This is a genomic window from Brevundimonas sp. SL130 (assembly GCF_026625805.1).
In the GTDB taxonomy this organism is placed as follows: Bacteria; Pseudomonadota; Alphaproteobacteria; order Caulobacterales; family Caulobacteraceae; genus Brevundimonas.
Window position 1 is genome coordinate 336,497 of sequence record NZ_CP113064.1, and the last position, 109,042, is coordinate 445,538.

At 67.5% G+C, this 109,042-nt stretch carries 115 protein-coding genes, 1 tRNA gene and 1 pseudogene (2 of these 117 cut by a window edge); 69 read left to right on the forward strand and 48 right to left on the reverse strand.

From position 1 onward, the window contains the following. Nucleotides 1-95 carry the beginning of a DUF350 domain-containing protein gene (locus tag OU998_RS01630; protein ID WP_267515110.1) on the reverse strand. Its footprint begins 346 nt before the window's first position, so 95 of the gene's 441 nt are visible here — the first part of the coding sequence; the start codon lies at nucleotides 93-95; its stop codon lies off the left edge, out of view. 69 nt (nucleotides 96-164) lie between these two features. Beyond that, on the reverse strand, nucleotides 165-497 hold the full coding sequence (locus tag OU998_RS01635) for a metalloregulator ArsR/SmtB family transcription factor (protein ID WP_267515111.1): 333 nt from the start codon (nucleotides 495-497) through the stop codon (nucleotides 165-167). Nucleotides 498-586: 89 nt separating this feature from the next. On the opposite strand from OU998_RS01635, the gene OU998_RS01640 reads away from it, so the two are divergent. Both OU998_RS01640 and OU998_RS01645 read left to right on the forward strand, forming a co-directional pair. Further along, entirely contained in the window at nucleotides 587-1,498 is a 912-nt protein-coding gene (locus tag OU998_RS01640; RefSeq protein WP_267515112.1) for an acyl-CoA desaturase, read from the forward strand. A gap of 8 nt (nucleotides 1,499-1,506) precedes the next feature. Beyond that, entirely contained in the window at nucleotides 1,507-1,962 is a 456-nt protein-coding gene (locus tag OU998_RS01645; RefSeq protein WP_267515113.1) for a hypothetical protein, read from the forward strand. On the opposite strand, the gene rlmN is transcribed toward OU998_RS01645, so the two are convergent. Together rlmN and OU998_RS01655 are read right to left on the reverse strand one after the other, a co-directional pair. Further along, nucleotides 1,925-3,094 (reverse strand): 23S rRNA (adenine(2503)-C(2))-methyltransferase RlmN, encoded by a 1,170-nt coding sequence (gene rlmN, locus OU998_RS01650; protein ID WP_267515114.1) that lies wholly within the window; start codon nucleotides 3,092-3,094, stop codon nucleotides 1,925-1,927. The two genes, OU998_RS01645 and rlmN, sit on opposite strands and share 38 nt — an antisense overlap. A gap of 81 nt (nucleotides 3,095-3,175) precedes the next feature. After that, entirely contained in the window at nucleotides 3,176-3,475 is a 300-nt protein-coding gene (locus OU998_RS01655; protein WP_267515115.1) for a DUF6356 family protein, read from the reverse strand. A 152-nt stretch (nucleotides 3,476-3,627) separates the two neighbouring features. On the opposite strand from OU998_RS01655, the gene OU998_RS01660 reads away from it, so the two are divergent. Next, nucleotides 3,628-4,977 (forward strand): trypsin-like peptidase domain-containing protein, encoded by a 1,350-nt coding sequence (locus OU998_RS01660; RefSeq protein ID WP_267515116.1) that lies wholly within the window; start codon nucleotides 3,628-3,630, stop codon nucleotides 4,975-4,977. Nucleotides 4,978-5,338: 361 nt separating this feature from the next. Next, a complete protein-coding gene (locus tag OU998_RS01665; protein ID WP_267515117.1) occupies nucleotides 5,339-5,674 on the forward strand; it encodes a DUF2794 domain-containing protein in 336 nt (111 codons plus the stop codon). A gap of 132 nt (nucleotides 5,675-5,806) precedes the next feature. On the opposite strand, the gene OU998_RS01670 is transcribed toward OU998_RS01665, so the two are convergent. After that, nucleotides 5,807-6,556 (reverse strand): Bax inhibitor-1/YccA family protein, encoded by a 750-nt coding sequence (locus OU998_RS01670; RefSeq protein WP_267515118.1) that lies wholly within the window; start codon nucleotides 6,554-6,556, stop codon nucleotides 5,807-5,809. 130 nt (nucleotides 6,557-6,686) lie between these two features. On the opposite strand from OU998_RS01670, the gene thpR reads away from it, so the two are divergent. The 4 genes from thpR (at nucleotide 6,687) to mmcB (ending at nucleotide 9,054) form a co-directional block, all read left to right on the forward strand. Then, complete coding sequence (gene thpR, locus OU998_RS01675; protein ID WP_267516677.1) at nucleotides 6,687-7,226, forward strand: RNA 2',3'-cyclic phosphodiesterase; 540 nt, start codon at nucleotides 6,687-6,689, stop codon at nucleotides 7,224-7,226. An 87-nt stretch (nucleotides 7,227-7,313) separates the two neighbouring features. After that, the gene (locus OU998_RS01680; protein ID WP_267515119.1) at nucleotides 7,314-7,835 is read left to right on the forward strand and encodes a lipocalin family protein; all 522 of its coding nucleotides are present in this window, start codon (nucleotides 7,314-7,316) and stop codon (nucleotides 7,833-7,835) included. Between the two features lie 128 nt (nucleotides 7,836-7,963). Beyond that, complete coding sequence (locus tag OU998_RS01685; RefSeq protein WP_267515120.1) at nucleotides 7,964-8,500, forward strand: carbonic anhydrase; 537 nt, start codon at nucleotides 7,964-7,966, stop codon at nucleotides 8,498-8,500. Between the two features lie 107 nt (nucleotides 8,501-8,607). After that, nucleotides 8,608-9,054, forward strand: coding sequence for a DNA repair putative endonuclease MmcB (gene mmcB / locus OU998_RS01690; protein ID WP_267515121.1), 447 nt, complete (start codon nucleotides 8,608-8,610; stop codon nucleotides 9,052-9,054). 272 nt (nucleotides 9,055-9,326) lie between these two features. Here mmcB and OU998_RS01695 read toward each other — a convergent pair whose 3' ends face one another. Continuing rightward, complete coding sequence (locus OU998_RS01695; RefSeq protein ID WP_267515122.1) at nucleotides 9,327-10,115, reverse strand: C40 family peptidase; 789 nt, start codon at nucleotides 10,113-10,115, stop codon at nucleotides 9,327-9,329. 90 nt (nucleotides 10,116-10,205) lie between these two features. Beyond that, on the reverse strand, nucleotides 10,206-11,588 hold the full coding sequence (locus OU998_RS01700; protein WP_267515123.1) for a leucyl aminopeptidase family protein: 1,383 nt from the start codon (nucleotides 11,586-11,588) through the stop codon (nucleotides 10,206-10,208). A gap of 75 nt (nucleotides 11,589-11,663) precedes the next feature. Here OU998_RS01700 and OU998_RS01705 point away from each other — a divergent pair, with 75 nt between their 5' ends. Both OU998_RS01705 and OU998_RS01710 read left to right on the forward strand, forming a co-directional pair. Then, nucleotides 11,664-12,467, forward strand: coding sequence for a tetratricopeptide repeat protein (locus OU998_RS01705; RefSeq protein WP_267515124.1), 804 nt, complete (start codon nucleotides 11,664-11,666; stop codon nucleotides 12,465-12,467). 39 nt (nucleotides 12,468-12,506) lie between these two features. Beyond that, a complete protein-coding gene (locus OU998_RS01710; protein WP_267515125.1) occupies nucleotides 12,507-13,178 on the forward strand; it encodes an HAD-IA family hydrolase in 672 nt (223 codons plus the stop codon). A 7-nt stretch (nucleotides 13,179-13,185) separates the two neighbouring features. On the opposite strand, the gene OU998_RS01715 is transcribed toward OU998_RS01710, so the two are convergent. Beyond that, nucleotides 13,186-14,979, reverse strand: a complete 1,794-nt coding sequence (locus OU998_RS01715) for a methyl-accepting chemotaxis protein (RefSeq protein ID WP_267515126.1) — start codon at nucleotides 14,977-14,979, stop codon at nucleotides 13,186-13,188. Between the two features lie 137 nt (nucleotides 14,980-15,116). After that, entirely contained in the window at nucleotides 15,117-16,544 is a 1,428-nt protein-coding gene (locus OU998_RS01720; protein ID WP_267515127.1) for an OprO/OprP family phosphate-selective porin, read from the reverse strand. Nucleotides 16,545-17,152: 608 nt separating this feature from the next. Between OU998_RS01720 and OU998_RS01725 the strand changes: the two genes are divergently transcribed. Further along, on the forward strand, nucleotides 17,153-18,211 hold the full coding sequence (locus tag OU998_RS01725; RefSeq protein ID WP_267515128.1) for a DUF2332 domain-containing protein: 1,059 nt from the start codon (nucleotides 17,153-17,155) through the stop codon (nucleotides 18,209-18,211). Here the strand turns inward: OU998_RS01725 and OU998_RS01730 are convergent. Further along, nucleotides 18,208-18,564, reverse strand: coding sequence for an SDR family oxidoreductase (locus OU998_RS01730; protein WP_267515129.1), 357 nt, complete (start codon nucleotides 18,562-18,564; stop codon nucleotides 18,208-18,210). The genes OU998_RS01725 and OU998_RS01730 overlap by 4 nt on opposite strands. A gap of 82 nt (nucleotides 18,565-18,646) precedes the next feature. Beyond that, nucleotides 18,647-19,141: pseudogene (locus OU998_RS01735) on the reverse strand (SDR family NAD(P)-dependent oxidoreductase); the annotation flags it as partial. On the opposite strand from OU998_RS01735, the gene OU998_RS01740 reads away from it, so the two are divergent. Further along, nucleotides 19,140-19,523 carry a hypothetical protein gene (locus OU998_RS01740; protein WP_267515130.1) on the forward strand — a complete coding sequence of 128 codons (384 nt, stop codon included), beginning with the start codon at nucleotides 19,140-19,142 and terminating at the stop codon, nucleotides 19,521-19,523. The pseudogene OU998_RS01735 and the gene OU998_RS01740 overlap by 2 nt on opposite strands. A 10-nt stretch (nucleotides 19,524-19,533) precedes the next feature. On the opposite strand, the gene OU998_RS01745 is transcribed toward OU998_RS01740, so the two are convergent. Then, nucleotides 19,534-19,609 (reverse strand) — tRNA-Ala (locus OU998_RS01745). A 167-nt stretch (nucleotides 19,610-19,776) separates the two neighbouring features. On the opposite strand from OU998_RS01745, the gene OU998_RS01750 reads away from it, so the two are divergent. The 6 genes from OU998_RS01750 (at nucleotide 19,777) to OU998_RS01775 (ending at nucleotide 25,825) form a co-directional block, all read left to right on the forward strand. Beyond that, nucleotides 19,777-20,082 (forward strand): YggT family protein, encoded by a 306-nt coding sequence (locus OU998_RS01750; protein ID WP_267515131.1) that lies wholly within the window; start codon nucleotides 19,777-19,779, stop codon nucleotides 20,080-20,082. Nucleotides 20,083-20,195: 113 nt separating this feature from the next. Next, nucleotides 20,196-21,077, forward strand: a complete 882-nt coding sequence (locus OU998_RS01755; protein ID WP_267515132.1) for a 3-hydroxybutyryl-CoA dehydrogenase — start codon at nucleotides 20,196-20,198, stop codon at nucleotides 21,075-21,077. Further along, the gene (locus OU998_RS01760; protein ID WP_267515133.1) at nucleotides 21,074-21,631 is read left to right on the forward strand and encodes a phthalate transporter; all 558 of its coding nucleotides are present in this window, start codon (nucleotides 21,074-21,076) and stop codon (nucleotides 21,629-21,631) included. Before OU998_RS01755 ends, OU998_RS01760 begins: the two co-directional genes overlap by 4 nt. 44 nt (nucleotides 21,632-21,675) lie before the next feature. Continuing rightward, nucleotides 21,676-22,923, forward strand: a complete 1,248-nt coding sequence (locus tag OU998_RS01765) for a DUF418 domain-containing protein (protein ID WP_267515134.1) — start codon at nucleotides 21,676-21,678, stop codon at nucleotides 22,921-22,923. 41 nt (nucleotides 22,924-22,964) lie between these two features. After that, the gene (gene cobT / locus OU998_RS01770; protein WP_267515135.1) at nucleotides 22,965-24,848 is read left to right on the forward strand and encodes a cobaltochelatase subunit CobT; all 1,884 of its coding nucleotides are present in this window, start codon (nucleotides 22,965-22,967) and stop codon (nucleotides 24,846-24,848) included. Beyond that, nucleotides 24,845-25,825, forward strand: a complete 981-nt coding sequence (locus OU998_RS01775; RefSeq protein ID WP_267515136.1) for an esterase-like activity of phytase family protein — start codon at nucleotides 24,845-24,847, stop codon at nucleotides 25,823-25,825. Before cobT ends, OU998_RS01775 begins: the two co-directional genes overlap by 4 nt. A 1-nt stretch (nucleotide 25,826) precedes the next feature. Here OU998_RS01775 and OU998_RS01780 read toward each other — a convergent pair whose 3' ends face one another. The 3 genes from OU998_RS01780 to otsB are packed head-to-tail and all read right to left on the reverse strand — an operon-like array spanning nucleotide 25,827 to nucleotide 29,840. Beyond that, nucleotides 25,827-27,239, reverse strand: coding sequence for an alpha,alpha-trehalose-phosphate synthase (UDP-forming) (locus tag OU998_RS01780; protein ID WP_267515137.1), 1,413 nt, complete (start codon nucleotides 27,237-27,239; stop codon nucleotides 25,827-25,829). A 53-nt stretch (nucleotides 27,240-27,292) separates the two neighbouring features. Further along, nucleotides 27,293-29,077 carry a glycoside hydrolase family 15 protein gene (locus OU998_RS01785; protein WP_267515138.1) on the reverse strand — a complete coding sequence of 595 codons (1,785 nt, stop codon included), beginning with the start codon at nucleotides 29,075-29,077 and terminating at the stop codon, nucleotides 27,293-27,295. A 4-nt stretch (nucleotides 29,078-29,081) separates the two neighbouring features. After that, nucleotides 29,082-29,840 (reverse strand): trehalose-phosphatase, encoded by a 759-nt coding sequence (gene otsB, locus OU998_RS01790; RefSeq protein WP_267515139.1) that lies wholly within the window; start codon nucleotides 29,838-29,840, stop codon nucleotides 29,082-29,084. 209 nt (nucleotides 29,841-30,049) lie between these two features. Here otsB and OU998_RS01795 point away from each other — a divergent pair, with 209 nt between their 5' ends. From OU998_RS01795 to truA, 9 genes are read left to right on the forward strand one after another with little or no spacing between them, the layout of a single operon-like run. Next, the gene (locus OU998_RS01795) at nucleotides 30,050-31,000 is read left to right on the forward strand and encodes a KpsF/GutQ family sugar-phosphate isomerase (RefSeq protein ID WP_267515140.1); all 951 of its coding nucleotides are present in this window, start codon (nucleotides 30,050-30,052) and stop codon (nucleotides 30,998-31,000) included. A gap of 11 nt (nucleotides 31,001-31,011) precedes the next feature. Further along, nucleotides 31,012-32,295: a glycosyltransferase family 4 protein gene (locus tag OU998_RS01800; RefSeq protein WP_267515141.1), complete on the forward strand. Its 1,284-nt coding sequence runs from the start codon at nucleotides 31,012-31,014 to the stop codon at nucleotides 32,293-32,295. 30 nt (nucleotides 32,296-32,325) lie between these two features. Then, complete coding sequence (locus OU998_RS01805; protein WP_267515142.1) at nucleotides 32,326-33,498, forward strand: polysaccharide biosynthesis/export family protein; 1,173 nt, start codon at nucleotides 32,326-32,328, stop codon at nucleotides 33,496-33,498. A gap of 26 nt (nucleotides 33,499-33,524) precedes the next feature. Beyond that, entirely contained in the window at nucleotides 33,525-34,094 is a 570-nt protein-coding gene (locus OU998_RS01810; protein ID WP_267515143.1) for a hypothetical protein, read from the forward strand. A 34-nt stretch (nucleotides 34,095-34,128) separates the two neighbouring features. Beyond that, complete coding sequence (locus OU998_RS01815) at nucleotides 34,129-34,530, forward strand: acyl-CoA thioesterase (protein ID WP_267515144.1); 402 nt, start codon at nucleotides 34,129-34,131, stop codon at nucleotides 34,528-34,530. A 44-nt stretch (nucleotides 34,531-34,574) separates the two neighbouring features. Next, the gene (def, locus tag OU998_RS01820; protein WP_267515145.1) at nucleotides 34,575-35,153 is read left to right on the forward strand and encodes a peptide deformylase; all 579 of its coding nucleotides are present in this window, start codon (nucleotides 34,575-34,577) and stop codon (nucleotides 35,151-35,153) included. Then, entirely contained in the window at nucleotides 35,153-35,395 is a 243-nt protein-coding gene (locus OU998_RS01825) for a hypothetical protein (RefSeq protein WP_267515146.1), read from the forward strand. The genes def and OU998_RS01825 overlap by 1 nt, the downstream gene beginning before the upstream one ends. A 27-nt stretch (nucleotides 35,396-35,422) precedes the next feature. Continuing rightward, a complete protein-coding gene (gene fmt / locus OU998_RS01830; RefSeq protein WP_267515147.1) occupies nucleotides 35,423-36,346 on the forward strand; it encodes a methionyl-tRNA formyltransferase in 924 nt (307 codons plus the stop codon). Then, complete coding sequence (gene truA, locus OU998_RS01835) at nucleotides 36,346-37,089, forward strand: tRNA pseudouridine(38-40) synthase TruA (RefSeq protein ID WP_267515148.1); 744 nt, start codon at nucleotides 36,346-36,348, stop codon at nucleotides 37,087-37,089. The genes fmt and truA overlap by 1 nt, the downstream gene beginning before the upstream one ends. An 18-nt stretch (nucleotides 37,090-37,107) precedes the next feature. Here truA and OU998_RS01840 read toward each other — a convergent pair whose 3' ends face one another. Both OU998_RS01840 and OU998_RS01845 read right to left on the reverse strand, forming a co-directional pair. Beyond that, nucleotides 37,108-38,151: an aspartate-semialdehyde dehydrogenase gene (locus tag OU998_RS01840; RefSeq protein ID WP_267515149.1), complete on the reverse strand. Its 1,044-nt coding sequence runs from the start codon at nucleotides 38,149-38,151 to the stop codon at nucleotides 37,108-37,110. A 496-nt stretch (nucleotides 38,152-38,647) separates the two neighbouring features. Then, nucleotides 38,648-38,836 (reverse strand): hypothetical protein, encoded by a 189-nt coding sequence (locus OU998_RS01845; protein ID WP_267515150.1) that lies wholly within the window; start codon nucleotides 38,834-38,836, stop codon nucleotides 38,648-38,650. Nucleotides 38,837-38,993: 157 nt separating this feature from the next. Here OU998_RS01845 and OU998_RS01850 point away from each other — a divergent pair, with 157 nt between their 5' ends. Continuing rightward, on the forward strand, nucleotides 38,994-39,707 hold the full coding sequence (locus tag OU998_RS01850) for a rhomboid family intramembrane serine protease (RefSeq protein ID WP_267515151.1): 714 nt from the start codon (nucleotides 38,994-38,996) through the stop codon (nucleotides 39,705-39,707). A gap of 18 nt (nucleotides 39,708-39,725) precedes the next feature. On the opposite strand, the gene OU998_RS01855 is transcribed toward OU998_RS01850, so the two are convergent. From OU998_RS01855 to OU998_RS01870, 4 genes are all read right to left on the reverse strand, one after another. Beyond that, a complete protein-coding gene (locus tag OU998_RS01855; RefSeq protein ID WP_267515152.1) occupies nucleotides 39,726-40,184 on the reverse strand; it encodes a GNAT family N-acetyltransferase in 459 nt (152 codons plus the stop codon). A gap of 4 nt (nucleotides 40,185-40,188) precedes the next feature. Continuing rightward, on the reverse strand, nucleotides 40,189-41,406 hold the full coding sequence (fabB, locus tag OU998_RS01860; RefSeq protein ID WP_267515153.1) for a beta-ketoacyl-ACP synthase I: 1,218 nt from the start codon (nucleotides 41,404-41,406) through the stop codon (nucleotides 40,189-40,191). A gap of 76 nt (nucleotides 41,407-41,482) precedes the next feature. Beyond that, nucleotides 41,483-42,019: a 3-hydroxyacyl-[acyl-carrier-protein] dehydratase FabA gene (gene fabA, locus OU998_RS01865; RefSeq protein ID WP_267515154.1), complete on the reverse strand. Its 537-nt coding sequence runs from the start codon at nucleotides 42,017-42,019 to the stop codon at nucleotides 41,483-41,485. Nucleotides 42,020-42,097: 78 nt separating this feature from the next. Further along, complete coding sequence (locus tag OU998_RS01870) at nucleotides 42,098-42,670, reverse strand: SH3 domain-containing protein (RefSeq protein WP_267515155.1); 573 nt, start codon at nucleotides 42,668-42,670, stop codon at nucleotides 42,098-42,100. 63 nt (nucleotides 42,671-42,733) lie between these two features. On the opposite strand from OU998_RS01870, the gene OU998_RS01875 reads away from it, so the two are divergent. Then, nucleotides 42,734-43,720, forward strand: coding sequence for a 2-hydroxyacid dehydrogenase (locus OU998_RS01875; RefSeq protein WP_267515156.1), 987 nt, complete (start codon nucleotides 42,734-42,736; stop codon nucleotides 43,718-43,720). 12 nt (nucleotides 43,721-43,732) lie between these two features. Here OU998_RS01875 and OU998_RS01880 read toward each other — a convergent pair whose 3' ends face one another. Then, nucleotides 43,733-44,938 carry a DUF6880 family protein gene (locus OU998_RS01880; protein WP_267515157.1) on the reverse strand — a complete coding sequence of 402 codons (1,206 nt, stop codon included), beginning with the start codon at nucleotides 44,936-44,938 and terminating at the stop codon, nucleotides 43,733-43,735. A gap of 120 nt (nucleotides 44,939-45,058) precedes the next feature. Here OU998_RS01880 and OU998_RS01885 point away from each other — a divergent pair, with 120 nt between their 5' ends. Then, nucleotides 45,059-45,310: a hypothetical protein gene (locus OU998_RS01885; protein WP_267515158.1), complete on the forward strand. Its 252-nt coding sequence runs from the start codon at nucleotides 45,059-45,061 to the stop codon at nucleotides 45,308-45,310. Nucleotides 45,311-45,313: 3 nt separating this feature from the next. Here OU998_RS01885 and OU998_RS01890 read toward each other — a convergent pair whose 3' ends face one another. From OU998_RS01890 to OU998_RS01900, 3 genes are all read right to left on the reverse strand, one after another. Further along, a complete protein-coding gene (locus OU998_RS01890; protein WP_267515159.1) occupies nucleotides 45,314-46,048 on the reverse strand; it encodes a HesA/MoeB/ThiF family protein in 735 nt (244 codons plus the stop codon). Nucleotides 46,049-46,101: 53 nt separating this feature from the next. Further along, nucleotides 46,102-46,512 (reverse strand): BLUF domain-containing protein, encoded by a 411-nt coding sequence (locus OU998_RS01895; protein ID WP_267515160.1) that lies wholly within the window; start codon nucleotides 46,510-46,512, stop codon nucleotides 46,102-46,104. 79 nt (nucleotides 46,513-46,591) lie between these two features. Then, the gene (locus OU998_RS01900; RefSeq protein WP_267515161.1) at nucleotides 46,592-47,002 is read right to left on the reverse strand and encodes a BLUF domain-containing protein; all 411 of its coding nucleotides are present in this window, start codon (nucleotides 47,000-47,002) and stop codon (nucleotides 46,592-46,594) included. Between the two features lie 134 nt (nucleotides 47,003-47,136). Between OU998_RS01900 and hslV the strand changes: the two genes are divergently transcribed. From hslV to hisS, 3 genes are all read left to right on the forward strand, one after another. Next, nucleotides 47,137-47,691, forward strand: coding sequence for an ATP-dependent protease subunit HslV (hslV, locus tag OU998_RS01905; protein WP_267515162.1), 555 nt, complete (start codon nucleotides 47,137-47,139; stop codon nucleotides 47,689-47,691). A gap of 99 nt (nucleotides 47,692-47,790) precedes the next feature. Continuing rightward, nucleotides 47,791-48,891, forward strand: a complete 1,101-nt coding sequence (locus OU998_RS01910; RefSeq protein ID WP_267515163.1) for a DUF4268 domain-containing protein — start codon at nucleotides 47,791-47,793, stop codon at nucleotides 48,889-48,891. A 67-nt stretch (nucleotides 48,892-48,958) separates the two neighbouring features. Then, nucleotides 48,959-50,449 (forward strand): histidine--tRNA ligase, encoded by a 1,491-nt coding sequence (gene hisS, locus OU998_RS01915; protein ID WP_267515164.1) that lies wholly within the window; start codon nucleotides 48,959-48,961, stop codon nucleotides 50,447-50,449. Nucleotides 50,450-50,822: 373 nt separating this feature from the next. On the opposite strand, the gene OU998_RS01920 is transcribed toward hisS, so the two are convergent. Then, nucleotides 50,823-52,946, reverse strand: coding sequence for a M13 family metallopeptidase (locus OU998_RS01920; protein ID WP_267515165.1), 2,124 nt, complete (start codon nucleotides 52,944-52,946; stop codon nucleotides 50,823-50,825). 155 nt (nucleotides 52,947-53,101) lie between these two features. Between OU998_RS01920 and OU998_RS01925 the strand changes: the two genes are divergently transcribed. Further along, nucleotides 53,102-54,937 (forward strand): cation:proton antiporter, encoded by a 1,836-nt coding sequence (locus OU998_RS01925; RefSeq protein ID WP_267515166.1) that lies wholly within the window; start codon nucleotides 53,102-53,104, stop codon nucleotides 54,935-54,937. Nucleotides 54,938-55,138: 201 nt separating this feature from the next. Then, entirely contained in the window at nucleotides 55,139-55,780 is a 642-nt protein-coding gene (locus OU998_RS01930) for a TetR/AcrR family transcriptional regulator (protein WP_267515167.1), read from the forward strand. A gap of 87 nt (nucleotides 55,781-55,867) precedes the next feature. Here OU998_RS01930 and OU998_RS01935 read toward each other — a convergent pair whose 3' ends face one another. The 3 genes from OU998_RS01935 to OU998_RS01945 are packed head-to-tail and all read right to left on the reverse strand — an operon-like array spanning nucleotide 55,868 to nucleotide 57,356. Beyond that, on the reverse strand, nucleotides 55,868-56,452 hold the full coding sequence (locus OU998_RS01935) for a Smr/MutS family protein (RefSeq protein ID WP_267515168.1): 585 nt from the start codon (nucleotides 56,450-56,452) through the stop codon (nucleotides 55,868-55,870). Continuing rightward, nucleotides 56,449-56,688: a helix-turn-helix domain-containing protein gene (locus OU998_RS01940; protein ID WP_267515169.1), complete on the reverse strand. Its 240-nt coding sequence runs from the start codon at nucleotides 56,686-56,688 to the stop codon at nucleotides 56,449-56,451. The genes OU998_RS01935 and OU998_RS01940 overlap by 4 nt, the downstream gene beginning before the upstream one ends. A gap of 23 nt (nucleotides 56,689-56,711) precedes the next feature. Next, the gene (locus OU998_RS01945) at nucleotides 56,712-57,356 is read right to left on the reverse strand and encodes a DUF2975 domain-containing protein (protein ID WP_267515170.1); all 645 of its coding nucleotides are present in this window, start codon (nucleotides 57,354-57,356) and stop codon (nucleotides 56,712-56,714) included. 464 nt (nucleotides 57,357-57,820) lie between these two features. Here OU998_RS01945 and rdgB point away from each other — a divergent pair, with 464 nt between their 5' ends. Together rdgB and hemW are read left to right on the forward strand one after the other, a co-directional pair. Next, nucleotides 57,821-58,423 carry an RdgB/HAM1 family non-canonical purine NTP pyrophosphatase gene (gene rdgB / locus OU998_RS01950; protein ID WP_267515171.1) on the forward strand — a complete coding sequence of 201 codons (603 nt, stop codon included), beginning with the start codon at nucleotides 57,821-57,823 and terminating at the stop codon, nucleotides 58,421-58,423. Then, nucleotides 58,416-59,588: a radical SAM family heme chaperone HemW gene (gene hemW, locus OU998_RS01955; protein ID WP_267515172.1), complete on the forward strand. Its 1,173-nt coding sequence runs from the start codon at nucleotides 58,416-58,418 to the stop codon at nucleotides 59,586-59,588. Before rdgB ends, hemW begins: the two co-directional genes overlap by 8 nt. A 93-nt stretch (nucleotides 59,589-59,681) precedes the next feature. Here hemW and secA read toward each other — a convergent pair whose 3' ends face one another. Next, entirely contained in the window at nucleotides 59,682-62,531 is a 2,850-nt protein-coding gene (gene secA / locus OU998_RS01960) for a preprotein translocase subunit SecA (RefSeq protein ID WP_267515173.1), read from the reverse strand. Between the two features lie 245 nt (nucleotides 62,532-62,776). Between secA and OU998_RS01965 the strand changes: the two genes are divergently transcribed. From OU998_RS01965 to OU998_RS01990, 6 genes are read left to right on the forward strand one after another with little or no spacing between them, the layout of a single operon-like run. Beyond that, complete coding sequence (locus tag OU998_RS01965; protein WP_267515174.1) at nucleotides 62,777-63,727, forward strand: peptidylprolyl isomerase; 951 nt, start codon at nucleotides 62,777-62,779, stop codon at nucleotides 63,725-63,727. 1 nt (nucleotide 63,728) lies between these two features. Beyond that, nucleotides 63,729-65,123: a bifunctional glutamate N-acetyltransferase/amino-acid acetyltransferase ArgJ gene (argJ, locus tag OU998_RS01970; protein ID WP_267515175.1), complete on the forward strand. Its 1,395-nt coding sequence runs from the start codon at nucleotides 63,729-63,731 to the stop codon at nucleotides 65,121-65,123. Between the two features lie 20 nt (nucleotides 65,124-65,143). Continuing rightward, entirely contained in the window at nucleotides 65,144-65,371 is a 228-nt protein-coding gene (locus tag OU998_RS01975; protein WP_267515176.1) for a hypothetical protein, read from the forward strand. Further along, a complete protein-coding gene (locus tag OU998_RS01980) occupies nucleotides 65,361-65,657 on the forward strand; it encodes a type II toxin-antitoxin system RelE/ParE family toxin (protein ID WP_267515177.1) in 297 nt (98 codons plus the stop codon). Before OU998_RS01975 ends, OU998_RS01980 begins: the two co-directional genes overlap by 11 nt. Then, nucleotides 65,654-66,064: a (deoxy)nucleoside triphosphate pyrophosphohydrolase gene (locus OU998_RS01985; RefSeq protein WP_267515178.1), complete on the forward strand. Its 411-nt coding sequence runs from the start codon at nucleotides 65,654-65,656 to the stop codon at nucleotides 66,062-66,064. Before OU998_RS01980 ends, OU998_RS01985 begins: the two co-directional genes overlap by 4 nt. Before the next feature lie 25 nt (nucleotides 66,065-66,089). Next, nucleotides 66,090-66,266 (forward strand): Flp family type IVb pilin, encoded by a 177-nt coding sequence (locus OU998_RS01990; RefSeq protein WP_267515179.1) that lies wholly within the window; start codon nucleotides 66,090-66,092, stop codon nucleotides 66,264-66,266. Between the two features lie 6 nt (nucleotides 66,267-66,272). On the opposite strand, the gene OU998_RS01995 is transcribed toward OU998_RS01990, so the two are convergent. Further along, a complete protein-coding gene (locus OU998_RS01995; protein WP_267515180.1) occupies nucleotides 66,273-67,166 on the reverse strand; it encodes a class I SAM-dependent methyltransferase in 894 nt (297 codons plus the stop codon). On the opposite strand from OU998_RS01995, the gene OU998_RS02000 reads away from it, so the two are divergent. The 13 genes from OU998_RS02000 (at nucleotide 67,165) to OU998_RS02060 (ending at nucleotide 80,054) form a co-directional block, all read left to right on the forward strand. Then, complete coding sequence (locus OU998_RS02000; RefSeq protein WP_267515181.1) at nucleotides 67,165-67,959, forward strand: ComF family protein; 795 nt, start codon at nucleotides 67,165-67,167, stop codon at nucleotides 67,957-67,959. The two genes, OU998_RS01995 and OU998_RS02000, sit on opposite strands and share 2 nt — an antisense overlap. Nucleotides 67,960-68,022: 63 nt before the next feature. Continuing rightward, nucleotides 68,023-68,280: a glutaredoxin 3 gene (grxC, locus tag OU998_RS02005; RefSeq protein ID WP_267515182.1), complete on the forward strand. Its 258-nt coding sequence runs from the start codon at nucleotides 68,023-68,025 to the stop codon at nucleotides 68,278-68,280. A 4-nt stretch (nucleotides 68,281-68,284) separates the two neighbouring features. Then, a complete protein-coding gene (locus OU998_RS02010; RefSeq protein WP_267515183.1) occupies nucleotides 68,285-69,124 on the forward strand; it encodes a carbon-nitrogen hydrolase family protein in 840 nt (279 codons plus the stop codon). Then, on the forward strand, nucleotides 69,121-69,555 hold the full coding sequence (locus tag OU998_RS02015; RefSeq protein WP_267515184.1) for a DUF1178 family protein: 435 nt from the start codon (nucleotides 69,121-69,123) through the stop codon (nucleotides 69,553-69,555). The genes OU998_RS02010 and OU998_RS02015 overlap by 4 nt, the downstream gene beginning before the upstream one ends. Nucleotide 69,556: 1 nt before the next feature. After that, on the forward strand, nucleotides 69,557-70,381 hold the full coding sequence (locus OU998_RS02020; RefSeq protein WP_267515185.1) for an AraC family transcriptional regulator: 825 nt from the start codon (nucleotides 69,557-69,559) through the stop codon (nucleotides 70,379-70,381). A gap of 33 nt (nucleotides 70,382-70,414) precedes the next feature. After that, nucleotides 70,415-70,891, forward strand: coding sequence for a DUF6265 family protein (locus OU998_RS02025; RefSeq protein ID WP_267515186.1), 477 nt, complete (start codon nucleotides 70,415-70,417; stop codon nucleotides 70,889-70,891). Continuing rightward, a complete protein-coding gene (locus tag OU998_RS02030) occupies nucleotides 70,846-71,388 on the forward strand; it encodes a GNAT family N-acetyltransferase (RefSeq protein WP_267515187.1) in 543 nt (180 codons plus the stop codon). Before OU998_RS02025 ends, OU998_RS02030 begins: the two co-directional genes overlap by 46 nt. A 138-nt stretch (nucleotides 71,389-71,526) precedes the next feature. Then, nucleotides 71,527-73,359 (forward strand): translational GTPase TypA, encoded by a 1,833-nt coding sequence (gene typA / locus OU998_RS02035; protein ID WP_267515188.1) that lies wholly within the window; start codon nucleotides 71,527-71,529, stop codon nucleotides 73,357-73,359. A 50-nt stretch (nucleotides 73,360-73,409) separates the two neighbouring features. Continuing rightward, the gene (glnD, locus tag OU998_RS02040) at nucleotides 73,410-76,112 is read left to right on the forward strand and encodes a [protein-PII] uridylyltransferase (RefSeq protein ID WP_267515189.1); all 2,703 of its coding nucleotides are present in this window, start codon (nucleotides 73,410-73,412) and stop codon (nucleotides 76,110-76,112) included. A 165-nt stretch (nucleotides 76,113-76,277) separates the two neighbouring features. Beyond that, the gene (gene murJ, locus OU998_RS02045; protein WP_267515190.1) at nucleotides 76,278-77,873 is read left to right on the forward strand and encodes a murein biosynthesis integral membrane protein MurJ; all 1,596 of its coding nucleotides are present in this window, start codon (nucleotides 76,278-76,280) and stop codon (nucleotides 77,871-77,873) included. 123 nt (nucleotides 77,874-77,996) lie between these two features. Continuing rightward, a complete protein-coding gene (gene trpS / locus OU998_RS02050; protein WP_267515191.1) occupies nucleotides 77,997-79,037 on the forward strand; it encodes a tryptophan--tRNA ligase in 1,041 nt (346 codons plus the stop codon). Further along, on the forward strand, nucleotides 79,037-79,501 hold the full coding sequence (locus OU998_RS02055) for an OsmC family protein (protein WP_267515192.1): 465 nt from the start codon (nucleotides 79,037-79,039) through the stop codon (nucleotides 79,499-79,501). The genes trpS and OU998_RS02055 overlap by 1 nt, the downstream gene beginning before the upstream one ends. Nucleotides 79,502-79,586: 85 nt before the next feature. After that, on the forward strand, nucleotides 79,587-80,054 hold the full coding sequence (locus OU998_RS02060; protein ID WP_267515193.1) for an NINE protein: 468 nt from the start codon (nucleotides 79,587-79,589) through the stop codon (nucleotides 80,052-80,054). Nucleotides 80,055-80,117: 63 nt separating this feature from the next. On the opposite strand, the gene OU998_RS02065 is transcribed toward OU998_RS02060, so the two are convergent. Genes OU998_RS02065 through OU998_RS02075 form a run of 3 tightly spaced genes read right to left on the reverse strand, consistent with a single transcriptional unit; the run spans nucleotide 80,118 to nucleotide 82,331 of the window. Next, entirely contained in the window at nucleotides 80,118-81,068 is a 951-nt protein-coding gene (locus OU998_RS02065) for an NAD(P)/FAD-dependent oxidoreductase (RefSeq protein ID WP_267515194.1), read from the reverse strand. Continuing rightward, nucleotides 81,037-81,525, reverse strand: coding sequence for an Rrf2 family transcriptional regulator (locus OU998_RS02070; RefSeq protein WP_267515195.1), 489 nt, complete (start codon nucleotides 81,523-81,525; stop codon nucleotides 81,037-81,039). The genes OU998_RS02065 and OU998_RS02070 overlap by 32 nt, the downstream gene beginning before the upstream one ends. 56 nt (nucleotides 81,526-81,581) lie before the next feature. After that, the gene (locus tag OU998_RS02075) at nucleotides 81,582-82,331 is read right to left on the reverse strand and encodes a dienelactone hydrolase family protein (protein ID WP_267515196.1); all 750 of its coding nucleotides are present in this window, start codon (nucleotides 82,329-82,331) and stop codon (nucleotides 81,582-81,584) included. 111 nt (nucleotides 82,332-82,442) lie between these two features. On the opposite strand from OU998_RS02075, the gene OU998_RS02080 reads away from it, so the two are divergent. Both OU998_RS02080 and OU998_RS02085 read left to right on the forward strand, forming a co-directional pair. Continuing rightward, the gene (locus OU998_RS02080) at nucleotides 82,443-83,090 is read left to right on the forward strand and encodes a PadR family transcriptional regulator (protein ID WP_267515197.1); all 648 of its coding nucleotides are present in this window, start codon (nucleotides 82,443-82,445) and stop codon (nucleotides 83,088-83,090) included. After that, nucleotides 83,087-83,896 carry a siderophore-interacting protein gene (locus tag OU998_RS02085; RefSeq protein ID WP_267515198.1) on the forward strand — a complete coding sequence of 270 codons (810 nt, stop codon included), beginning with the start codon at nucleotides 83,087-83,089 and terminating at the stop codon, nucleotides 83,894-83,896. The genes OU998_RS02080 and OU998_RS02085 overlap by 4 nt, the downstream gene beginning before the upstream one ends. Here the strand turns inward: OU998_RS02085 and OU998_RS02090 are convergent. Continuing rightward, a complete protein-coding gene (locus tag OU998_RS02090) occupies nucleotides 83,883-84,512 on the reverse strand; it encodes an alpha-ketoglutarate-dependent dioxygenase AlkB (RefSeq protein WP_267515199.1) in 630 nt (209 codons plus the stop codon). The two genes, OU998_RS02085 and OU998_RS02090, sit on opposite strands and share 14 nt — an antisense overlap. Nucleotides 84,513-84,731: 219 nt before the next feature. Between OU998_RS02090 and dnaK the strand changes: the two genes are divergently transcribed. The 4 genes from dnaK (at nucleotide 84,732) to OU998_RS02110 (ending at nucleotide 90,020) form a co-directional block, all read left to right on the forward strand. Then, nucleotides 84,732-86,639, forward strand: a complete 1,908-nt coding sequence (gene dnaK, locus OU998_RS02095; RefSeq protein WP_267515200.1) for a molecular chaperone DnaK — start codon at nucleotides 84,732-84,734, stop codon at nucleotides 86,637-86,639. A gap of 172 nt (nucleotides 86,640-86,811) precedes the next feature. Further along, nucleotides 86,812-88,011: a molecular chaperone DnaJ gene (gene dnaJ, locus OU998_RS02100; protein ID WP_267515201.1), complete on the forward strand. Its 1,200-nt coding sequence runs from the start codon at nucleotides 86,812-86,814 to the stop codon at nucleotides 88,009-88,011. Then, entirely contained in the window at nucleotides 88,008-88,757 is a 750-nt protein-coding gene (dapB, locus tag OU998_RS02105) for a 4-hydroxy-tetrahydrodipicolinate reductase (RefSeq protein ID WP_267515202.1), read from the forward strand. The genes dnaJ and dapB overlap by 4 nt, the downstream gene beginning before the upstream one ends. A 321-nt stretch (nucleotides 88,758-89,078) precedes the next feature. Beyond that, nucleotides 89,079-90,020 carry a DMT family transporter gene (locus OU998_RS02110; RefSeq protein ID WP_267515203.1) on the forward strand — a complete coding sequence of 314 codons (942 nt, stop codon included), beginning with the start codon at nucleotides 89,079-89,081 and terminating at the stop codon, nucleotides 90,018-90,020. A 15-nt stretch (nucleotides 90,021-90,035) separates the two neighbouring features. Here OU998_RS02110 and OU998_RS02115 read toward each other — a convergent pair whose 3' ends face one another. The 4 genes from OU998_RS02115 to coaBC form a co-directional block, all read right to left on the reverse strand. Further along, on the reverse strand, nucleotides 90,036-90,839 hold the full coding sequence (locus OU998_RS02115; protein WP_267515204.1) for a DUF4019 domain-containing protein: 804 nt from the start codon (nucleotides 90,837-90,839) through the stop codon (nucleotides 90,036-90,038). A 232-nt stretch (nucleotides 90,840-91,071) separates the two neighbouring features. Next, on the reverse strand, nucleotides 91,072-91,245 hold the full coding sequence (locus tag OU998_RS02120) for a hypothetical protein (RefSeq protein WP_267515205.1): 174 nt from the start codon (nucleotides 91,243-91,245) through the stop codon (nucleotides 91,072-91,074). A gap of 15 nt (nucleotides 91,246-91,260) precedes the next feature. Continuing rightward, a complete protein-coding gene (gene dut / locus OU998_RS02125; protein WP_267515206.1) occupies nucleotides 91,261-91,719 on the reverse strand; it encodes a dUTP diphosphatase in 459 nt (152 codons plus the stop codon). After that, nucleotides 91,716-92,945: a bifunctional phosphopantothenoylcysteine decarboxylase/phosphopantothenate--cysteine ligase CoaBC gene (gene coaBC, locus OU998_RS02130; RefSeq protein WP_267515207.1), complete on the reverse strand. Its 1,230-nt coding sequence runs from the start codon at nucleotides 92,943-92,945 to the stop codon at nucleotides 91,716-91,718. Before coaBC ends, dut begins: the two co-directional genes overlap by 4 nt. 115 nt (nucleotides 92,946-93,060) lie before the next feature. Between coaBC and OU998_RS02135 the strand changes: the two genes are divergently transcribed. Further along, nucleotides 93,061-93,576: an S-type pyocin family protein gene (locus OU998_RS02135; RefSeq protein ID WP_267515208.1), complete on the forward strand. Its 516-nt coding sequence runs from the start codon at nucleotides 93,061-93,063 to the stop codon at nucleotides 93,574-93,576. Nucleotides 93,577-93,616: 40 nt separating this feature from the next. Beyond that, entirely contained in the window at nucleotides 93,617-94,486 is an 870-nt protein-coding gene (locus OU998_RS02140) for a haloacid dehalogenase-like hydrolase (RefSeq protein WP_267515209.1), read from the forward strand. On the opposite strand, the gene OU998_RS02145 is transcribed toward OU998_RS02140, so the two are convergent. The 3 genes from OU998_RS02145 to OU998_RS02155 all read right to left on the reverse strand — a co-directional run bounded on the left by OU998_RS02145 (nucleotide 94,483) and on the right by OU998_RS02155 (nucleotide 96,639). Next, nucleotides 94,483-94,824: a PilZ domain-containing protein gene (locus tag OU998_RS02145; RefSeq protein ID WP_267515210.1), complete on the reverse strand. Its 342-nt coding sequence runs from the start codon at nucleotides 94,822-94,824 to the stop codon at nucleotides 94,483-94,485. The two genes, OU998_RS02140 and OU998_RS02145, sit on opposite strands and share 4 nt — an antisense overlap. A 109-nt stretch (nucleotides 94,825-94,933) precedes the next feature. Next, nucleotides 94,934-96,172, reverse strand: a complete 1,239-nt coding sequence (locus OU998_RS02150) for a hypothetical protein (RefSeq protein WP_267515211.1) — start codon at nucleotides 96,170-96,172, stop codon at nucleotides 94,934-94,936. Nucleotides 96,173-96,282: 110 nt separating this feature from the next. Then, complete coding sequence (locus OU998_RS02155; RefSeq protein ID WP_267515212.1) at nucleotides 96,283-96,639, reverse strand: hypothetical protein; 357 nt, start codon at nucleotides 96,637-96,639, stop codon at nucleotides 96,283-96,285. A 193-nt stretch (nucleotides 96,640-96,832) separates the two neighbouring features. On the opposite strand from OU998_RS02155, the gene OU998_RS02160 reads away from it, so the two are divergent. Continuing rightward, nucleotides 96,833-98,113, forward strand: a complete 1,281-nt coding sequence (locus OU998_RS02160) for a polyhydroxyalkanoate depolymerase (RefSeq protein WP_267515213.1) — start codon at nucleotides 96,833-96,835, stop codon at nucleotides 98,111-98,113. Then, complete coding sequence (locus tag OU998_RS02165; protein ID WP_267515214.1) at nucleotides 98,079-98,807, forward strand: M48 family metallopeptidase; 729 nt, start codon at nucleotides 98,079-98,081, stop codon at nucleotides 98,805-98,807. The genes OU998_RS02160 and OU998_RS02165 overlap by 35 nt, the downstream gene beginning before the upstream one ends. Before the next feature lie 188 nt (nucleotides 98,808-98,995). Here the strand turns inward: OU998_RS02165 and OU998_RS02170 are convergent, their stop codons facing one another. Continuing rightward, entirely contained in the window at nucleotides 98,996-101,083 is a 2,088-nt protein-coding gene (locus tag OU998_RS02170; protein WP_267515215.1) for a transglycosylase domain-containing protein, read from the reverse strand. 106 nt (nucleotides 101,084-101,189) lie between these two features. Beyond that, a complete protein-coding gene (locus tag OU998_RS02175; protein ID WP_267515216.1) occupies nucleotides 101,190-102,140 on the reverse strand; it encodes an alpha/beta fold hydrolase in 951 nt (316 codons plus the stop codon). Between the two features lie 109 nt (nucleotides 102,141-102,249). On the opposite strand from OU998_RS02175, the gene OU998_RS02180 reads away from it, so the two are divergent. Continuing rightward, nucleotides 102,250-103,380: an aromatic ring-hydroxylating oxygenase subunit alpha gene (locus OU998_RS02180; RefSeq protein ID WP_267515217.1), complete on the forward strand. Its 1,131-nt coding sequence runs from the start codon at nucleotides 102,250-102,252 to the stop codon at nucleotides 103,378-103,380. Nucleotides 103,381-103,547: 167 nt separating this feature from the next. On the opposite strand, the gene OU998_RS02185 is transcribed toward OU998_RS02180, so the two are convergent. Then, nucleotides 103,548-104,564, reverse strand: a complete 1,017-nt coding sequence (locus OU998_RS02185; RefSeq protein ID WP_267515218.1) for an adenosine kinase — start codon at nucleotides 104,562-104,564, stop codon at nucleotides 103,548-103,550. Nucleotides 104,565-104,656: 92 nt separating this feature from the next. On the opposite strand from OU998_RS02185, the gene OU998_RS02190 reads away from it, so the two are divergent. Further along, on the forward strand, nucleotides 104,657-105,529 hold the full coding sequence (locus OU998_RS02190) for an ATP-grasp domain-containing protein (protein WP_267515219.1): 873 nt from the start codon (nucleotides 104,657-104,659) through the stop codon (nucleotides 105,527-105,529). Here OU998_RS02190 and OU998_RS02195 read toward each other — a convergent pair. After that, a complete protein-coding gene (locus OU998_RS02195; RefSeq protein ID WP_267515220.1) occupies nucleotides 105,526-107,010 on the reverse strand; it encodes a PAS domain-containing methyl-accepting chemotaxis protein in 1,485 nt (494 codons plus the stop codon). The two genes, OU998_RS02190 and OU998_RS02195, sit on opposite strands and share 4 nt — an antisense overlap. A gap of 133 nt (nucleotides 107,011-107,143) precedes the next feature. Here OU998_RS02195 and OU998_RS02200 point away from each other — a divergent pair, with 133 nt between their 5' ends. Then, nucleotides 107,144-107,620 carry a MarR family winged helix-turn-helix transcriptional regulator gene (locus OU998_RS02200; RefSeq protein WP_267515221.1) on the forward strand — a complete coding sequence of 159 codons (477 nt, stop codon included), beginning with the start codon at nucleotides 107,144-107,146 and terminating at the stop codon, nucleotides 107,618-107,620. Here the strand turns inward: OU998_RS02200 and nth are convergent. Together nth and OU998_RS02210 are read right to left on the reverse strand one after the other, a co-directional pair. After that, nucleotides 107,617-108,366 (reverse strand): endonuclease III, encoded by a 750-nt coding sequence (gene nth / locus OU998_RS02205; RefSeq protein WP_267515222.1) that lies wholly within the window; start codon nucleotides 108,364-108,366, stop codon nucleotides 107,617-107,619. The genes OU998_RS02200 and nth overlap by 4 nt on opposite strands. Then, nucleotides 108,363-109,042 carry the 3' portion of a flavin monoamine oxidase family protein gene (locus OU998_RS02210; protein ID WP_267515223.1) on the reverse strand. 637 nt of this gene lie beyond the right edge of the window, so 680 of the gene's 1,317 nt are visible here — the last part of the coding sequence; its start codon lies beyond the right edge, outside the window — the gene reads right to left on this strand; the stop codon is at nucleotides 108,363-108,365. Before OU998_RS02210 ends, nth begins: the two co-directional genes overlap by 4 nt.

The following is a 109,042-nucleotide window of genomic DNA, read 5'->3' on the forward strand; positions in this document are numbered from 1 at the left end:
AGGGTGACGGCCAGGTGCATGACCATGACCGGAAAGCCCGAGGCGAAAGCCTGCACCTCGGCGCTCGACAGGACGTTCGTCAATGAGGGGTCCATGTCCACACGCCTTGCCCGATTGCCGCCCCAATCCGCAAGCGCGGCGAAGCAACACCTTGTGACGAAAGATTACAGGCCCGCGTCATCCGGCTTGTTCGCGCGCGCCTTGGCCAGGGCTGCGCTCTCGCGTTTCAGCGGCTTGGCGACGGGGCAGACCTCCTGGACATAGCCGTTCAGGGTGTTGGTCAGTTGGTCCGGCGCCAGGCTGTAGTGAACGTACTGGCCCTTCTTTTCGCTGGTCACCAGGCCCGCTACCTCGAGCACCGACAGGTGTTGGGACACCGCCGGCTTGGAGATCTCGAACTTGGCCGCAATCTCCCCGGCGGTCAGGTCTACGTGGGCCAGATAGGCCAGGATCTTGCGGCGGACGGGACTGGAAAGGGCTTCGAACACGCGTTGCATGGGCGGTATTTAAGCGATTTGCTAAGCGCTTGCCAGCGGATCATTTCGGCGCTTAAGTGATTACCTAATTACCTACTACGGGGGCCGACATGGACCACGCTGATCCCTGCGCCGTGAACAGTCTCGTCGAGACGCCCGGCTGCAGCCCGATCGAGGGCTGTGTCGTCTGGGACCCGCTTCACTCGCTGTGGAACGGCGGCATGTTGGCCGCCGCCCTGATCGTCGGCGCCAAGACCTTCAGCCTCGCCGCCGTCGCAGTCTTCGTGGTCGCGACGGGGACGACGCTTCTGCTGGGCCATTCGGTCGGATTCCATAGGCGGCTGATCCACGGCAGCTTCGACTGCCCGCTGTGGCTGGAGCGCGTCCTGGTCTGGTTCGGGACCCTGGTCGGCATGAGCGGCCCCTTCTGGATGATCCGCACCCACGACATGCGCGACTGGGCCCAGCGCCAGACCGACTGCCACGACTATCTGGCGCACCGGCGGCCGATGGCGGTCGACGCCTGGTGGCAGATGCACTGCCGGCTGGTGCTGGAACGGCCGCCGCGCTTCGAGCTGGGCCGGATCGGCCGCGACCCCGTCTATCGGTTCCTGGAACGGACCTGGATGCTGCAACAGCTTCCGGTCGCGGCGGCGCTTTGGCTGATGGGCGGCTGGGGCTTTGTGGTCTGGGGCGTCTGCGCCCGGGTCTCGGCCAGCGTCATCGGCCACTGGTTCGTCGGCCATCTGGCCCACCGTCGCGGTCCGCAAACCTGGCTGGTGCGCGAGGCGGGCGTCCAGGCCCATGACGTGCCCTGGGCCGCCATCCCCACCATGGGCGAGGCCTGGCATAACAACCACCACGCCTATCCCGGCTCGGCGAAGATCGGCCTCTATCCCGGCCAGAGCGACTGGGGCTGGCGGGTCATCCAGATGCTGGAAAAGCTTGGGCTTGCGTGGGATATCAGGACGCCGGAAACGATGGCTCGGCGCGGCCAGCGGTTGCAAAGGGCAGATATGTGAAACGATCCGTGGACATCAACAAGGCAATCACTGGCGTGGTGGCGGGAGGTGCCTCGGGCGGCGCGGGCGTCGCTCTAATCTGGGTCGTGGGAAGCTATCTGATGGCCGGCGCGCGCGGGGCCAACAGCGGCTTCGACGTCGGGCTGTGGGTCACAGTGATGCTCGCGTCCTGGATCATCGCGACCATCGTCTTCTGGTTCGGCATCGCGGGTTTGGGCTTACCTGCCTGGGCGCTTCTGCACCGACTGGGATGGACTGGTCCGCTTCAAGCGGTGTTCTTCGGCGGATTGATCACCTTCGCAGGATCAGTCGGCCTGATGCTGGCGATGGGCGGTTCGTTGTCAGAGTCTGTCGCACCCGCATCACTGCTGGCGCTCGATGGAGCCGTGGTCGGTTGGGTGATCCAGCGTATCGCCTATAGCCCGATCAAGCCGGTTCTACCGCCGCCTGCTCGGCCTTCCTGATTGCGCTCGCCCGCAGCTTCTCGCTTTCGGACTTCAGCTGGCCGCAGGCGGCCAGGATGTCGCGGCCGCGGGGGGTGCGGATGGGGCTGGCGTAGCCGGCGCGGTTCAGGATGGCGGCGAAGGCCTCGATCGTCTTCCAGTCCGAGCACTGGTAGTCCGTGCCGGGCCAGGGGTTGAACGGGATCAGATTGATCTTGGCCGGAATGCCCTCGATCAGTTTCAGCAGGGCCCGCGCCTCTTCCGGGCTGTCATTGACGCCCTTCAGCATGACGTATTCGAACGTCACCCGGCGCGCATTGGACAGGCCCGGATAGGCCCGGATGCCCGCCATCAGCTGGTCCAGCGGATATTTCTTGTTCAGCGGCACCAGGACGTCGCGCAAAGCGTCATTGGTGGCGTGCAGGCTGATGGCCAGCATGGCCGCCGTGCGCGTGCCCAGGGCGTCCAGTTGCGGCACGACGCCCGAGGTCGAGACCGTGATCCGGCGACGCGACAGGGCGATGCCCTCATTGTCCGAGATGATGTCGATGGCGTCGGCGACATGGTCCAGATTGTAGAGCGGCTCGCCCATGCCCATGAAGACGATGTTCGACAGGCGTCGGTCTTCCTTCGGCGACGGCCATTCCTCCAGGTCGTCACGCGCGACCTGGACCTGGGCCACGATCTCGGCGGCGGTCAGGTTGCGGACCAGCTTCTGGGTTCCGGTGTGGCAGAAGGTGCAGTTCAGGGTGCAGCCGACCTGGGACGAGACGCACAGGGCGCCGGCCCGGCCCACGTCGGGAATATAGACGGTCTCGATCTCGATGCCCGGCGCGGTGCGGATCAGCCATTTGCGGGTGCCGTCCTTGGACACCTGACGTTCGACGATCTCGGGCCGGGCCAGGGTGAAATGCTCGGCCAGTTTGGCCTGCATGTCCTTGGCCACATTGCTCATGGCCGAAAACTCGGTGACGCCGTAGTGGTGGATCCAGCCCCAGACCTGGCTGGCGCGCATCTTGGCCTTCTCAGGCGGACAGACATTCGCGTCGATCAGCGCCTGGCGCAGACCCGCGCGCGTCAGACCGGACAGGTTGACGGGGGCCTTAACGGCAGGCGCGTTCGAGACACGGGAAAGATCGAGCGTGATGCTCAAGGCGGCGATCCTGGATGCGGTTTAGCCGGCCTCTATAGCACAAACCCCGGCAATTGCATGACCGGGCGGTTCAGCAGGCGCCTACAGCCCCACGTCCCAGACGCCGGCGTCGCGCATCCGCGTCAGTTTCGCCTCTTCCGCCCGACCGCCCATCTCCTGGGCCATGCCGCGCACGGCGGTCGAGACGGTGGTCTTGTGCACGCCCGGAACCAGGGCGTGGGCGAAGGCGGCGCCGGCCAGCCGCAGCAGGCGGAAACCAAAGGCGGCCGAGGCGGCCATATGCTGGAAATAGGTCTCGCCCACCTCGCGCGGGTGGTCGCGGAACAGGCGGTCAAACGCCGTCGAGCCCGAGCGGGCGCGGTCGATCGTCGTCTGGCTCATACGGCGGCTCCGGCTGTTTGCAGGGTGCGATGGTCACGCGGGAACGACCGCGACGCAAGCCCTGTTTCACAAGAGCCGACACGCCCCCCATTGAGCCCATCGTCATGTGCGAGAACTCGGGCTAGGGTCGGGCTTCGATCAAGGGACTATACATGACGCTTCGCTCCACGGCCGCCTCGACCCTGGCTCTTACGGCGGCCCTGCTGGCCTTCGCCGGCCCGGTCCTTGCGCAGTCTCGCGCGCAGTCCGGCCCCAGCTATCTGCCCTATGACGCGCGGCGCGGCGTGTTCAGCTTCGCCCCCGGCCTTGAGGGCTCCCTGCCCGCCGTGGTCCAGGTGACGACCCTGGGCCAGTCGCGCGGCCCCAGCTCGGACGCCGAGGATCCCAAACCCTACGCCTCGGGCTCGGGCGTCATCGTCGACGCGGCCCAGGGCATATTGATCACCAACAATCACGTGGTCGAGAACGGGCGGAAATTCACCGTCGACCTGACCGACGGCCGGCTGTTCGACGCCGTCCTGGTCGGGGCGGACAAGGCCACCGACATCGCCGTGCTGAAGATCGTGCCCGACGGCCGGCCGCTGAACCTGAAACAGGTCCAGACCGTCGATTCCGACACCCTGCGCACCGGCGACCTGGCCTTTGCGGTCGGCTATCCGCTGGGCCTGGACCAGACCCTGACCATGGGCGTCATCTCGGGCCTGAACCGCTCGGGCCTGGGCGATGCGGTCGAGGACTATATCCAGACCGACGCGGCCGTGAACTCGGGCAATTCCGGCGGTCCGCTGCTGGACAGCCGGGGCCGGCTGATCGGCATCAACACCTCGATCCTGTCCGGCGGCATGGGCGGCGGCAACGACGGCATCGCCTTCGCCGTGCCCACGCGCATCATGCTGTATGTCGCCGACCAGCTGCGGACCCAGGGCGAGGTCAAGCGCGGCGAGACCGGGGCCATCTTCGCCTCCCTGACCGCTGAAAAGTCGCGCGGGATGCGGTTGGGCATCGTGCGCGGCGCCGTTGTCGCCGACGTGGCCCCCGGCTCGCCGGCCGAACAGGCGGGCCTGCGCGACGACGACGTCATCACCCGTATTCAGGGCCGGCCCGTGGCCAACGCCGGCTCCATCAACGCCACGGTCGGCATCGCCGCGCCGGGGTCCAGCCTGAACGTGGTCTATCTGCGCGCCGGGCACGAGGCCACGACGGCCCTGACGGTCGCGACCCCGGTCGAAAGCGCGGTCCAGATCGGCGCCGACCGTGTGCTGGCTTACGGCGCCACCCTGCGCGACGTGGACGGCGAGGTTCAGGTCGTCGCCGTCGAGGGCGGCTCTCCGGCGGCCCAGGGCGAGCTGATCGCCGGGGACATCATAACCTCGGTCGGGGGCGCCCCGGTCGCCGACGCCCGCGCGGCGGCCGAGGCCCTGCGCGCATCGACGGGCGCAGTCGCGATCGAGGCGCGGCGCAACGGCGACATGACGACGGTGACGGTGGAAATCCTCGGCTGAGGCCGGAACGGGTCCGGACCGGGAGCCGACTGTGGCGCATCCGATCCGGACCTGGCTCCAGACAGCGAAACACCCGCCTTGCCTGGGAGGGGGAGGGGATCGGCAAGGCGAGCGCTCGCTTGGAGAAAGCATCGGCCGCCGGAGCCCTTGGTGGAAACATCCAGGGGGCTGGGGGGGGGCTGTTCAGGATCCGGACGCTTCCGAACTCCGACGAGCCGATGATCGATATTTCGCCGCCCAAACAGGCGGGCGAAGGACCGAAACAGGGCCATTTGGTGTCGTTTGCGTTTTCTTGCCCCCTCTGGCGCCCCCACCGGCGCCTCCCTCTGGCGCTGCGGCCCCCGTCGCCTAAGTTCAGACCATGAGCATCACCCCTCACGACGCGCCCTCCCCCGCCGGTCCCGTCTTCTTCGACCGGCGTGAGCTAGATCCGATCCTGCGGGTCTATGGCCGTATGGTCGCCCAGGGGGAATGGCGAGACTACGCCATGGTCGGCCACAAGGACTTCGCCGAGTTCGCCGTCTTCCGCCGCTCGGGCGACGCCCCCCTCTACCGCATCGAGAAACGCCCGGCCCTGCAAACCCGCCAGGGCCAGTGGGCCGTCATCGGCGAAGGCGGCCAGATCCTGAAACGCGGCCGCGACCTGGCCCAGGTGCTGCGGGTGTTCGACGGGAGGAAGTTCCAGGTGGTGGATTGATGAAGTGAGCGAGGGTGAGCCAAACGCAGTTGGAACGCCGCTCACGCCTTGCTCACTCTTCACCTCTCGCTCACGCCGCAAAAAGAAAGGGCCCCGCGAGGGGCCCTTTCCGCATCCGTCTTGCGACAGCGCTTAGTTCCGGTTGCCGCCCATGAAGGCCAGCAGGAACTGGAACAGGTTCACGAAGTTGATGAACAGGCTCAGGGCGCCGAAGCCCGTGGCCACGCCCATGGCGTTCTGGTCGCCGCCCAGGGCGTAATAGGTCATCTTCAGACGCTGGGTGTCATAGGCGATCAGACCCGCGAAGATCAGCACGCCCAGGCCCGAGATGATCAGATAGAAGGTCCCGGACTGCATGAACATGTTGACGATCGACGCGATGACCAGGCCGATCACGCCGAAGATCAGGAAGGTGCCCATGCCCGTCAGGTCTTTCTTGGTGGTGTAACCCACCAGGCTGAGACCGCCGAAGGCCGCCGCCGTGACCAGGAAGGTCGAGGCCAGCGAACCGCCGGTGTAACGCAGGAACAGCACGCCCAGGCCCGCGCCTATGGTCGCGACCACGGCCCAGTACAGCAGGTTCACGCCCTTGGCCGTCGGGTTCTTCATGAAGAACATCGAGCCGAACAGCATCACCAGCGGCGAGAACTGCACGATCATGCCCAGCATGGTCAGGCCTACGCGGCCTTCCGGCGTCACGCCGAACAGCAGTTGCTGGACCGCCGGAACATTGCCGGTCGTATAGGCCAGGGCCGCCGCGACCACGAGGCCCAGGGCCAGCTTGTTGTAAACGCCCAGCATGAAGCCGCGCAGGCCGGCGTCGACCGACATGTCGGCCGTCTGGGGCAGGGGGCGGGCGTAGCCGTTGTTGAAATCGCTCATGGCGACGAACTTTCTCCGATTGGCCGGAGAGACTTCTCCGGTCACAGACGCTGAATATCGGGAGCCTGGGGCTCCACTGCAAGGAAAACCGGACTTGGAGGGGCCGGTTCCAGCCGCTACCTTCGGTCGCATGCTGCGCCTGTTCACCGCCCTGACCCTGCCGCCGGACGTCGGCGAGACGCTGAAACGCCGCCAATCCGGGCTGCCGGGCGCGCGCTGGCGACCGCTGGACGCCCTGCACGTCACCCTGGCCTTCTATGGCGAGACGGACGAGCGCCGGGCCGACGACCTGGCCTCAGAACTGGCCCGCGTCGCCGGCGGTCCCTTTGAAATCAGCCTGAAAGGCGTCGGCGCCTTCGGCGACGACCACCGCAGCCACACCCTATGGGCCGGGGTCGAGACGCCCAACGAGCGGCTGACGGTCCTGGCGAGCCGCTGCAAAAAGGCCGGCGAGCGGGCGGGTCTGACGCTGGAGGCGCGCGACTATCGCCCCCACGTCACCCTGGCCTATCTGAAGCCCCAGACGAACACCGACCGGATCGGCGCCTGGATGGCGGGCCACAATCTGCTGCACTCGCCCCCGATCCGCATCGACCGTTTCGGCCTGTACTCCAGCGTCCTGACCGGCGACGGCAGCCAGTATGCGCTGGAGCGGGAGTATCTGCTGTGAATGCGGCGAAACGCGCCTGACCCGCTGACGGCAACCGAAGGCCCGGTTCCGGCGTATTTTCAAAAATACGAACGAGGATGAAGCCCCATGATCCGCGCCGCCCTGATCGCCGCTTGCGCCGCCCTGACCCTGCCCTCGACCGCCCTGGCCCAGTCGCGCGACATCGATCTGGACCGGTTCGACGGCCGCTGGTTCGAGATCGAGCGCAGCCACAACGACGTCCAGAAGGACTGCAGCCGGGCCCAGATCGACTTCACGCCCCAGGATCGGGCGGACCGCTATCGGCTGACCGTGACCTGCACCCGCCGCGCCGACGGCCGCAACGAGGTGCTGCGCGCCAACGCCCGCATCGTCGACACTGTGACCAACGCCAAATTCCGCTTCACCCTGCCCGGCCTGCTCAGCTTCGGCGGCCTGGCGGGTCAGAACTACTGGGTCTGGGACCACGACCCCGAATACAACTGGGCCATCCTGGCCCTGCCGAACAAGTCCGACTGGTGGATCTGGCACCGCGACCAGACCGCCTCTCCGGCCGAACGCGCCCGCCTTCTGGCCCGCGCCCGCGCCCTGGGCATGGACATGAGCCGGGTCGTCACCACCGGCCGTTGAGGCGACGGGCCGAACGGGGCTTCTATCCTTAAGGAGGCATTGCCGCCCTGCCCCGGACGACTACCTAATAGTCACGCCTGCCGAACACAGATACCCGTGGCGTCGCGATCAACCATGGAGCGATCATCGTGACCGACTGCTGCGCCCCCGAAACCCCCATCCTGTCGCGTCGCGGCGCCTTCGGCCTGATCGCCCTGGGCGCAGGCGTCAGCCTGTTGTCCACCCTGGCGCCGGGCGTAGCCCGGGCGCGGGGTCATACGGACATGCTGCTGCTGACCTGCATGGACTATCGTCTGACCGACGACACCGTCGCCTATATGGAAGGCCACGGCTTCCACGACAAATACGACCACGTCGTCCTGGCCGGCGCCTCTCTGGGGGCCCTGACCGACAAATTCCCCAGCTGGGGCGAGACCTTCTGGACCCACCTGGACGTCGCCATCGACCTCCACCACATCCACAAGGTCATGGTGATCGACCACCGCGACTGCGGCGCCTACAAGGTCATCCTCGGCGCCGAAACCGTCGACACCCCCGATAAGGAGCTGGCGGTCCACACTCAGCAACTTCACGCCCTGCGCGACGCGATCAAGCAGCGCCACCCCAATCTTGAGGTCGAACTGGCCCTGATGGATCTGGACGGCAAGGTCGAGGAGATCGCTTAAGGCGGGTCGCCCGCCGCGTCTTGAACGCCCCGAAAGGCCAGGCCTGTCGTCCCGCGAGGGGCGGCAGGCAGCTTGCGTTAAGAACATATCCGGAACATAAATCCGGCATGGCCGCAGCCGCCCTCTCTCTCGAACTGGTCTTCAGCCGGCCGGAAACCACCCTGTCGGTCACGCGCGGGGCGGCGCGGTTGATGCTGGATCTGGGCTATGCGCCCCTGCTGGAGGTCGGCCTGCCCAATGGGCGGCGCGCGGACGTCATGGCCATCGGGCGGCGCGGCGACATCGTCATCTGCGAGGTGAAGTCGGGGATCGACGACTATCGCGTTGATCGCAAATGGCAGGAGTACGGCCCCTTCTGCGACGCCTTCTATTTCGCTGTGGCCCCGGAATTTCCACAAGCTGTTCTGCCGGAGACGCCGGGTCTGATCGTCGCCGACGGTTTCGGCGGGGCCGTGGTGCGCGAGGCGCCGGCGACGCCCCTGGCGCCCGCCCGCCGCAAGGCCCTGACCCTGGCCTTCGCCCGGCTGGGGGCGATGCGAACCTTCCGGGACTGACGCGCCTAATTCTGAAGAAAACGCCTCGTCTATTCAGCGTCTTGGAAAATAATCCGGCGTCTGACCCGACACGTTTGCAGGGCGCCTTATAGTTCGAGGTCCGGTCTTTGACATCGCGAGCGCCCGGAACGCCTCAGGGGCCGCTCGGAATTGCACTCTCTTGCACCGTTCAATTACGGGGCGTAATTTTTCCCAATAAGAACAAAGCGCCTTCGTCGAAATTGCACTCTATTGCACTGATTTTCCGGCGCGCAATTGCCGATCGCCGGGCTTCAGAGGCGGCGGAACACGGCGGTGGCGAAGCCTTCGGCGGTCAGGCGCGCCTCAACCTCGGCCAGGGATTCGATCACCACCCCGCCCTTTTCGCCGGTCGAATGGATGATCCGCTCGGCGTCGATCATCAGGGCGGAATGGCCGGTCCAGTCGTGATCCCCGCCGGACGCCAGCCAGACGACGATGTCGCCGCGCTTCAGGGCCCCGGCGGGCGCAGCCCGGCCCAGTTCGGCCTGGCCGTCAGAACGACGCGGACCCGCCAGGCCGCAGGCCAGCAGGGCCTGCTGCACCAGGCCGGAGCAGTCGGTCGAGATCGAGGATCGGGCGCCCAGTTCGTGCGGCCGGCCCAGCAGGCGTTCGGCCACGGAGACCAGGTCGCGCTCGAACTCGCCGACCGGCGCCAGATCCGTTTCCGCCACGCCTTCGACGGCGTCCACCACCAGGGCGTTCAGCGGCAGGGCGGCGTCCACGGCGGCGACCCGGCGCGTCGCCAGGGGCGCACCCATCGACAGGCTGTCCAGCACCACCCAGCCGACCACGCCGTCACGACGGGCCCGGCCCCAAACTCGGCCATCGGCGCGGTCCAGCACGTCGAAGGCCTCGCCGTGAAGCAGCTGATCGATCCGCACGTCCTGGTCCGACAGGATATCGGCCACGGCGATGCGGCAGTGCATGGCCTCGGTCTTGCGATAGGCCGAGGCGCGCATCAGCCCTTCCAGCGCCTGTTCGGCGAGGTCGGGGCGGGCCAGTCGGTCGCCGGGCGGAAGAAGATCGAGGACGTCGGTCAAACGTGGTCTCGCATTGGCTTGGGCGACCGTCTTATCCCCCGAAGCCGAATCCCCCGTTAATGGCGGTCGCTTTTTGAAGGCCGGTCCGCCTCACCCCCCGTATCGGGCCTTCAAAAGGGCGTAGCAGGCCCGGATCGCCTGGGCCTCGCCCCCTTCGGGATAGCCGGGCCGGGCGCGGGGGTTCCAGGCGAAGATGTCCATATGGGCCCAGGCGCCGGTCGTCGGCGCGAACCTTTGCAGGAACAGGGCGGCGGTCACCGACCCCGCCTGGGCCCAGGCCGAGGAGTCGTTCTTCAGGTCCGCGATCTCGGTGTCCAGGGCGCCGCGATAGCCGGCCCACAGCGGCATCCGCCACAGGGGATCGCCCACCTCGGTCCCCGCCGCCAACAGCCCGGCCGCCAGGGCCTCGTCGTCGGTATAGAGGGGCGGCAGATCCGGCCCCAGGGCGATCCGCGCCGCCCCGGTCAGGGTCGCGAAGTCCAGGGTCAGGTCCGGCGCGTGCTCCCCCGCCCGCGTCAGGGCGTCGGCCAGGATCAGCCGCCCCTCCGCATCGGTGTTGCCGATCTCGATGGTCAGGCCCTTGCGGCTGTTCAGGATGTCGCCGGGCCGGAAGGCGTCGGCCGAGACCGCATTCTCCACCGCCGCCACGATCACCACCAGCCGCACCGGCAGATCGGCCTCCATCACCAGCCGCCCCAGGGCCAGGGCATGGGCCGAGCCGCCCATGTCCTTCTTCATGTTCCGCATCCCGGCGGCGGGTTTCAGGTCCAGCCCCCCGGTGTCGAACACCACCCCCTTGCCGACCAGGGCCACCAGCGGCAGGTCGGTCTGGTCCAGCTTCCAGCCAATCTCGATCAGGCGCGGCGCCCGGTGCGGCGCCGCCGCCCGACCCACGGCGTGGACGGCGGGGTAGTTCGCCTCCAGCAGGGCCTCGCCCTCGGTCACGGTGATGGCCGCCCCGGCGCTTTCGGCGATCTCGCGGGCGATGGTCTCGATCTGCGAAGGCCCCATGTCGGCGGCGGGGGTGTCGACCATCTCGCGCGCCAGGGCGCAGGCGGCCACGATCCGCGTCGTCTCGGCCACGTCCAGCCCCTCGGGCGCCACCAGCCTGACCGGCGTCTTGTCCGGCCGGGCCTTGTACCGGTCGAACACATAGGCCCCCAGCAGGAAGGCCAGGGCCGCTCGCCCCGCCGCCTCGGGCTCCAGCTCCAGCCGGTACAGGCCGCCCGGCAGGCGGGCCGACAGGCCCCGCGCCGCCAGCGGGTCGAACCGATCGCCGGTCCCCGCCAGAACCGCAGCGATCCCCTCGCCGCCGGGGGCGACGAGAAGCTGGCCGGCCTTGCCTTCGAAGCCGTTCAGCTCGGCCCAGCCCCGCACCGCCTCGTCCAGGGCGTCCTTCGGCCCGACGAAGCGGATCGGCACGGCGCCCCCCGCGGCTTCGGCGGCGCTCAGGAGGGGATGGAAATCGGACATGGCGGGCCTTCTTAACCAACAGTTGACGCGAACCGGCGACTCTGGAGCCGACCGAGGACCGTCAGGACTCCACCCATGTCGCCCATGCCCGCCCTTCTCGCAACCGCCGCCCTGTTGGGCCTGTCTGCGGGACCGTCCCTGGCGGCCGACCCGGCGCCCGCCCGCGCCCGCGCGTCAGCCGAGGCCCGCGCCGCCTATGAGCGGATGGACGCCCTGTCGCGCTCGGTCTTCTGGGCCAGCGAGCAGCAAGCCAATCCGGCCGACCCCGTCGCCGGGGTCAAGCTGGCCCAGGCCCTGCGCGAGCTGGGCCGCTACGACCAGGCGGCCGAGGCCGCCCAGGCGACGCTGACCGTCCAGCCCGCCAATCTGGACGCCCTGCTGGAGCTGGGCCGCGCCCATATCGCCCGGGGTCAGGCCTTCTACGGCGTCGCGCCGCTTGAGAAGGCGCGCGACCAGGCGCCGCGCGACTGGCGCGCCTATTCGCTGCTGGGCGTGGCCTATGAGCAGGTCCGCCGCTTCGACGACGCCCAGGCCGCCTGGAGCCAGGCCCTGGCCCTGTCGCCCGACAATCCCGACGTCCTGACCAATGCCGCGACCGCCGCCCTGACCCGCGGCGACGCCCCCGGCGCCGAAGCCCTGCTGCGCCGCGCCGCCGCCCAGCCGACCGCCTCCGGCAAGGTGCGCCAGACCCTGGCCATGACCTTGGGCCTGCAAGGCAAGATGGGGGAGGCAGAACAGATCCTGCGCCGCGAACTGCCCCCCGAACAGGCCGAGCGGAACCTCGAATGGCTACGGACCCGCGGCGCTCCAGGCGGAACGGCGCCGGGCACGGCCGCGCCCGACACGGCCCGCACCTGGGATTCTCTTCAGGGCGGCTGACGGGTTTGCGCCGGGTCGCCCCGCGTGCTGGATAGGGGCATGGCTTCCTCCCCCCGCGCCCCCAAGACCTATCAGGCCTTCCTGTTCGACATGGACGGCACCCTGATCACCTCGACCGCCGCCGCCGAGCGCGTCTGGACCCGCTGGGCCCAGCGTCACGGCGTAGAGGTCGCGACCTTCATCCCCACCATCCACGGCGTCCGCGCCGCAGACACAATCCGCCGCCAGAACCTGCCCGACATCGACCTGGCGGCCGAGGTCGCCTGGGTCGAACGTGGCGAGATCGAGGATGTGGACGGGGTGGCCCCGATTCCCGGCGCCATCGACTTCGTCAAACGGCTTCCGCCCGACCGCTGGGCCGTGGTCACATCCGCCACCGTGCCCCTGGCCCGCGCGCGCCTCGCCGCTGCGGGCGTGACGCCGCCGGAACTGATGATCACCGCTGAACGCGTGGAGCGCGGCAAGCCGGACCCGGCCGGATATCTGTTGGCGGCCCAGACCCTGGGCTTCGACGTCGCCGACTGTCTGGTGTTCGAGGACGCCGAGGCCGGCATCAAGGCCGGCGAGGCGGCCGGCGCCGACGTCGTGGTCGTCACCGCCGCCTGGACCCACCCGCTGGAGACCTCGCACCCCAGACTGGCCGACTACGCTGACGCAGGCTTGAGCGTCGAAGACGACGGCCGGCTGGGGTTCGCGCTTCTGCCCGACTGAGCGGACCCTATGCCGCCGCCGATATGAACGACTCGTCGTCGGCCACCGCCTTGAACAGGGACACCTTGCTCCTCAACCGGTCGGTCTCGGCGCGAATGGAGTGGCTGGCCGCGGTGCTCTCTTCGACCATGGCGGCGTTCTGTTGGGTGAAGCGATCCATCTGGGTCACGGCGGTGTTGACCTCGTCCAGGCCGCTGGCCTGTTCGACGGTGGCGCTGGCGATCTCCGACACGAGGGCCGAGATATCACGGACCTGATCGACGACCTTGCCCAGGGCCGTGCCGGTCTGGTTGACGAGGCGCGCGCCCAACGAAACCTGCTCGTTGGAGCTGGAGATCAGGGTCTTGATCTGTTTGGCCGCGTCCGCCGACCTCTGCGCCAAGGCGCGCACTTCCTGGGCGACGACCGCGAAGCCGCGACCCGACTCACCCGCCCGCGCGGCCTCAACGCCGGCGTTGAGCGCCAGCAGATTGGTCTGGAAGGCGATCTCGTCGATGGTGCCGATGATCAGCTCCATTTCGCGCGACGAGGCTTCGATCAGACCCATCGCCGTCACGGCTTCCGTCATGGTCTGGCCGCTTCGCTCGACATCCAAATGCGCGGAATCGACGGCCACCTTGATCTTGCCGGCCCCTGCGGAGGTTGAGCGGACCGTCACCGTGATTTCGTTCAGGGCGGCGGCGGTCTCCTCTAGGCTTGCGGCCTGCTGCTCGGTGCGCTGGGCCATCTGGTCGGCGGCCGAGCTGACGTCGTGGGCGCCTTCGCCCAGGCTGGTGACGCCGCTGGAGATATCCGCGATCAGATCTTTCAGGCTCTTCAGCGCCGTATTGTAATCTGTGCGAAGCTTCTCATAGTCCGCTGGGAAACGCTGGCGTATCGGCGACGTCAGATCGCCCTGCGCCAACTGCGCCAGAGCGGTCGAAAGATTCTGCACGACCTCTCGCGCCGCCGCGTCGGCTCCGGCGCGCGCCTCGTCGGCCTCCGCCTTGGCGCGGTCGGCCGCCGCCTTCGCGTGATCCGCCGCAGCCTTGGCCAAGGCCGTGTCGCGGAACACCAGAACGGCCCGCGCCATGTCGCCCACTTCGTCGGCGCGATCCGCATCGACAGCGATGTCGTTATCGCCCCGCGCAAGCTGGGCCATGGCGGCGGTCAGAGTGGTGATGGGGCGTGCGATCGCGCGGCTCAGCATGGCGGACAGACCGACCGCAATCCCGATAAGCGCCAGACCGCCGATGACCAGAGCCGCCATGGCGGTGATGATCGCAGCCTCCTGCCGTGCGCCGTTGTCCTCGATCCGCCTGACCTGCTCGTCGCGGATTTCGCGCAAGGGCAGGACGGCGGCGCTGACGAGAACCTTCTTGCCGGCGTCGCGGACCATCTGCTGCGCGTCCTCGCGGCGACCTGCGCGGACCTCGCCGATCAGCCGGTCGCCCCAGTCCTTGCGCCAGGCCAGCGTGGCGACGCGCGATTTTTCAAGCTGTTCCAGCATCGCCGGATCGGTGAGCGTCGTCTTCAACTCGGCCGAAACGCTATCGTATTCGTCGCGGCCTTCGTCGTACGATTTCAGATACGTCTCGTCGCCCGTGACAAGAAAGCCTCGAAATTGGCTGTTCTGGCGAAGGATCGCCGTTTCCAAGGCCAAGCTCTTCGAGTGGATGGACTGCGCGAGATTATTGCTCTCAGTTGACGACCTGATCGCCATGATTGTGGCGAAGAAGATCATCATGATAACGGCTGCGGAAACGCAGATCGCTACAAATGAAAAACTCAGCTTTCGCGGAATGTTCATCGCATTGATCATTATCTGCTCCACAAGAAAATCAATCAGCCATTGTCATCGCGCAAAATGGCTTAATAAATCGCTCTTTTCAAAGCGGACACATAGAAACCGAACCCCCTCATCCCGAACTTCTGCCGGGATGAGGGGGGAAGACCGTATTAGAAGGTGACCCCGACGCCGGCGCTGACGGTTTGACCGCTATCCTCGGTGGGATAGGAGCCTGACCGATTTTCGGCGTTCCAGTGGATCAGGTTGAACTGAAGGCGAACGACGTTGTCGAGGTACCAGTTGACCCCGGCAGTCGCCGCCCAACCCTCGCCAGCGGTCGGGACGCCAGAGTAGTCAATGTTCTCGTAGCGGGCCAGCAGCTCGATCGCGCCGGGACCGCCGTCCAAGACAGGCCGCAGGACGCGCGGCTGCGCGAAGGTGCCCAGGCGAGCGTTGTAGGGCGGAAGCTCGCCGGTCAGGAAATAGCCGCTCGAAAGGCTCCACGCCTCGCTGACGAAGTCATCACGCCCGGCGTCAAGCTCGGCATTGCGTTTACCGGCCTCGCCCATAACCCAGAACGAGCCCATGTAGCCGCCCACTTCGGCCCCATAACCCCGCGTACCCGTACCGCCGGTCAGGGTTCCGCTGGAGACGCGCAAGGCGCCGTTGAACCGGCCGCCGATCGACGTATTGCGCGTCAGAGAATCAGCGCCGGCGGCCAGCTGCTCGTCAAAGCCCCAGGCGCCGAGATGGATCGTGGACCGCGCCGTCTTGACGGGGTTCCAGTGAATGCGGCCCATCAAGGTCTGGCTGTCGGAAACGACCTGGCGGTTATCGATATAGTCGCCGCTGAGGGTCAACGAGGCGTGTCCGCTGCCCCAGAACACGCGCGGCATCAGTGCGATGCCGTAGAAGCCGCGCTGCGGAATAATCGCCGTCGCGACGACGTTGCGCTCCAGGAAGGGCGGCGCGTCGGAACCGCTCGAACCCTCAAAGCTGCGGTCGTTGAACATATTGCCGAAGCGGACATCGTACGAGATGTCTCCCACCGTGTCGCGCCAGCCGACGAAGGCGGTGCCGACGTCGGACACATTGTCGGCGAAGTCATTTTCGAACTGGTAGAAGAAGTTCGGGCCGGCGGCGCCTTCGATGCCGATCCGCAGGGCGCGCATCCCGGTCGTCGTGATGTTGCGCGCGTCATAGTCAGACCCGAAGGTCGAACTGGTGTGGGCGATGATGCGGCCGCGCATCTTGAACATGTATTTGCCGTCGGGCGAGCGGAAGGTCGGCAGTCCGCCCTTCCATTCAGTCGTCACGCCCGCCGCATTGACGGCTTCGGCGCGCGCCTGAGCAATGTCCTGATCCGCCGGGCCGGGCGCCACGATATTGGCGGCGTAAAGCTCTGTCGCACTGTCGTCATTGGCGTTGGCCAATCGGGGGGCGACGACCGCTGCGACGGGTTTTGCGCCCTCTATCGCATCGAGCCGAGCGCGGAGCGCGGCGATCTCACCGGCCTGAGCGCGAACAAGAGCAGCAAGCTCCGCCTGGTCGATAGTGTCGGTCTGGGCGAAACTAGGGCCGGCAAAAAGAACAGCCACCAAGGCCGTACCAGCAAGAAGCGTATTTTTCATTTCATGATATTCCCGGTGACCAACACAGATACTTTCGTTTACAATATTCAGAGCCAACATCCTCACTCACTCAGAAGTTCGCATTTTTAGCGTAGAATATATTTCTATGTTAGCGACCATGTCTATATTTTTTACGCACATTAGCGCTCGCTATATTTTGCGGCGAACGCAATTAACTGTGCAGTCAAAATATGAAAGAACGCTTACGTAAAAACCCTACCCCAATCAGCCCTAGCTACACTTATTAGATTCGATGTTAATTTAACCCTAACCATCGATACGTAATTTCCCCTACACACTAAAGGCCGGCGCTATTTCGATACGGGCCTTTAACTTTCTAAAAATGTTTGCTGGCGCATTAGCGTTCAGTCACTTCTGATCAGCTTCTCGTATTCTGTGCAGGCGCCCTTTAGTATGTATGCGAAACTCAGTTCACCTCCATACATATTGGACGTTTTGATCATTTCTGATGATTACTTGAATATATATGCGACCGCGTCTAAATGAGCGTCACGCAACGACGACACGCATCTAAACAGCCAACTGAAGTCCAGAGGCTCCAAAAGCTTGTCGAAATGACTTCGAAGACTGACGGAACACAAGATTTCCTACTCACCGCCGACAGGTGTCGCGCAATGGGTTCGACCTTCATCGCCTCTGTTCTAGAGTCCGTCGTCGCTCAGTTGCCGCACGCGCCGGTCAGCGCCGCCATGATTCGTAACTGGCCGGGCGATCCTGCCGCGGCCGCCCTCGCCCTTCGGTTCAACGGCGCGCTCCACGCCCTTGCGCGGCGGGAAACCCCAAAACGGCTCGCGCAGCTCTACCGCGGAGAACACCACGACTTCGACGGCGCCATCGCCGCCGCGTTATCGGAACAAGACCTGTTCATCGCCGACTGGCTTCGGCATCCGACCCAGACGAACGAGGTGGCGCGCGCGGGCGCGACCATGGCCGCCCTGATGACGTCAGCACAGCAATGGGGCATGCCGTTCGAACTGCTGGAATTGGGATCGAGTTGCGGCCTTAACCTCAATCTCGCGCACTACGCCTATCGCCTGGGCGGCACGGAGGCGGGAGATCGCGTCTCCACCGTTCACATCGAGCCCAGATGGCGCGGCGCGCCTCCGCCCATGGTCCCCGTCTCGATCGCCACGGCGCGTGGGGTGGATCTGCACCCCCTTGACGCGTCAGACCCACGGGATCGCGAACGCCTTCTGGCTTTCGCCTGGGCCGACCAACCCGCCCGCATGGATCGCCTGGAAAAGGCGCTCGAGATCGCACACGCCCATCCGCCCCAGGTCGAGCTCGGCGACGCGTCGGCGTGGCTGGCGCGGCGTCTGGGCGAGCCGCAAAGGGCGGGCTACTGCCGAGCCGTGGTCCATACCATGTTCCTCCAGTATCTCGACCAAACTCATCGCGCCGACCTCAGGGCCATATTGGATGCGGCCGGCAGCCGGGCGACGCCCGAGCGCCCGTTGGTCTGGATCAGTTTTGAATGGACGCCCGACCGCAGCGAGGTCGAGTTGCACCTGACATCCTGGCCTCAAGGCGAGACGAGGGTTCTGGCGAAATGCCATCCTTATGGCGACGCGATTGACTGGCAAACGCCCGAAGCCGCCCCGTTCGTCGCTTAAATCGCCTTGATCGCCCCGCCATCCAAGCGGACCAGGGAACCGGTGACATAGGCGGCGAGCGGGCTGGCCAGGAAGGCGGCGACGGCGCCGAACTCTTCAGTCGTCCCAATCCGCCCGACGGGAATTGATTTGACGGAGTCCGCCCTGGCTTGCAGCGGCGTGACGCCCGTGCGCTCGGCCGTCGCCTGATCAAGGCGTTCGATGCGGGGGGTGTCGATCCGCCCCGGCAGCAGGGTGTTGACCGTCACCCCGTCCGGTCCGACCTCGCTGGCCAGAGTCTTGGCCCAGGCCGCTATCGACGCCCGCAAGGTGTTTGAAACCCCCAGAGCCGCCGACGGCTCGACCACGGTCATCGAGGCGACGTTCAGGATCCGCCCCCCAGCCGGCGGCCCGCATGCGCGGCAGGACCCGGTCGGTCAAACGAAAGACCGACAGCACCATGGACTCGAAATGATCGCGCCAGACCGCCGGCTCCAGCCCCGACACGCCCGACGGCGGTGGTCCGCCGGTATTGTTCAGCAGGATCTCGACATGCCCGCCCAGCAGGTCCTCGGCCTGGTCGACGGCCTTCAGCAACGACTCATGGTCGGCCAAGTCCGCCGTGACCACGACCGCGCGGCCCGGTCCTGCGGCGTTCAGTTCGTCCGCCACGACCTGAAGCTTCGCCCCATCCCGCGACAACAGGGCCACATGAACGCCTTCCGCCACCAGGGCGCTCGCAACGGCGCGTCCCAAACCGGACGAGCCGCCGCAGATCAGGGCGCGTTTGCGGGCGAGTTTCAGATCCATGTCGACTCCATGCTTCGGCTTGCGCGGCGGATATCGGGCCTTCTTTGCGCCGGCGCAACGCGGCGTTAACCGATACGGCGCACCATCCTGCTCATGTGGCCGCCAGCAGCCGTCTGGATCGGCCTTGGAGGGCCGGCCCATGTCGACCAAGATGACCTCGAGCGTGCGTCGCCACAGCGACCATTTCGAGCCGCAGGACACCGATCCGCACGAGCAGCGCCGCCTGCGCGGCCAGCTGGAGCAGATCGATTATGCGGCCTATATCGCCAATAAGGAGCTGATCGGCCACACCCTGACCGGGCTGGACGCCGCCTCCTTGCAGAAGCTGGCGGTCCTGACCGCCGGCGCCCGGGCCAAATGGGCCGCCGAGGCCCTGCGCCTGGCCCACTCCGGCTCGCCCGTCACCCCCGATCAGGTCGCCCGCCTGACCGCCGCCCGCACCGCCTTCGACGAACTCGCCGAAGTCTACGAGGCCCTGCGGCGGATGGTCGAGCGCGGGTATGTGGCGTTGAAGCCGTCCTAAATGGAGCGCCTGGTGGAGCCGAGGGGAGTCGAACCCCTGACCTCGTCATTGCGAACGACGCGCTCTACCAACTGAGCTACGGCCCCGTCTCCATTGCTGGGTCGGGCCTCCAGGCGAGCGCGGGACATAGAAGGCGCGCGGGCGTGGTGTCAACGGGCTTGTGCGCGCAATCGAAGCAGGGGCGCGAGGGGCGTTGTCGGAAGGGGGCGGGACGGGTTAGAAGCGCCGTTCGCTCGGAGCAGGAGAAGCGTCCATGGGTTTCGCCATCGTCTGGCTGGTCAACGCCGTCATCAGTCTGATGATCTGGTTCATCATCGCCCAGGCGATCTTGAGCTGGCTGGTCGCGTTCGACGTGATCAACTACCGCAACCGTTTCGTCTATTCGGTCGGCACCTTCCTTGATCGGGTCACCACGCCCCTGCTGGAGCCGTTCCGCCGCATCATCCCGAACCTGGGCGGAATCGACATCTCGCCCATCGTGGTCATTCTGCTGCTTCAGTTCGCCAGCGTCCTGTTCAACCGCACGGCTGCGCCGGTCCTGGTCGCCCTGCTCGGCTGACGTCCGGATGGACACGGTCGCGCGGGATTCTCAGGGACAGGGGCAATTCCACCCTTGCGCCGCGCCGCCAGCTTCCTAAAGGTGCCGGCCCCGACCATTATTGACCACGGTTCATGAGCACGATCACCACAGTCGCCGTCCTGGGCGCCGGACAGATGGGCGCAGGCATAGCCCACGCCGTGGCCCTGGGCGGCTATTCGGTCCGACTCTATGACGTGACCGCCGCCCGGCTGCCGCTGGCCCAGGGCGAGATCGCCGCAAGTCTGTCGCGCCATGTGGCGCGCGGCCTGGTGGCTCAGGCCGACGCCGACGCCGCCCTGGCCCGCATCACCGTGACCGAGGTCATCGCCGACGCCGTGAAGGGCGCCGACCTGGTGATCGAGGCAGCGCTGGAAGACGAGGCGGTCAAGAAGGCCGTCTATGCCCAGGCCGCGCCGCATCTGGGACCGCAGACCCTGCTGGCCTCCAATACCTCGTCGATCTCGATCACCCGCCTGGCCTCGGCCACGGATCGGCCCGACCGGTTCATCGGCCTGCACTTCATGAAGCCGGCGCCGGTGATGAAACTGGTCGAGATCGTGCGCGGCATCGCCACCTCGGCCGAAACCCATTCGGCCGCCGTCGCCTTCGCCGAGAGCCTGGGCAAGACCACCACCGACGCCGAGGACTTCCCGGCCTTCATCGTCAACCGCATCCTGGTGCCGATGATGAACGAGGCGATCTTCGCCCTGTACGAAGGGGTCGGCAATGTCGCCTCCATCGACAAGGCGCTGCGCCTGGGGGCCAATCATCCGATGGGGCCGCTGGAACTGGCGGACTTCATGGGGCTGGACGTCGTCCTGGCCATCATGAACGTGCTGTACGACGGCCTGGCCGACAGCAAATACCGCCCCTGCCCCCTGCTGGTGAAATATGTCGAGGCCGGCTGGCTGGGCCGCAAGAGCGGGCGCGGCTTCTATGACTATTCCGGCGACACGCCGGCGCCGACGCGATGAGCCGGTTCGACACCTATGCCGATCTGCCGGGCCAAGCGACGATCCATTCGCGGCCCGCGCCCCTTTATCCCATCCTGGCATCTGTCGCCGGCGCGGCCTGGCCGCCGCTGTTGCTGACCCTTCCGTTCTGGCCGCCGAAGGCCGTAGGCGCGGGACGTGATCTGGACTGGCGGCTGCTGGTGCTGCTGATCGGCCTTGTCGTGGTGCCCGTCGCCCTTTGGCGCATCATCGAGGAACGCCGGCGCAGCGGCCGGCCGGGCTCGCGCCTGGGCGTGGTGTGGCGGTTCATGCTGTTCGGCGGCCTGGCGGCGGCGGGGGTTCAGGTGCTCTGGGTCCTGGGAATGACCCTGTTCGGCTGGTTCGAGGCCGGCGACGTCATGCAGGCCCTGGGGGCGACCGAGACGACCCTTCTGATCTTCGGCGTCGGCGGGCTTCCGATCGCCATGGTGGTGGGGGTCAGCTATGCGCTCTGGGCGGGGCTGTGCGCCGCCTTCATCGCCTTCGAGGCCAAGCCGGCCGTGAGGGACAGACTGGGTCTGATGCCGAAGGCTTAAGCGACGCGGCGGCCTGACCGCAGGGATTGGGGGATCCTATGTCGATGGAAACACAAGCGAACGAAACGCCGCCGAACCAGAGCGGGGCCCTGGCGCCCGTCAAGTCGGAAGCGCGGATCGTCGCGCTGGACATCATGCGGGGCCTGGCCGTTCTGGGCATTCTCGCGGTCAATGTCGTGTCGTTCGGCATGCCCTTCATGGTCTACAGCAACGCGGACCTGAGCCCGTTTCCAGTGACCGGGGCCAACGCCGTGGCGCGCTGGGCCGCGGACGTCTTCTTCCATCAGAAATTCATCACCCTGTTCTCCATGCTGTTCGGCGCCTCGATCTTCCTCGTCGGAGGCGACCGCGAGGACGAGGCCCGGGGCCGGCTGCTGCGTCGCCGGCTGTTCTGGCTGGCGATCATCGCCCTGATCCACGGGTTAGCCTTCTGGTACGGCGACGTCCTGTTGCTCTACGCCTGGTCGGGCCTGTTCGTGATGCTGATGCGATCAATGCCCGCCGGCGTGCTGATCGGGGTCGGTCTCGGGGTGACCTTGTTCCTGGGCGCCATGCAGGCGGGGCTGGCCTGGTTGATGGTCGCCGGCCCGCCCGAGGTCGTCGAGGCGATGAAGCAAGGCCAGCCGCAGGACACGCTTGAAGCCGTGCAGGCCGCCATCGCCGCCTATCGCAGCGGTTGGGCGGGCGCCATGGGCCAGAATCTGATGTCGTGGGCGTTTCTTCAGGGCGCCAGCCTGACGATGTTCGTCTTTTCGACCGTGGCCCTGATGATGACGGGCCTGGGTCTGTTCAAGGCGGGCTTCCTCAGCGGGCGGGCGCCGACCTGGCTGTATCTGGCCCTGCTCGCCATCGGCGGCGCCGTCCTGGCCCTGCTGGGCGTGCTGGAATGGACCGAGATCATGGCGCCGAAGGACGCTCACCCGACACGAGGTCTGGCGGAGGTCGTCGCCTCCTTCCCGATTTTCGTCACCCTGGCCTATGTCAGCTTGATCGTGCTGGTCGCCAGAAAAGGCCCTTCCTGGCTGGCGCCCCTGAGGCCCGTGGGCCAGATGGCCTTCACCAACTACCTGTCCCAGACCCTGATCATGACCACCGTCTTCTACATGCCGTGGGGGCCGCGTCTGTTCGGTCAGGTCGATTATGTCGGCATGTGGGGGCTGGTGGCGGCCGTTTGGGCGCTGCAACTGATCTGGTCGCCCCTGTGGCTGTCGCGGTTCAGCATGGGGCCGCTGGAGTGGGTCTGGCGCTGTCTGACCTATGGTCGGCTCGTGCCGATCCGAAAAGAGGCCTGATCGCGCTTTTATCGCAGGCGCGAAGGGATTAACTGGGGGCCATGGCCGCCCCGGATACTCCCGCCGAAACCTTCAAGCGCGCGCTGGGCCATGCCGCCCGCGCCCTGGCCGAACAGCCCGAGCTGGAGGTGGTGTTCGGGTCGGACGGTCCCAAGCTGGTCGGCGGGGTCATGACCCTGCCGCATCCGCCGCGCGACCCCTCGGGGCCCGAGAGCGCGTCTCTGCGAGGCCAGGCCGACCGGCTGGCCCTGCGCCTGGCCAATCACGACGCCGCCATCAACGCCCGCATGCGGCCGCTCGACACAAAGGCGGCCGAGGTGTTCGACGCGGTCGAACAGGCGCGGGTCGAGGCCGTGGGCTCCGAATATCTGGCCGGGGTGCGCGACAATCTGGGCGCCGCCCTGGTGACCCGGCTGGAAAAGACCGGCGCCCTTCGCATCGCCGAGGCGGACCGGGTGCCGGTGTCCGAGGCCGTGGCTCTGTTGGTTCGCGAGCGGCTGACCGGCCGTCCGTCGCCCGACGGCGCCAAGTCCATGCTGGACCTGGTCCGCGCCGGCATCGAGGCCAAGGCCGGTGAAAAGCTGGACGCCCTGGCCGGAACCGCCGGGGACCAGGCGGGCTTTGCCGAGAAGATGCGCGACGTGCTGCGGGCCCTGGACCTGGACCCAGGCGACGGACGCGGCGAGGACACGTCCGAAGATCCCGGCGACGAAGAGCCCGATCCCCAGGAGCCCGACGCCAGCGACGAGCCGGATGAGGATGAGGACGAGCAGGGCGGCGAAGGCTCCCAATCGATGGAGGGCGACGCCGACGATCAGTCCTCGGACGAAGAACGCGACAGCCGACCCGAAGGCGCGCCCGGCGACCCCCAAGGCGACGCCTCCGAGGACGGGCCGGAACTGAACGAGGGCCAGCAGCCCAACCGCCAGCAGACCGCCGACGACGGGCGGTCGGTCGATGTCTACCGCGTCTTCACCACCGCCTATGACGAGGTGGTGGACGCCGCCGACCTGTGCGACCCGATGGAGCTGGAGCGGCTGCGCAACCTGCTGGACCAGCAGTTGACCATCCTGTCCAGCGTGGTCTCGCGCCTGGCCAACAAGCTGCAACGCCGCCTGCTGGCGCAGCAGAACCGCTCCTGGATGTTCGATCTGGAAGAGGGGATGCTGGACACGGCGCGCCTGACCCGGATCGTCACCGACCCCACCGCGCCCCTGTCGTTCAAGGCCGAGAGCGAAAGCCCCTTCCGCGACACGGTCGTGACCCTGTTGCTGGACAACTCCGGCTCGATGCGCGGGCGGCCGATCATGGTGGCGGCGGTCTGCGCCGACATCCTGGCGCGCACCCTGGAGCGCTGCGGGGTCAAGGTCGAGATCCTGGGCTTCACCACCCGCGCCTGGAAGGGCGGACAGAGCCGCGAGGCCTGGATCAGCGCCGGCAAGCCCGCCAATCCGGGACGCCTGAACGACCTGCGCCACATCATCTACAAGGCCGCCGACGCCCCCTGGCGCCGGGCCAAGAAGAACCTGGGCCTGATGATGCGCGAAGGCCTGCTGAAAGAGAATATCGACGGCGAGGCCCTGCAATGGGCGCACAATCGCCTGCTGGCCCGGACCGAGCAGCGCCGCATCCTGATGGTGATCTCGGACGGGTCGCCGGTCGACGACTCGACCCAATCGGCCAACGCCGCCCTCTATCTGGACAAACACCTGCGCCAGGTGATCGCCGAGATCGAGGACCGGTCGCCGGTCGAACTGCTGGCCATCGGCATCGGCCACGACGTGACCCGCTGGTACCGCAAGGCCCTGACCATCGTCGATGTGGAACAGCTGGCCGGCGCCATGACCGAGAAGCTGGCGGAACTGTTCGAGGCCGAAAGCGCCGCTGTCCCGGCCCGCCGGGTGCGCAAGAAGCTGGCCGCATGAACCGGTTGCGCCGTCTGACCGCCGTCTGGGCCGCCCTGGCGCTGACGGCCTGCGCCGCCACGCTGGGTCCGCCCCAGCCTGATCTTTCCCACGGCGACGGCTGGACCTTCGCCCCGGCCGAATTGAAGGCCGTCGGCCTGGGCCTGCCCGGCGCGGTTCTGGCGCCCGAGGTGCATTTCGCCGGCGGGGTGGAGATCGTCGCCGGCATGGGCTCGCCCCTGCATGGGCTTTCCGACCTGAAACTGAGCAGCGACGGTCGTTTCGTGGCGGTGTCCGACGCCGGGGACCTGGTTCGCGGCGTCCTGCGGCTCGATCCCCAGGGGCGGCTCGTGGGCGTCGATCATCTGGCGTCGCGCCGCCTGATCCTGGAGAACGGCAGCCTGATCGCGGACAAGATCGACGGCGACGCCGAGGGTCTGGCCCTGACCCGGTCGGGCGATCTGCTGGTCAGTTTCGAGCGCCGCCACCGCATCTGGAACTATGGCCCCCTGTCGGCCCTGCGCGCGCCGACGCCTGTGTCCTCGCCCGACGCGGCCTTCCCCGATAACGAAGGCATGGAGGGGCTGGCCGCCCTGCCTCGTCACGAGGCTGACGGCTGGCGCGCCCTGGGCGAAGGGGGCGGCGTATGGGATTGCACCCCAGGCGGCTGCCGCCTCGTCGTCTCCCCGCCAGCTGAGGCGCCGAAGGACAACGACTATCGCTCCACCGGCCTGGATCGCGATCCATCGGGCGACGGCTGGTTCATGGTCGAGCGTCGCTACACCCCGCCCTTCGACATGCGCGGTCGTGTTCGCCGACTGGCGTCCGACGGGACGCCCGGTCCGGTGCTGGTCGAGCTGAAACTGCCGGGCACGACGGATAATTTCGAGGGCATAGCGGCCGAGCGGCGGGGCCGGACGACACGGATCTATCTGCTGTCCGACGACAACGCCAACCCGGCGCAGCGCACCCTGCTGCTGGCCTTCGACATCCGATAGGTCAGGCCGCGCCGGCCCATTGGGCGGTTTCCGGCTCGCCTTCGACCGCCAGCAGGGCCTTGACGAAGGCGTCGCGCCAGATGCCGACATCGGTGTCGCGCACCACCTGCATCAGGGCCTCCCATTTGCGGATGCGCTCGGCCAGGGGCATGGTCAGGGCCTTCTGGATGGCGTCCGACAGCTCCTCGCGGCTGTAGGGATTGACCAGCAGGGCCTCGCCCATCTGTTCCGCCGCTCCGGCGAAACGCGACAGGATCAGGACGCCGGGATCCTCCGGGTTCTGCGAGGCGACATATTCCTTGGCCACCAGATTCATCCCGTCACGCAGCGGCGTGACCAGCCCGACCCGTGCGGCGCGATAGATGCCGGCCAGCTGGTCGCGGCGATAGGTGCGGTTCAGATAGCGGATCGGCTGCCAGTCCATGTCGCCGAAGGCGCCGTTGACCCGTCCGGCCAGGGAATCCAGCCGGGCCCGCAAATCCTGGTAGGAATCCACATCGTCGCGCGAGATCGGCGTCACCTGCAACAGGAAGACCTCGCCGCGCATCGAGGCGTTGTCGTGCAGGAACTGCTCATAACCCAGCAGCCGCTCCTCCAAGCCCTTGGAGTAGTCCAGGCGATCCACGCCCACGATCATGGCGCGGAAGGCGGCCGAGGCCGCCATTCGGTCGTAGGTCCGGGCGCCGAGCGTCGAGTTGCGCGCCGCCAGGAAGCCGTCCACGTCGATGCCGATCGGGAAGACGCCGATCTGAACCCGTCGCCCGAAACACTCCAGCCCGCCATGGCCGAACAGTTCGCCCTGGGCTTCGCTGACCACATAGTCGGTGAACAGATCGCTCCATTCCTGAGTGTGGAAGCCGATCAGGTCGAAGTCGAACATCGACTCCACCAGCCGCCGATGATGCGGCAGGGTGACCAGCAGCTGACGGGCCGGCCAAGGGGTGTGCAGGAAGAAGCCGATCCGGTTTCGGACGCCCAGACGGCGCAGATCCCGCGCCATCGGGATCATGTGGTAGTCGTGGATCCAGATGATATCGTCCGGCTGGATCACCGGCGCCAGAACCTCGGCGAACCGACGGTTCACCCGCTCATAGCCTTCGCCGTATGAGCGTTCGTACTGCGCCAGATCGATCCTGTGGTGAAACAGCGGCCACAGGGTCTTGTTGGCGTAGCCGTTGTAGTATTCGTCGACGTCCTGAGGCTCCAGATCGACCAGGCCGACGGTGACGCCGGCCCTGTCCTCCACCTTCATTTCGCCGGTGAACTCTTCCACCGTTTCACCCGACCAGCCAAACCAGAGTCCGTCATATTTCCGCAGCGCGGCGGACAAGGCCATGGCCAGACCGCCGGCCGAGCCGGCGGCAGGATCGGTCGGGGCGGAAACCCGGTTGGATACGACGATAAGACGGCTCATGACTTCACTTCGGCGGCAACCCCAGCCCCGGGGTCAGACAGGTGTTCGGCGTATCAACGCACGTCGGTCCAGGAACGGCTCAACATCACGGCGCAATTGATGATGCCGACCAGGGAATAGGTCTGGGGGTAGTTGCCCCAAAGCTCGCCGTCCTCGACCGAGATGTCTTCGCTCAACAGGCCGGCCTGGGTGCGTCGGGCCAGCATTTCCTCGAAGATCTCACGCGCCTCTTCGACCCGGCCGTTCTGGTGCAGGGCCTCGATGAACCAGAAGGTGCAGAAGTTGAAGGCCGTCTCGGGCTCGCCGAAATCGTCCGGCTCGACGTACCGGAACAGGAAGGGGCCCTTCTTCAGGTCACGCTCGATGGCGTCGAAGGTGGCGACCTGGCGCGGGTCATGGGCGTCCAGGAAGCCCAGGTCGGTCAGTTGCAGCAATGAGGCGTCCAGCTCTCGCCCGCCGAAGCTGGCGGCGAACCGCCCCTCGTCCGGCAGGAAGGTCTCGGCTTCGATCCGTTCACGAATGGTCGTCGCCCGTTCGCGCCACACCTGCCCGCGTCCGGTCAGGCCCAGATGATCCGCCGCCTTGGCCAGACGGTCGCACGCCGCCCAGCACATGACCGACGAATAGGTATGGACCCGGGCGATGGTGCGGAACTCCCACAGGCCGGCGTCGGTCTGATCGTGCAGGGCGAAGGCGCGCTCGCCGACTTTTTCCAGGGCGTGGAAATCCGCGATCGTGCCGGGCCGCAGCAGCCGCTGATCATAGAAGGCCTGGACCAGAGGTAGGACGATCTGTCCGTAGACGTCGTGTTGCAGATGCTCGTGCGCCTGATTGCCGATCCGCACCGGCTTCATGCCGCGATAGCCCTCGACCGTATCGACGATGCTCTCGCCGATGCCGGGCTCGAGACCCACCCCATAGACCGGCTGGACATGGCCGCCGTCGGCGTCATCGACCAGATTGCGCAGATAGCCGAGATAGTTCTCGAGGATGTCGACCGCCCCCAGCCGGTTCAGCGCCCGCACCGTATAATAGGCGTCGCGGATCCAGCAGTAGCGATAGTCCCAATTGCGCCCGCTCTCCTTGAACTCGGGCACCGAGGTGGTCATGGCGGCGACAATGGCCCCCGTCTCCTCATAGGCGCAGAGTTTCAGGGTGATGGCCGCGCGGATCACGGCCTCCTGATAGTCCAGCGGCAGATACAGTTTGCGCACCCAGTCCTGCCAATAGGCGACGGTGCGATCCAGCGCCGCCTGAACCCCTGGGCCGACGTCCTGATCATAGCCCTCGTCCGGACCGAAGAAGAAGGCGTGCGCCCGCTCCAGCCGGAAGATGCGCTCTTCCAACACATGCGACACGGGACAGTCCGTCGTCAGACGGAAGGTGACGTCCGGACAGATGAAGCGGATGTGGTTCGAACCGGACGTACAGGCCGCGGGCCGCGCGCCCCAGTCGGCGGAGGGCCGCAGCCGGATGCGGATGCGGGGCGTGCCTTCCAGCGGTCGGACGATCCGCCCGAAAGCAAGCGGGCGATAGGTGCGCGAATGTTTCGGATAGCGGGGTGCGAAATCGATGATTTCGACCACCGCTCCGTCTTCGGCCGTCAGGAGGGTCCGCAACACCGGCGTGTTGCGGATATAGGCTTGGCTGACGTGTTTCAGACCTTCCAACTCCACGGCCCAGTAACCGTGGTCGGGCGCTTCGCCGTTCATCAGGGCCGAAAAGACCGGGTCGCCGTCCACGCGCGGGGCGCAGGCCCAGACGAAGTGGCCTTGACGGTCGATCAGGGCGCTGATGGCGCAGTTGCCGATCGGGAAGAGATCGAGATTGGGTTTCATCGGATCAGGCCTTCGCCACGGCTTCGAGCCAGGACAGGACGGCGTCCACATCATCCAGCCGGTACCGCGCGGCCGTCTTTCGCTCCGGCCCCACCAGAACGCCATAACCGCCCAGGGCGGCGGCGGCCTCGAACCCATGTTCGTCCGTCAGGTCGTCACCCAACATGATCGGGATCGCGCCCTTGAAGGGATGGTCCTGCATGAAGGCGGTGACGGCCGTGCCCTTGTCGGCGCCCGGCGTCTTCAGTTCCAGCACCATATGGCCGGGCTGAAGGGTTAGGCCCGTCTCGGCCTGAAGCCGTTGCGCCAGGTGCTGGGCGGCGGAGGCCTGGTCCGGGGCCTGGCGGTAATGAAGACCGGCCGAGACGCCCTTGTCCTCGACGATCAGTCCCGGATGATCGGCCGCAAAGGCCTTAAAGGCCGCAAGGGCCTCGGCCACGCCGTCGTGCGGTTCGTCGCGCTCGATCACGCCGTCCTTGAGCCGGCGTTCCAGGCCGTGAACCCCCGAGGCGGAGGTGAGGGCCGAGCCCGAGATGCGGTCGATCTCGACAATCGTGCGCCCGCTGACGATGGCGACACGGCCCGCCAGACGGGCCTCGACGGCCTTGAGCGCAGCCGTGCGACGCGCCGTCGGGCCGACCGCGTCCGGCGTCGGCGCCATCGGGGCCAGGACCCCGTCCATATCGAGGAACAGGGCGACGCCGTCCGCAAGGACAGGCGGCCTGGGCAATAGAAGCGTTGCGGCTCCGGCGTGAGACGGCATGTGTTCGAACTCTTCTCGGCTTCCCCAGCGACACCCAACGCGCGAGTGCGGCAAAGGTTGACCCGAAGGCGACAAAGTCGTCTGAAGGTGATGTTGCGCGTGGCCTTGGGATGGGGCAGATCGCGCGCCTCGAACCAAGGAGAGCCCGGACACGGGCCTGCCAGACTATGACCGAGACCGTCCATTCGTCCCCAGAAGACATCGCCGTAATGACTGACCGCGCTCGCGAGGTCATGCGTCTGAACATCGAGGCGCTCGAAGCGCTCGAGCGTTCGATCGACGTCGCCATAGCTCGCGCGGTCGATGTGATCATGAGCCGACCCGGCTATGTGGTCGTCACCGGCATGGGCAAGTCCGGCCATATCGGCGGCAAGATCGCCGCCACCCTGGCCTCGACCGGCACCAATGCCTTCTTCGTCCATCCCGCCGAGATGAGCCACGGCGACCTGGGCATGCTGCGGCCCGACGTCACCGTGCTGGCCATTTCCAACTCGGGCGAGAGCCGCGAACTGCGGGATCCGCTGATCTATTGCCAACGCAACGGCATCCCGGTCATCGCCATCACTCAGCGCCCCGCCAGCTTCCTGGGTCGCAACGCCGCCGTCTGTCTGACCATGCCCAGCGTGGCCGAAGCCTGCCCCAACGGACTGGCGCCGACGACCTCGACCCTTATGACCCTGGCCCTGGGCGACGCCCTGGCCATGGTCTTGATGGATCGGCGTGAATTCAGCGCGCTGGACTTCGGCCTGCACCATCCCGGCGGCGCCCTGGGCATGAGCCTGCAAAGCGTGCGCGAATGGATGGGAGACAACGCCGCCGCCCCCGCCAGCGTGCCCCTGACCGCCACCTTCAGCGAGGTGGTCTCGGCCATCACCGAGGGGCGCAAGGGCGCGGTGGCGGTTCTGCGCACGGACGGTTCGCTGGCAGGGATCGTCACAGACGGCGACCTTCGTCGCGCCTTCCAGCGCGACATCACCGATCTGACGGCGGCCGATATCATGGGCGCCAATCCGATCACGGTCGAACCGGACGCCCGTATGAGCGACGTCGTCGATCTGTTGACCGCCAACAAGATCGCCAATCTGTTCGTCGTCGAGGACGGGCGGCCGACCGCCATCGTCCACATCGCCGAACTGATGCAGGCCGGCTACGTCGCCTGAGCACCCCTGTCATGCGTATCCTCTATGACGCCAGCCGGCTGATGAGCCGGGCCGACCGTTCCGCCCCCACAGGCGTGGACCGGGTCTGTCTGGCCTATGCCGAATGGCTGCTGTCGCGGCCCGACGTCGTCACAATTCCCGTACGCAGCCGCAAGGGCCGGCTGGTGGCGGTCAAGGCCGACTGGTTCCGCCGCTGCGTCGCCGATCTGCGGAGCCGGTGGAACGGGGCAGGCGACGCCCAGGGCGACCTGGCGCACGAAGCGCACCTGCTGGCAGCTCTGACCGCCCCGGTCCGACCTGAGACTTCGGTCATCAGCCCGCCGCCCGGTCCGGCGGCGGAGAAGCCCGCCGACAAGGGACGGGTGCTGAAGCAGTTCTTCCACTCGCGCCATGTTGCGGCCCTGCCTGACGCGGACCTGTATCTGAACGTTGGGCACACCACCCTTCACGACCCGACGGCGCTGAAAGACCTGGAGGCGGCGGGGATCGAGCGGGTCGTCCTGATCCACGACCTGATTCCCATAACCCACCCGGAATTCTGCCGGCCCGGCGACGGCGACAAACATCATGCTCGGGTGGCCAACACCCTGCGCCACGCCAGCCGGGTCATCGTCAACTCTGCCTACACAGAGCATGAATTACGCGCCTTCGCCTCGCGCGAAGGCCTGCCTCAGCCTCCTGTCCACGTGGCCCATCTAGGGCTGGAGCCCGCCTTTGGCGCCGGCGAAGTCTTTGCGGCGCCCCGGCCCTATTTCGTGCATGTCGGCACGATCGAGGCGCGCAAGAACCTGGCGCTTCTCCTGACCCTGTGGCGGCGCTTGGAGGAACGACTGGGCGAGCAGACCCCGTCGCTTGTCCTGGTCGGCCGCTACGGCTGGGAGAACGAGGCGGTGCTGGACCATCTGCAGCGATCGCCGAACCTGCGCGGCGTGGTCCATCAGGCGTCCAACCTGTCCGATGTCCTGCTGGCGCGGCTGATGCGGGGCGCGCGGGCGATCCTGGCCCCCTCCTCGGTGGAAGGTTTCGACCTGCCGGCGGTCGAGGCCCGCGCCATGGGCCTGGCGTTGATCGCCTCGGACATCCCGCCCCACCGCGAACTGACGCCCGAAGCGGAGCTGATCGATCCTCTGGACGGGCTGGGCTGGCTGGCGGCGATCGAACGTGCGGCCCTGAGCCCGCCGACTGTTCCGGCGGCCCGTCCTGCGCCGTCCTGGCCCGCGCACTTCGAGATTGTCGCCCGCGCCATAGGCCTTGAGCCGAGCTCCCCTCTGGCGGGAGTCTCCAAAGGCTTGTAATCAATCCGCGAACAAGGGCCGACCCGCTTCATGACTCGCACCATCCTGCCCCTCGCCATCGTCGCCATCCTGGGCGGCTGCTCCACACTGCCGCGCGACGGGCCGTCGGGATCTTCGATCGACACAGGCGCGACAACCGCACAGACACAGGGCAGCTACGCCCTGGTGCCCCTCACCTATGAGGTGACCGAGCGGATGAAGGCTGTGCCGCCACAGTTCTTCGGCACGCTAGCCGCCGCGTCCAGCGAACAGCCGGCCGACGTGATCGGCGTCGGCGACACCCTCGCCATCTCGATCTATGACCCGTCGGGCGCCCTGTTCGGCGGTTCTCTGGGAAGCGGCTCCAGCGGCAATCGCACCCAGGCCACTCTATCCGGCGGCTCTCAGGCATTGCCGGGCGCGACCGTAGACCGCAGCGGCTCGGTCGCCGTGCCCTTCGCCGGTCAGGTGCGTGTCGAAGGTCTGACGGCGCCCCAGGCTGCGACGGCCGTCCGCCGCGCCCTGGCGGGCAAGGTCGCCAATCCTCAGGTTCTGGTCGGCATCGCCGACAACGCCTCCAATACGGTCAATGTCTTCGGCGACGTGCGCCGGCCCGGCCGCGCGCCACTGGGCGTCAACAGCGACCGCATCCTCGACGTGATCGCGGCCGCAGGCGGCTCGGCCCGTGAAACCGACGACCTGACCATCAGCATCCAGCGCGGCGGACAGACCTATACGGCGCCGATGACGGCCGTGACGACCGAGTTCGGCGAGAACGTCCGTCTGCAACGCGGCGACGTGATCAATGTCCAGTACAAGCCCCGTCGCTTCTCGACCTTCGGCGCCCTGAACGCCGTGACCCAGGTCGACATGCCCGCCGGGCCGATGACCCTGACCGGCGCCATGTCCAAGGTCGGCGGACTGAACACCAACACCGCCAACGCCCATCGCGTCATGGTCTTCCGTTTCGAACGACCGGAAGTCGCCCAAGCCCTTGGCATCACCCAACCCGCCACCCCGAAAGGCGTGCCCGTGGTGTACCAGCTGGACTTCAACGAGGCCGCCAACGTCTTCGCCGCCACCAATATGCAGATCATGCCGGAAGACGTGATCTATGTGCCCCTGTCCGGCGCCGCCGAGGCCCGCAAATTCTTTGAGGTCGTCCAGAGCCTGACCCGCGTCATCTATGATGTGTCGGTGACCAGCTCTCTCAGCACCGACTGACGGTGCGGACGCGCTGGCAGATCCTGATGTCGCGACTGACCGGGCCCAACTCCGGTCGGTCGCGAAGGACAGACCTCAATAGCGCGACGACGTCCCCCTTTGATCGTCCCGTCGATCCCGAGCCGACCGCCCCCGACGCTCTGGACGTGGCTTTCGCCGAGATCGAGGCGGGCGCCCTGGAAGTCTATGCCCGCGCAGGACTGCCGACCGCGCCCGGCCATTACCGCAAGACGCCGGACACGGAGGCCTGGAGCTTCATCGCCGCCACGCTGTCGCCCGAGGCGCGCTTCGCCCTGACGCTGGAACATCCTGCGGAAATGGGTTGGCGGTTCGCGCGACTGCAGGACCTGGGCGCGCGCTCTGACCGTTCCGACCTACAAGCCGCCTCGCGCCTGTTGAACGATATCGCCGAGCTTCGAACGGCCAAGCGCGGCCTTCTGACCCAGGATCATCTTCTGGTCGCCATGGAGCTGGGCGGAGCCTGGCGGGCGCTTAGGGACTCCAAGGCTGTGAAGGCGTCGCGACTGACCCTAACGCCGCCGACGCCGCCAAAGAAGCCTCGCGCCAAACGCGACAAGTCGCCTACGCCGCGCTAGGAACGCCGCCATCCCCGAACGCTAGAGCTTGCCCATGTCCGACGCCCCAGAGTATCCGCCAGAAACCCGCCCCGTGGGCCGCATCATCGCCATGCCGGCGGACACCAATCCCGAGGGCGACATCTTCGGCGGCTGGCTGTTGGCCCAGATGGACGTGGCCGGGGCGACCCCGGCCTTCGAACTGGCCCAGGGCCGCTGCGCCACCGTGGCCCTGGACGGCATGGTGTTTCACCAGCCCGTCGCGGTGGGCGACGAAGTCAGCATCTACGCCGAGGTCATCGGCACCGGCCGCACCTCGATCCGGATTCACGTCGAGGCCTGGAAACGGTCACGGGGTCAGCCCCTGGCGACCTCGGTCCGCGTGACCCAGGGCGTCTTCACCTATGTGGCCATCGACGACAACCGCAAGCCGCGCCCCCTGCCCGGCAAGGAATAGGCGCAAATCTTGACCTGACGCCGGGGCGCGCCTACGTCCCGGCCATGGCCATCCGACGCATCCTCACCATCGACATCCCCGCCGACCTGGCGATCCTGAAACAGGTCTCCACGCCCGTCGCGGCCGTGGACGACGCCGTCCGCACCCTGATGGACGACATGCTGGAGACCATGTACGACGCGCCGGGCATCGGCCTGGCCGCCGTTCAGGTCGGGGCGCTGGACCGGGTCATCGTCATGGACCTGGGCGATCGCGACGGAACCGTCTGCGAAACCGAGGAAGAAGACACCCCGGAAGCGGCCGAGGCGCGCAAGAACCCGCGTTTCTTCGCCAACCCGGAGATCCTGTGGACCTCGGACGAGCTCTACACCTACGAGGAAGGCTGCCTGTCGATCCCCGAGTATTTCGACAAGGTGGAACGTCCCGCCCGCGTCCGCATTCGCTATCTGAACCGTGACGGTCAGTCGGTGGAGGAAGAGGCTTCGGGCCTCTACGCCGTCTGCATCCAGCACGAGATGGACCACCTTAACGGCGTGCTCTTCATCGACCACCTGTCGCGGCTGAAGCGGGATCGCGCCGTGACCAAGGTCAAGAAGGCCGCCCGCGACAGGATCGCCGCCTGATGACCCGACGCAACCCTCGCCCCATCCGCCGCGGCCAGTCCCTGGTCATCGACACCCAAGGGCGGCGTCGCCTGACCCGCAGCCAGAAGATCGGCGTCGCCGGGGTTGCGACCCTGGCGGGCGTCGCCCTGCTGGGCGTGGTGGCGGGTCTGCTGCTGGACCGGCTGCTCGATTTCGATGACGCCCTGGATGCGGGCGGCGAGTGGGATGAGGGCGGCGGCGTCTTCACCCGCTGGCAGTAGGCGGCCTAAACCTCTAAAGGCGTGCCCATGCGCCTTGCCTTCATGGGAACTCCCGACTTCGCCGTACCGTCCCTGGCCGAGCTTCTCGCCTCGGGCCACGAGATCGTCGCCGTCTATTCGCAGCCGCCGCGCCCTAAGGGCCGGGGCCAGAAGCTGACGCCGTCGCCGGTTCACGCCTTCGCCGAGACCATGGGTCTGCCGGTGTTCACGCCCGACAGCATGAAGGCCCCCGAGGCCGTCGCCAACTTCCAGAGCCTGGACCTCGACGCCGCCTGCGTCGTCGCCTACGGCCAGATCCTGAACGCCGAGGTGCTGGCGGCGCCCCGGCTGGGCTGTCTGAACCTGCACGGCTCCCTGTTGCCCCGCTGGCGCGGCGCGGCGCCGATCCAGAGGGCCATCATGGCCGGGGACGCCGAGACCGGGGTCCAGATCATGCAGATGAGCCTGGGCCTGGACGAGGGGCCGATCCTGCTGACCGAACTGATGGACATTCGCGCCGACGACACAGCCGCGACCCTGTCCGAGCGTATGTCTCATGTCGGCGCCGGCCTGTGGCCCCGCGCCCTGGCCGCCATCGAGCGGGGCAGCGTCACGCCGTCGGATCAGGTCGGCGAGCCGACCTATGCGAAGAAGATCACCCCCGCCGAGGCGCGCATCGACTGGACCCGTCCGGCGGCCGAGGTGGACGCCCATATCCGCGGCCTGTCGCCCTTCCCCGGCGCCTGGTTCGAGGCCCCGTCCGAGACCGGACCTGTACGGGTCAAGGCCCTGCTGTCGGCCCTGGCTGACGGCTCAGGCGCGCCCGGCGCGACGCTGGACGACGCCCTGACCGTGGCCTGCGGAACCGGCGCTCTGCGTCTGATCCGGGTCCAGCGCGAGGGCAAGGCGGCGCAATCGGCCGATGAGATGCTGCGCGGCTTTGCCCTGCCGGCCGGGACCGTGCTCGGCTGATGCCGCGCTACAAGCTGACCCTCGAATACGACGGCACGGCCTACAACGGCTTTCAGGCCCAGGCGGACCAGCCGACGGTCCAGGGCGCGGTCGAGGCCGCCATACTGGCCTTTTCGGGCGAGCAGATCCGCATCGCCGCGGCGGGCCGCACCGACACCGGCGTTCACGCCACGGCCCAGGTGATCCATGCCGATCTGGAGCGGGACTGGCCGGTCGATACGGTGCTGAACGCCATCAACGCCCATCTGATCAAACAGGATGTCTGCGTCCTGTCGGCCGAATACGCGCCCGATCCCGAGTGGCACGCGCGGTTCTCGGCCACCGGCCGGGGCTATCTGTACCGGATCCTGAACCGCCGCCCCCAGCCGGTGCTGGAGCGCGACCGGGTCTGGCACGTCAAGAAGACCCTGGACGCCGAGGCCATGCACCATGCGGCCCAGGTCCTGGTCGGCCTGCACGACTTCACCACCTTCCGCGACGTGGGCTGCCAGTCCAAGTCGCCGGTCAAGACCCTGGACGTGGCCCGCGTCTCCCGTTTCGGCGAAGAGGTGCATCTGGTCTTCCAGGCCCGCAGCTTCCTGCACCGCCAGGTCCGGTCGATGGCCGGGACCCTGGTCGAGGTGGGTCTGGGCCGCTGGACCGCCCACGACGTCAAGTCGGCGCTGGAGGCGAAGGACCGCGCCCGGTGCGGCCCCGTCGCCCCCTCGGCGGGGCTCTATCTCAGCGGCGTGCGCTACGACTGAACCCCGCCTGGGGCCGGATCAGCCGCGCTGCTGGACCAGAACCTCGGCGATCTGCACCGCGTTCAGGGCCGCGCCCTTGCGCAGATTATCGTTCGAGACGAACAGGGCCAGGCCGTGCTCGACCGTCGGATCGGGACGGACGCGTCCGACGAAGACCGGATCCTGGCCCGCCGCCTCCAGCGGGTTCGGCACGGCCGTCACCACCACGCCCGGCGCCTGGCCCAGCAGGTCCAGCGCCTGGGCCGCCGACAGCGCCCGCTCGAACTCGACATTGATCGACAGGGAGTGGCCGGTGAAGACCGGCACCCGCACACAGGTGCCCGAGACCGGCAGGCCGGGGATTTCCAGGATCTTGCGGCTCTCGTCGCGCAGCTTCAGCTCCTCGTCGGTATAGCCGTCCTCGCTGAGCGTATAGTTCAGGGCCACCACATTGGCGGCGATCGGCACGACCCACTTTTCCGGCGCGCCGAAGTCAACGGCCCCGCCGTCGCGGGCCAGAGCCGCGCCCTGCCCCACGGTTTCGCGCGCCTGATCCTCCAGCACGCGGATGCCCTCGATCCCGCCGCCCGACACCGCCTGATAGGTCGAGACCGTCAGACGCTTCAGGCCCGCCGCGTCGTGCAGGGGCTTCAGCACCGGCATGGCGGCCATGGTGGTGCAGTTGGGGTTGGCGATGATCCCCTTGGGCAGGTTGGCCAGGGCGTGGGGGTTCACCTCGGCGACCACCAGCGGCACTTGCGGATCAGAGCGCCAGGCGGACGAGTTGTCGATCACCACCGCCCCGGCCGCCGCCACCTTGGGCGCCAGGGCCTTGGACGTGTCGCCGCCGGCCGAGAAGAAGACGATGTCCAGACCGGCGTAGTCGGCGGTCGCCGCATCCTCGACCACGATGTCGGTCTCGCCGAAGCGAATGGTCTTGCCCGCCGACCGGGCCGAGGCGAACAGGCGCAGCGAGGCCAGCGGGAAGTTCCGCTCGGCCAGCAGGCCGCGCATCATCTCGCCGACGAGGCCGGTGGCGCCGACGATACCGACGTGGGGGGGATTGGACGGGGAAAAGGACATTCAGGCGTCTCCTGGAAGGATGGAGGCGCGGGGTTCAGCCGGATCGACCGCCCCGCGCATCGGCGGGGCTTGGGATCGGGGTTCGGCGCTTCAGACCTTGCGCACACCCGAAACCGCCCCGCCGAAGCCGGTGGTTTTCGAGGTAATCGCTTTGGTCATGGTGCGGGTCACGGCGACGCTCTCTAAGGGCAAGGATCGGTCGTGTAAACAGGCTTTTGGAGACAAGACCGGCGCGGCGCTCGGTTTTCGACGGCTCAACGCGCAAAAATCCGTCACCCCACGGCAAAACCATCGGGCGGCTCGAATTGCACTGCACCCTCGAAATCAGTGCAATGTGCAAAAGAGTGCAATTAGGCGGGCCTCCCTTCGATATCGACGGGCAGGAGTATAGGCCCGCTGGAAGGCATGGTGGGTTGGAGGCCGGACTTTTCAGTCAGGCGGTTGTTTTGTCGACGGAATATTTTCGGAATTAGGATAGCTGATTGCCGAAGCAGACCTAGGTCACAAGCCGCCATGCGAAGCTGGCCAGTGGCGGAAGTACGGCGAAGATCAACACCCAAACGAAATAATACCCGTCAGCCTGATCAGCGCGGCTCTCTTGACGAGCGCGATCATCTTCTTTGATGGACCAAGACGGTGTCGTCTGGTCTTCGCCAGCGATCTGATCGCGGATCTGGCGTTTCATGTCCTCTGGATTCCCAAGCCTGACATTTCGGGAAGTATGACAAGGTTGAGCGACTGTCCGCAATGGGTCGAACAACGAAATCGACACCGGCGCGGAAAACCGACATCGGCCACACCTTAAACTTGGCCTCAATACTAGGATGAGGCACCATCGCTAGATGGACGAGACCGCAGCCAACGGGAGTTTGACCGCATTACAGCGCGCCTCCAGCGGGCGACTCCGCACGGGCGTATCCATCACCTCCCCCCGCACATGGAAGTCTCTGGCCGGAGCCGATGATGGTCCCGGCCTGGCCTTGGCCGTCGTTCTGATCGTGGCTTTCGTTTTGGAGATGCTTCATGGCGGCCCCTGGGCTTGGGGCCTGTCCGCACAAGCGTTGGCGGAAGGACGATGGCACACGCTCGCTTCGCACATGGTGGCGCACGGCGGCCTAGGCCATATCGTGATGAATCTGAGCGCCTTGCTGACCTTGAGCCCCATCGTAGTCGGCAGGCTGGGGAGCGGCCTGGACGGGTGGTTTCGCTACGCTGCGCTCATGGCGTTTGCCGGCCTTCTAGGCGCTGCAGCCTACCTAGCCCTTCATTTACAAGGGAACATCCCTCTGGTTGGGGCGTCAGGCGCCATTTGCGGCCTGTGGGGCTTGGCGGCTCGCATAGAATCCGGCGGCGGCTTCGCTCCCCTCCTTTCCCGACAGGTGGGTCGAAAAGTTTGGGCGTTCACCAAGGTCAATGTCGTATTGGTGGGCTTATTCTTCCTGGTGACATGGGGGCATGGCGGACTGGCGTGGGAAGCGCATTTAGGCGGCTTCATGTTTGGCCTTTTGGTCGGTCCAATGTGGGCCCCGCCATTAGCCGCTGTCCGAGAGCACTAGGCCGCAGCAGGGCGGCCGTTACAAATCCAGATGCAGGAACTGGCTGAATTCATTCGCCTCGTATCCGGCGAAGGGGCCGCCGTCCACGAAGCCGCGACGGCGGTACATCGCCAGGGCCGGTTCGAAGGCGTCGCCGCGGCCGGTTTCCAGGCTCAGCCGTTTCACGCCTGCGGCCCGTGCGGCGTTGATGATCTGTTCCAGCACCACCGCCGCCACGCCGCGCCGCAGGTGGTCGGGGTGGGTGCGCATCGACTTCACCTCGGCCTGATCGGCGTCGATCAGCTTCAGGGCGCCGATGCCGGCCAGGGCCGCGCCGTCCCAGGCCGTCCAGACGGTGATGTTCGGTTGCAGCAGGCCGGTCAGGTCCAGGGCGTGGACGTGGCAGGCCGGGGAGTTGGCGTGCATGCCCGACAGGTGGAAGGCCAGAAGGGCGCGAACCGCCTCCCCGCTCAGATCATCCACCCGCAGCTCGAACATGGGCTCAGACCTTGGACAGGATCAGCGTGCCGTTGGTGCCGCCGAAACCGAAGCTGTTGGACATGACGTGGGTCAGTTCGCCCTCGTGGCGCTGACGCAGGATGGGCATGCCCTCGAAGGCCGGATCCAGGGTCTCGATATGGGCGCTCTCGGCCGCAAAACCGTTCTGCATCATCAGCAGGCAGTAGATGGCCTCCTGAGCCCCTGCCGCGCCGAGCGAGTGGCCCGTCAGCGACTTGGTCGAGGAGATCATCGGCATGGTGTCGCCAAAGACGGCGCGCACGGCCTCCATCTCCTTGGAGTCGCCGACCGGGGTCGAGGTGCCGTGCGGGTTCAGATAGTCGATTTTGGGATTGCCGGCCTGTTCCAGCGCGATCTTCATACAGCGCTGGGCGCCCTCGCCCGAGGGGGCGACCATGTCGTAGCCGTCGGAATTGGCGCCATAGCCGGTGACCTCGGCCAGAATGGTGGCGCCGCGCGCCTTGGCCCGCTCGTATTCTTCCAGCACCACGATGCCGGCGCCGCCGGCGATGACGAAGCCGTCGCGGTTGACGTCATAGGCGCGCGAGGCGACCGACGGGGTTTCGTTGAAGTCCGACGACATGGCGCCCATGGCGTCGAACATGTTGGACATGGACCAGTCGATGTCCTCGCAGCCGCCGGCGAAGACCACGTCCTGCTTGCCCCACTGGATCTGTTCGACCCCGGCGCCGATGCAATGGGCGGAGGTCGCGCAGGCCGAGCTGATCGAATAGTTGACGCCGCGCATCTGGAACCAGGTCGACAGGACGGCCGAGGGGCCGGACGCCATGGCTTTCGGCACCGCGAACGGGCCGATCCGCTTGGGCGAGCCCCGCTCGATGGTGGTGGCGGCGGCTTGCAGAATGATCTGGGTCGAGGGGCCGCCCTCGCCGACGATCAGGCCGATGCGGTCGTCGCGAATCTCTTCGGCCGTCATGCCCGACGACTTCAGCGCCTCTTCGAAGGCCACGTGGGCCCAGGCGGTGCCGTTGGCCAGGAAGCGGGCGGCGCGACGGTCGATCAGCTCTTCCCACGGGCCGATCTTGGGCGGAGCCCAGACCTGGCTGCGGAAGCCGTATTTGGCGTGATCGGGCGCATGGACGACGCCCGAACGGGCTTCGCGCAGGGACTGGGTCACCTCTTCGGCGCCGTGGCCGATGGAAGAGACGATGCCCAGGCCGGTGACGACGACACGACGCATGGTGTTTCCTTCTTAAGCTTCTCGACCCGAGCCTATCGAGCGGGGGCCTTCCGCGCTGTCCGCGGTATATAGGCGCTTAGGCGCCGGTTGCCTCATCCTTGGCGGCGCCGAACAGGCCCACCCGCATATCATTGCAGGTGTAGATGACCTCGCCGTCGGCCTCCAGCACGCCGTCGGCGATGCCCATCACCAGTTTGCGATTGATGACCCGCTTCAGGTTGATCTTGTAGACCACCTTCTTGATGTCCGGGGTCACCTGGCCGGTGAACTTGACCTCGCCGACGCCCAGGGCGCGACCGCGACCCGGGCCGCCGATCCAGCCCAGATAGAAGCCGACCAGCTGCCACATGGCGTCCAGGCCCAGGCAGCCGGGCATCACCGGGTCGCCGATGAAGTGGCACTGGAAGAACCAGAGCTCGGGATTGATGTCGAGTTCAGCCTCGACATAGCCCTTGCCGTGGGTTCCGCCGTCGGACGAGATCTGGGTGATCCGGTCGAACATCAGCATCGGCGGGGCGGGCAGCTGGGCGTTGCCGGGACCGAACAGTTCGCCGCGCCCGGAGGCGAGAAGGGCCTCGTGGTCGAAGGACGAGGGATATTGGGACTGGGTCAAGGCGGTTCCGTCTGGTCTGCTGTTGCGTGCGGGTTACACGACCGCGCCGCTTCGCTCAACACCGAGGCTGATCAGGCGTCAGTCGCGGCCGGTTCCGGCGGGGCGATTGGCGTTGCACAGGGCCCTTTGTTGGGTGCCGAACACCGCCCGTTCCTGGATCCAGCCGTGCAGGCGACGCGCCCGCACCCGACACCAGCCCTCTTCGCATTCGTCCAGCGACACCAGCGAGCGGGGCGACAGGCGGGCCCGGACGGCCGAGGCCTGGGACTTCCCAGCGTGGATCATCACTTCTTCCGGCGAGGTGTTGAAGACATAACGCCGGCCCGAGGAGACGGTGCGATGGATCCAGGCGACGGCGCCATCCGAATCGCAGATCTTTCGCCATTCGGTCGTCTCGGCGATTACCTGAACCGGCAGGCCCGCGGCGCGATATTCCCACAGGATCGGATAATCCAGCCCCGGCCCCTGGCGGGCGCGGACGTGCGAGGACTTCAGCGAGATCCAGCGCGGCACCTCAAGCCCCGTCGGCGTGGGGCGCCCGTCGGGCATGGTCGCGCCCGCGCCGGCCATCAGGCCCAGGCCCAGAACGGCGAGGGCGACGGCGATGCGGCGTCGCAGGCTTTGGAAGATGGCGGCGGCTTTGCTAGACACTGAGGAAACGACCCGTCGTGCGGGCTTCGATCCTGAACCGTCGCCCGCTAACCAAGGCCCGCAATGTCCGTTCGCAAGCTTAAGGTCGTATTAACCAGACGGCTGCCCGACGCGGTCGAAACCCGGATGCGCGAGCTTTTCGACGCCGAACTGAATCTGAAGGACCAGCCGATGGACCGGGCGGCGCTTGTGGCGGCGGTTCAGCGGGCCGAGGTTCTGGTGCCCACCATCACCGACGTCATCGACGCCGACCTGATCAACGGGGCCGGCGACCAGCTGAAGATGATCGCCAACTTCGGCGCCGGGGTCGACCATATCGACATCGACGCGGCCGTGGCGCGCGGGATCATCGTCACCAACACCCCCGGCGTCCTGACCGAGGACACCGCCGACCTGGCCATGAGCCTGATTCTGGCCGTCAGCCGCCGCATCGTCGAAGGCGCCCAGGTGGTGGCCGAAGGGCGGTTCGAGGGCTGGACCCCGACCTGGATGTGCGGCCGCAAACTGTGGGGCAAGCGGCTGGGCATCGTCGGCATGGGCCGGATCGGCCAGGCCCTGGCCCGCCGCGCCAAGGCCTTCGGGCTGCAGGTCCATTATCACAACCGCAAACCCGTCTCGGCCCTGATCGAGGAAGAACTGGGCGCGACCTACTGGGACGATCTGGACCAGATGCTGGCGCGGATGGACGTGGTCTCGCTGAACTGCCCGGCGACCAAGGACACCCATCACCTGCTGTCGGCGGAACGGCTGGCGAAGCTTCAGCCCCACGCCATCCTGGTCAACACGGCGCGGGGCGAACTGATCGACGAGGCGGCCCTGTCTCAAGCCGTGGCGACCCGGTCCCTGTCCGGCGTCGGCCTGGACGTGTTCGAGAACGAGCCGGCCATCCACCCTGGCCTGCTGGGCCAGCCCAATGTCGTGCTCCTGCCCCACCTGGGCTCGGCCACGCTGGAGGCGCGCCAGGACATGGGCGACCGGGTCATCGCCAATGTCATGACCTACCAGAACGGCCACCGCCCGCCGGATCGGGTCATTCCGGCCATGCTTTAGGCCGGCGATGCTTTAAGGCGCGGCCAGCAGCCGTTCGGCGGCGTCGGGATATTTCTGCGCCAGCCGCGCGGCCCAGTCGGCCTTGAGCGGCAGAGACGTGCGGGCCTGACCGATGCGGCGCTCGACCAGGGCGGCGGCCTCGCGGTGGGCGGGCCAGTCCATCAGGAAGCCAAGAGCGCTCTCGAAATCGGCATGGGTCGCGGCGTGGGCCAGGGCGCGGTCCAGAGCCTCGACATCGTCGAAATCGGGCAGGCGGGCGAGATAGGCCCGCAAGGCCGGCGCCGACAGGTCGCGTTCGAACAGGCCCCAGCGCAGCTCCTGGGCTTCGGCCTTGCAGCCCTCGGCCTCCAGCAGATCGATAGAGGCCGCTTCCCAGGCGGGGGTCAGGGGCGGCGGGCCCGCAGCCGGCGACCGACCGAAGGTGAAGCGCCGGTTCGCCGCCGACGGCTTCAGCGCCGCCTCCAGGGCCTGGCGCGCCTCGGCGATCCGACCGGCCGCCAGCAACCGCCGCGCCGCCGCCGCCGCAAAGTCCGGCGATCCCTGTTCGTCCGGCGTGACCAGCGACAGCCACAGATCCAGATCCTCCGCCCGATCCGCCAACCGCCGGATCGCGGTTCGCGCGCCGCGCACGCCCGCCTCCGTATCCAGCATCGCCAGCAGAGCCCGCGCCAGCTCCGGCGAGAGAGCCTCACCGGCCGCGCCGATCCAGCGGGCATAGTCCAACGGGTGACGCTCGATCGCGGCGGCTAAACCCTCCATCGCGGCCTGATCCATCAGCGCCGTCTGGGCGACGGTCCAAAGCTCGGGCGCCGCCGCCTCGAAGGCCGCCGTCATCTCGCCGCGCGGATCCTTGACCCGCAAGGTCAGACCGCGAAACAGATCGAACCAGGCGATCAACCGGTCCAGCCCGGCGACGGGCGCCCTGGGCGCCAGATCATCCACCACCGCGCGGCGCAGCATGTCGAGGTCGCGCAGCAGGTCCGGCCGTTTGCGCCACGACACCCGCGCCCGCGCCCCCGCCAGAGCCGTCAGCCGCTTGTCCAGCTCGACCGTCAGGGGTTCGACCCCCGCCTCGGCCGCCAGCACCAGCCGCAGACGCCGCTTCAGCAGGGCGTCGCCGTCCGCCGCCTGCATCAACAGGTCGCCCAGCCGATCCGCCCCCAGGGAGGCCAGGCTGGCGGCGTTCAGACGTTTGGGCGCGGCGGGACGTCGGGCCATCGGGGTCTCCTTTTCACAAGTCTGTCGGACCGGACTCACACGGCTGTCGAAAACCACGGGCAGGGAAGGAACCGCCGCGAGCGAGCTTCGTTTCCGGCGGCCTGTCTGAGGAAACCTGCGTTGGACTCCTACTATTGTATCGTCAACCTGCCGGGCGTTCCGGTGCGTGACATCTGTGTTCTGGGCGCGACCGACGACACGGCGGCGAATCAGGCTCTGGCCGAGATCGCCCGGACCTGGGTCGGGTTCGAGACCCTGTACCTCTATTGCGGCGAACGGCTGGTGACGGTGCTCAGCAACCCCGCCCTGGGCTTCGCCCCGCACATCCCGGATCTGGATCTGGCCGATGTGCGGTTCGCGACGGCCGCCTGAGGTTCAACCGCAAACCGGGCAATGGGGGTCTGCGGCCACCCGCACCGTCCGCGCCGCGCCCGCCAGACCGTCGTAGATCATCAGTCGCCCGGTCAGGCTTTCGCCCGCGCCGACGATCAGCTTCACCGTCTCCAGCGCCGCCATCGACCCGACAACGCCCGCCAGGGCGCCGACCACCCCGACACGGGCGCAGGTCTCGGCGTCCGGCGGAACCTCGGGCACCAGACACTGATAGCAGGGCCGCCCGGCGAACACCCCCACCTGACCGCCCCAACGCCCCAGAGCGCCCGACACCAGAGGTTTTGCCGCCGCGACGCAGGCGGCGTTGACGACCAGACGGGTCTCGAAATCGTCGGTCCCGTCCAGGACGATGTCGAAGCCCGCCATCCGGTCCGCCGCATTGGCGGGCGTCAGGCGTTCGGCGAAGGCCTGGATCGTCACATGAGGATTCAGCTGGCCCAGGCGCGCGGCGGCGGCCTCGACCTTCGGCCGGCCGGTCTCGGCCGTAGCGAAGACGATCTGACGCTGGAGGTTCGACACGGCCACGACGTCGTCGTCGATCAGCCCCAAAGTCCCCACCCCCGCTGCGGCCAGATACAAGGCCGCCGGCGCCCCCACGCCGCCGACGCCGACGATCAGCACCCGCGCGCGTTTCAGCGCCTGCTGGCCCGGCCCGCCGATCTCGGACAGGACCAGATGCCGCGCATAGCGTTCGACTTCGTCTTCGGAGAAAACCATGTCCCCCTCTAGCGACGCAGAGCCCGTCGCGCGAGGCCTCTGGTTCGAAGGGCCTAGGTCACAGCGGCCATCGCACGGCTGACGTCGACCAGGATACGGTCGGCCTGAGCCAGGACCGAAGGGTCGGTCAGCGACCCTGCCAGCATTCGCTTAAGCGCCGGCGGCGCATCGGCCTGGGCCATGGCGAAGCCGGGGAAGAGGCGTTGTGGGATCGGGCCGTCAGAAAGAATCTGGATATTGGCGTGACGATGGTCAGTCCGCAGCCGCCCCATCAGTCGGTCCAGATCAACGCGGGCGCCCTCGACGGCCTGGAAGAACCGGCCCTCGTGCCGCATCAGGATGCCGGTCAAATGATCCCTGCGGTTGTTCCGGTCAGAGGCGCCGATGATGTCTATCCAGGGCAGCAAACCTACGGCCGCGTCGCCCACGGCGTCGCTGACATAGACGATACGGAACAAACTCATTGATTACTCATACGCTTTACGACCGAAGATCGATTTTTACCCGTAAAGCGAGCAGGTTAATGAAACACGCAGAAAAAGGTCAGGCGGCACAGTCCGACATGCGCAGTTTGTCGCACGACAACAGGCGTTCCAACCCCTCCGCCTGGACCTCTTCGAGCCGGCGCCCATGCAGATATTCCGCCCCCTGTTCGGGCGACAGGGCGTACAGCCGAACCGGGTCGGCGAGACGGCGCTGAACGATCGGACGATCCGCCAGGATCTGTAGATTGCGATGCCGAGGATCGGCGAAAAGCCGCTTCAGCAACCGATCAACGTCGGCGCGCATGCCTTCGAACAAGATTGCCGCCTGGCCTTCGTAAAACAGCATGGCGCTGCCGATGGCGTCGCGGCGGTTGTTGCGCTCGGACGCGCCAAGAATATCGACCACGCTCCCGGTGGAGCGCCCTACGCCCCCGACCGTTTCACTCACAATAAGAACCCGATAGAGCATGTCTCTACCCCCGATATCGCACAAACTTGGTGTACATTGTTGCTTTACACTGATCACTTAGGTCAAAATATGACACCGATACGCGACATCGCGGCTGACTTGATCCTGAAACAGCCTCACGCCATCTGGACGTCATGACCCAATCCAACTTCCCCGACTGGCATGGCACCACAATCCTGGCGGTCCGCAGGAACGGCCGCACCGTCATCGCCGGCGACGGCCAGGTCTCGATGGGGCCGACCATCGTCAAGGGCGCGGCGCGCAAGGTGCGCACCCTGGCGGGCGGCAAGGTTCTGGCCGGTTTCGCCGGCGCCACCGCCGACGCCTTCACCCTGATCGAACGGCTGGAGGCCAAGTTGGAACAATATCCGGACCAGTTGGCGCGCGCCTGCGTCGACCTGGCCAAGGACTGGCGCACCGACCGCTATCTGCGCCGGCTGGAGGCCATGCTTCTGGTGGCGGACAAGTCGTCGATCTTCACCGTCACCGGCGTCGGCGACGTGCTGGAGCCAGAGCATGGCGTCGCCGCCGTCGGCTCGGGCGGCAACTACGCCCTGTCCGCCGCCCGCGCCCTGATCGAGGAAACCGACCTGGACGCCGAGGCCGTCGCCCGCAAGGCCATGAAGATCGCCGCCGAGATCTGCGTCTATACCAACGGCAATCTGACGGTGGAGGTGTTGGAGGGGTGACCTACAAAGTCGGGGCACCGATCGGTCGGAACAAGCAAATCCGTCCGCCAAGCGCTTCGATCTGTGGTTGCGCCTCCAAACACCTGCTACGCTTAACGCATGTATCGCATCGACCGCGTCACCAACTCAATTCAGGCGCTCAAGAAGGTGTCCTTTCGTGAGCTTGGGTTCCGCGAAAGAGCCCACCTTCAGGAATGGATCGCCCACCAGCCCTCAGCGCTGGGAGAAGACCTGCTGATTATCCAAAAGGAATTCGCGGGCTTTTCCGACACCAGCGAACGGCTCGACCTTTTGGCCTTAGACAAGCAGGGGTCCCTCGTCATTATCGAGAATAAGCTCGACGACACCGGACGCGATGTGACCTGGCAGGCGCTTAAATACGCTTCGTACTGCTCGGCGCTCACCAAGGACGACATCCGTCAAATCTACCAAGACTATCTACGCAAAAGCGGCAGAACAGACATCGCCGAAGAGACCCTCAGCGTCTTCTTCGAACAGGAGTATGACGATCTCGCCCTGAACAAGGGCATCACTCAGCGGATCATTCTCGTCGCGGCGAATTTCCGCAAGGAAGTCACGTCCACAGTGCTCTGGCTGAGCAACTTCCGCCTACGGATTCAGTGCTTCCGCGCGACGCCCTTCGCCTTGGGTGACGACTTGTTCCTGAACATGGAACAGATCATCCCCGTCAAGGACACCGAGGAGTTCACCATCGGCTTGGCGGACAAGGCCAAGGAGGAGATCGAGGGGGTCGAAAGTGAGGCCCGCCGCCATCCGATCCGGCGCCAGTTCTGGATCGAATTGATCCGCGCCATGAACGCCACACCTTCGCGGCTCTACGCCAACATCTCGCCCAGCAAGGAAAGCTGGATCAGCGCAGGTTCAGGAACGCGCGGCGTGGCGTTCAACTTTGGAGCAACGCAGCGGTATTGCCGTGCGGAACTATATATCGACCGTGGCGATACGGCCGAAAACGAAGCCATTTTTGACCGGCTGCATGCGGAGCGCGCAACCATTGAGAACAGCGTGAACACAGCGCTGGGCTGGGAACGCCTGGACCACCGCCGGGCCTGCCGCATCAAACTCGAACAGCCCGCCGACGTATTCCAGAAAGAACAATGGCCCGCCATGATCACATTCATGACTGATGCCATGGTGCGACTCGAGCACGCCCTAAAGCCCAGACTCAGTGAAAGCTGAACCTCTTCGCGGACGCTAAACTGGCCCACGAGTTGCGGCCGCCCCTCCCTTGGCTTAAGCGCGCGCCATGACCGAAGACGCCCCCATCCGCCCCCTCGCCCGTAATCCGCGCGGTTTCGCCGACAAGCGCGGCCGTGACCTGACCGCCGAACGCCGCATCGTGGCGCGCGTGTCCGAGGTCTATGAGCGCTGGGGCTTTGAGCCGCTGGAGACGCCGGCCTTCGAATACGCCGACGCCCTGGGCAAATTCCTGCCTGACGCCGACCGGCCCAATGAAGGCGTCTTCGCGCTTCAGGACGATGCGGGGTCGGACGAGCCGGGCGAGTGGATGGCCCTGCGCTATGACCACACCGCCCCCCTGGCCCGGTTCGCGGCCCAAACCTGGGAGACCCTGCCCAAGCCCTTCCGCCGCTATGCCTATGGCCCGGTGTGGCGCAACGAAAAGCCGGGCCCCGGCCGGTTCCGCGAGTTCTGGCAGTGCGACGCCGACACCGTGGGTTCCGACCGGCCCGAGGCCGACGCCGAGATCATCGCCATGGCCTGCGAAGGCCTGGGCGCCGCCGGACTGGACGCGGGCCAGGCCCAGATCCGCGTCTCGAACCGCAAACTGTTCGACGGCCTGTTCGACGCCGGCGGCGTGACGGAGGCGGGCCAGCGGCTGACGGCGCTGCGGGCCATCGACAAGTTCGACCGCCTGGGCTGGGAGGGCGTGGTCCAACTGCTGGGCGAAGGCCGGCTGGACGAGTCCGGCGACTATACCAAGGGGGCGAACCTGCCCGCCAAGGTGACCGGCGCCATCGAGGCCTTCCTGGCCTCGGCCAATACGCCGGGCCTGTCGCGGGCCGAGACCCTGGACGCGGTCGCCCGCTCGGGCGACCTGGGCGCGGCGGGCGAGGCGGCGCTGAACGAGCTGGCGGCCATCGACCGGGCGCTGGGCGCCATGAAGGTCGGCCAGGAGGCGGTGAAGTTCGATCCCACCATCGTGCGCGGACTGGAATATTATACCGGCGCCGTGTTCGAGGCCGAACTGCTGCTGGAGACCACCGACGACAAGGGGCGGCCGGTTCGGTTCGGCTCCATCGGCGGCGGCGGACGCTATGACGACCTGGTCGCCCGGTTCACCGGCCAGAGCCTGCCGGCGACCGGCTTCTCCTTCGGCGTCTCGCGCCTGGCCTCGGCCCTGCGCGCCGCCGGCCGCGGCGGCGAGGACGCGGTGCGCGGGCCGGTGGTGGTGATCGTCTTCTCTGAGGACGACATGGGCCACTATCTGGCCGCAGTCGCCGAGCTGCGGGCCGCCGGAATTGCGGCGGAACTGTATCTGGGGCGGGCGGGCATGAAGGCGCAGATGAAATACGCCGACCGTCGCGGATCGCCGGCCGTGGTGATCCTGGGCGGCGACGAGATCGCCGGCGGCGAGGTCACCATCAAGGATCTGGACGCGGGCCGGGCCGCTGCGGCGGCAATCACCGACAACGACGCCTGGAAGGCCGAGCGTCCGGGCCAGATGAAGATCGCCCGCGCGGATATGGTTTCCGCCATTCGCGCCATTATCGAATAAGTTTCGATAAATAAGTCTGTCTGGTAACAGTTATCGGCGATAAGTCGAAGAAAGTTCGATTCACTGCGATAAGCCCGTTGACGACCCCGGCCCGGTTGCGTCAAATGAACTCACTCGAGGGCAAGCGTTGCTCAAGCGCGCAGCACTCGAAGGCGTTTCGGGGAGGAAACGTCCGCTCTTCAAAGAGCGCGAAAGCCCGCTGCGATGTATCCCCCGCAGCGGGCTTTTTCGCGCCTGGAGCCTCGCGAAAAATGCACGACCTGTAGATTTTTTCGATGCGATCTACAGATTTCGGGCCCGATTTTTCATCCTGTCTCCCTATGAAAAAGGCCGGGGCGAACCCCGGCCTTTTCCGTTTTCGAAGACGCGCCGCCTACCAGATGCGGACGCGTTGTTCCGGCGTCAGATAGTATTTGGTCCCGGGCTCGACGTCGAAGGCGTCGTACCAGGCGTCGACGTTGCGCAGCGGGCCGATGACCCGGAACTGGGCCGCCGAGTGCGGGTCGGTGGCGACCTGCTGCTTCAGGGCCTCCTCGCGGTACTTCGACTGCCAGACCTGGGCCCAGCCGTAGAAGAAGCGCTGGTCCCCGGTGGTTCCGTCCAGCACCGGCGCGGGCTTGCCGGCCAGCGACAAGCGATAGGCCTCAAGCCCCACGGCCACGCCCGAGGCGTCGCCGATGTTCTCGCCCATCGTCAGGCCCGGGTTGATGGTGTAGCCGGCGATCGGCTCATAGGTGGCGTATTGCGCGCCCAGGCGGGCGGTCAGGGCCTCGAAATTGGCCTTGTCCGTCGGGGTCCACCAGTTGCGCAGAACGCCGTCGCCGTCGGACTTGGAGCCCTGGTCGTCGAAGCCGTGGCCGATCTCGTGGCCGATCACGCCGCCGATGCCGCCATAGTTGACCGCCGGGTCGCCGTTCGGATCGAAGAAGGGCGGCTGCAGGATGGCGGCCGGGAAGACGATCTCGTTATTGGCCGAGTTATAATAGGCGTTGACCGTCTGAGGCGTCATGCCCCACTCGGACTTGTCGACCGGCTCGTTCAGGCGCGCGAGTTGGTAGTTCCACTGGAAGAGGCCGCGCCGAACCGCGTTGCCGACCAGATCGTCCGCGCGGATCTCCAGACCCGAATAGTCGCGCCACTTGTCCGGATAGCCGATCTTGACGGTGAATTTCCGCAGCTTCTCCTGAGCCGCCGCCTTGGTCTCGTCGCCCATCCAGGTCAGATTATCGATCCGGTGCGACAGGGCGGTGCGCAGATTGGCGACCAGTTCTTCCATCTTGGCCTTGGATTCAGCCGGGAAATACTGGGCGACATAGAGCCGGCCCGTGGCCTCGCCCAGCGAACCTTCGGCGAAGGCGATGGCGCGCTTCTCGCGGGTGCGCTGTTCCGGCTGGCCCGACAGGTCGCGCGACCGGAAGCCCCATTCGGCGTCCGAGAACCGCTTGGACAGCAGGGGGGCCATGTCGTCGGCGGTGTGGAAGGCTTCCCAGGCCTGGAGCAGTTCGACCGTGGTCTCGGCGTAGATGGCCGCGATCTTGGGCATGGCCGTGTCCTGACGCACGATCAGGCGCGGCACGCCGCCCAGCTCGGCCGCATCATAATAGGCCTGCCAGTCGAAGCCCGGCGCGTCCTGGGCCAGTTTGGCGATGGTGTATTCGTTATAGGTGCGGTCGCGGTTGCGGTTCTCGACCGGGCTCCAGTGGGCCTCGGCGATCTTGGTCTCCAGGGCGACGATCTGGGCGGCGGTCTCGGCCGGATTGGCCCAGCCGATCATGCCCAGCATGTCGGCGACATAGGCCTGATACTTCTCTTTCTTATCGGCGTGGCGGGCTTCCAGATAATAGTCGCGGTTCGGCAGGCCGATGCCCGACTGGCCGGTGGAGACGACGTAGCGGGTCGGCTGTTTCGCATCGATGGTGATGCCGCTGCCGAAGAAGGAGCCGCCGAAACGGCCGACCGTCTGACCCATATAGACGGCCATCTTCTCATGGCTGTCGGCGGCGCGGATGGCGGCCAGATAGGGTTGCAGCGGCTGGGCGTCGAGCTGATCGATCCGGGCCTGGTCGATGTAGGACCGATAGGCGTCGGCCACCTTGGCCTCGTCCGAACCGGGCGCCAGATCGGTGCGCGCGGCCAGGCCCAGGACCAGTTGCTTCATCCGGTTGTCGGACAGTTCGCGCAGCAGGGCGAAGGAGCCGTAGCTGGTGCGGTCCGACGGGATGACCAGCTTGTCGAAGGCCGCGCCGTTGGCGTAGCGGAAGAAGTCGTCGCCCGGCTTCACCGAGGTGTCGCGGCCGGCCATGTCGAAGCCCCAGGTTCCATAGCGGGGCGCATCGACGCCCTGCCAGCCGGCGGCGGTCTCTTCACCCGAGAACAGGGAAACGATCGAGCAGGTCTCGTCGATACAGGCGTGATCGTGGTCGAGGTCCTGAGCGAAGGCGGCGCTGGCCGGCAGCAGAAGGGCGGCGGCGGCGGCCCCGATAAGCAGTCTTTTCATCACTGTATCCTAGGTTCCGCCCCCGAAACGGGCGGGTCGGGGCGGACCCTAGACCGGAGGCGGGACCTGTCGCCTTAAAAAAATTTCATGAAACGGTCACGGCGCCTCGCCACGACCGACAGTTCAGGGTCAGATGCTCCAGATCGGGAGGGCGAATGCACGGGCAGGGCGGAGACTATAAGGATCTGGTGGTCTTCCTGGCCGCCGCCGGGGTGATCGTGCCCCTGGTCAACCGGCTGAAGATCAGTCCGGTTCTGGGGTTTCTGGCGGCCGGCGTGGTGTTGGGCCCCAGCGGCCTCGCGCGGTTTTCGGACACCATCCCCTGGCTGTCCTATTTCACCATCAGCGATCCCGACCAACTGGCGCAGCTGTCCGAGCTGGGGGTCGCCTTCCTGCTGTTCATGATCGGGCTGGAGCTGTCGTGGGAGCGGCTGCGGGCCATGCGCCGACTGGTCTTCGGCCTGGGGCTGATGCAGGTCCTGGCCTGCACCCTGGTGCTGGCGGGCCTGTTCATTCTGGTGGGCCAGACGCCGGTCAGCGCGGCGGTGCTGGGCATGGGCCTGGCCCTGTCGTCGACGGCCGTGGTCATGCCGGTTCTGGCCGAGAGCGGGCGGCTGAAGGGGACCGTCGGCCGTTCGACCTTCGCCATACTGCTGGCCCAGGACCTGTCGGTCGCGCCGATCCTGATCACCGTCAGCGTCCTGGCCGCGGTCGCCCAGGCGGGCGGGTCGCTGGATCCGGCCGTGCTGGGGCGGTCGCTGTTCACCCTGGTGCCGGCCGCCATCGGCCTGGGCCTGTTGGTCCTGCTGGGCCGGGTCGTGCTGCGGCCGATGTTCCGCTCGGTCGCGCGGGCGCGCAAGTCGGCCCAGGGCGGTGAGCTGTTCGTCGCCGCCAGCCTGCTGGTGGTGGTCGCCGCCGGTCTGGCGGCCCAGGCCAGCGGCCTGTCCATGAGCATCGGCGCCCTGGTCGCCGGGGTCCTGCTGGCCGAGACCGAGTTCCGCCGCGAGGTTGAGGTCTCCATAGAGCCGTTCAAGGGCCTATTGCTGGGGGTCTTCTTCGTCGGGGTCGGCTTGGGGCTGGACCTCGGGGCGGTCGCCGCCAATCCCGTCCTGCTGTTCGGCATGGCCCTGGCCATCACCGTGGTGAAGACCGGGGTCATCTTCGGCCTGGCGCGCCTGTGGGGCCTGGGGCCACGACCGGCGATCGAGACCGCCCTGGTTCTGGCGCCCGCCGGTGAATTCGCCTTCGTGGTCTTCGCCACCGGCCTGGTCGAAGGGATCGCCCCCGCCGGCCTGACCAGCACCGTCGCCCTGTCGGCGACCCTGAGCATCTTCTCGATCCCCCTGCTGGCCTTTCTGGGCCAAAGGCTGTCGCGCGAGAAGGCGCCGGACCTGCCGACCACGCCCGAGGGCGAAGCGCCGCCCGAACAGGCCGACGGCGCCGTCATCATCGTCGGCTTCGGCCGGGTGGGCCGGCTGATCGGAGAACTGCTGAAAGAGCACGGCCAGGCCTTCATCGCCCTGGACACGGACGCCGCCTCCGTCGCCGCCGGGCGGCGTGACGGGCTCGACGTCTTCTATGGGGACGCGGGGCGGGCGGAGATGCTGGCCCACTGCGGCGTCCTGTCCACCCGCGCCCTGATCGTCACCATGGACGCCCCGACCAAGGTGGACGAGGTGGTGACGACGGCGCGCGCGCTGCGCGACGACCTGATCATCATCGCCCGCGCCCGCGACGACCAGCATGCCGCGCGCCTCTATGCGCTGGGCGTCACCGATGCGGTGCCGGAGACGACCGAGGCCAGCCTGCAGCTGGCGGAAAACACCCTGGTCGATCTGGGCGTGCCCATGGGACTGGTGCTGGCTTCGATCCACGAAAAACGGGATCAGTTCCGCAGAACCTTCCAGGCCGCCATACCCGCCGGGGGACGCAGCAGAACCACCCGCGCGTTGAGAATGCCTCAAAATGGGACAGGTAACCATAACGGTTAAGCTTAGAATTCACGACCTTAGCCGCCACATTCGCTTTCGCGACCCATTTTCGTCATGGTTCCGTGATGCAAGCCCTGCTTCGATATCGCGCGTTTGGCGGGTGAAGAGTCAGAACGTCTCACCCACAGTTCAAGCGACGACCCAACCCACTTCGGGCTCCGTCAGGGCTTCCGAAAATGCGTAGAGTAAAAGCCTGATTTTATGACCGATTCCGTTCTCTCGACTGAAGCCGCTCCCCGTCTGAACCGCCGTCAGGCCGCCAAGATCAGGACTCGTCAGAAGGTTCTGGACGCCGCGCGCTCGCTGTTCGCCGAGCGCGGCTATGATCCGGCGACGATCCGCGACATCGCCAAGGGCGCCGGCATGTCGACCGGCGCCGTCTTCGCCAACTTCCAGGACAAGGCCGAACTGTTCGAGGCCGTCCTGACCGAAGACATGTCGCGCCTCGCCGAGGTGGTCGAAGCCGGCGCCCCCGACGGCGAGCCGGTTCGCCAACGCCTGCTGGGCGCCCTCAGCGCCGGCTATCATTCGTCGCTGGACCAGCTGCCCCTGTTCCAGGCCATCGTCGCCCGGTCCTGGTTCCAGCCCCTGGCCGCCGAAATGCGCGCCCGCGCGGCGACCAAGAACCTGCTGCTGGCCATTGGCGGCATTCTTCAGGAAGCCGTCACTAAGGGCGAAGTCAGCAAGGACGCCGACATCCGCCTGTTGGTCGAACTGATCTGGGACGCCTATCTGTCGAACTATCGCCGCGCCGCCTATGACGAATGGGACGCCCGGGCCCTGTCCGCCCATATGGGCAAGCAGATCGACGTGATCCTGGCCGGCGCCCTGTCGAAGAAATAAGCGGCCGGCCCTCCCAGGCCGCTCAAACCAAGGCCCGCCCGCGTTTCGTCGCCGGCGGGCCTTTGTCTGTCTGCGGGAGGGCTTGCTTCAGCTGCGACGTTTCAGGGTGACATAGAAGGCGCCGTTGCCGCCGTGACGCTGGTGGGCGACGGTGAAACCGGAGACCACGCCGCGCAGGGCCGGCGACTGCATCCATTCCCCGAAGGCGGCGCGGATCACCCCGCCCCCCAGCCGTCCCTGGCCGGTGATGACCAGGACCGCCCGCAGGCCGCGTGCCTGGCAGGATGTCAGGAAGGCTCGAAGTTGATCCTCGGCCTCGAACCGGCCGAAACCGTGCAGGTCGATGCGGGCCTCGATGGGGTCGCGCTCGCGCGACAGGCGCTGCTTGCGGCGGGGCTCCAGATCCTCGGGGGCCGGTTTGGGGCGGCTGCCGATGGGACGAGGTTCAACGGGCTTGGCGACGGCCGTGGTCCGGGCGGGCGAGGGCTTGGCCAGAAGACGCGGACGTTCGCTCGGAGCGATGACCAGATGCGCCGGCGCCTCGGCGCCCGGCGTGACCCGGGCGGGCTTGCGGGTGCGGGGAGCCGCCACCGTGCCGGTGATCCGGGTCCAGATGCGACGGTCCTCGGGCGTCAGCCCGTTCTCGTCCCGTCCGGGGCCCTTGCGCTTCATCCGGCCTCGTCGTCCTCATAGGGCCCGGACGGGCCCGGCTCGTGAACCAGCAGGTCGCCGGGCTGGCAGGCTAGTTCGCGGCACAGGGCGTCCAGGGTCGAGAACCGCACCGCCCGCGCCTTGCCCGTCTTTAGAATCGACAGGTTGGCCACCGTCACCCCGACCCGGTCGGCGAGTTCGGTCAACGACATGCGGCGTTCGACGAGGACGCGATCAAGCTGGACGCGGATGGCCATGGGTCAGTCCTACTGGAAACGGGTCAGATCGTCAGTTCGGATTCGCGGCGCAGGCGCGCGCCCTCGCGGAACACCTCCGCCAGGACGAAGACGATCAGGACCGAGAATATGGGGGTCAGCAGTTCGCCCAGCCCCTGGGGGTCCATCACCCCCGGCGCCAGACGGGCGGCGACGACGCCCTGGGCCAGCCAGACGCCGCCGGTCACCACCGCCAGGATCAGGCCGATCTGGCGCAGACGCAGGACATTGGCGGGATGGAAAGGGTCGCCCATGGTCAGGGTGCGAAAGATCCGGCGCAGGCTGCGCAGGATCAGCATGAAGCCGCCGAAATAGGCGGTGGCGGCGCCGAGGCCGAACAGCAGCAGGGTGCGCGTCAACGGCAGTTGCCGCCCGCCTTCGTCGCCGGTGACGGTGATGTTCACATTATCCAAGGGGATGAAGACGGCGGCGATCAGCAGCAAGAGCAGCACGCCGGTGATCAGCCAGAGCAGAATATAGGCCACGTCCAGCGCCACCTTCAGCACGCTGGAGACGGAGCCGGGCCCCATGGCCCTGAGGGGGGCGGTCATGGCGCCCAGGGATTTCAGCAGGGTCGGGATCGTGCGCGCCCCCGTCGGGACAGAGGCCGCGTCGCGCTTCAGCGGATTTCGCGGCGGGAGCAGGCGCATGATCGACAGGTCTCAGATCGGAAGAAGGGGCGAGGCGGCCGCGCGGGGTCCGGCGAACCCACGCGCAGCTCTATACATCGCGATCTTCGTCAAGGTCGTCAAAGCTCTCGTGATCGAAACAAGGGTGGACTTGGGCCCGATCAGAAGGCTTGAACCAGGATGGCGACCAGGGCGGTCGGCAGGGCGGCGATCAGGACGGTGTTGACGAAAGCGGCGCCGACCTTGTCCAGGAAGAGCGAGAGGTTCATCGTATGCATTGTGGTTCTCCGTCGTTTTTGTTTGGGCGATTATCGCCCGTTGGTTTTGTTTTCCGCACGATCATTCCGGTTTTCCGGAAAGTTCAGAACGTTGCGGCCCCGTCCCTGACGATCAATAGATAGGCCGTGCGGCACGGAAAAGCACGTTACATATCGTTTAACGATATTAAACTTTGGCAATAGACTGTTTCAGGGGCGTGATCGTCGATGAATCTCAAGCTTATCAAGGGGATGCGCATCGTTGCGGCCACCCACAACCCCGGCAAGGTCCCCGAGATCGCCGCCCTTCTTGGTGAAGATTACGAGATCCTCACCGCCGGACAGTTGAATTTGCCGGAACCGGACGAGACCGAGACCACCTTTACCGGCAACGCCATGCTGAAGGCGCGTCACGCCGCCGAACGGTCGGGCGAGGTGGCGCTGGCTGACGACTCGGGGATGTCGGTCGCGGCCCTGGACGGGGCGCCGGGCATCTTCTCCGCGCGCTGGGCCGGACCGGGCAAGGATTTCGCCATGGCGATGAAGAAGGTCGAGGACCGGCTGGAGGAGATCGGCGCGACGGACCGCGCCGCCTGGTTCACCTCGGCCCTGGCCGTGGCCTGGCCGGGCGGCGCCTGCGTGGTGGTCGAGGGGGTGGTCCATGGGCGGCTGATCTTCCCGCCGCGCGGCGACCGGGGCTTCGGCTATGATCCCATCTTCATTCCTGAAGGCGGCGACCTGACCTTCGGCGAGATGGAGCCGGCGGCCAAGGAGGCGATCAGCCACCGCACCCGCGCCTTCGCCAAACTGCGGGCCGCCCTGATTGACTGACGCCCCCGAAACCTGGACGGATCCGGGGACGGACGTCGGCCTGTACGTCCACTGGCCCTATTGTGCGCGCATCTGCCCCTATTGCGACTTCAACGTCGTGCGCGACCGGGGGCGGGTCGAGGAACAGGCGGGACTGGTCGAGGCGATCCTGGCCGACATGCGGGCGCAACGCGCGCTGACCGGGCCGCGCCGGCTGGCGTCGATCTTCTTTGGCGGGGGCACGCCGTCGCTGATGGCGCCCGAGGCCGTGGCGCGGATCATCGCCCAGGCGCGCGACCTGTTCCCGCCGTCTGGACCGATCGAGATTTCGCTGGAGGCCAATCCGACCGACGCCGAGGCCGCCCGGTTCGCCGCCCTGGCGGGGGCTGGCGTGAACCGACTGTCCATGGGGGTACAGGCGTTGGACGACGCCTCGCTGCGGTTCCTGGGGCGGGATCATTCGGCGGCGGAGGCGCGGCGCGCGGTCGCTCTGGCCGGGCGGGCGTTTTCGCGCCTGTCCATCGACCTGATCTACGCCCGGCCCGGCCAGACACCCGACGACTGGGCGGCTGAGCTGGGCGCGGCCCTGGACATGGGGTTCGAGCATGTCTCGCCCTATCAGCTGACCCTGGAGCCCACGACCGCCTTCGGCCGGGCCCTGGCGCGCGGAACCCTGATCCCGCCGGACGAGGATCAGGCCGCAGCCCTGTACGAGACCACCCAGACCGTGCTGGAGGCCGCCGGCTTCGACGCCTATGAGGTGTCCAACCATGCACGCGGCGTCGCCGCCCGGTCGGCGCACAATCTGCATGTCTGGCGCGGCGGCGACTATCTGGGCCTGGGGCCGGGCGCCCATGGACGGCTGACCCTGAACGGGGGCCGCACCGCCACCGTCGCCCACCGCCGGATCGCCGACTATGTCGCCGGAGTCGGCGCGGAAACGCCCTGGGCGGAGATGGAGCGGCTGGATGCGTCGGGCGCGGCCGAGGAACGGCTGCTGCTGGGCCTGCGCACGGTCGAGGGCGCGCCGGTCGGGCTGCTGGCGGACCTGGGGCTGTCGCCGGACCATGCGCCGACGGCGGCGTTGATCGCTGACGGCTTCCTGACGGTTGTCCACCGCCGGCTTGTCGCAACACCACGCGGGCGGCCGGTGCTGGACGGCGTGCTGAAAGCCCTGCTGACCTAAGAAAACGGCCCCGGATCGAAATCCGGGGCCGTTCTTCGTTTCCGTTAGTTCGGGGCGCTTAGACCAGCGCCCCCATTCTTGCAGTCGGGGCGCTTAGACCAGCGCCCCGTGGCAGTGTTTGAACTTACGGCCCGAGCCACAGGGGCAGGGCGAGTTGCGGCCGGTCATTTCCCAGCCGGGCGGCAGGGCTTCGACCGGCAGTTTGGAACGGTCGTCGCCGATCAGAGTCCCTTCGGGATTCTGGGCCGAAGGATTGGCCATCTCGTTTTCGCCGGTGCCGGGGTTCAGGTGGATTTCCTGGAACTCGGGCATTTCGGGCGGCGGCTGGAAGCGGAACTCGACCGTCATCAGCCAGCGGGTGACGTTGTGGCGCAGGTCGTACAGCAGGCTCTCGAACAGCGAGAAGGCCTCGGTCTTGTACTCGTTCAGCGGATCGCGCTGGCCATAGCCGCGCAGGCCGATGACGCCGCGCAGATGGTCCAGATGGACCAGGTGTTCGCGCCATTGCATGTCGATCATCTGAAGCATGAACTGCTTCTCGAGACCGCGGGTCTGGGCGGCGCCGATCTGTTCCAGGCGTTCGGCGGCGCGGGCGTCGGCGGCGGCCAGCAGGCGCTCTTCGATCTCTTCGTTGGACACGCCTTCCTCGGCGGCCCAGTCGTGCAGCGGCAGCTCCAGGCCCAGGGTGGTGCGGACCTTCTCGTCCAGGCCGTCGATGTCCCACTGTTCAGCATAGGCCTTGGGCGGCATGTAGCGTTCGACCAGGTCGGACACCACGTCGCGGCGGAAGTCGCCGACCAGTTCCGACAGGTCCTCGGAGTCCATGAACTCCTGGCGCTGCTCGAACACGGCCTTGCGCTGGTCGTTCACGACGTCGTCGTACTTCAGCAGGTTCTTGCGGATGTCGTAGTTGCGGGTCTCGACCCGCTTCTGGGCGGTTTCGATGGCGCGGTTCAGCCAGGGGTGGGTGATGGCCTCGCCCTCGGCCACGCCAAAGGTCTTCATGATCGAGTCCAGACGGTCGCCGGCGAAGATGCGCAGCAGGTCGTCCTCGCAGGACAGGTAGAATTTCGAGGTGCCGGGGTCGCCCTGGCGGCCGGTGCGGCCGCGCAGCTGGTTATCGATCCGGCGGCTCTCATGGCGTTCGGTGCCCAGGACGAACAGGCCGCCGGCGTCCAGCGCGATCTTCTTCTGAACGGCGATGTCGGCCTTGTACTGGATCTCCTGCGCCTGCTCCATCTCGTGGGTGACCTCGACGGCCATGTTGCGCTGTTCCAACAGCCACTTCTGCATCTTCATCTCGAGGTTGCCCCCGAGCTGAATGTCGGTGCCGCGGCCGGCCATGTTGGTGGCGATGGTCACCACGCCCGGCAGACCGGCGTCGGCGACGATATAGGCCTCCTGCTCGTGCTGGCGCGCGTTCAGGACGCTGTGCGGGATGCCGCGCAGCTTGGTTTCGTAGGTGATGTCATAGGCGGCGTCGCCGATCTTCTCGGCTTCCTTGGCCTTGCCTTCGTACTGCGGCTTCAGCTTGCGCGAGACCTCGACCTTGTATTCGTACTTGTTGAGCAGGTCCGACAGCTGTTCCGAACGCTCGATCGAGACGGTGCCGACCAGGATGGGCTGGCCCGCCAGGTGGCATTCGGCGATCTGTTTGGCGATGGCCTGGTTCTTTTCGGCGTGGGTCCGATAGACCTCGTCGTCATAGTCCTTGCGCTGGATCGGCCGGTTGGTCGGCACCTCCAGCACGTCCATCTTGTAGATGTCGCCGAACTCCTGGGCCTCGGTCGCGGCCGTGCCGGTCATGCCCGACAGCTTCTCGTACAGGCGGAAATAGTTCTGGATCGTCACCGAGGCCAGGGTCTGGTTCTCGGGCTGGATCTTGACGTCTTCCTTGGCCTCGATGGCCTGGTGCAGGCCTTCGGACAGGCGGCGGCCGGTCATCATACGGCCGGTGAATTCGTCGATCAGGACGATCTCGCCGCCCTTGATGATATAGTCCTTGTCGCGCTGATACAGGGTGTTGGCGCGCAGGGCCTGGTTGGCGTGGTGGACCAGGCTGATGTTGGCGGCGTCGTACAGGCCGGTGGTGTCGGCGGCGAAATGCCCGCCGCTTTCCAGCGCTTCTTCCATCCGTTCCGAGCCCAGCTCGGTCAGCAGGACCTGTTTCTGCTTCTCGTCGAGCTCGTAGGCGTCCTTGTCCTTGATCAGCTCTTTGATCAGGCCGTCCAGGATCTTGTAGAGGTCCGACCGGTCCTCGGTCGGGCCCGAGATGATCAGGGGGGTGCGCGCCTCGTCGATCAGGATGGAGTCGACTTCATCGACGATGGCGAAATTGTGCGGACGCTGCACCATCTCGCGCCGGTCATAGACCAGGTTGTCGCGCAGATAGTCGAAGCCGAACTCATTGTTGGTGCCGTAAGTCACGTCGGCGGCGTAGGCGGCCTGACGCTGGCCCTGGGACAGGCCGTTGACGATGACCCCGACCTCCAGACCCAGGAAACGATAGACCTTGCCCATGGTCTCGGCGTCGCGGCGGGCCAGATAGTCGTTGACGGTGATGACGTGCACGCCCTTGCCGGGCAGGGCGTTCAGATAGACGGGGGCCACGGCGACCAGGGTCTTGCCCTCGCCGGTCCGCATCTCGGCGATGCCGCCTTCGTGCAGGATCATGCCGCCGGCCAGCTGAACATCATACTGACGCTGGCCCAGCACCCGCTTGGACGCCTCGCGCACGACGGCGAAGGCCTCGGGCAGGATCTTGTCCAGGGTCTCGCCATTGGCCAGACGATCCCGGAAGGCGTCGGTCATCATCCGCAGCTCGTCGTCCGACAGGGCGGCGAACTTGGGCTCCAGCGCATTGATGCGCTGGGCGTGGTCCTGGAAAGCCTTGACCTTGCGGTCGTTGGAAGAGCCGAAAAGTTTCTTGGCGAAGCCGAGCATATTGGATCCGGTAAGCGGTCGAGCGTCTGCGAGCTGAGCGGCTCTGGAAATCCCGAGAAGGGCGGCGGTACGGACGCCGCGAGAGGGGCCCGAACCGATGGCGGCCCCGATGCGCCGGAACTGGCGCGCGCGAAGGGCCGCGCAGACGATCAAAACCCCTCGACTTGGGCGCAGGCGGGACTTAAGCACCGGCCTAACCCCTGTCAACGCGAGGGGCTTTCGGCCGCCTTCGACGGAGCCCTCTCTTGACCCCATTTCCGCGAGTTTCAGGCCTGTTTTCGATCGTGGTTCTGGCCGCAGTGCTGACGGTGTCCGCCTGTTCGCGGGGCGGCGGCGGAGATCAGGCGCCGGAACCCGGGGACCGCGCGGTGGCCAAGGTCCTGGACGAGACCGTCTGGGCCTCGGACGTGAAACGCGAGGCCGTGGCCCAAGGCCTGGTTGGCGAGGGCGAACCGCTGGACGTGACCTCGGATCTATTCCGCCGGGTTCTGGACGAGGTGATCGATCAGAAACTGCTGGCGCGCGAGGCGGAACGCCGTCGGCTGGACAGCTCACCTCTGGCGCAACGCCGCCTGGAAGCCACACGCGAAAGAATTCTGGGCGACATGCTGGTCGAGAGCGTCGTCAACGGCGCCATTTCTGACGAGGCGGTACAGACCCTGTACAATGAGCAGCTGCGCCTGGCGAAGACGTCGGAGGAGATCCGCGTCCGGCTGATATTGTCGCGGACCAAGCCCGAGGCCGACGCCGTCATCGGCATTCTGGCCCAGGGCGCCAGTTTCGAGGCCGTGGCCATGGAGCGGTCCGTGGACGAGGCCACACGGTTTTCCGGCGGGGATCTGGGCTATTCGACCCTGGACGTCATGCCCCAGGCCTATGCCGGGGCCCTGCGCGACCGACCGGCCGGTTCGACGGTCGGCCCGTTCCAAACCGAAGGCGGCTGGGCCGTGCTGCGGGTCGAGGACCGGCGCAAGGAAAGCCCGCCGACCCTGGAACAGGCGCGGCCGCAGATCGTCCGCTATCTGACCTATGAAGGCGTGCGGCAGTTGCTGGAGCAGTTGCGCGGCAAGGCCAAGGTCGATGTCCTGCTGTCGGGCGAGAGCGCCGGACAGGATCAGGAACCGGCTTCGGCCCAACCCCTTTCACCCGCCACCCCTTCCCCGCCCTCCGTTCCAGTTCCTGCTCCGGCCGCCTGACATGACCAAGACCCCCTCGACCACCGGCCAGAAGATCGAACAGGCGTTCGAAAAGGCGCTCGACCCCTTCGCCACGGCCCTGAAGCGCGCCACCCGCCCGGCCGAACCCGCCGCCGCGCCTGCCCCGGCCGCCGGCAAGCCAGGCCTGGCCATATCGCCCCTGGCCGTGCCCTTCCCGACCATTCCCCCCATCGGCGGGGTCGAGATCGCCACCGCCCGCGCCGGCTTCTACAAGCATGAACGCGACGATCTGGTGGTGTTCCGATTCGCGCGCGAGACCAGCTGCGCCGGGGTGTTCACCCGTCACAAGATCGGCTCGGCCCCGGTCGACTGGTGCAAGAAGGCGCTGGGCGGGGCCGAAGGCGGCAAGGACGTGCGGGCCCTGGTGGTCAACGCCGGCTGCGCCAACGCCTTCACCGGCAAGGCCGGCGCCGACGCCGCCCGGCGCGCCGCCTCGGAGGTCGCCAAACGGTTCGGCTGCCGCCAGCGCGACGTCATGCTGGCCTCGACCGGCGTTATCGGCGTGGTGCTGGACGAAAAGAAGATCGTGTCCAAACTGCCCGAGATCGAGGCGGGGCTGGACGCCGACATCCACCCGTCCGAACAGTGGGCGCGGGCCGGGCGCGGCATCATGACCACCGACACCTTCCCCAAGGGCTCCTACGCCGAGGCCGAGATCGAGGGCTACAAGGTCCGGATCGCCGGGATCGCCAAGGGATCGGGCATGATCGCGCCGGACATGGCGACGATGCTGGCCTTCATCGTCACCGACGCCGACATCCATCCGAACGTGCTTCAAGCGCTTCTGGGGCTGCACGTCCGTACCACCTTCAACAGCGTGACGGTGGACGGCGACACCTCGACCAATGACACGGCCCTGTTGTTCGCCACCGGCGCCTCGGGCGCGCCGCGGATCGGCCGGGTCGGCGACCGGCGCTTGAAGAGTTTCTCGGCCGCCCTGGACAAGGTGATGCTGGATCTGGCGCACCAGCTGGTGCGCGACGGCGAAGGCGCGACCAAGTTCGTCAAGGTGACGGTGGACGGCGCCGCCAGCCCCGCCTCGGCCCGCAAGCTGGCCAAGTCCATCGCCGACAGCCCCCTGGTCAAGACCGCCATCGCCGGCCAGGACGCCAACTGGGGCCGGGTCGTCATGGCCGTGGGCAAGACCGAGGAGCCGGTGGACCGCGACCGTCTGGCGATCAAATTCGGTCCGCACCAGGCCGCCATCGACGGCGCCCCGTCCCCGACCTACGACGAGGCCAAGATGACCGCCTATATGAAGAACCCCGAGATCGACATCACCGTCGATGTCGGCGCGGGCCGCGCCTCGGCCACGGTTTGGACCTGCGACCTGACCAAGGGCTATATCGAGATCAACGGCGATTATCGCAGCTGATTTCGTGGTAAGGTGAGGGCATGAGCGCGAAGCCGAAGCTATTCGATCCCTATGCTCGCATGGACGGGCCGATGGTCAGCCAGCAACTGATCGACGACCTGCGCGGCCCCTCGCCTTCGGCGGAGGCCATGGCCTGGGTCGCACGATCCCTTGAGGACGCCGAGGCGGCGCCCGCGCGAGCCGCCACAGAAGTGTTGGCCGATCTTGATCGATTGATTGACGGAGTCGAAGCCGAACGTGGGCGTTGACGTCCGACTTTCGGCAAGGGCGCAGGCTCAACTCGCCGATTTGATGGCTTCGATCGCCCAGGAAAGCCCTACGGGGGCTCGCAGGCTGCGCGGCGCCTTAGGTCAGCTGCTTGATCGTATCGGCGAATATCCAGAAAGTTGTCCTGCCGTCGGCGGCGATCCAACACTGCGCATGGGGCTGGCGGCGCGCCGCCTTCATCTTCTCTACCAGATCCGCGACGACGGCCTCTTGGTGCTGGACGTCGTCTATGCGGGTTACGACCTACGAAAGCTGTTCGACGAATGACTGAAGCCATCCCCACCGTCCTCGTCGTCGCCGTCGCCCTGATCGATGTGGACGGGCGGGTGCTGATCGCCAAACGGCCTGAGGGCAAGAAGTTGGCCGGCCTGTGGGAGTTTCCGGGCGGCAAGGTCGAGCCGGGCGAGCGGCCGGAAGCGGCCCTGATCCGCGAACTGCGCGAGGAACTGGGCATAGAGGTCAGCGAGAGTTGCCTGGCGCCCTTCGTCTTCGCCAGCCACGCTTACGATTCCTTTCACCTGTTGATGCCATTGTATCTGTGCCGACGCTGGGACGGCGTGGTCACCGCGCGTGAGCACGACGGCCTGGCCTGGGTGAAGCCGGAACGGCTGTCGGACTATCCGATGCCGCCGGCCGACGAACCCCTGGTCGCCTGGTTGCGCGACCTGCTCTGATCACCGCCGACCAGGGAGGCCGGCCATGAATTTCATCGCTCGTTTCCTGGCCGACGACGACGGCGCCACCGCCATCGAATACGGCCTGATCTGCGCCCTGATCGTTCTGGTCATCATCAGCGGCCTGGCCGCCATCGGCGGATCGAACGAGGGCAGCTACAGCCGGACGATGCAGAAGATTTCCGACGCCTTGAAGGCCTGATCGGCCTCAGTCGATCTCGTCGCCCGTCATCTCCTTCACGCCCAGGGCGTCCGCCAACCGGACCTTGGCCGAGCCCCGCGCCATGGGCTTCTGCTGGCTTTCGTGCGGCTTCCAGCCGGCCAGATGGATGATCTCGAAGGTGGCGGGGATGCGGCCGTCGGCGTCGGCGTGACGTTCAGCGTAAAGGCGCGCGGCGCGGGCGATCACGGCCCGGCTCAAAGGTCGGATGGGGCCGTGCAGCACATTGGTCTCGCCCATCGCGCGCAGGTCGCGGACCAGGGCGAACAGGTCGGGATAGCGGACGGTGAACCGGTCCACGTCGGACACCGGCAGGGCGAAGCCGGCGCGCTGCAACAGGGCCGCCCCGTCATAGCCGTCGGCAAAGGGCGAGACCCGCGCCTGGGCGCCGCCGCGCTCGGCCAGTTCCGCCTCGGTCAGGACGGAGCGCAACTCTTTCAGTGTGCCCGCCCCGAACAGGGTGCCGATGAACAGGCCGTCCGGCTTCAGCGCACGCCGGATCTGGGCCAGGGCGCCGGGCAGGTCGTTGGCCCAGTGCAGGCTGAGCAGGGAGACGATCAGATCGGTCGATCCGTCCGCCAGCGGCAGGGCGGCGGCGCCCGGCGCGGCGCGCTCGGCGCGGCCGGTCGGTGCAGAGAGCGCACCCACCCGCCCGACCGCGTCGCTGGCCGCCAAGGCCTGGGCGAAGGGGCCGGAGTGGGCCGAAAGGTCGACCGCGACCGGAAACTCGCGCAGGATGGCCTCCAGGCTGCCCGCCGCATTCTCGGCCGCCCGGACGTGCAGAAAGTCGGCCTGGCCCAGTCGATCAGCGGCGCGGGCCAGGCGGGCTTCTCGCCGGCGGGCGTCAAAAATGCGGGGCGGGACTTCGGGGGAGGCGGTCATGGATGTGCAGGATGGGGGTTGGCGGCGCGCCTGGGAAGGGGCGGGGCGTCAGATGCGCCATATGGGGCGTGGTCTGGCCGATCTGATCCTGCCGCCCCTGGCCCATGACAGCCGCGAGGCGACGGCCGCCGCGGGCCTGACCCCCGACGCCTGGAGCCGGATCAAATTCCTCGAGGCGCCGGTCTGCGACGGCTGCGGCGCGGCCTTCGAATTCGACGGCGGGGCCTTCGCCGAGACCCGCTGCGCCGCCTGTATCGCCCAGCCCTATCTGTTCCAGCGCGCGCGGGCCGCCTGCCTGTATGACGACCATTCGCGCGGCCTGATCCTGCGGTTCAAACACGGCGACCAGCAGCAGTTCGCCCCCCTGTTCGCGCGCTGGATCGGCCGGGCCGCGGCCGATCTGGTCCAGGAGGCCGACGCCGTGGTTCCCGTGCCCCTGCACCCGTTCCGCCTGCTGTCACGACGGTTCAACCAGGCCGCCGAGATCGCCCGCCCCCTGGCCCGCCAGGCCCGGCTGGACTATCTGCCCGACGCCCTGGTCCGCACCAGCCACACCGACAGCCAGGGCGGCAAGAGCCGGCGTGGGCGGCGGCTGAACGTGAAAAAAGCCTTCGCCATCACCGAGGCCGGGCGTCGGCGGATCAAGGGACGGCGCATCCTTCTGATCGACGACGTGTTGACCACAGGCGCGACCGGCGAGGCCTGCGCCCGCGCCCTGATCGCGGCCGGCGCGCGGGGCGTCGATCTGGCCGTCATCGCACGGGTGCGAAACGCCCGTGAACTGACTATGTAGGCCCTATCGCTCCCCGCGCGGCGGCTCGCTGCTTGAGGGAGACCTTCTATCTGGAGTTCTGATTTGGCCGAAGTCGTCATCTACACCAAGCCCGGCTGCCCCTACTGCTACAGCGCCATGGCCCTGCTGAAGAAGAAGGGCGCCGACTATACCGAGATCGTCGCCTCCAACGACCCAGCCAAGAAGGCTGAGATGGTCGAAAAGTCCGGCGGCCGCATGACCTTCCCGCAGATCTTCATCGACGGCGCCCACGTCGGCGGCTCGGACGACATCCACGCGCTTGACCGGGACGGCAAGCTCGACCCGCTGCTGGCGGCCTGACCTGATGAGCGGCGGGCTCGACGTCGCCCTGATCCAGACCCGCACGCCGGCGACGGCGCAGGCGGCGCTGGCGCATGTCGAGCCCCTGATCCGAGAGGCGGCGGCCGGAGGGGCGAAATTCATTCTGACGCCCGAAGGGACCAATGTCCTAGAACAGCGCCGCGACCGACGTGACGCCGTGATCACCGAAGAGACGGCCGATGTCGCCGTCCTGGGCCTGCGACGGCTGGCGGCGGAACTGGGGGTCTGGCTGCTGATCGGCTCGGCCATCGTCAAGTCGGGCCATGCCGGCGATGCGCGGGCGGCCAACCGGTCGCTGCTGGTCGATGCGTCCGGCGGGATCGTGGCCCGCTACGACAAGCTGCACGTCTTCGACGTCGATCTGCCGAACGGCGACAAATACCGCGAAAGCGCGACGGTGCGGCCCGGCGACGGGGCGGCGGTGGCCGACACCCCCTGGGGCCGGCTGGGCCTGACCATCTGCTACGACATCCGTTTCCCCCACCTGCACCGCCAGCTGGCCAAGGCCGGGGCGTCGATGATCGCCGTGCCCGCCGCCTTTACGGCCCCGACGGGCGAGGCCCATTGGGAGACCCTGTTGCGCGCCCGCGCCATCGAGACCGGCGCCTTCGTCCTGGCCCCGGCCCAGGGCGGGCTGCACGAGGACGGTCGCCGCACCTGGGGCCGTTCGACCGTGGTCGGGCCCTGGGGCGAGATCCTGGCCAAGGCGGATCACGACGACCCTTGCATCCTAACGGCAAAGCTGGACATGGAGACGGTGGCCAAGGCCCGCGCCGCGGTGCCCGCCCTGACCCATGACCGCGACTTCCAGCCCGCACAATGATCCGCTACGCTCTGAAATGCGACCAGACCCACGGCTTTGAAGCCTGGTTCGGCTCGTCGTCCGACTATGACGACCAGGCGGCGCGCGGCCTTGTGGAATGTCCCTTCTGCGGCTCCCGCTCGGTCGAAAAGGCCGTGATGGCTCCGGCCGTCAGCGGGGCGCGCAAGTCGGAGCCGGGGTCCGACATCGCTGAGAAGATGCAGACCGTCATGATGGCGGCGGCACAGCAGGTCCGCGCCCATGTCGAGGCCAATTTCGACTATGTCGGCGACAGTTTCGCCCGCGAGGCCCGCGACATCCACGAAGGCAAGTCCGAGAAGCGCGAGATCTATGGCGAGGCCACGCCCGCCGAGGTGAAGAAGCTGAAGGAGGACGGCGTGCCCGTCGCCGCCCTGCCCGCCCCGCCGCCGGACCCGTCCAAGGTCAACTGAGGTGGCCTCGGGGGAGGAGCGGTATCAGGAGTTCGCGCCGCCGCCGGCGCTGCGGCCCTTCGTCCGCGTCATCTGGACCTACGCCGCCCCCGATCCGACGCCGACGATCCAGCGCATCGCCCCCGACGGCTGCCCCGAACTGGTGTTCGACATCGGCGCCCCCTATGCCGAGCAAGGCGAGGACGGCGCATTCCGCCTACAGCCGTCGGCCCTGTTCGCCGGCCAGATGACCCGGCCCCTGGCCATGAAGCCGACCGGGCCGACCGAACTGGTCTCCGTCCGCTTCGAACCCGACGGGGCGCGGGATTTTCTGGGTCGGCCGTTGAACGAGGCGACCGACCGACGACTGAACATGGTCGAACGTCTAGCCGGGTTCGATCCGCCGCCGGGCGATCCGGCGGGTCAGGCGGAGGCCTTCGCCGCCTGGCTGACCCACCAGAAGCAGCACGCGGACTGGATGATCGACCCGATGGTTCGCGCCGAGATCGATGAGGCCGCCGCCGAGCGCCCTGCGCCGCCTCGGTCGCCTGGCGAGCAACGCGCGCTTCAGCGGCGCTTCGCCGACCGGGTCGGGATCTCGCCCCGCCTGCTGCGTTCGATTTTCCGCTTTCGCCGGGTGTTCGACCACGCGGCCCAGCCGGACGGCGAGACCGAGGGCTGGCTAGAGGCGGGGCTGGAGGCCGGCTATTTCGACCAGCCGCAGATGGCGCGCGACTTCCGCCGCTTCCTGGGCTGCACGGCCACCGACTGGGCGCGGGAGCAGCAGGCCCTGGCCCGGGCCATCGCGTCGCAAACCTACAAGCCATCGGGACCGCATCCCGCCTAGCCTGTCGCTATCGACCGGAGAGGGAAACCGACCATGCTGACCCCGCTGCTTCTCGCCGCCGCCCTTCAGGCGGCCCCCGCCACCGACCTGCGCCCCGACCTGGGCTGGATGGCCGGCTACTGGCTGTCCTGCGAACCGGGCCGCGAAGTGTCCGAGACCTGGACCGACCCGCGCCTGAACCTGATGCTGGGCGCCGCCCTGACCGTTCGCAGCGGCCGGGCGGGGTGGGAGCTGTCGCGCATCGCCCCGGTCGATCCGACCCCGGCCGCCCCGCTGGCCTATTTCGCCCAGCCGGAAGGCCAACCGCCGGCCGTGTTTCCAGTCGTCGCCTCGGGCCCGAGCCGCGTGGTTTTCGAACAGGCGTCCGACGACGACTTTCCCAAACGCGTCGTCTATGAACGGGACGGCGATGTCCTGAACGCCCGGATCGAAGGCGTGCTGGACGGTCAGGAAAGGATCATCCGATGGCGCTTCCAGAAGGCGGAGCTGAACGCGCGCTGCCCCAGCTAGACTGGCGGCCCATGCGGCCGGCCGACATCGAGGCCGTGGTCGAGGTGGCCCGCCTGTCGTTTCCCGATCATTTCGAGGACCGGGCCTGTTTCCAGAACCGGCTGGCCCTGTATCCGCGCGGCTGTTTCGTGCTGGCGGACGGCGACGCCCCGGCCAAGGGCTATCTGATCGCCTATCCGTGGCGCGCCGACAGCGCGCCGCCGTTGAACACGGTGATCGAGGGCCTGCCGGCCGAGCCCGCCCTGATCTATCTTCACGACCTGGCCCTGCACCCCCAGACGCGGGGCGGCGGAGCCACGCGCGCCGTCGTCGAGCGACTGGCCGATCAGGCGGCCGAGGACGGCTGGCCCGCCGTCGCCCTGGTCGCGGTCAACGACGCGGTGGATTTCTGGTCCCGCCACGGCTTTGCGGAACGCGAAACCCCCGGCATAGCGGCGAAGCTGGCCAGCTACGGCGCCGACGCCCGCTATATGATGCGTGACCTCCAGGACGCTTAAGGCGCGCTTGATCCGGGGCGTCTGAACGCCTGCTCTGGTCTTTCCGTCCACATGCTTGTATGAGGCGCGCGCTCCCTGCATGCCTTTTCATGACCAGCGGCCGCCTGCATCCCGGCCGCGCCTTTTCGCGATTATCAAATGAACCTGCGCAACGTCGCCATCATCGCCCACGTCGACCATGGCAAGACCACCCTGGTGGACCAACTGCTCGCCCAGTCCGGCGTCTTCCGAGCCAATGAGGCGACCACCGAGCGCGCCATGGACTCCAACGACCAGGAGAAGGAACGCGGCATCACCATCCTGGCCAAGTGCACCTCGGTGCTTTGGAACGGCAAGGCCGGTGAAACCCGCATCAACATCATCGACACCCCCGGCCACGCCGACTTCGGCGGCGAAGTCGAGCGCATCCTCGGCATGGTGGACGGCTGCGTCATCCTGGTGGACGCCGAAGAGGGCGTCATGCCCCAGACCAAGTTCGTCCTGACCAAGGCCCTGAAGATGGGCCTGCGTCCGATCCTGTGCATCAACAAGGTTGACCGCGCCCACGCCGATCCGGACCGCGTCCACAACGAAACCTTCGACCTGTTCGCCGCCATCGGCGCGACGGACGAGCAGCTGGACTTCCCCCACATCTACGCCTCGGGCCGCAACGGCTGGGCGACGATGGATCTGAACCAGCCCAACGACAACCTGGCCCCGCTGTTCGACCTGATCGTTGATCACGTCCCGCCGCCGAAGGTTCAGGAAAACAAAGACAAGCCGTTCCAGATGCTGAACGTGCTGATCGAGTCCGACCCCTTCCTGGGCCGGATCCTGACCGGCCGCATCGAGAGCGGCAAGGCCGTCCCCGGCATGGCGATCCACGCCCTGGACCGCGAAGGCAAGGAAATCGAGCGCGGCCGCATCACCAAGGTCCTGGCCTTCCGCGGTCTGAAGCGGACAGCCCTGGACGAGGGTTCGGAAGCAGGCGACATCGTCGCCATCGCCGGCATGTCCAAGGCCACCGTGGCCGACACCCTGTGCGCCATCGAAGTCGTCGACGCGCTTCCCGCTCAACCCATCGATCCGCCGACCATCTCCATGACCGTCTCGGTCAATGACAGCCCCCTGGCCGGCCGCGAAGGCGACAAGGTTCAGTCGCGCGTCATCCGTGACCGTCTGTTGAAGGAAGCCGAGGCCAACGTCGCCATCCGCGTCACAACCACTGAAGGCGGCGACGCCTATGAAGTGGCCGGCCGTGGCGAACTGCAGCTGGGCGTTCTGATCGAAAACATGCGTCGCGAAGGCTTCGAGGTCTCGATCTCGCGTCCGCGCGTGGTCTTCCAGGAAGGCCCCAACGGCGAGAAGATGGAGCCCATCGAAGACGTCATGATCGACGTGGACGACGAGTTCTCGGGCATCGTCATCGAAAAGCTGTCGGCCCGTAAGGCCGAAATGACCGACATGGGTCCGTCCGGCGCCGGCAAGACCCGCATCAGCCTGAAATGCCCGTCGCGCTCGCTGATCGGCTATCAGGGCGAGTTCCTGACCGACACGCGCGGTTCGGGCGTGCTGAACCGGGTCTTCAGCCACTACGAAGACTACAAGGGCGCGATCGCCGGCCGTCTGAAGGGCGTGCTGATCTCGAACTCGGACGGCGACACGGCGGCCTTCGCCTTGTGGAACCTGGAAGATCGCGGCGTCATGTTCGTCGGCGCCGGCGAGAAGACCTATCAGGGCATGATCATCGGCGAGAACGCGCGCTGGGACGACCTGGACGTCAACCCGATCAAGGGCAAGCAACTGACCAACGTCCGCGCCTCCGGCAAGGACGAGGCCGTGCGCCTGACCCCGCCGCGCCAGATGTCGCTGGAACAGGCCATCGCCTATATCGACGACGATGAGCTGGTCGAGGTGACGCCGAAGTCCATCCGCCTGCGCAAGCAGACCCTGAACCCGTCGTTCCGCAAGAAGCGCGTTCGTCCGGAGTAATTACCGTCGTTCACGGACGCGAAGGGGGATGTGGCCTATAGAAGGCTGACATGACCGTTTCGCCCAGTCTGGATGACCGCCTTGACGAGGCCGCCCGCGCGGGAGATCCGCGCGCGGCGGTCGCGTCCGTTTTGCGCGACAGTTTCGACGCCGCCCGCGCCCGCGCCGAGCGCAAGCTGGACGGGGGCATGAAGGGGCGCGAGGTCGCCCGCCTGTACGCCACGGCCGCCGACGACATGCTGGCCGCCCTGTGGCGGGTCGCGACCCAGGTGCTGTTCCCCGTCTCGGCCGTCGAGAGCGAACGCCTGTCCCTGGTGGCGGTCGGGGGCTATGGCCGGGGCGTTCTGGCGCCCTTTTCCGATCTGGACCTGCTGTTCCTGCGGCCCGCCAAAGCCACCCCGCGCGGCGGGGCCGTGGTCGAGTTCGTCCTCTATGTGCTGTGGGACCTAGGCATAAAGGTCGGGCCGGCCGTGCGATCGGTCGAGGAATGCCTGACCCTGGGGCGCACCGACATGACGGTGCGGACCACCCTGCTGGAGGCCCGGCATCTGGCCGGCGACGAGCGGCTGTCGGACCTGATGATCGGCCGGTTCCGCGACATGGTGGCCAAGGCCGACCCCCGCGCCTTCATCGCCGCCAAGCTGGAGGAACGCGCCGCCCGCCACCAGAAGGCGGGCGTGACCCGCTACAAGGTCGAGCCCAACGTCAAGGACGGCAAGGGCGGTTTGCGCGACCTCAACACCCTGTACTGGATCGCCCGATCCCTGGCGCCCGACAGCCGGCTGGGCGCGACGGTGATGGACGAACTGTTCACCCCGCGCGAGCGACGCGCCTCCGACGACGCCTTCGACTTCCTGTGGCGGGTGCGGATCCATCTGCACCTGGTCGCCGGACGGGCGGAGGAGAAGCTGACCTTCGACATGCAGCCCGAGGTCGCGCGGCGGATGGGCTGGCAGGGGCGCGGCGACGAACCGGCGGTGGAGCGGTTCATGCGCCGCTATTTCCTGATCGCGCGCGACGTCGGCGCCCTGACGCGGGCCATGTCGGCCAAGCTGGAGGCCCGGCACCAGAAGACGGCCCAGGGCCTGTCGCGCCTGATGATCCCGTTCCGGACCAACCGCCGCAAGCTGGAGATCGCAGGCTTCTGGGTCGATCAGGGCCGGCTGTCGGTCGAGGACGCATCGGTGTTCGAGCGCGATCCGGTCAAGCTGCTAAGCCTGTTCGTCTATGCCGACCGGCACGATCTGGACCTGCACCCCGACGCCTTCTCGGCCGTGACCCGGTCCCTGTCGCTGGTGACGCCCCGGCTGCGGCGTGACCCGGAGGCGACGCGGGCCTTCCTCAGCGTGCTCGCTCATGGCCAGAGGCCGTATCGCACCCTGACCCTCATGAACGAGACGGGCCTGTTGGGGCGGTTCCTGCCCGAATGGGGGCGGATCGTCGGCCAGACCCAGTTCAACATGTACCACGCCTATACGGTGGACGAGCACACGCTCCAGGCCATCGGCTTCATCAACGACATCGCCCGGGGCAAGCTGAAGACCGACCACCCGATGGCGTCGGAGATCGTGCACCTGATCTCGGACATGGAAGCCCTGATGCTGGGCATGCTGCTGCACGACGTCGGCAAGGGGGGCGAGCGGGGGCAGTTGGAGGATGGCGCCATCGCCGCGCGCCGGGCCTGCGAACGGCTGGGCGTCGATCCGCGCCGCATCGAACTGGTGGTCTGGCTGGTGCGCAGCCACCTGGCCCTGTCCGACTACGCCCAGAAGCGCGACCTGTCCGATCCGGCCACCATCCGCGCCTTCGCCGAACTGGTCGGCGATCCGGAACGCTTACGCATGCTGCTGGTCCTGACCGTCGCCGATATCCGCGCCGTGGGGCCGGGGGTGTGGAACGGCTGGAAGGGTCAGCTGATGCGCACCCTGTATGATCAGGTCGCGGCCCTGTTCCGGGGCGAGGACGTGGCGCGCGCGGATCCGCTGGCGGCCCATCCGGCCCTGGTCCAGCGGGCGCGCCAGACCGGCGCCGCCGCCGAGGCCGCGCCCTTGACCCCGGTCGAGGGCCTGCCGGTCCAGGCCACCGAAATCTCCATCGCCGCCCTCGACCGGCCCGGCCTGTTCGCCGACCTGGCCCAGACCATGGCCGCCCTGGGCGCCGACGTCAGCGACGCCCGGGTGGCGACGACGACCGAAGGCTTGGTGCTGGACGTGTTCCGGGTTCAGGACGGGGCGGGCCTGCCCTATGGCCAGGCTGAACCGCGCCGGCTCAAGGCCCTGACCGAGGCGCTGGAAAAGGCCGCGCGCGGCGAAGGCCGTATCGGCAAGGCCCCCGCCCCCGCCGGCAACGCCCGAAAAGCCGCCTTCGAGGTCCGGCCCGTGGTCATGGTCGATCACCACGCCAGCGAGACCGCCACCCTGGTCGAGGTCTCGGGCGCCGACCGGCCGGGCCTGCTGGCGGCCCTGTCGCGGGTCTTCAACGACGAGGGCCTGAACATCCGCTCGGCCCATGTCGCCAGCTATGGCGAACGGGCGGTGGACAGCTTCTATGTAGTGGACGGCAAGGGCCGCAAGATCACCTCCGAACAGCGGATCGCCGAGCTTCGCGCCGCGCTGGAAGCCGTGCTGGACAGCCGCGCCCCGGCCCCCGAGGGTCGCAAGGTCGCCTCGGCCCGCGCCAGCGCCCGCGACGTCTCGGACCTGGGGCGCCGGACCCGCGCCAAGCCCGTATCGCCGCCGACGGAAGCGCGCTAAGCGAGACAAGACATCCGCTCATCCCCGCGAAAGCGGGGACCCAGATCTTTGGGCGATCCGGTCTTTCCAGCATCGACGTCGTCGGTCCCGGACAGGCTTGCGCTGCGAAAGCACTGGGTCCCCGCTTTCGCGGGGATGAGCGGGAGATATCATTCCGGATTCAGCATGAGCCTCGCCCGCAACACCCTGGTTCAGTCGACCCTGACCCTGGGCAGCCGCCTGCTCGGTTTCGGCCGCGACCTGGCCCTGTCGGCCAACTTCGGCCAGGGGGCGCTGATGGACGTCTGGTCCACGGCCCTGATGCTGCCCAACATGTTCCGCCGCCTGTTCGCCGAGGGCGCCTTCGCCCAGGCCTTCGTGCCGGTCTATGGCGGGGTCAAGACGCGCGAGGGCGACGCGGCGGCGGCGGTGACGGCGTCGGAGGCCATGTCCTTCATGTTCGCCGTGGTCGCGGCCTTCTGCATCCTGTTGCAGGTCGCCATGCCCTGGATCGTGCCCCTGCTGCTGTCGGCCTGGAAGGACGACGCCGAGGTGATGCGGGTCGCGGTGATCGCCACCCAGCTGGCCATGCCCTATCTGGCCTGTATGACCATCGCCTCCCTGTTGTCGGGAGTGCTCAACACCGGCGGGCGGTTCGCCCTGTCGGCGGCGGTGCCGGTGTTCCTGAACCTGTGCACCCTGGCCCCGCTGATCAGCGGCTTCGTGCTGACGGTCTCTCCGGAAGCCGTGCTTTTGGCCACCAGCGCCGCCGTCACGGTCTCGGGCGTGATCCAGGCCGGTCTGCTGTGGTGGGGGGTGCGCCGTCTGGGCGTGAAGCTGAAGCTGGGCCTGCCGCGCCTGACCCCGAACGTGAAACGCGCCCTGGCCCTGGCCGTGCCCGGCGCCATGGCCGGGGGCGCCATGCAGGTCAACTCCGTCGTGTCCCAGGTCCTGGCCGGCTCGGACGCCGGCGCCCGCTCGGTGCTGTACAACGCCGACCGCCTGTATCAGCTGCCGCTGGGCCTGGTCGGGGTGGCCATCGGCCTGGCCCTGGTGCCGCGCCTGACGCGGGCCTTCGTCTCGGGCGACCATGAGGGCGGGCAGAAGACGCTGGACGACGGGATCAACCTGGCCATGGCCTTCACCCTGCCCGCCGCCGTGGCCCTGTTCGTCATTCCCTTCTTCATCATCGACGCCACGGTGACGCGCGGCGCCTTCACCAGCGCCGACGCCGCCCGCACCGCCGACGTGCTGCGCCAGTTCGCCTGGGGCGTGCCGGCCTTCGTCCTGGCCAAGGTCCTGACCCCGCCCTTCTTCGCCCGCGAGGACACCCGCCGGCCGATGTATTTCGCCGTCGCCGCCGTGATCATCACCGTGATCCTGGGCTCAGGCCTGTTCTTCTGGTTCCGCGCCCAGGGCTGGGACGGGGTGCTGGGCCTGGCCATCGCCACCAGCGTGTCGGCCTGGATCAATGTCGGCCTGCTGGCCGGGGTGCTGATCCGCGAGAACAGCTGGCGGCCGTCGCCGGCCTTCATCTCGCGCATCGCCCGCGTCCTGGCCGCCAGCGCGGTCATGGCCGGCCTGCTGCTGCTGGCCGGGATCAACTATGAACTACTCAGCCAGGTGCTGCTGGCCAAGGAGATCGCCGTCCTGGCGGTCTGCGGCCTGGGGGCCGGCGTCTATGGCGCCTGTCTGCTGGCCTTCCGCGCCGTCACCCTGTCCGAGTTGAAGGCGACGTTGCGGCGCGAGCCCGGCGGTTCGGCCGTGTCCGGTCTGGACTGAACCCCACCAAGGCGATAAGCGCGAGCCATGATCCTTTCGGGCCCGATCTTCGACCGGCGATGGCGCGGCTGAACCGCCGCACCCTTCGTCCCGCCTGACCCTGACTTTCCGAGACCCGAATCCATGACCGATCAAACCCCGCCGACCCTCTACACCGGCCCGCGCCGCATCCTGTCCGGCATCCAGGCCTCCGGCGCGCTGCACCTGGGCAACTATCTCGGCGCCCTGAAGCGGTTCGTCGAACTGCAGGACCAGGGCGCGCCGGTCTTCGTCTTCGTCGCCGACCTGCACGCCATCACCGTGTGGCAGGAGCCCGAAAAGCTGGCCGCCCAGACGCGCGAGATCGCCGCCGCCTATCTGGCCTCGGGCCTGGATCCGGCCAAGTCGATCATCTTCCCGCAGTCCGCCGTGCGCGCCCATGCCGAACTGGCCTGGATCTTCAATTGCGTCGCCCGCCTGGGCTGGCTGGACCGGATGACCCAGTTCAAGGAGAAGTCGGGCAAGCACAAGGAGCGGGCCTCGGTCGGCCTCTACACCTATCCCGTGCTCCAGGCCGCCGACATCCTGCTGTACAAGGCGACCGAGGTGCCGGTCGGCGAGGACCAGAAACAGCATCTGGAACTGACCCGCGACATCGCCGCCAAGTTCAATAACGACTTCGGCGTTCAGGGCTATTTCCCCGTGCCCGAGCCCATCATCCAGGGACCGGCGACGCGCGTCATGTCCCTGCGCGACGGGGCGGCCAAAATGTCCAAGTCGGATCCGTCCGACAACAGCCGCATCAATCTGACCGACGACGCCGACACGATCGCGTCCAAGATCCGCAAGGCCAAGACCGATCCCGAGCCCCTGCCGGAAACCCTGGACGAACTGAACGACCGGCCCGAGGCCAAGAACCTGGTCGCCATCTACGCAGCCCTGGCCGGCCTGACCCGCGAACAGGTGATCGAACAGTTCGGCGGCCAGGGCTTCGGCGCCTTCAAGCCGGCCCTGGCGGACCTGGCCGTGGCCTCCCTGGCCCCCGTCACGGCCGAAATGCGCCGCCTGATGGACGACCCGGCCGAGATCGACCGCGTACTGAAGGACGGCGCCGAACGCGCCGCCGAAGTCGCCGACCCGGTGGTGGACGAGGTCAAGAAGATCGTCGGATTCTGGAGAGCATGATGGGCGTGTACGAAGCGAAGATCGCCTGGAGCCGGGGCGATCAGCCCTTCCTCGACAAGCGCTACAGCCGCGCCCATTCTTGGACCTTCGACGGCGGCGCAATCGTGCCGGGGTCGTCGGCCCCGGTCAGCGTGCCCTTGCCGATGTCCGATCCCACGGCGGTCGATCCGGAAGAGGCGATGATCGCCTCCCTGTCCAGCTGCCACATGCTGTGGTTCCTGGCCTTCGCGGCCAACGCCGGCCTGGTGGTCGACACCTATGTCGACGAGGCTTCGGGCAAGATGGGCAAGGACGAGAAGGGCAAGAGCTATCTCGCCGAGGTCACGCTGCGGGCCTGCACCAGCTTCGCCGGCCGCGTTCCCTCGCAGGAGGAGCTCGACGCCCTGCACCATCAGGCCCACGACCATTGCGAAATGGCTCATTCGGTGCGGGCGACCATCACGGTCGAGGCGACGGTGGGCTGAGCTTCAAGCTTCCGGTTGCCATGTTGCTAGCTTGACTTCACTCGTCGAGGTTGAGAGGTAACAATGGCTTATAAGGGAGGGGACGATGTCCAACCAAGGCGGCCTTAGCGCCGACACGCAGGCGCTGATGGCGTTTGAGTCCAGTAAGAAGTCTACGGGGATCGCCTATCTGCTCTGGTTCTTCACGGGCGGTTTTGGGGGGCATCGATTTTATCTCGGGCGAACCGGCTCGGCGGTTGGGCAACTCTGCCTTTGCATCGTCGGGATTTTGACCGCTGTTCTAGTCATTGGATTCTTCCTGCTTGCGGCTCTAGGCGTCTGGCTCCTTGTCGATCTTTTTACGATTGGCGGCATGGTCGAGGATCACAACCGCAACCTGATGAACCGGCTGAACGTCGGAACGAAGTCGCAAGAATCCACCGTTGACGAACTCGCAAAGTTCGCTGCTCTGCGCGACAGCGGCGCCATCTCCGAGGATGAGTATGACGTCCAGAAGCGCCGTCTAATCGGTTCTCCGCCGGTCGGATCGCAATCGACAGCCGCCGAATCATGAGCGGCATCCACGTTCAACGATCCTTCTTCGGCCAGATTAATTGACTACGCGGGCTGCCACCGATCAGGCGGCCCGCGCCGTCTCTTCCTCGACCAATGAGCGGAACAGGCCGTGGGCGGCGACCATGCCGTCCGAGGTCGCCAGGGTGATGTTGGACGCGGCGCGCGCCAGGTCGCCAGCGGCGAAGACGCCCGGCTGGGACGTCGCCTGCATGGCATCGACCTTGATCACCCGGCCCATCGGCGTGTCGGTCATCTCGCAGCCCAGCCGCTCGGCGAAGGGGCTGGCGACGCGGACGCTGGCGCCGACGAAGATGGCCTTCAGCTCCACGAAGCGACCGTCGGTCAGCCGGGCCCCGGTCAGCGTCGGGGCCTCGCCCTCAAGCTGGGCGATGGGCGTGGTCTCTATGGTCACGCCGCGCCGGTACAGCAGATGGGCGTCCTCCGGCGACAGGCCGACCTCCAGCCCCAAAAACAGGGTGACCTGGCCCCACTCCGCCACGGTGGCGGCGTACTGGACCGCATGGTCGCCGCGCCCCAGCACGCCGATGGGGCCGCCGCCGATCTCATAGCCGTGGCACCAGGGACAGTGCAGGGCCGTGCGGCCCCAGCGTTCCTTGACGCCTGGAATATCGGGCAGAACGTCCTCGACCCCATGCGACAGCAAAAGCCGGCGGCCACGCGTGCGCGTGCCGTCGGCGAAGGCGACCGAGAAGCCGCCGTCGATCCGCTCGACCGCGACCGCCTCGGCCATGCGGAAGGCGGCGGTGGGATAGGCCGCGACCTGCGACCGCGCCGCCGCCGTGATCTCCGCGCCCGGTCGGCCGTCGTTGGCCAGGACGCCGTGGGCGCGGGCGGCGAAACGGTTGCGGGGCCGTCCGTCATCGATGACCAGCACCCGGCGACGGGCCCTGACCAGTTGCTGGGCGGCGGAGAGGCCGGCGTAGGAGCCGCCGATGATCAGGGCGTCGTGCGGCATGGGCTCACTTGGGGCGATGGGCGTTGAGACGGGCATTCAGCAAATCCCTTTTGGGGTGGTCGGCCATCCGGCGCGCGAAGTCCGCCGCCAGATCGGCCAGGGTGATCTCATTCAGCCGCGCCAGCAGCAGGGCGTGGGCGGCGGCGTAGGTCTCGGCCAGGGCGTCGTTGACCGCCGCCTCGACCAGACAGCCGTCCGCCTCGACCGGCGGGGTTTCGGGAAACAGGCCGGGACCGCCCAGGGCGGCGTTCACCTGGCCCAGGCTGACCTGGTCCAGCGGCAGGGCCAGCCGCCAGCCGCCGCCATGCCCCTTTTCCGAAGCCACCAGTCCCTGTTCGCGCAGGCCGGCCATGGTCCGGCGCACCACGACGGGATTGGTCGACAGGCAGACGGCCAACTGGTCCGAGGTCATGGGTGCGCCGGTTCTTGCCTCGTACTCGGCCATGTGCAGCAGGGCGTGGAGGATGTTCGAGAGGCGGGAATCCCTTTTCATGTAACTTCAATTGTTACGTGATGATCGGCGCGTCAAGGCGCCGGCCGGGATTCTTTTCAGACGTGGGGCGCGACGTCGGTCAGGAAGGCGCGGAAGCGGCGCAGAGACTCTTCGGTCAGGTCCGGGTCGTGACGCATCGGGCCGTTGCTGGTCGGCTCATCGAAGGCGTGGGTGCCTGGGGCGACCCAGCTTTCGACCTCGGCGCCGCAGTCGCGGATCATGGCGTTGACCATTTCAGCGTTGCGCACCGTGGTCAGGTGGTCGCGTTTGCAGGTGACGGCCAGCACCTTGGGACAGTGCCGCCACGGCTTCATCCGGTTGAAGGCGAACGGCCCGATATAGGGATAGGCCAGCCAGACGGCCCGGACCCCCGACAGGTCGGCCGCGCCGGGATCGGCTACGCCCAGGGTTTTGGGCGCGCGGTCAGCGCTCATCATCTCCATGATCGACCAGCCGCCGTGGCTCCAGCCGGCCAGGGTCAGCTTAGTCGCGTCCACATCGGGCCGCGCCGAAATCCCCTGGATGGCCGCTAGGACGTCGCCGGCCCGCTCATAACCCCGGAAGGCCAGGCCGGTGCAGACCGCCGTCAGGGTGAAGGCCCGGCCCCAGCCGCGCGGGCCGTAGGAATCGACGATGAAGGCGCGCCAGCCCGCCGCCTTGGCCGCCTCGGCATAGCGGGGCAGATGATCGCGCAGGCCGCCGCAGCCGTGGAACAGCAGCACGGCGGGCCGGGGCTGGTCGTCGTCGGGGCCGACGATGGTCAGATAGGGTTCGAGGCGGGCCCAACGGCGCTTCAGATCATCCATTCCCGATTTACGCCGCACCGCGCCGAAGAAGACCACCCCCCCCCCTTGCGCATTTCGTCATTCAGATATATCTGATCGCTCATGAATAGATATATCGAAAAGGAATCGATCATGAGGTCCAGCGGGATCTTTCAAGGCCGCCGCGATGAAGGCGGCGAAAAACACAGGCGTCACGGCGGCTTCGGACATTTCGGCCGGGGCATGCGCGGCGGGCGCGGCGCGGACTTTGGGCCCGGCTGGGGCCCCGGCTCGAACGAGGGCGAGGCGCGCGGACGCGGCCATGGCAATGGCCGACGGGGCGGCGGCAGTCGCCTGTTCGACCACGGAACCCTGCGCTGGGTTCTGCTGTCGCTGATCGCCGAAAAGCCCAGCCACGGCTACGAGCTGATCAAGGCGGTCGAGACCCGGCTGGGCGGCGCCTATTCGCCCAGCCCCGGCGTCATCTACCCCAGCCTGACCCTGCTGGAGGAGATGGGCGCGCTGGAGTCCCAGGCCGACGGCGGCAAGAAGCTGTATTCGATCACCGAGGCCGGCCGCGCCCTGCTGGCCGAGAACGCCGAGGTGTTGCGCGCCGCAGAGGCGACGATGGACAAGTTCATGGCCCGGTCGATGCGGCCGACGGCCATCCATGACGCCATCGTCCGTCTGCGGACGACCATTCACGGCCGACTGACCGGCGAGACCGCCCTGACCGAGGCTCAGGTCCAGGCCATCGCCGCCGCCCTGACTGCAGCCGCCGACAAGGTGGAACAGGCATGACCGACGCCCTGCGTGTTCCCCGCCGCGTGCGGCACGAACTGAAGTTCCGCACCCTGACGGTCGCCTCGGTCCAGGACCTGACGCCGACCTATCGCCGCATCGTGCTGGAAGGCGCGGATCTGGACGGCTTCGTCTCCCTGGGCTTCGACGACCATGTGAAGATCTTCCCGGTCGCCGAGGGCCAGGCGCCGGTCCTGCCGACGCTGGGCCCGGACGGTCCGGTCTTCCCCGAGCCGCGCCCCGCCGCCCGCGACTACACCCCCCGCGCCTTCGACGCCGCCGCTCGCCGCCTGACGCTGGACTTTGTCGTCGGCCACGGCGGTCCGGCGACCGAATGGGCCATGGCGGCTCAGCCGGGGTCGATCCTGGGCGTCGGCGGGCCGCGCGGGTCGTTCATCCTTCCCACGGCCTTCGCCGATCACGTCCTGATCGGCGACGAGACGGCCCTGCCGGCCATCGCCCGCCGGTTGGAGGAACTGCCCGTCGGCGCTCGCGCCCATGTGGTGGTCGAGGTCGCGGACGCAGGTTCGACCCTGGCCTTCGACAGCGCCGCCGAGGTCGCCGTGACCTGGGCCGTGCGCGACGGCGCCCCGCGCGGCCGGGCCGAGGCCCTGTTGGCCGCGCTCGACACCGCCCTGACCGGGGTCGATCCCAAGGACGCCTATGTCTGGATCGCCGCCGAATCCGCCGTGGCCAAGGCCCTGCGGACGCGCGTGCTGGCCCTGGGCTTTTCGCCCAAGACGATGAAGGCCGCCGGCTACTGGCGTCTCGGCGGAGCGGGCGCGCACGAGGTCATCGAGGGCTGAGCCCCGCCACGCGCAGCGTCAGGTTCAGCCGCCCGCCGCCGGGGATCAGGCGCGACGAGCCCTCCATCACGCGGTCAATCCCGTGCCGGGCCAGTCGCGCCGGCCCCGTCAGGGCGCAGACGTCGCCGCTTTCAAGCTTGAGACCTGTGGTGCGCCCGCCCTGGGCCGGACCGATGCGGAACATGGCCGCGTCGCCCAGCGAGACGGACAGGACGGGCGCGCCCAGATCGGCCTCGTCCTTGTCCTGGTGCAGGCCCATCTTCGCCCCCTGGCGATACAGGTTGACCAGACAGGCGTCCGGCCGCCGGGGGCCGCCGACCGTGGCGTCCCAAAGGGCCAGCAGCACAGGCGGAATGTCCGGCCAGGCGCGGCCCGTCTGCGGGTGGGTCGCCTGATAGCGATAGCCGCCCCGATCCGAGACCCAGCCCAGCGGCCCGAAATTGCTCATCTTCACCGAAAACGGCCGCCCGCCCGGCGTCTGCGGCCGGTAGAAGGGCCCCTCTCCCAGCCGCGCAAGCACCGCATCGACCAGATCGGCTTGGGTCTGGGCGTCCAGGGCGGCGGGCCATAGACGAAAGCCCTCGACGGTGGTTTTGACCTCTAAAATCGCGGACATCGCCTCATCCTGCGCGAAAACCGGGCCGCCCGCACCGCTGAATCGCAGAACGCCCTTGCAGGCCTATGGGACTTTCCCATATCGGGGCCAGCTTCGGAGAAACCCCGAGAAGTTTGGGGCTATCCGGCATCCACCACGCCAACCCACAGGGGGCGGTCACGCGCGGCGCTTCGTCGAAGGCCGCCGCATCGCCCGCCATACGGAGAGAACAGTACGCCCATGGCCAAAATTATCGGCATCGACCTCGGCACCACCAACTCGTGCGTGGCCGTCATGGACGGCAAGAACCCCAAGGTGATCGAGAACGCCGAAGGCGCCCGCACCACCCCGTCGGTGGTCGCCCTTCAGGACGGCGGCGAGACCCTGGTGGGTCAGCCTGCCAAGCGTCAGGCCGTCACCAACCCCGCCAACACCTTCTTCGCCATCAAGCGCCTGATCGGCCGCAACTTCGACGACCCCGTCGTGGCGAAGGACAAGGCCATGGTCCCCTATGAGATCGTCAAGGGTCCGAACGGCGACGCCTGGGTTCGCGCCCACGGCAAGGACTATTCGCCGCAACAGATCTCGGCCTTCACCCTGATCAAGATGAAGGAAGCCGCCGAAGCCTATCTGGGCGAGAAGGTGACCCAGGCCGTCATCACCGTCCCGGCCTATTTCAACGACAGCCAGCGCCAGGCCACCAAGGACGCCGGCAAGATCGCCGGGCTGGAAGTCCTGCGCATCATCAACGAGCCGACTGCGGCCGCGCTCGCCTATGGCCTGGACAAGAACGAAGGCCAGAAGATCGCCGTCTATGACCTGGGCGGCGGCACCTTCGACGTCTCGATCCTGGAGATCGGCGACGGCGTCTTCGAGGTGAAGTCGACCAACGGCGACACCTTCCTGGGCGGTGAAGACTTCGACGTGCGCCTGGCCGACTATCTGGCCGACGAGTTCAAGAAGGAACAGGGCGTCGACCTGCGCCAGGACAAGCTGGCCCTCCAGCGCCTGCGCGAAGAGGCGGAAAAGGCCAAGAAGGAGCTCAGCTCCACGACCCAGTACGAGGTCAATCTGCCGTTCATCACCATGAACGCCTCGGGCCCGCTGCACCTGAACATCAAGCTGTCGCGCGCCAAGCTGGAGGCCCTGGTCGACGACCTGGTCGCCCGCACCATTGAGCCGTGCAAGAAGGCCCTGGCCGATGCCGGCCTGAAGGCCTCGGACATCGACGAAGTCGTCCTGGTCGGCGGCATGACCCGCATGCCCAAGGTGCAGGAGGCCGTGAAGGCCTTCTTCGGCAAAGAGCCGCACAAGGGCGTCAACCCGGATGAAGTCGTGGCCCTGGGCGCCGCGGTTCAGGCCGGCGTTCTGCAAGGCGACGTCAAGGACGTGCTGCTGCTGGACGTGACGCCCCTGACCCTGGGCATCGAGACCCTGGGCGGCGTCTTCACGCCCCTGATCGAGCGCAACACCACCATCCCGACCAAGAAGAGCCAGACCTTCTCGACCGCCGACGACAACCAGTCGGCCGTGACGATCCGGGTCTTCCAGGGCGAGCGTCCGATGGCGTCGGACAACAAGATGCTGGGTCAGTTCGATCTGATGGGCATCCCGCCGGCGCCGCGCGGCATGCCGCAGATCGAGGTCGCCTTCGACATCGACGCCAACGGCATCGTCAACGTCTCGGCCAAGGACAAGGCGACCAACAAGGAACAGTCGATCCGCATCCAGGCCAACGGCGGCCTGTCGGACGCCGACATCGACAAGATGGTCAAGGAAGCCGAGGCCAACGCCGCCGCCGACAAGGTCCGCAAGGATCTGGTCGAGGCCCAGAACGCCGCCGACAGCCTGATCAACTCGACCGAAAAGGCCCTGGCCGAACACGGCGACAAGGTCGAGGCCGACGTCAAGACGGCGATCGAGACCGGCCTGACCGAGCTGAAGACCGCCCGCGAGAGCACGGACGCCGAAGACATCCGCGCCAAGACCAACACCCTGGTCCAGGCTTCGATGAAGCTGGGCGAAGCCATGTACGCCCAGCAACAGGGCGCCGGCGAAGCTGAAGGCCAGCCGGCCGACGACGGCGTGGTCGACGCCGAGTTCGAGGACGTTTCGGACGCCGACGGCGACGAAAAGAAGAGCGCCTGATCCGCAACAGGTCGGCAAAATGATACGGCCCCGCTTGTCTTGCGATAGGCGGGGTCTTTTCATGAAACTTGCATCATTCGTCCCGGCCCCCATGTCAGTCGGGACACCGCCTTCCTCAGAACCCGCAGAGGTTCGGGCAGGCGGCAGGGGAAGTAATGAGGACTGACGCCCGATGGCGCGTGATTATTACGAAATTCTGGGCGTCGAACGTACGATCGACGCACCCGGCCTGAAATCGGCCTATCGCAAACTGGCCATGATCCACCATCCGGACCGCAACGGCGGCTCGGAAGAGTCGATGGCCCAGTTCAAGGAAATCTCCGAGGCCTATACGGTCCTGTCGGACGATCAAAAGCGCGCGGCCTACGACCGGTTCGGCCATGCCGGCGTGAACGGCGGCGGCGGCGGCGGATTCGGCCAGGGCCAGCAGGGCTTCTCGGACATCAACGACATCTTTTCCCAGGTGTTCGGCGACGCCTTCGGGGATGCGTTCGGCGGGCGTCAGGGCCGGGGCCAGCAGGGCGGACCGCGCCGCGGCTCGGACCTGCGCTATGATCTCGAGATCAGCCTCGAACAGGCCTACAAGGGCGCCGAGGTCGAGATCAACATTCCCGCCACCCTGACCTGCGAGACCTGCGAAGGCTCGGGGGCCAAGCCGGGCACCAAGCCCGTCACCTGCACCACCTGCAACGGCGCCGGCCGCGTGCGCCAGGCCAACGGCTTCTTCCAGGTCGAGCGCACCTGCCCCCGCTGCCACGGCGCGGGCCAGATGATCGCCGACCCCTGCACCACCTGTCACGGCCACGGCCAGGTGCGAAAGACCCGCACCCTGAATCTGAAGATCCCGGCCGGCGTCGACGACGGTTCGCGCATCCGCCTGACGGGCGAAGGCGACGCCGGCCAGCGCGGCGGCCCGCGCGGCGACCTGTATGTCTTCCTGTCGGTGACGCCGCACGACCTGTTCGAGCGCGACAACCTGGACCTGCTGGTCACCGTGCCGGTTCCCATGACCGTCGCGGCCCTGGGCGGCGAGATCGAGGCCCCCTGCCTGGTGTCCGAAGCCTGTGACGGCAAATGCAGAGCCGCCGTCGCCGTGCCGGCCGGGGCCCAGACGGGCAAGACCGTCCGCATCAAGGGCAAGGGCATGCCCCATCTGAACGGCCGCGCGCGCGGCGATCTGGTGGTCGAACTGTTCGTCGAGACCCCCACCGACCTGACCCCGCGCCAGAAGGAATTGCTGCAAGAGCTTGCCCTGTCGTTCGGCGAGGGGCAGAACCCACGCAATTCCAGCTTCGCCGGAAAAGCGAAGCGCTTCTGGGCCGACATCCTGGGCAATCAGGATGCGGACGGGTCGAAAGAGAACGCGGCTTGAGCGCCATCTTCCACGCCGGCATCTCCGGCTATCGCGGCCGGATGGGTCGTGCGGTGTCCCAGGTTCTGGACGCGCGCGAGGACGTGGTCGTGGCCGCCCGCTTCGACTGGGGCGAGACGGCCGACATTTCGCTGTGCGACGTGATCATCGACTTTTCGACGCCCGACGCCTCGCTGGCCCTGGCCCAGGGCGCGGCCGAACGCGGCGGACCGGCCCTGGTCATCGGCTCCACCGGCTTCACGCCGGATCAGGAGGCCGAGCTGATGAAGGCCGCCGAAAAGATCGCCATCGTCAAGAGCGGCAACTTCTCGCTGGGCGTAAACATCCTGATCGGCCTGGTCCAGCACGCGGCCCAGCGTCTGGACGCCCAGGACTGGGACATCGAGATCACCGAGGCCCATCATCGCCGCAAGGTGGATTCCCCGTCAGGCACCGCCCTGATGCTGGGCGAGGCCGCCGCCGAGGGCCGGTTCACCGACCTGTCCGAGATCCGCTCCAAACCCTATGACGGGGTTCAGGGCGAGCGCGAGAGCGGCAAGATCGGCTTCTCCTCGATCCGCGCGGGCGGCATCATCGGCGAGCATACGGTCCTGTTCGCCTCCGAGGATGAGGTCCTGACCCTCAGCCACTCGGCCATCGACCGCTCCCTGTTCGCCAAGGGCGCCGTCGCCGCCGCCGCCTGGGTCCGCACGCGCCGCCCCGGCCTGTACGACATGCAGGACGTGCTGGGCTTCAGGCAGGCCTGACTTTAAGGGGGCGCTTCGCTCGCGACGCGGTCGCTCACGGCTTGAGCGCACCTCTCTCACATACGATCTGGATCAGCCGCGGCCGTATGGACGGCTAAGCAGCCGATCCTCGGGTCAAGCCCGGGGATAGCCCGGCGACGCCGCTCAGGAAGTCGCCGATCTGATCGGTCAGATCTTCCACTCGCCGCTTCTGCAAAGAAAACCAGAAAAATTTCCCGCCAAGCTTGGACGGTTTGTAACGATTAACATCGCCCGTGCTTAAAGGCTCCCACGCACGACACGACCCGGCTCCAAGGCCGGTCTCAGGATTGACAGGACGACATGAAGGCCCGGACCAGCGTCGAAAACATCGCCGGCGGCATCGCGCTCCGGATCGCGGCCGCAGGCGCCTTTTCGATCATGACGGCGACGCTGAAACTGGCCTCGTTCGACGGGGTGGTCGCCGCCGAAATGCTGTTCTACCGCGCCTTTTTCGGCCTGCCCGTGGTGCTGATCTGGGTCTTGACCCAGCCCGGCGGCCTGGCCGGCCTGACCACCCGCCGCCCCTGGGCTCTGGCGGGGCGCAGCGCCCTGGGCATCGTCTCCATTCTTTGTCTGTTCCAGACCCTGACCCTGCTGCCGCTCGCCGACGCCACGACGCTCAGCTTCACCGCCCCCATCTTCGCCACCCTGTTGTCCTTCCTGATCCTTAAGGAGGCGGTGGGGCCGCGCCGCTGGGCCGCTGTGGCGGTCGGCTTCATCGGGGTGGTCGTGGTCATGCGGCCCCTGGCCCTGATCTCCGGAGACGGGGGAGACCAGGCCATACCCCTGGTCGGGATCGGCTTCGCCCTGGCCGGCGCCCTGCTGACGGCGGGCGTGACCATCACCCTGCGCCAGCTGCGCGACACCGAACATGTCGCCGCCATCGTCTTCTGGTTCTTCGCCGCCTCCTCCGTCGTCGGGGCCATCCTGCTGATCTTCGTCGGCAAGATGCACAGCCCCGCCACCTTCGGCCTGCTGATCGGATCGGGCATTGCGGGGGGGCTGGCGCAGCTGTTCATGACGGCTTCGCTGCGCGCCGCCCCGGTCGCGGTCGTCGCCCCCTTCGACTATCTCCAGATCGTCGGCGCCGTGGTCTTCGGCTGGTGGCTGATGCACGCCACCCCCAGCGCCACCACCTTAGCCGGCGCCGCCCTCATCGCCGCCAGCGGCCTCTACACCGCCTGGCGCGAACACGTCCGCCGCAAGGACAGCCTGATGCAGACGACCGCGCCGCTGGTTTGAGCGAATTCGCGACGATCAGCGGATAAAATATCCGATCACCTTCCAGGTCCCGCGCTCGCGCATCAGGACTGCAGTCTCGACGGAATCGGCCTTGTCGCGAAACGCCGTCCGATACTGAATGACCTGATACTCCCCGGCAGGCAGACCCGGAAGGGTGGTGGACGGGGCCACGCTGGTCTGGGTCCGAGTGACGACGGGCCCGACCGTGCCGCGCACCGAAGCCACGGTCGCCGCCCAGTCCGCCTGCCCCACCTGCGCCTGGAACAGGCCCCCGGCCGCATTCCAGCTATCGGCCCACTGCGCCCGGTCCAGCAGGGAGATCCAGGCCAGGGCTGCCTCGCCCCCCTCGCCGGGCTCAGCCGCTTGGACAGGCGAAGCGGCAGGAGGCGGCAAATTCGTCGGCGCCCCTGCGGGCGGGGCGGCGTGGGTGAAGATCAGAGCGGCGACGGCGAGCGACAGCATGACGGCGAGTCCTCCTATGATCCAACGGGCAGATGACGTCACCCGACGGCTTTGCGGTGAAGCGACAAGTCTGACACCCTCGGCCGCGAGGTCTTCCCCCAATTCCTTGTCCCCAAGAAATTCGGGTCTCGCCACATGGGCCTCCGACGCACCGCCCGCCTCGGCTTCCACAAGACGCCTTGCTGCGGCCCGGCTGCTCGACAGCCCCAGCTTGTTCCGCGCCGAGCGCAGCCGTTCGTTCACTGAATGAACGGACAGATCCAGGTGGCGGGCGACGGACTTGGCGTCATGGCCTCGGGCCAGAAGCCGCAGGGTCTCCTTCTCCCGCTCACTCAGGGACTCCAGCGCCTCGTTCATCCTGTCCTCTCTTCAGAAAGGCGAGCCTAGGCGACCCAAGACCACGCCGCCACCCTCAGGCGAAACGGCCTGATTGCCGCCTGGCGCAAACACGTCCGCCGCAAAGACAGAGTGACGCAGACGACCGCGCCGCCGGTTTGAGGGGCAGGGACGCTTCCAGACTACGCCATCATCCTAATGGCTCGTCCGTAGGATGATGGCGTGAAGTACAAATCCGGGATTCGGGCTGCTCTCAGGTCAGCGCCATCATGCCAAGGGTGAGAAAGAGGGCCGCGATAGGCAAGGTCACCCAAGGCGCGCTCGAGCCGGTGATCAAATGGGCCACCATGTTCAGAGGTATCAGTACGGCTAGCCAGAAGACGGTGCGTCTGGCGATCAGCGACCAGATTCCTGACTTCCGCACCATATCGTTTTCCTGTCCCTACCGCCCTGTCGATCCGAACCCGCCGGTCCCTCGCGCCGTCTCATCCAGTTCCTCGACCTCGACCCAGTCCGCGCGCTCGTGCTTGGCGATCACCAGCTGGGCGATGCGCTCGCCGCGACGGATGACGAAGGGCTCGGGGCCGATATTGGCCAGGATCACGCCGCACTCGCCGCGATAGTCGCTGTCGATGGTGCCCGGCGCATTGGGGCAGATGATCCCATGCTTGAGCGCCAGACCCGAGCGCGCCCGCACCTGGGCCTCGAACCCCAGCGGCAGGGCGATCTTCAGCCCCGTGGGCACCAGGGCGCGGGCGCCGGGCGCCAGGGTCATCGGCTGGTCTTCGGGCACAGCCGCGCGCAGGTCCATCCCGGCCGAGCCCGCGGTTTCATAGGCCGGCAAGGGCAGGCCCTCGGCATGGGGCAGGCGCAGGATCTGGACGGCGACAGTCTGGGTCATTGGGCGCTCTTGAAATGGTCGGCGATACGGGCGGCGACGGCCCGGGCGATGGCGGTCTTGGACTGGCGCGGCCAGCTTTCAGTCTTGTCGGCGGTGACCAGCAGCACGGCGTTGCCGTCCGAGCCGAAGACGTCGTCGGACACGTCATTGCCGATGATCCAGTCGCAGCCCTTGCGCGACAGCTTGGCGCGGGCGTTGGCCTCCAGCTCCGTGGTCTCGGCGGCGAAGCCGATCACCAGTTTCGGCCGGTTCGGCCCCGGCGCGGCGATCCCGGCCAGGATGTCGGGGTTCTCGATCAGGGCCAGGGTCGGCGGGCCGCCCGGACCCTTCTTGATCTTGCCGCCGGCGATGGTGTCCACGCGCCAGTCGGCGACGGCGGCCGACAGCACGGCGATGTCGGCGGGCAAGGCGGCCTGGGTCGCCGCCTGCATCTCCAGCGCGCTTTCCACATCGATCCGCGTCACGCCCACGGGCGCGCCCAGGGCCGTCGGGCCGGACACCAGGGTCACCTCGGCCCCCAGCTCAACCAGGGCGGCGGCGATGGCGTAGCCCTGTTTGCCGCTGGAGCGATTGGTCAGGCCCCGCACCGGGTCGATGGGCTCAAAGGTCGGTCCGGCCGTGACCACCGCGCGCCGACCGGCCAGCGGCCTTGCCCCTCCGGCCGCCAGCAGGCCGATGATCGCCTCCAGGATGGCCGCCGGTTCCGCCATCCGGCCGGGTCCGTATTCGCCGCAGGCCATCTCGCCGTCGTCCGGCCCCACCACCGCGACACCGTGATAGCCGGGGAGGGTCTTCAGCCGCTCCATATTGGCCTGAACCGCCGGATGCTCCCACATCCGCACATTCATGGCCGGGGCCAGCAGCACCCGCTTGTCCGTGGCGATCAATGTGGTCGAGGCCAGGTCGTCGGCTAAACCGTTCGCCGCCTTGGCGATCAGACCCGCCGTCGTCGGCGCCACCACCACCAGATCGGCCCAGCGCGACAGCTCGATATGGCCCATGCTGGTCTCGTCGTCGGGGTGGAACAGGCCCGACCGCACCGGATGGCCGCTCAGCGCCGCCAGCGACAGGGGCGTCACGAACTCGGCCCCGGATTCGGTCAGGATCACCCGCGTCTGGCCGCCCGCCTTGGCGATCAGCCGCACCAGCTCCAGCGCCTTATAGGCCGCGATGCCGCCGCCGACGATCAGCAGGATTTTGCGGTTCGAGAGGGGGCGACTGTCCATGATCTCGGTCTAGCCGCCCCACGCGACGCCGTCGAGACGGCGGAAAAGAACATTGCAGGAACAGTTTGGTTGTGCTTTCATCACGTCAGGCGGGTATTTGACAGGGAGACGGGGGATGATTTCACAGGAATGGCTCAGGGCGGCCGCGCTCGGGCTGATGGTGGCCGGGCTGGCGGCCTGCGACAACGCCTCGGCGGTCCAGACGCGGGACCGGACGGCCGAGGCCGCGCCCATCGGCCTGGCCATGACCGCGACGGAGGTCTCGGACGGCTCGGCCGCGACCGAGGCCAAGCCGGTCCTGACCACCGGCCGACGCGAGACCGTCGACGCCAAGATCGCCCGCCTCTATGCGCGCAACGGGGCCGACTTCGACGCCGCCTCGGCCGAGGACTATCTGGACAAGGTCACAGCCTTCACCGCCAAGCCGCCGCGCGACGTCGAGACGGTGAAACGACCCAATGGCGACACCCTGATCTATCAGGCCTCGACCAACACCTTCGCCGTCGTGGCCCGCAACGGCGCGCCCCGCACCATGTTCAAGCCGACCACGGGCGCCGACTACTGGGCCGAACAGAAGAGCGCGGCCCCCAGCTTCGGCCAGAGGCGGCAATCGACGCAGGACGACGGCTGATATAGACGGCGGGGTCCGACCCTGATCTGGAGCCCGCCCGATGTCCGACGCCCCCACTGGCGCAAAGCCGCTGCTGAAGACCGCCCTGATCTATGATTTCGACGGCACCCTGGCGCGCGGCAATATGCAGGAGGTCAGTTTCATCCCCTCCGTGGGCATGGGAATCGGCGCCTTCTGGGAAGAGGCCGAGCGGCTGACCAAGGACGCCGATGGCGACGGCATCCTGATGTATATGCAACTGATGCTCCACCACGCGCGCCAGAACGGGACGCCCGTGACGCGCGAGACCCTGCGAAAGCACGGCGAGGCGGTGGCCCTGTTCGAAGGCCTAAAGGACCTCAGCTGGTTCGACCGGATGAACGCCTTCGGCGCCCGATATGGGCTGGAGATCGAACACTATATCGTCTCGGCCGGCCTGGAGGAGATGATCGACGGCACGCCGATCCGCCCCGCCCTGAACCACGTCTTCGCCTCCCACTATGTCTATGACGACAAGGGCGAGGCGGCCTGGCCCGCCGTCGGCGTCAACTACACCACCAAGACCCAGTATCTGTTCCGCATCAACAAGGGGGTGAAGAACCACTGGGAGCATGAGCGGATCAACCACTTCATCCCCGACGACCAGCGGCCGGTGCCGTTCGAGCGGATGATCTTCATCGGCGACGGCGACACCGACGTGCCGACCATGAAGATGATGCACACCAAGGGCGGCTTCTCGATCGCCGTCTATGATCCCCGCTCGAACGAGAAGGACCAGAAGAAGGTCTATTCCCTGATCTCGGAGGACCGGGTCAATTTCGTCGCCGCCGCCGACTATCGCGAGGGCTCGGCCCTGGATTTGATCGTCAAGGGGCTGGTCGGGCGTATCGCCATCAACGCCGGCGCCATGCCGGCGGGTATGGAGGCCTAACGCCCCCCGGCCCGCAGCCAGGCGTCGCGCGCGCCGATCAGCCGGGCGGGCGCCAGGCCGCGCAGAGACTTGGCGCCGGTCTGTTTCAGCCCCGCCTCCTGTCCCTTCTGCCAGACGACGGTCGCCAGATAGGCCACGGCTTCGGCGACATTCACCACCACCACCTCGGACGGCAGGGTCGCGCCCCGGTCCAGCCTCAGCCGCAGGCCGGTCCCCGACAGATCGACGATGATACAGGCGGTCTCAACCCCCGGCGCACAGACCACGCCGCGCGCATTGACGGATGTACGGGTTTCGCCGCGCCGATCGGCCGGAGAGACGGGCTTGGATCCGAACATGCTCAAGGCCTCGCAACACGCATCGGCGATACAGGGCAAGCCGCCGATCTTCGCCGCCCGAAACGGCTGATCAGCCGGTAGCCGAGTTTCAGCCCGTCCGGAAGAGGGGCTAGAGGCTCGCCTTCCACAGCAGGACGCCGGCCCGCTCGGCCAGGACCGGCACGCCCATTTCGCGCGCCGTCGCCACGGCCTCGTTCAGGATCAGGTTCAGGTGGCGCGGCGCAGGGCCGCCCAGACGGTGGCGGGCCAGGGCCAGTTCGGCCAGACCGATCTGGTCGGCCGCCCAGTCCAGCGGCGCGGCCCCGACGAGGCGCCGGCGCAGACGGTCTTCCAGCAAATCCAGTCCGGCGAGGTCGCGCACAGCCTCGGCCAGGGCGATCTCGCGGCCCATGCGCCGCTCGCGCACCAGGGCGCCGACGATCAGACCGCGTCCCTGGGTCAGGGCCTCGGCCTGGTTCAGCAGCATCAGGGGCGTGGCGTCGTCGCCGGCGCGCAGCACCTGGATCACGGCCCAGTCCAGCGGGCTGTGATCGGGGGTGAACTGGTCGGCGGCGGCATCGAACATCATCCGGCCCTGGGCCTGGGCCTCGGCGTGACCGGCGACGGCCGCCAGGGCCGACAGGCCTGCGCCGCAAAGCGCCAGGGCGCGGGCGCGGGTCAGGGGGCGATAGTCGGGCGAGGCGGCCTCGACCAGGACGCCCAGATCACGCCCGGCCTGGTCCAGCAATCTTGCGTCGCGCTTGACCACTCCGGTCTCCAGCGCCAGTCCGGCCCGGTCCAGCCTCAGTTCGACATCGCCCTCGCCCGTCTCGTGCTGGGCCATGTCCATCAGGGCCGCCGCGTCCATCAGGGCGGCGGTGTCGCCGGACAGCCGGGCTTGGCGCGCCTTCAGACGGGCATGGATCGCCGACAGTTCGCCCGAAACGGGGGATCGACGCGTCGGCGCCTCCCCTTTCGGATCCCCCGTCGCCAGGACGCCCAGGGCGCGATCCAGGTTGGCGGGATCCCCGCACAGGTCGAACCGCAGCATCAGGACCTGGGCCTTGTCGACGGCGGCCCGTACGACCTGTCGCTCGCCCACGGCGGCCCGCATCAGGCTGTCGGCGCAGCGTTCGGCCCGGTCCAGACTGTCGACGGCGCCGCTGCGCCGAGCATGTTCGCGCCACAGGGCGGCGGCGCGGCGCTCGGTCTCGAACGGCCGGGCGCAGGACACCCGGCCGGCGTCGGTGGCTTCCCGACGCGCCTCAGCCGCCAGCAGATCGACGCCGATCAGCTCGACCCAGCTCAGATCCTCGCTCTCGCGGGCCTGGGAGAAGAGTTTGCGAAGGTCACGACCGAACTCGAACATACTCTAGGCGCCTTTAAATCCCGGTTCGGGACGGCTGGTGCGTCCCATAAGGGTTCCACTGCAAACGCGACGCCGTCATCGGGGTTCAGCCTGACCTTAAGGATGATTGTTCAGTTCAGATCGGGGGTTTTCTGGAGGCAGCGATTAAGCGCGGCGCGCGCGGCGGGGGCGTCGGCGTTCAGGCGGCGCACGGCGTCGATCCGGGCCCGCGTCTGGTCGGCTTCGGCCGCCGCCGAGGGCTTGCCGGCGACGGTTCCGGCCTGCATGGCGGCCAGAGACCAGAACAGGGCGGCGTCATACAGGCGCTGTCCCTCTGTGCTTTCGCCGCCCTCCAGCTCGGACGCGGCCTGGGTCAGGCCGGCGCACCGCACCGCCTCTTCATAGGAGACGAGGCCCACGCCCGAATGGGCGCCCGGATTGGGGGCGGTCTGCATCACCAGGCTGGCGAAGGTCAGTGCGACCAACATCGAAGGCTCCATCGACGTCCCCCGGACATCGACGCCATCACACCACGTTCGCGCGGCGGCGAGAAGGTCGAACCCGTGCGGGAATTGGACGGGATTGCGAATAACTGCAGTTTAACCTGTAACCCTGTATGTTGCTCTGCAGCAAAAGGCCTCGGCCTCGATATAGGCCGGTCTCGCACCGCACTGGATCGTCATGCTCTACGCGTTTCACGAACTCGCCTACCAATCGGCCCTGCCGTTCCGGGTCGGGGCGCAGATGGCCCGGCGCTTCTGGTCCTCGCCCTTCAATCCGGCGGCGGACACGGCGGTCGGCCGCACCGCCTACGCCTCGGCCGAACTGTTCGAAAGCGTCACGCGGCGCTACGGCAAGCCCGACTGGAAGCTGGAGACCATCGACATCGGCGGCAAGTCGGTCCGCACCGTCGAACAGGTGATCTGGCAAAGCCCCTGGTGCCGCCTGGTCCGGTTCGCCCGCAACATCGGCGACCTGAAGCGCGCCGGAAAGCCGGCCGCCGGCCCCGCCGTCCTGATCGTGGCGCCCCTGTCGGGCCACTACGCCACCCTGTTGCGCGGCACGGTCGAGGCGTTTCTTCAGGACCACGACGTCTATGTGACCGACTGGATCAACGCCCGCCAGGTGCCGGTGCTGGAGGGGCGGTTCGACTTCTTCGACTATATCGACCACGTCCGGACCATGCTGGCCCAGATCGGCGGCCGCGCCCATGTGGTCGGGGTCTGCCAGCCGGGACCGCCGGTGCTGGCGGCGGGCGCCGTCATGGCCGAGGACGGCGACGACAACCGCCCCGCCTCCATGACCTTCATGGGCTCGCCCATCGACGCCCGCCTGTCGCCGACCGTGACCAACCAACTGGCGGAGGAGAAACCCTTCACCTGGTTCCGGTCGAACATGATCCACAATGTGCCCCTGCCCTATGCGGGCTTCGGCCGGCGGGTCTATCCGGGCTTTGTTCAGCTCTACAGCTTCATGTCGATGAACCAGGAGCGCCACCGCGACGCCCACTGGGACTATTTCAACAGCCTGATCGCCGGCGACGGCGACGGGGTCGACAAGCACGAGGAATTCTATGACGAATATCTGTCGGTGCTGGACCTGACCGAGGAATTCTACCTCCAGACCATCGACATCGTCTTCCAGCAGCATCTGCTGGCCCGGGGCCTGCTGGAGCATCGCGGGCGCAAGGTCGATCTGACGAAAATCAGAGACATCGGCCTGATGACGGTCGAGGGCGAGAAGGACGACATCTCGGGCGTCGGCCAGACCCAGGCGGCGCACGGCCTGTGTTCCAACATCCCCGACGATCAGAGGGTGCTGTACGTCCAGCCCGGCGTAGGCCATTACGGGGTCTTCAACGGTCGTCGTTTCCGCGAAGAGATCTATCCTCGCGTTCGCGACTTCATCGCCCAGAACGAGGCCCGCCTTGGCGTACCGCAACGGTCAGCGGCTGCCGCTTGACGAAGGGGGCGCGGAACCCGGTTCCGGCCCTACGCTGCGACTATCCGTCAATCCCCGCGCGCGGCGCCTGTCGGTGCGGATCGACGCGCGCGCCGGCGAGGCGGTGGTGATCGCCCCGACCGAGCGCGGCCTGGCCCAGGCCGTGGCCTTCGCCCGAAGCAAGTCCGTCTGGATTTTCGAACGTCTGGCGGTGCGGCCCAAGAGCCGACCCTTGCAGCCGGGCCAGGTCATATCGTTGCGCGGCAAGCCCGTGCGGTTGGAGGCGACGCCCGGCGCCGGCGCGGCGCGTCTGGTCGAGGACGGGACCGTCATCCGCTCGGGCGGCGAGGGCGAGGCCTATGCCCGTCGGATCGAGAACCTGTTGAAGCGCGAGGCGCGCAGCACCCTGCTAGACCGCACCGACCACCATCTGCGCGCCCTGGGCCAGACGCCGGTCACGGTCTCCATCGCCGACACCCGCTCGCGCTGGGGCTCGTGCAGCCCGCATAACCGCACCATCCGCTACTCCTGGCGCGTCATCATGGCCCCGCCCCCGGTCATCGACTACCTGGCCGCCCACGAGGTCGCCCACCTGGTCCACGCCGACCACAGCCCGGCCTACTGGTCGGTGGTCGAACGGCTGGTCGGCGACCACAAGCCCTGGCGCAAATGGCTGAAGGACTATGGCGCGGCGCTGCACGCCGTGGGGCGGTAGGCGGCGTCCCAGACCCTCTCCCGCTTGCGGGAGAGGTGGCCCGGCGTTCGCGCAGCGAACCAGGGTCGGAGAGGGGAGTCTTCTTCCAAGCAGCAAGACTTCCCCCATCGTCAGCCGTCTCGCTGTGCTCGACGAGCTGACACTTCCCCCGCAAGCGGGGGAAGGTCTGTGGGGGCTTCCCAGGAGGATTAGAAGAACAGCGGGTCGCTGCGCTTCTCGGCCGGTTGGCGGCCTTCCGGCTGTTGGTTCGGCGGGTCGCGCGGCGCCGGCTGGGGCGAGGTCGGGCGGGCGACGGGCTGCGTCGGCTGAACCGGTTGGCCCGGCTCCTCAGCATAGGGGTCGCCGCCCGTGGGATCCTCCGGTTCGATCGGCAGGCCGTCCTCGCCGATGCCCGACATCAGGTCGCCGACCGGATCCGGCGCGACCCAGCCCTCGGGCATGGCCGGGCCGTCGGGGATGCGCGGGGCGTTCAGGCGCGGCAGGGCCGCCTCCATGAAGCCCTTCCAGATGGCGGCAGGCGACGAGCCGCCGGTCACGCCGCGCATGGCCGTATTGTCATCCTTGCCGACCCAGACGGCGGTGACGAAGCCGCCGGTGTAGCCGACGAACCAGGCGTCCTTGTAGTCCGAGGTCGTGCCCGACTTGCCGGCCAGATCGCGCCCGGCGATGGCCGCGCTGCGCCCAGTGCCCGAGGTCATGACCCCGCGCAGCATCTCGTTCATGTAGAAGAGGGCCGGATTGTTGATCGCCTGTCCGCTCTGGCCGCTGGCCCGCTGATAGATGACCCGGCCCTGGGGGGTGCGGATGCGGCTGATGCCATAGGCCTCGACCCGGCGGCCGCCGTTCGAGAAGGCGTCATAGGCGGTGGCCATCTCCAGCGGCGAGACCTCGACGGCGCCCAAGGCCATAGCCGGCTCCAGGCCGATCCGGCTTTCGATGCCCAGACGGCGCGCCGCGCGGGCCACGCTGTCGCGCCCGATCTGGTCGGCGACATAGGCCGCCACCGTATTGATCGACTGGGCCACGGCCTGGGCCAGGGTCATCTCGCCGCTGAAGGTGTTGGAATAGTTCTTGGGCGACCAGTTGCCGATGGTGATCGGCTGATCGACCACCGGGGTCTGGGGCGTATAGCCGGCCTCGACCGCCGCCAGATAGACGAAGGGTTTGAAGGCCGAACCCGCCTGACGACGCGCCTCGACGGCGCGGTTGAACTGGCTGTCGGCATAGGAGCCGCCGCCGATCATGGCCCGCACCCGGCCGTCGCCGTCCAGGGCGACCAGGGCCGCCTGTTCCACGCCCTTGCCCTCATCGCGGTTCAGGATGCGGCGCACCGAACGTTCGGCGGCGGTCTGTAGGGTCAGGTCCAGGGTGGTCTCGACCACCATGTCCTCGGTCGGTTCGCCGACCAGGCTGCGGATCGACTGGTCCAGCCAGTCGATGAAATACTGGGCGTGCTGGGTCGCCAGGGTGCGCGAGACGATGATCGGCTGGGTCACGGCCTGTTCGCGCTGGGCGGCGGTGATGACCCCGGCCTCTTCCATCTCGTTCAGCACGACGGTGGCGCGGGTGGCGGCCCGCTCGCTTTCGGACACGGGCGAATAGCGTGACGGCGCCTTCAGCAGCCCGGCCAGAAGCGCAGCCTCGCCGACCGTCAGATCCTTGGCCGACTTGTCGAAATAGCGTTGCGACGCCGCCTCGATCCCATAGGCGCCCGCGCCGAAATAGACCCGGTTCAAATAGAGGGCCAGGATCTCCTTCTTGGAGAATTTCATCTCCAGCCAGACCGCCAGCATCAGCTCCTGCACCTTGCGGCGCATATTCTGGTCGGGCGTCAGGAACAGGTTCTTGGCCAGTTGCTGCGTCAGGGTCGATCCGCCCTGGACCACCCGGCCGGCGCGCATATTGGTGGCCATGGCCCGCATCATGCCGATCGGGTCGAAGCCGGGGTGGTGGTAGAAGCGCCGGTCCTCGATGGCGATGAAGGCCGCCGGCACATAGTCGGGCAGGGCGTCCAGATCGGCGGGCGGCGCCATCTGGGTGCCCCGGGTGGCGATCAGGGCGCCGTTGCGGTCCAGATAGGTGATCGAGGGCTGTCGATCGACATTGTACAGGGTCGAGGTGTCGGGCAGGCCGCGCGCAAACACCGCAAAGAAGACCACCAGGAAGATCAGCCCCCAAACGGCCAGCACGGCGCCCCAGTAGAGCGCCTTCTGCAACGGCGTGCGGGCCGGCTTTGCGCCGCCCTGCTGTCCGCCCCCGAACCCTGGACCCGCCATCGAATATCCTCAAGAACCGCGCATCGGCGGGATTAGCCTTACGGATGTGTACCCCGTATGAACCGCCGCCGAAACGGCTCCGCTCACTTCACGCCAGCGTGAGCGGCTATTTCGCCGAAAGAAAGGCGTCCAGTTCGCCGTAGAAGGCCTGGGGCTGGTCGAACATGATGAAGTGGGCGCTGTCGTCGATCCGCTTCAGGGTCACGCCGGGCAGGCCGGCGTAGGACATCTGATAGATGGCGTCGGTGATCTGGGGCGTCATGCGCGGGTCGTTGAACTTGACGTACAGCACCTCGGTCGGGGCCGTGATCTTCGTCAGTTCGGGCCGCAGATCGGTCGTCACCAGTTCGCGGAAGGCGGCGGCCGAGACCTTCTGATCGCTGGTCCGCATGTCCTCCAGCGCCTCTTCGCGGCGGCTCTCGGTATTGATCATGCCGGTGATGGCCGTGGTCGCCTGGGCGACATAGGCCTCGCGCGGGCTGTTGGCCTGAGCCGCATAGATCTGATCCGCGACCGGCGCCACCGCCTCGGCCGTTGTTCCGGGCGGGCCGAACATGGCGCCCATGAAGGGGACCATGTCCACCACCATCAGCTTGCCGACGCTGTCGGGATGACGCGCCGCCAGCATCAGGCCGATGGTTCCGCCCATCGAGTGACCGACCACGGCGGGCTTCTCCAGACCCTGTTCGGCGATATAGCGGGCGATCTCCTCGGCGACCGGGGCCGCCACCGGGGTCGGCGCGGCTCCCGTCTGGGCGGCGCCCTCGGCCGGGGCCCCGGCGAAGCCCTGGACGTGGATGCGGTGCACCCGCCAGCCGGCGCCCAGATGGTCGACCGTGCCCTGCCAGATTTCCGGCGAGGAGCTGAGGCCGGGGATCAGAATGAGGTCGCGACCGCCCGCTTCGCCGTCCACGCGGACATGGATGCGGTCGGATGTGAAATCCGCGTGATGATGGCCGTGCGCATGTCCCTTGTCGGGATGAACCCCGTGCCCGTCCTGAGCCTGGACAGTGGTGGCGGCGAACAGCATGGCGGCGAAACCTAGGACGCGAAACATGGCGAAACTCCCCTGCGAGACGGTCCTTATGCCGTCTGTACTTTGTTTTGTAAAGTTCTCTGCTAGCTGCGGGAGGACAGACCCCGCGTCCCTCTGTTAGAAGGCGCGCATGAAGCCTGCAGACGCTCCCCCCGTCCAGTCCCCGCAAGCCGAAGCCGCCCCGTCCAAGGCGGGCGCCCAGCCCTTCGGCAAGGGATTCGTCGCCGACGCCTGGTATTTCGTCGCCCTGTCGCGCGACGTCGCCCCGGCCGGTTTGAAACGCTACGAGATCATGGGCGAGCCCGTCCTGGTCGGCCGCACCCGCGCGGGCGCCGTCTATGCGATGCGCGACATCTGCCCCCACCGCGCCGCGCCCCTGTCGGCCGGGAAACTGGTCGAAAAGCCCGGCGAGGGCGAGACCATCGAATGCCCCTATCACGGCTGGCGCTTCCGCCCCGACGGGGTCTGCGCCGCCATTCCGTCCCTGGTCGAGGACCAGGCGTTCGAGGCCAATCGCATCAAGGTGCGCGCCTTCCCGGTGCGCGAAAGCCAGGGCATGGTCTTCGTCTGGATGGCGTCCGACGCCCGCAATCCGATGGAGCCGGACCATGAGCCCCCGGTCTTCCCCGGCGTCGTCGGAGGGGGGCCGAAACTGATCGAGACGATGGAGTTCGACAGCCATATCGACCACGCCGTCGTCGGCCTGATGGACCCGGCCCACGGCCCCTATGTCCATCAGCAATGGTGGTGGCGGTCCGAGCACTCGATGCACGAAAAATCCAAGGCCTTCGTCCCCGCCGATTTCGGCTGGGCCATGGCGCGCCACGCCCCCTCGTCCAACAGCCGCCTCTACAAGATCCTGGGCGGCGCCCCTGCGACCGAGATCAGTTTCCGTCTGCCCGGCTATCGCTGGGAGCATATTCAGGTGGGAGAAAAACAGGTCCTGGCCCTGACCTGCCTGACCCCGATCAGCGAGACCAAGACCCGCATCACCCAGATCTTCTGGTCCGACCACTGGGTCTTCGACCTGGCCAAGCCCTTCCTGCGCCTGGGGGTGGTCGCCTTCCTCAAACAGGACGGCGGCATGGTGAACCTGCAAAACGAGGGCCTGCGCTACGACCCGGCCCTGATCTGGATCGACGACGCCGACAAACAGGCCAAATGGTACCAGCAGCTGAAGCGCGAATGGGCGAAAAGCCGCGCCGAAGGGCGGCCCTTCGTCAACCCGATCCAGCCCACGACCCTGCGGTGGAAGAGCTGAGTTGTAAGACCCTCTCCCGCTTGCGGGAGAGGTGGCCCGGCGTCCGCGCAGCGGACCAGGGTCGGAGAGGGAAGTCTTGCTTAAAGCAAGAAGACTTCCCCCATCGTCAGCCGTCTCGCTGCGCTCGACGAGCTGACACTTCCCCCGCAAGCGGGGGAAGATCTTGATTACAATCTCAACCCGGCTTCAACCGCCAGATCCGCCAGTTTCACCATCGGGCGCGGGCCCCAGTGGGCGATGACTTCCGACGCGGCCAGCGAGCCCAGCTTGCCGGCTTCTTCCAGCGCCAGACCCCGCGCGACGCCCAGCAGGAAGCCTGCGGCGTACTGGTCACCGGCGCCGGTGGTGTCGATCACCTTGGCGACCGGATAGGCGGCGACCACGACGCGGTCGGCGCCCTTGATCACGACCGAGCCGTGTTCGCCGCGCGTCACGGCGGCGATCTCGACGATGGCGGCCAGTTTCGCGGCGGCGGCGTCGAAGTCGTCGGTCTCGAACAGGGCGCCCAGTTCGGCCTCGTTGGCCAGGACGATGTCGGCCGACTGTTCGATGAAGCTCAGCAACTCGGCGCGCCAGCGGGCCACGACGAAGGTGTCGGACAGGGTGATGGCCACCTTGCGGCCGGCCTTGTGCGCGGCGGCGGCGGCGCGTTCGAAGGCGGCGCGGGCCGGGGCTGGGTCGAACAGATAGCCTTCCAAATAGACGATCTCGCTGGCGCCGATCAGGGCCTCGTCGATGTCGTCGGCGTACAGCTGGTTGGCGGCGCCCAGGAAGGTGGCCATGGTCCGCGCCCCGTCCGACAGGACGTTGATCAGGCAGCGGCCGGTGCCGAAGCCCTTGTCGGCCCCGCCGGTCAGGACCGGGGTGGCGAAATGCACGCCGGCGGCGCGGATGTCGTGGCTGAACACTTCGCCCAGGGTGTCGTCGGCCACCTTGCCGATATAGGCCGCGCGCCCGCCGAACGAGCCGACGCCCGCCACGGTGTTGCCGGCCGATCCGCCCGAGGCCTCGACCCCCGGCGCCATGGCCTCATACAGGGCGGCGCTGCGTTCGGCGTCGACCAGCTGCATGGAGTTGGGGGCCAGGTCCTGGGCCGTCAGGAAGGCGGCGTCACAGGGGCTGAGCACGTCGACGATGGCGTTGCCGACGGCGCAGACGTCATATTGGGCGGTGTTCTGGGTCATGGTCGCGCCTTAACGGTTGAAGACCCGAACGTCACCCAAAAACATATAAGGAAGCCCTTATATGCGGCCGCGCCTTGCGATAGGCAGGCGTCATGACCCAGATCGCCGTCCTGACCCCCGATCCCGCCGACAAGTCCTACATCGGGCGCTGGCCCGAGGTGCTGGCCCGGCTGACGGCGACGCTGGAAGGGAGCGGCGCGATCGTCGTCCCCACGCCCTGGACCGATCACGTCGAGGACGCCTCGGGCCTGGCGGGCCAAGACCTGATCCTGCCGGTCATCGCCTGGGGCTATCACCGCGACCACGCCCGCTGGCTGAAGGCCTGCACGACCTGGACCGAGGCGGGCCTGCCGGTCGCCAATCCGGCCTCGGTGCTGGGCTGGAACTCGGACAAGACCTATCTGGCCCGTCTCGCCGACAAGGGCGTGCCCATCCCGCCGACGCTCTGGAGCGAGGCGATCACCCAGGCCCAGGTGGACGCCGCCTTCACCGAGACCGGCGCCCCCACCCTGATCGTCAAGCCGACCGTCTCGGCCGGCGCCTTCCGCACCCTGCGGCTGACGCCCGGACAGGTTCTGACCGACGCCCCGCAAGGCCCGGCCATGATCCAGCCCTATCTGAAATTGATCGAGACCGAGGGCGAGACCTCGCTGCTCTTCTTCGGCGGCCGGTTCAGCCATGCGGTCAACAAGCGGCCGGTCCCCGGCGACTTCCGCATCCAGATTCAGTTCGGCGGCCTCTATGCCGCCGTGACGCCCGACGACGCGGCCATGGCCCTGGCCGAGCAAGTCCTGGCCGCCATCGACGAGCCGCTGCTGTACGCCCGCATCGACCTGGCGCGCGACGACGCCGGCGCCTGGGTGCTGATGGAGGCCGAACTGATCGAGCCCGACTTCTATCTGGACTACGACCCGGCGAACGGCGCCGGTTTCGCCCGGGCCGTCACCGATAGATTAGACGCCTAGAAGCTTTCCCAGTCGCCGCCTCCGCCGCCGGCGACCATACGCGGCTTGGCCGGCGCCGACTCGGCGGCGAAGGCCTCGATCCGCGCCTGGGCCCGGCGGATCGGCGCCGGCGCCTGACCGGCCCCGCCTTCGCTGACCTGGAACCGCCCAACCAGTTGCGCCAGATCGGTCGCCTCTCGGTTCAGGCTCAGGCTGGCGGCGGTCGACTGCTCGACCATCGCCGCATTCTGTTGGGTGACCTGGTCCATCTCGTTGACGGCCGTATTGACCTCGGCCAGGGCCAGGGCCTGCTCGTGGGTCGAGGCCCGGATCTCGCCCATCAGATGGGTGATTTCATTGACCCGCGCGGCGATGCCCGACAGGGCCTCGCCGGATTCACGCACCAGAACGACGCCGCTCTTGACCTGGGTGCTGCTGGTCGAGATCAGCGTCTTGATCTCGCGCGCCGAGTCCGCCGACCGTTGCGCCAGGGCCCGCACTTCCGACGCCACCACGGCGAAGCCGCGACCGGCCTCGCCGGCCCGGGCTGCCTCGACCCCGGCGTTCAGGGCCAGCAGATTGGTCTGGAAGGCGATCTCGTCGATCACGCCGATGATGTCGCCGATCTGTTTCGAGGAGGATTCGATCTCGCCCATGGCCGAGATGGCGCGCTGGACGACGCCGCCGCCGGTTTCGGCCTGGGTCCGGGTCTGGCCCACGACCGTATCGGCGGACTGGGCGTTCTCGGCCGCCTTGCGCACGGTGGCGGTGATCTGATCCAGGGCGGCCGCGGTTTCCTCCAGACCGGCGGCCTGACGCTCGGTGCGACGCGACAGATCCTCGGCCGCGCTGCTGATTTCATTGGCGCCGGACTGGATCGAGCCCGCGTTGCCGCGAATGACGCCCACCGCCTGATCCAGCGACGTCATGGCGCGGTTGAAGTCCTCGCGCAGGATCGCATAGTCGCCGGGGAAGGTTTCCTGAATACGGTAGGACAGGTCTCCGGCCGCCATGGCGGACAGACCGCGCCCCGTGGCCTGAACCACCGAGGCCTGCACCTCGGCCGCCACGCGATCGGCCTCGGCGCGACGCTCGCGTTCCTCCTCCACCGCCGTGACGTCGGTCGCGAACTTGATGACCCTGTAGGGTTTGCCGTCGGCGCCGAAGATCGGATTGTAGCTGGCCTCGATCACGATGCGAACGCCGCCCTTGCCGTAACGCACGAATTTGTCGGAGAAGAATTCCCCGGCGTTCAGGCGTCGCCAGAAGTCGAGATAGGCGGGCGACGCGGCTTCAGACGGGTCTATGAATATCCTGTGATGCGCGCCTTTGACCTCGTCCAGACCATAGCCCATGGCGGACAGGAAGTTCTCGTTTGCGGTGATGATCGTGCCGTCAAGCTCGAACTCGATCACCGCCTGGGAACGCTGAATGGCCGCAACCATTTCGCGCAGCGCCTGCAATTCTTCCGCGTTGCGGCGGTTTTGGCTATTGCCGAACAATTTGCCTGCTCCTTCTGAACACCCCCGAATTGAGCCAATCTTGCTAACAAACGATTATATTGTTTCTGAGAGTTTATACCCAATGAAGTAACCCAAGCGCCTGTTCGGCCTCGAGCCATAACCAGAGGGTCTTATGGATACTGCACCAACCGTCCACGGGCGCATCCCCGACCTGGAGATCGATGCACAGCTGTGTCTGGCCCTCCAGACCACCAGCAGCCTGGTGACGCGCCTGTATCGTCGCCTGCTCGACCCGCTGAACCTGACCCATCCCCAATATCTGGTCCTGCTCGCCCTGTGGGAGAGCGACGACGCCCTGACCATGGGCCAGCTCAGTCGCCGCACACATATGGATCCCGGGGGGCTGAACCCCCAGATCAAGAAGATGGAGGCCGCCGGCCTGCTGGAGCGCCGCAGGGACGACAAGGACGAGCGCAAGGTCTGGGTTCGGCCCACCCCCGTCGCCTGGACTCTGCGAGACGAGGTTCTGGACGTCCGCCGCGAGGTCGTAAGACGCCTGCCGCTTTCCGAACAGCAGATCGTCCATCTGCGCGATCTGCTTCACAAGATGATCGCCGATATGGATGGACCCGAGGCCGTCGCCGCCTAGGAATGGATCGCCATCAGCCCCGCCCGCGACGGGCACAGGTCGGCGATGACGCAGGACAGGCATTTGGGCTTGCGCGCCGTGCAGGTGTAGCGCCCGTGCAGGATCAGCCAGTGGTGCGCCTTGGCCAGCCAGTGTTCCGGCACGACCTTGAACAGCTGAGCCTCCACCTTGTCCGGCGTCGCCGCATTGGCCAGGCCTAGCCGGTGCGAAACCCGGAACACATGGGTGTCCACGGCGATGGCGGCCTCGACGCCCAACTCGTTCAGCACCACCGAGGCGGTCTTGCGTCCCACGCCGGGCAGGGCCTGTAGATCGGCGCGGTTCAGCGGAACCTCGCCGCCATGCTTCTCCAGCACCAGGCGGGACAGGGCGATGACGTTGCGCGCCTTACCGCGATACAGGCCGATGGAGGCGATATAGGGGACCAGCCCCTCCTCTCCCAAGGCCAGCATCTTGTCCGGGGTGTCCGCCACCTGGAACAGCCGGTCGGTGGCCTTGTTGACGGCGACGTCCGTGGTCTGGGCCGACAGGGCCACGGCGACCACCAGGGTGAAGGGGTTGGAGAAGTTCAGCTCGGTCTTCGGCTCGGGCATGATCCCGGACAGACGCTCGAAAATGGTCTCGACCCGGTCCTCGTCGGGCGGCCAGCGCAGCACGGGGACCGAGGCGCCGGTCATGACCGCCGGGCGTTTCGGGCCGGGCGTCTTGGCCTTGGCGACAGGTTTTCGGGCCTTGGTCGGCGTCATGCCTCGCTGTCGCCGTCGTTGCGGCGCGGGTCAAGACCCAGAGCCGTCAGGGCCGCATCCGCCGCCCGTTCGCCCTCCATCCAGGCCCCGTGGGCCGTGCCGTAATAGACCCGCGCCGTCGCCTCGCCCGCCAGGAAGATCCGGTCCTCCACCGCCGTCCGCAGCTTCGCCCGGTCGCCCGCATGGCCCGGCAGGGCGTGGGAATAGGCCCCGCGCGACCAGGGATCGACGCCCCAGTTCGTAACGGCCACGGCCTCCAGCCGCCGCCGCATGTTCGACCCCAGGGCCGCGACCAGTTCGGACACGGCGAAATCGACCAGGGCGGCGGGCCCTTCCGCCTCCAGCCCCCAGGCCAGTCCCGCGCCGAAATAGGCCTCGATCATCGGCCGCCCGAACGGCCGCAGATGATAGCCGCCGGTCTCGGCCGTATCGGTTCGCGTCCACAACTGGGTGTCCGGCTGAAAATCGCCCGCGCCCCGCATCGTCATATGCACCTTGGACGCCAGCCCCAGGGGCACGCCCGCCGTCGCCTCCAGCCAGGCCGGAACCGGCGGATCGATCCGCACCGCCTCGGTCGCGATCAGGCTGTTGGGAACCGTCAGGATCACCACCCGCGCCGTCAGTTCGCCCCGGCTGGTCTCCAGCCGCAGCAGGGGGCCGGAGCGGTCGATCCGAC

Bases quoted from the DNA above. Each gene is read 5' to 3' on its own strand.
- OU998_RS01635 (WP_267515111.1), bottom strand. From the start codon at position 497: ATGCAACGCGTGTTCGAAGCCCTTTCCAGTCCCGTCCGCCGCAAGATC.
- OU998_RS01640 (WP_267515112.1), top strand. From the start codon at position 587: ATGGACCACGCTGATCCCTGCGCCGTGAACAGTCTCGTCGAGACGCCC.
- OU998_RS01655 (WP_267515115.1), bottom strand. From the start codon at position 3,475: ATGAGCCAGACGACGATCGACCGCGCCCGCTCGGGCTCGACGGCGTTT.
- OU998_RS01660 (WP_267515116.1), top strand. From the start codon at position 3,628: ATGACGCTTCGCTCCACGGCCGCCTCGACCCTGGCTCTTACGGCGGCC.
- OU998_RS01665 (WP_267515117.1), top strand. From the start codon at position 5,339: ATGAGCATCACCCCTCACGACGCGCCCTCCCCCGCCGGTCCCGTCTTC.
- OU998_RS01670 (WP_267515118.1), bottom strand. From the start codon at position 6,556: ATGAGCGATTTCAACAACGGCTACGCCCGCCCCCTGCCCCAGACGGCC.
- thpR (WP_267516677.1), top strand. From the start codon at position 6,687: ATGCTGCGCCTGTTCACCGCCCTGACCCTGCCGCCGGACGTCGGCGAG.
- OU998_RS01680 (WP_267515119.1), top strand. From the start codon at position 7,314: ATGATCCGCGCCGCCCTGATCGCCGCTTGCGCCGCCCTGACCCTGCCC.
- mmcB (WP_267515121.1), top strand. From the start codon at position 8,608: ATGGCCGCAGCCGCCCTCTCTCTCGAACTGGTCTTCAGCCGGCCGGAA.
- OU998_RS01700 (WP_267515123.1), bottom strand. From the start codon at position 11,588: ATGTCCGATTTCCATCCCCTCCTGAGCGCCGCCGAAGCCGCGGGGGGC.
- OU998_RS01705 (WP_267515124.1), top strand. From the start codon at position 11,664: ATGTCGCCCATGCCCGCCCTTCTCGCAACCGCCGCCCTGTTGGGCCTG.
- OU998_RS01710 (WP_267515125.1), top strand. From the start codon at position 12,507: ATGGCTTCCTCCCCCCGCGCCCCCAAGACCTATCAGGCCTTCCTGTTC.
- OU998_RS01715 (WP_267515126.1), bottom strand. From the start codon at position 14,979: ATGATCAATGCGATGAACATTCCGCGAAAGCTGAGTTTTTCATTTGTA.
- OU998_RS01725 (WP_267515128.1), top strand. From the start codon at position 17,153: ATGACTTCGAAGACTGACGGAACACAAGATTTCCTACTCACCGCCGAC.
- OU998_RS01730 (WP_267515129.1), bottom strand. From the start codon at position 18,564: ATGACCGTGGTCGAGCCGTCGGCGGCTCTGGGGGTTTCAAACACCTTG.
- OU998_RS01740 (WP_267515130.1), top strand. From the start codon at position 19,140: ATGTCGACCAAGATGACCTCGAGCGTGCGTCGCCACAGCGACCATTTC.
- OU998_RS01750 (WP_267515131.1), top strand. From the start codon at position 19,777: ATGGGTTTCGCCATCGTCTGGCTGGTCAACGCCGTCATCAGTCTGATG.
- OU998_RS01755 (WP_267515132.1), top strand. From the start codon at position 20,196: ATGAGCACGATCACCACAGTCGCCGTCCTGGGCGCCGGACAGATGGGC.
- OU998_RS01760 (WP_267515133.1), top strand. From the start codon at position 21,074: ATGAGCCGGTTCGACACCTATGCCGATCTGCCGGGCCAAGCGACGATC.
- OU998_RS01765 (WP_267515134.1), top strand. From the start codon at position 21,676: ATGGAAACACAAGCGAACGAAACGCCGCCGAACCAGAGCGGGGCCCTG.
- cobT (WP_267515135.1), top strand. From the start codon at position 22,965: ATGGCCGCCCCGGATACTCCCGCCGAAACCTTCAAGCGCGCGCTGGGC.
- OU998_RS01775 (WP_267515136.1), top strand. From the start codon at position 24,845: ATGAACCGGTTGCGCCGTCTGACCGCCGTCTGGGCCGCCCTGGCGCTG.
- OU998_RS01780 (WP_267515137.1), bottom strand. From the start codon at position 27,239: ATGAGCCGTCTTATCGTCGTATCCAACCGGGTTTCCGCCCCGACCGAT.
- OU998_RS01785 (WP_267515138.1), bottom strand. From the start codon at position 29,077: ATGAAACCCAATCTCGATCTCTTCCCGATCGGCAACTGCGCCATCAGC.
- otsB (WP_267515139.1), bottom strand. From the start codon at position 29,840: ATGCCGTCTCACGCCGGAGCCGCAACGCTTCTATTGCCCAGGCCGCCT.
- OU998_RS01795 (WP_267515140.1), top strand. From the start codon at position 30,050: ATGACTGACCGCGCTCGCGAGGTCATGCGTCTGAACATCGAGGCGCTC.
- OU998_RS01800 (WP_267515141.1), top strand. From the start codon at position 31,012: ATGCGTATCCTCTATGACGCCAGCCGGCTGATGAGCCGGGCCGACCGT.
- OU998_RS01805 (WP_267515142.1), top strand. From the start codon at position 32,326: ATGACTCGCACCATCCTGCCCCTCGCCATCGTCGCCATCCTGGGCGGC.
- OU998_RS01810 (WP_267515143.1), top strand. From the start codon at position 33,525: ATGTCGCGACTGACCGGGCCCAACTCCGGTCGGTCGCGAAGGACAGAC.
- OU998_RS01815 (WP_267515144.1), top strand. From the start codon at position 34,129: ATGTCCGACGCCCCAGAGTATCCGCCAGAAACCCGCCCCGTGGGCCGC.
- def (WP_267515145.1), top strand. From the start codon at position 34,575: ATGGCCATCCGACGCATCCTCACCATCGACATCCCCGCCGACCTGGCG.
- OU998_RS01825 (WP_267515146.1), top strand. From the start codon at position 35,153: ATGACCCGACGCAACCCTCGCCCCATCCGCCGCGGCCAGTCCCTGGTC.
- fmt (WP_267515147.1), top strand. From the start codon at position 35,423: ATGCGCCTTGCCTTCATGGGAACTCCCGACTTCGCCGTACCGTCCCTG.
- truA (WP_267515148.1), top strand. From the start codon at position 36,346: ATGCCGCGCTACAAGCTGACCCTCGAATACGACGGCACGGCCTACAAC.
- OU998_RS01840 (WP_267515149.1), bottom strand. From the start codon at position 38,151: ATGTCCTTTTCCCCGTCCAATCCCCCCCACGTCGGTATCGTCGGCGCC.
- OU998_RS01845 (WP_267515150.1), bottom strand. From the start codon at position 38,836: ATGAAACGCCAGATCCGCGATCAGATCGCTGGCGAAGACCAGACGACA.
- OU998_RS01850 (WP_267515151.1), top strand. From the start codon at position 38,994: ATGGACGAGACCGCAGCCAACGGGAGTTTGACCGCATTACAGCGCGCC.
- OU998_RS01855 (WP_267515152.1), bottom strand. From the start codon at position 40,184: ATGTTCGAGCTGCGGGTGGATGATCTGAGCGGGGAGGCGGTTCGCGCC.
- fabB (WP_267515153.1), bottom strand. From the start codon at position 41,406: ATGCGTCGTGTCGTCGTCACCGGCCTGGGCATCGTCTCTTCCATCGGC.
- OU998_RS01875 (WP_267515156.1), top strand. From the start codon at position 42,734: ATGTCCGTTCGCAAGCTTAAGGTCGTATTAACCAGACGGCTGCCCGAC.
- OU998_RS01880 (WP_267515157.1), bottom strand. From the start codon at position 44,938: ATGGCCCGACGTCCCGCCGCGCCCAAACGTCTGAACGCCGCCAGCCTG.
- OU998_RS01890 (WP_267515159.1), bottom strand. From the start codon at position 46,048: ATGGTTTTCTCCGAAGACGAAGTCGAACGCTATGCGCGGCATCTGGTC.
- OU998_RS01895 (WP_267515160.1), bottom strand. From the start codon at position 46,512: ATGAGTTTGTTCCGTATCGTCTATGTCAGCGACGCCGTGGGCGACGCG.
- OU998_RS01900 (WP_267515161.1), bottom strand. From the start codon at position 47,002: ATGCTCTATCGGGTTCTTATTGTGAGTGAAACGGTCGGGGGCGTAGGG.
- hslV (WP_267515162.1), top strand. From the start codon at position 47,137: ATGACCCAATCCAACTTCCCCGACTGGCATGGCACCACAATCCTGGCG.
- OU998_RS01910 (WP_267515163.1), top strand. From the start codon at position 47,791: ATGTATCGCATCGACCGCGTCACCAACTCAATTCAGGCGCTCAAGAAG.
- hisS (WP_267515164.1), top strand. From the start codon at position 48,959: ATGACCGAAGACGCCCCCATCCGCCCCCTCGCCCGTAATCCGCGCGGT.
- OU998_RS01920 (WP_267515165.1), bottom strand. From the start codon at position 52,946: ATGAAAAGACTGCTTATCGGGGCCGCCGCCGCCGCCCTTCTGCTGCCG.
- OU998_RS01925 (WP_267515166.1), top strand. From the start codon at position 53,102: ATGCACGGGCAGGGCGGAGACTATAAGGATCTGGTGGTCTTCCTGGCC.
- OU998_RS01930 (WP_267515167.1), top strand. From the start codon at position 55,139: ATGACCGATTCCGTTCTCTCGACTGAAGCCGCTCCCCGTCTGAACCGC.
- OU998_RS01935 (WP_267515168.1), bottom strand. From the start codon at position 56,452: ATGAAGCGCAAGGGCCCCGGACGGGACGAGAACGGGCTGACGCCCGAG.
- OU998_RS01940 (WP_267515169.1), bottom strand. From the start codon at position 56,688: ATGGCCATCCGCGTCCAGCTTGATCGCGTCCTCGTCGAACGCCGCATG.
- OU998_RS01945 (WP_267515170.1), bottom strand. From the start codon at position 57,356: ATGCGCCTGCTCCCGCCGCGAAATCCGCTGAAGCGCGACGCGGCCTCT.
- rdgB (WP_267515171.1), top strand. From the start codon at position 57,821: ATGAATCTCAAGCTTATCAAGGGGATGCGCATCGTTGCGGCCACCCAC.
- secA (WP_267515173.1), bottom strand. From the start codon at position 62,531: ATGCTCGGCTTCGCCAAGAAACTTTTCGGCTCTTCCAACGACCGCAAG.
- argJ (WP_267515175.1), top strand. From the start codon at position 63,729: ATGACCAAGACCCCCTCGACCACCGGCCAGAAGATCGAACAGGCGTTC.
- OU998_RS01975 (WP_267515176.1), top strand. From the start codon at position 65,144: ATGAGCGCGAAGCCGAAGCTATTCGATCCCTATGCTCGCATGGACGGG.
- OU998_RS01985 (WP_267515178.1), top strand. From the start codon at position 65,654: ATGACTGAAGCCATCCCCACCGTCCTCGTCGTCGCCGTCGCCCTGATC.
- OU998_RS01990 (WP_267515179.1), top strand. From the start codon at position 66,090: ATGAATTTCATCGCTCGTTTCCTGGCCGACGACGACGGCGCCACCGCC.
- OU998_RS02000 (WP_267515181.1), top strand. From the start codon at position 67,165: ATGGATGTGCAGGATGGGGGTTGGCGGCGCGCCTGGGAAGGGGCGGGG.
- OU998_RS01995 (WP_267515180.1), bottom strand. From the start codon at position 67,166: ATGACCGCCTCCCCCGAAGTCCCGCCCCGCATTTTTGACGCCCGCCGG.
- OU998_RS02010 (WP_267515183.1), top strand. From the start codon at position 68,285: ATGAGCGGCGGGCTCGACGTCGCCCTGATCCAGACCCGCACGCCGGCG.
- OU998_RS02015 (WP_267515184.1), top strand. From the start codon at position 69,121: ATGATCCGCTACGCTCTGAAATGCGACCAGACCCACGGCTTTGAAGCC.
- OU998_RS02025 (WP_267515186.1), top strand. From the start codon at position 70,415: ATGCTGACCCCGCTGCTTCTCGCCGCCGCCCTTCAGGCGGCCCCCGCC.
- OU998_RS02030 (WP_267515187.1), top strand. From the start codon at position 70,846: ATGGCGCTTCCAGAAGGCGGAGCTGAACGCGCGCTGCCCCAGCTAGAC.
- typA (WP_267515188.1), top strand. From the start codon at position 71,527: ATGAACCTGCGCAACGTCGCCATCATCGCCCACGTCGACCATGGCAAG.
- glnD (WP_267515189.1), top strand. From the start codon at position 73,410: ATGACCGTTTCGCCCAGTCTGGATGACCGCCTTGACGAGGCCGCCCGC.
- murJ (WP_267515190.1), top strand. From the start codon at position 76,278: ATGAGCCTCGCCCGCAACACCCTGGTTCAGTCGACCCTGACCCTGGGC.
- trpS (WP_267515191.1), top strand. From the start codon at position 77,997: ATGACCGATCAAACCCCGCCGACCCTCTACACCGGCCCGCGCCGCATC.
- OU998_RS02055 (WP_267515192.1), top strand. From the start codon at position 79,037: ATGGGCGTGTACGAAGCGAAGATCGCCTGGAGCCGGGGCGATCAGCCC.
- OU998_RS02060 (WP_267515193.1), top strand. From the start codon at position 79,587: ATGTCCAACCAAGGCGGCCTTAGCGCCGACACGCAGGCGCTGATGGCG.
- OU998_RS02065 (WP_267515194.1), bottom strand. From the start codon at position 81,068: ATGCCCGTCTCAACGCCCATCGCCCCAAGTGAGCCCATGCCGCACGAC.
- OU998_RS02070 (WP_267515195.1), bottom strand. From the start codon at position 81,525: ATGAAAAGGGATTCCCGCCTCTCGAACATCCTCCACGCCCTGCTGCAC.
- OU998_RS02075 (WP_267515196.1), bottom strand. From the start codon at position 82,331: ATGGATGATCTGAAGCGCCGTTGGGCCCGCCTCGAACCCTATCTGACC.
- OU998_RS02080 (WP_267515197.1), top strand. From the start codon at position 82,443: ATGAGGTCCAGCGGGATCTTTCAAGGCCGCCGCGATGAAGGCGGCGAA.
- OU998_RS02085 (WP_267515198.1), top strand. From the start codon at position 83,087: ATGACCGACGCCCTGCGTGTTCCCCGCCGCGTGCGGCACGAACTGAAG.
- OU998_RS02090 (WP_267515199.1), bottom strand. From the start codon at position 84,512: ATGTCCGCGATTTTAGAGGTCAAAACCACCGTCGAGGGCTTTCGTCTA.
- dnaK (WP_267515200.1), top strand. From the start codon at position 84,732: ATGGCCAAAATTATCGGCATCGACCTCGGCACCACCAACTCGTGCGTG.
- dnaJ (WP_267515201.1), top strand. From the start codon at position 86,812: ATGGCGCGTGATTATTACGAAATTCTGGGCGTCGAACGTACGATCGAC.
- OU998_RS02110 (WP_267515203.1), top strand. From the start codon at position 89,079: ATGAAGGCCCGGACCAGCGTCGAAAACATCGCCGGCGGCATCGCGCTC.
- OU998_RS02115 (WP_267515204.1), bottom strand. From the start codon at position 90,839: ATGAACGAGGCGCTGGAGTCCCTGAGTGAGCGGGAGAAGGAGACCCTG.
- OU998_RS02120 (WP_267515205.1), bottom strand. From the start codon at position 91,245: ATGGTGCGGAAGTCAGGAATCTGGTCGCTGATCGCCAGACGCACCGTC.
- dut (WP_267515206.1), bottom strand. From the start codon at position 91,719: ATGACCCAGACTGTCGCCGTCCAGATCCTGCGCCTGCCCCATGCCGAG.
- coaBC (WP_267515207.1), bottom strand. From the start codon at position 92,945: ATGGACAGTCGCCCCCTCTCGAACCGCAAAATCCTGCTGATCGTCGGC.
- OU998_RS02135 (WP_267515208.1), top strand. From the start codon at position 93,061: ATGATTTCACAGGAATGGCTCAGGGCGGCCGCGCTCGGGCTGATGGTG.
- OU998_RS02140 (WP_267515209.1), top strand. From the start codon at position 93,617: ATGTCCGACGCCCCCACTGGCGCAAAGCCGCTGCTGAAGACCGCCCTG.
- OU998_RS02145 (WP_267515210.1), bottom strand. From the start codon at position 94,824: ATGTTCGGATCCAAGCCCGTCTCTCCGGCCGATCGGCGCGGCGAAACC.
- OU998_RS02150 (WP_267515211.1), bottom strand. From the start codon at position 96,172: ATGTTCGAGTTCGGTCGTGACCTTCGCAAACTCTTCTCCCAGGCCCGC.
- OU998_RS02155 (WP_267515212.1), bottom strand. From the start codon at position 96,639: ATGTTGGTCGCACTGACCTTCGCCAGCCTGGTGATGCAGACCGCCCCC.
- OU998_RS02160 (WP_267515213.1), top strand. From the start codon at position 96,833: ATGCTCTACGCGTTTCACGAACTCGCCTACCAATCGGCCCTGCCGTTC.
- OU998_RS02170 (WP_267515215.1), bottom strand. From the start codon at position 101,083: ATGGCGGGTCCAGGGTTCGGGGGCGGACAGCAGGGCGGCGCAAAGCCG.
- OU998_RS02175 (WP_267515216.1), bottom strand. From the start codon at position 102,140: ATGTTTCGCGTCCTAGGTTTCGCCGCCATGCTGTTCGCCGCCACCACT.
- OU998_RS02180 (WP_267515217.1), top strand. From the start codon at position 102,250: ATGAAGCCTGCAGACGCTCCCCCCGTCCAGTCCCCGCAAGCCGAAGCC.
- OU998_RS02185 (WP_267515218.1), bottom strand. From the start codon at position 104,564: ATGACCCAGAACACCGCCCAATATGACGTCTGCGCCGTCGGCAACGCC.
- OU998_RS02190 (WP_267515219.1), top strand. From the start codon at position 104,657: ATGACCCAGATCGCCGTCCTGACCCCCGATCCCGCCGACAAGTCCTAC.
- OU998_RS02200 (WP_267515221.1), top strand. From the start codon at position 107,144: ATGGATACTGCACCAACCGTCCACGGGCGCATCCCCGACCTGGAGATC.
- nth (WP_267515222.1), bottom strand. From the start codon at position 108,366: ATGACGCCGACCAAGGCCCGAAAACCTGTCGCCAAGGCCAAGACGCCC.